Raw genomic sequence first — 115,343 nt, 5'->3', positions numbered from 1 at the left:
GCCGGCGACCGGATCATGTTCGAAGCGGCTCAGCAAGTCAATAGGAGCAACGGCTCCAACATCGTGCTGCACCGCAATAACGTGGACGGCAAAGGTGCCAGCTGGGGCACGCACGAAAACTATATGATGTTGCGAAAAGTTCCATTCGATCGCGTAGCTGCACTGATGACGTTGCATTTTGTTTCGCGCCAGATCTATACCGGCTCCGGCCGCGTCGGCATCGGTGAGAAAAGCGAGGAAGTCGGCTATCAGCTCAGCCAACGCGCCGATTATGTTCATTCCATCGTCGGCTTGCAGACCACCTTCGATCGTCCGATTGTCAACGCCCGTGATGAATCCCACGTCACCGGCGACTATCGCCGTCTGCATGTCATTGTTGGCGATGCCAATCGGATGGACGTGCCGCAGGTTCTGAAGTTAGGAACGACGAGCATGCTGTTATGGCTGCTTGAATACGCGGATACCGATGATTCGGCCTGTGACCTTGACGGTTTGCTTGCGGATTTGCAGTTGGTCGACCCCGTCGAGGCGATGCACATCGTTTCGCATGATTTGAATCTTGCCGCACAATTGCCGCTTGAACAGGGTGGTTTTACGACAGCCTGGCAGATTCAGGTGCGTCTGTTTTCGGCCGTATCCGCGCAGGGAGCAGCGACATACGGAAGCGACAGCAGGGGAGAACCGTTGTGGCCGGATGAGCCGACGAAACGCATCATGATGATGTGGCAGCAGATGTTGATGGATGTGGCAGCAGTGCGACATGCCACCGATGACAAGAGGCTCAAGATGGCCGACGAAGGTTCGCGCTTGGAATGGCTGCTCAAATGGCAACTGTTGGAGCGTCTGCGCCGCAAAACCGACGCAGCGTGGTCTACTCCAAGCCTTGCCGCCCTAGACCTGAGCTGGGCTGCCCTCGACGCGTCGCATTCAGTGTTCTCTCGTTTGCAGCCGCAGACCGAGCGTGTGCCTCTCTGCCAAGGCGAAAGCCAAGGCCAAGCCGACATCGAAATCCAGCGCGCCGCTTCAAATCCTCCAGAAGACACCCGAGCCTGGCTTCGTGCCGAAATCATTCGTCGTTTCCCGAACGATGTGGTAGCCGCTTCCTGGTCCCACATCACCGTCTCGCAAGGCGATGCAACCGATTCCGCTTCATCGCAAGCTGAATTCACTACCGACGCCGAAGGCGCCCGCATGGCCCATACGAACGCTCATCTTTTCTCGCTAGACATCTCCGACCCAACTCGCTGGACCAAGGCTCAATGCGAAGAGTCACTTGCCTATTCCGAATCTCACCACGAATCCGCTGCACAGACTCTCAAGCGACTCAGCCAAACGGTATCAGGGACAAAATAAAGTCAAAAGAGCAACATAACCAGATAATGCCAAAGTGAGTGAGAGGGCAGGATATGTGATGTTCGATCGTAGGCTTGGCCTATGCAAAATCTGAGATTTTGCCTTCGCACTCAATACATCGCGCTCACTTCGCCTACAGACCAGTTCACTGGACTGTAGGCTTAACGGCTCAGCCGGTAAGGGTGTCTCAGCCTGACTAATGCTGAAACTGGAACAAAAACGTAAGTTAATAATGCAAAGTGAGTGGAGGGGAGGGAGATGCGATGCTGAGACATAAAGCTTGGCCTACCGGCCTGGAGGGTGTCGAAGCATTGTCTCTCCCTCCCCTCCACGGTAACGCTGGAAAGTTAGATAACGATGTTAAATGACCAGCAAACTAGCTTTTTATAAACTCTGCATCAATTGTGTGTAATCCGAATCAGGGACAAACGCGAACGGATCGATGAGTCCGGCTTCGTGGCGTGTTGGGGCCGTCGTCTTGAGGTGTGTCCAATCGCAACTAAATGTGGCTCCTGAATTCAGTGCCTGATGAACGAATGCTCCGCGTAGTGCGGCGCGAGTGTCTTGAGGCGGGTTTTCAACGGCATGTTCGACTGCATCATCGGATACCAACGTTTCCACCAATCCGTGACCTACCAAGGATGGGTAAATACTTCCGTTGACGATGTCATGATAGTTCATATCGATTTGCCGAGCCTTCGTGGCCGTAAGCGAGGGATTACGTTCGTGCATTTTATTGAGCAGTTGGTATTTCGCCACCCAGTCAACGCGATTGGAAAGTGCTCCGAAATCGTTGACAGACAAGGCATCAAGCGCGGTTTTCCACTCGCGCAGAATATCGTTGCAGTTGCTTTCCGGTAAAGAATGTTCAACTTCAACACGATGATTTTCAACAAATCGTAAAACGACATTCCAGTAAAGATGCTGAATTTCCAAAGCGGTAACGGTTTGTGGATGAGCTTCATCGCTGGAAGCTGAGGGTTTCAGCCCAAGCTCCTGTTGCTTCGCCCGGAATGAGTCGATGTCTTCGACTTCCATCACCGGCTTGCTGCAGCTCAGATCGGCGCTCATCGCCTTGTTCGAGGCGCTTGGATCAGTGAGAGCACAACATTCGAATCCTGAGGCGGTGCCTTGTTTGGCAGCGTCTTCGATGGCGCAAAGCACCAGATGGGTGGTGGCGAGTTTCATTTTCGTCGCCCACTGCGAGCGGTTCGAATCGCCGATGATGACATGCAGCCTGCGGAATTCGTCAGGGTCGGCATGCGGCTCGTCGCGTGTGTTGACCATCGGCCGGAAGCGGGTGGTGGACGAGGAGACACCTTCGTCCAGGAAAGCGGCCCGTTGCGTGATTTCGAAGCCGTTTTTCGTTACTCGTCCGGCACCTGTGAAGAGCTGCCGGGTTACCAAAAACGGCAGCAGCTGCGCCTTGATGATGGGTAACGAGACATAGCGCCGTACCAGATAATTTTCATGGCAGCCGAATGCATGGCCCGCCGAGTCAACATTGTCTTTGAACAGATGGATGGTCGCGTGTTCGCCGTGTGTCTTGCGCAACCGTTCCTGTGCTCCAAAAGCCAGACGACGCATAATCTGCTCACCGGCCAGATCCTGCGTTAGCGCAGCCGACGGATCCCGTGCTTCGGCGGTGGCGTATTCGGGGTGGGAACCGACGTCGAGATACAGCCGCGAGCCGTTCTCCAAGTAGGTGTTGGTGGAACGTGAGCGTGAAAGTATGGGCGCGAACATCATCATCGCGACCTGCCCGGGGTCGCAAGGCTGGTTCGCTCCGGTCACGGAAACCCCGTATTCGGTTTCGATGCCGAAAATGCGATGGAACGAATCATATTCGGGGGAGCGCGACGTGCGATTGCCGGGTCCCTGATTGCTGCTGTTACGCAGCTGCGGCATCACTCGCCGCCTTTCTGCACGAAGCTCGAAACGTAGGTTTCCGCATCGGTTTCCAGCGTCGAGGAGATGTCGTCGAGCACGGCGTCGAGCGCGTCTTCCTGCTCCTGCGATTGATCGGCTTTCCGGCTTTTGACCTGATCCTGTGCCTGAGGCCCTTCGCTTCCATGCTGTTGTTGCGCGAACTGCTGTACCATGTCACTCCTTATGCCAGGCAACAAAAGCGAAAACTCGCTGAACGTTGCCATGAATATGCACGTTTTCTTTCTTCACTGTAGCGCAAGCGACATAGAGCGTTCCGCTCTGTTCGTTGATTGATATCCAGTCTGCGCCTTTCGATATCGAGGTACTGTGGTACTCGAATTTCACTCGTTTATTGGAACGGATAGGCCAGGTCGACGAGATAAGGCTTGAGCTCTTCGGTGATCACCCCGTTGGTGGCGACGATATCGTTTTCGCTGCGCCAGTGGATGGGATTGCCGTTCCAACGGCTCACCTTGCCCTGTGCCTGCCGTACCACGACGGTGCCGGCCGAGACCGCGGGGATATCCCAGCGGTGCAGATGCGGCTCGAAATAGGCGTCGTAGGTACCATCGGCCACTTTGCAAAGGTCAAGCGAGACAGGCCCGACGCGCTTGACGTCGGCGGGTTTGCCGGCGATCTCGCTCAAGACGTGAAACGCTCGTTCGGATTCCGCGGGCACATGCGACATGCCGAAGCTCACCACGGAGCCGGTCAACGAACCGATGGTGGAGGGAAGTACCTTCCCACGTTTCTCGCCGATTGGCGTGCGGCGGATGCGGATGGCGCCTTGCCCGGTGGCGGCCAGATAGGTAAGGCCAAGAGCAGGAGCGTGGACGACGCCCAAGATCGGCTGTGCGGAGTTCTCTTCGTTGAATTCGAACAACGAGACGGTGATGGTCCACTCGCTCATGTTGCGTCGAAAATTGATGGCCCCGTCAATCGGTCCCACGCACCAGAAACGGTCGCCGGGCTTTGCGTTTTCGGGCCTATCACGCCACATGCCATCGAATGGCTCGAGATAATTGAGACGGTTTTCGATGAAGGCGATGAGTTTCTTGTCGATGGCGCTTCCTACGCGCGTGGAGGTCGACGGGATTTCAAGTTCGGCGAAATCCTGCGGATTGATCTGGTCCTGAAGTGCATGCTTGCCGGCGTCCTGCGTCACCTGGGCCACTTTGAGCGCCAATGCCCTTGGATTTGTCGTCATATCTACCTGCCTGTTTACTTTTTTGCCGTCTATATACTATCCCGTAGGCTTTATAACCTTCAACACGCACGAAGCTGCATAATAAACGCGCCATAATCTTGTGAAAAACGCATGAAAAAACCTCCGGTCAAACAACAATCGGAGGTTTGGAAGATCAAATGATCCTATGATTGTCTCACTTGGAGGCAACGGCCTTCTTGAGGAGGCTGCCAGCGGAGATGCGGACACCGTAGGATGCCGGAATCTTGATCGTTTCGCCGGTGCGCGGGTTGCGGCCGGTGCGGGCGGCGCGACGAACGCGCTCGGCGGAGAAGAGACCGGTGAGCTTCAGGCCTTCGCCGGACTGCATTGCCTCGACGAACACATCCTGGAAGGCGTTGACGGCCGCTTCGGCCTGGGCCTTGGTCAGGTTGGACTTCTGTGCAATCTTCGAAACGAGATCAGACTTGTTGTATGCCATGAAGAATCCTTCTTGATTAGGGGCTTTCTGTTTGATGAAAGCCACGTTTCAGTAGTTCATTCTAGCCCAAAGTCTCGCCAAATACTGCGGATTAAGGCACTTTTTTCGCCGATTTGTAAAGATTTAGGTCTTACAAGGGTATTTTTCAGTGTATTTCGATAAAAAATCATTCTTGACGCGTCTGCGGCTCCGGTTTCCAGTGATATTGCGCGTATCTGCTTTCATTTCCAAAATGATAAAGAGGAATTATCCCGCAGGTCTCAGCGTAGAGCCGAAGCGGCCCTAGAGCAGATTGTGGTGGTCGAGCCGTTTCATTGCGAGGAAACCGATGGGGATACGCAACCAGTAGAAGCCGACGCGATACAGCAACGTGGCGCTCAATGCCACCGCTGGTGGCACGCCGATGGAGGTGAAAGCAAAGGTAAGCGCGGCCTCGACAGCACCCAAGCCGCCCGGGGTGGGTGCTGCGCTGCCCAAGGTATTGGCCAGAAGGAAGACGAAGATGGTCTCCAACGGATTCGAGGAAGTTCCGAAGGCCATCAACGCCGCCCAGAACCCGAGGCCGGTGGCGATATTCAGAATCAACGCCCCGAAAATGCCGCTGGCAAGTTTTTGCGGCTGGGCCAGGACTTCGACCAATTGATGGGCGTAGGAGCGAAGCATCGGCAGATATTTGTCGACGATCAGGCGCCGGATCGGGGTGATGGCCATGCACAGGCACAGCACAAGCACGATGGCGCCGATTACCACGACCAACGTGTTGGTCGGCACCATGCCGGAAAGCATGTTGCGCCCGGTGAACAGGCCCATGATCAGCAGCAGAACGATGGTCGTCAGGCCTTGCACCGCCCAGGTCACGGACATGATGGCGGTGGCCGCGGTGTTCTTATAGCCGCTTTTACGCAGATATTGGAGGTTGACGAATGCCGGTCCTACACCTGCCGGCATCGAAACTGCGGTGAAGCCGGAAGCGGCCTGGGAGCAGAAGAGGTCGAAGGGGTGACGCCTGTCGCTGTCCATGAACGAGCCGAGGGTGATGGACGAGCCGACCCAGGCGAGCATCGAAAGCAGCAGACAGACCAGCGCCCAGCCGAGATTGGCGTGACGCACGGCGGCGATGACCTCGTTGGGCCTCAGCTGTGTGAAGATGACGGCGACGGCGATGATGAGCAGGGTGATGGAGAGGAACGATTTGACGTTGAAACGGGCCAGCGTCACCGGTTCCGAGGCTTCGACCTCGTCGTGCGGGTCTAAGGCGTTGAGGCCGTCGCGCACTTCGCCGAGCAGTTGCTTGGTCCAGCCGGGAAGATTCCTTGTGGCCGAGGGGATGGCGACTTTCTGGATGAACGGCGCCAGGGAAATCAACGTCTGGCGGTCCCATACCTTGAGTGCCGATTCAATGGCCAGCTGCGGGTTGGTCAGCGTGGCAAGCAAAACCAGAAGCTGCACCTTGTCCATGGCGATATTGGTGCTGCCGCTGGCGTAGTCGCCGTTCTGCCATCCGACGATGACGTGTTCGCCGTGGATTTGGGCCAGCGTGTCTGGTGTAATACGCCTATGGGTGTAGCCTCGGCTGTTTGCACGGGCGAGATAGTCCATATAATCGACCATTTCGTCTTCGGTGAGCTTGCTGAGGTCGATGGGGCTTGGGTTGTCGGTGACGTCCAGCACGAGCAGCGAGGATTCCTCGCTGTCCATCACCCCATATGGAGTTGGTGTCGTCAGACCGCAGGATTTGAGCCCCAATAGCATCGAGAAATGATGATGGATGGCATCGCTTGCCGAACGGTCGCGACGGATGGCCACGCCAGTGAACCGCAGACCTTGCCATAGCTGGTTCAAGTAGCCGGCGGCATGAGGCAGGGAATCCAGCACGGAGATGATATAGCGTTTGCCTCGTTCGTCTTTGGCGTCGTAGATACGTGAGTTTTCGATGAGGTCGTCATCAAGTCTGGATTTGAGTGCCCCGGTTTCGTCGGCATCGTCGCGCCGATGCAGTTCGGTCAATTTGAGCCCGATGTTGCCCACCGCCTGGACCACTCCCGAGCCCCAGAGTCCCTGCGTTCTGGTTCCCATTGCAAAGCGCAAGGTCAGCCCGATGACCCGGCCCACAGCAAAGGAGACGATGGTGCCGGCCACCGAATGCCACGAGACGATGACGAACACTGCAGCCGCGATGAACAGCGTGTTCCAGCCCCATTTCACTGAGGAACGGGAACGTTTCGGCCCGGCTACGGTCAGGAACGCCCCGATGCCCGCGTAGAAGTCGGGGAGCATCGCCGGCCCTGCGCCTTCGCTGGATTGCAGGGCGTCCATCAGCGCGGGAACTCCTAGATGGGCCAGTACGAAGGAGAGGACCAGAATGACGGCATATCCGCAGAAGAGCGCCACCACCGAAACCGCGGATTGGAACCATTCTCTGTTGATGAGCAGGTGGATCAGCACGCTGATGATGATGGCGAAGCTCAGGAACTGCTGAAGGATGGAAACCGGCAGGTCCATCAGCCACGTGAAGGCTTGGCCGGCGGTTTTGGCGTCATGTTCGACACCGGTGGTGATGCCATGCAGATAGGTGGCGAAGACGATGACGACGACCGCCAATATCAAGGCACCTACGGCATGGAGCAGATCGTTGGCGTTGTGGGCGCGCTGGGGGGCGACGTCGTCGATATCGACCGCCGGACGCTGTTTTGGTGCCTCTGACGTAGCCTGATCGTCAGGCTTGAGTGAATCCGGCGTCAAATCAGGCATCAGGTCTGACGATTCCGGCGACAAATCCGAAGCTGAAGCTTGCGAAGAAGGTCCCTCTGAAAATGACGAAGAGGGCGTTTTGCTGCTCATTGCCCGTCAAAGCCTACCAGTTGTGCCGCCAGACCGATATAGGTCTGCGGTGTAAGCGACTTCAGCCGGGCTGCGGTCTTCTCGTCGAAGTCCAATGAATCGATGAACGTTTCAATATCGGCCTTGGAGATGCTCTTACCGCGCATGAGCTCCTTCACCTTTTCATACGGCCGTTCCATGCCTTCGCGTCCGGCGAATTCCTGGGCACGCATAGCCGTCTGGATGGGTTCGCCGAGCACTTCCCAATTTTCGTCGAGTTCGCGGGCGATGACATCGAAGTTCGGATGAATGGACTTGAGCCCTCCAAGCAGGTTGTCCAGTGCCAGCAGGGAATAGCCGAGCGCCGCGCCGACATTGCGTTGGGTGGTGGAATCGGTCAGATCGCGCTGCCAGCGGCTTTCGACCAGCGTATTGGAAAGCGTATCGAGGAACGAGCAGGAAAGCTCGAGGTTCGCCTCCGCGTTTTCGAAACGGATCGGGTTGACCTTGTGTGGCATGGTCGACGATCCGGTTGCGCCCTTCACAGGCACCTGGGCGAAGACGCCCCGGGAGATGTACATCCAGATGTCCACCGCTAGGTTGTGCAGGATACGGTTGGTGTGGCTGATGGTGCCGTAAAGTTCGGCCTGCCAGTCGTGGCTTTCGATTTGTGTGGTCAGGGGATTCCAAGTCAGGCCCATGCGATTGGTGACGAATTCACGCGAGATGGCAAGCCAGTCCGCGTCGGGGCAGGCGACGGTGTGCGCGCCGAACGTGCCGGTGGCACCGTTGATCTTGCCGAGGTATTCCTGTTCGTCGATATGTTTCAGTTGACGGCGAAGTCGATGGACGAATACCGCCAGTTCCTTGCCCAAGGTCGTGGGCGTGGCAGGCTGGCCGTGTGTCAGCGCGAGCATCGGCAGGTCCTTGAATTCCTCGGCCTTCGAGGCTAGGAAATCCGTCAGTTCCCGGGCTTTGGGAAGCCAGACCCGCGTGACGGCCTTTTTGATGCAACGGGCGTTGGCAAGGTTGTTGATGTCTTCGGAAGTGCAGGCGAAATGCACCAAGGTCTTGAGATTGGGCAGTTGTGTATCGGCCCCGAGCACGCTTGGCGAGCGATCAAGCTCGTCGTCGATGTAGTATTCGACCGCCTTGACGTCGTGATGGGTCTTGGCTTCATAGGCGGCATGGCGGGCGATTCCCTCGGCGCCGAAATCTTCGGGAATATCACGCAGATATTTGATTTCAGCGTCCGTAAGCGGCTTGACGCCCTCGAGCACCGGCTTGTTGCCGTTGCCATCGTAACCGTTGGCCAGAAGGATCATCCATTCGACTTCGACGGTGATGCGTTCGCGGTTCAGTGCCGGTTCGCTTAAATATTCGACGAGCGGGGCGGTCTGCTTGTGGTAGCGTCCATCCAGAGAGGTCAACGCGATTGCCGGTGAAATTTGGGTCAGCTGCATAAGCCTTTACCTTAGCGCAACCCGTTGTCTGACCGGCGCGTTTTCACCAAGGCTTGACGCTGGAACTGTCATCGCTTTTGGTCGGGGTTTTATTGTCGCCGTTGACCGGGCCATTCGGCTGATTGGCCTTGAGGGTTTCTTCGACCTGTTTGCGCTGCTCGTCCGTCAGCCCCTGGTTGCCGCTGTTGCCGGAATTCGAGGATTTCGAACCCTTGCCTTTGGCTCCTTTGCCGCTTGTCCCGTTCCCATTGCCGTTGGCCGCGGCTATCTTGTGGTCGGTCGAAGTGGTGAGTTTGCCGGAAATGTCGCTGTTAACGTTGATGAGTTTCTTCGTGCTGGGCGTAAGCAGCACACCCATGCGTCGGGCCTGGTCGAACTGGGTGTTGGCCTGGTCGAGCTGCGCCTTGACCCGTTGCGGGTCGGCATCGGGCTTCTTGGAGTATTCGATGCTGGCGTTGAGCGATGCCGTGGCTTGGTTATAAGTATCGATGGCTGTCATGTTAGCCAGCAGCGCCCCGGCGACGATGAGAAAAACGACTGCGATGATTCCCATGATGATTCGTACAGGCAGAGACACTCTGGCCTGGCGCTTCCCGCTATTGGTTCGTGAGCTTCTGGCAGTGCCCGTTCCGCTCCGCTTTTTGCTTTTTCGAGCGGCTTTTGGCGATTTGGCCGAAGCGGTTGGAGGTGCCGGTGCGGCCGGCGGCGAAGGGGCGGCATGGATTTCGTTCTTGTTCTTCTTCACAGCAGTCTCCTTGAATTTGCCAGCCAGCTGCCTATCTCCATCGTCAACAGTGCTGCCAGGGCTATGTAAAGGGGCCAGACCACGGGCATCACGCGTTCACGGCGTTTCGGCGTTTCCACGGTCCTGAAATGCTTGGAGAGCGTGGCCACGGAAGATTTGTCGAGCTTGTGCGTGGCATCGAGCAGGATGCATTTCCCGCTCATCTCGTCGGCGATTGCGATCAGGTTCTTCTTATCCATCCTTGAGATTCCGGGCTGACCGGTGGCAGGGTCCTTCACCCAGCCTTGGCTGCTCGTGCTCGGCTGGTCGCCATCAGAGTCGCTGGGGCCTGCCGTGACTTCAGGAATCTGGCCGCCTTTCTCGCTGCCGACGCCGATGGTGAAGGCGTCGTCGAGGTATTGGCGAAGTGAGGAGAAGGTACGTCGTGGTTTCGTCGAAGTCTGTTCTCCATCCGATATGTAGTACAGTACGATTTTATCCTGCGGATGTGCAGTGCGCATTTGCTTGAGCGTCACCAGCAGCGGGTCAATCGGGGCGTCAAGGTTCGAACCTGCGGAGACCGAAGTCGGTTCCGTGTTGAGCCCGGTGGCCCAGTTGCGGATGGCACCGACATCAGGGGTCAACGGCACGTCCAATGTCGCGCTCGCTCCGAAATGTACCGCAGCGAAGCTGGAATTGTCATAGATCGACGTGAGGTCGTTAATGGCTTTTTTGGCGGCATCCAGGCGCGTCATTGTCTTGCTTGTTCCGTATTGGGCGTCGTCAACGGCCATGGAACCGGTCACGTCGGTGGCGATGACCACATCGGTGGTGTTCACCGCGCGGCTTGTGGTGCTGGCGATGGTTGAGGGGGTCAGTGCCAAAAGCGCGATGATGACGCAAATGGCACAACGGCGCACGCATGCCCACACGGTTTCGTCGCTTTCGCCTTTCCTGCGGCGGTGAACCACGACCACGGCGAACGCGAAACCAAGCATGATAATCGCGATGGCGATGCCGGCGGGCCAACCGAGCGCGGGATTGAAACGCAATGTCTTAAGATTGTCGAGGTTCATCGTTTGAGTCTCCAAGCAAGGCCTATCCAAAGTGCCACCAAAAGCGCCAATGCCAAAGTCCACCAGCCGGGGGCATCCACCAAAGCCGCCTTGCGGACCTTCTCTTCGTCCCGGTTTTTCCGCTTTTCGATCGTTTGGACGAGGTTTTCTATCGGTTTGCCGGAATGGACGGAGAAATACGAGCCTCCGTGAGAGGTAATGTCACGCTGCATTTCGATGGTTGTATCGTCGTTCTCGCTGCTGGCCGGGCCGGCGTACAAACCGTCCACCACGATGCCTGCCTTGTGTGTCAGGTCCAGGGCCGACCCCAGCGTATAGGTCGATTTCCCGGAGAAGTTATCGGTCGCCAGCACGATCGAGGCTTTGTCGGACTCGTCTTGGGTTCGACCCGTCTTGCCGTAAGTGAAACCGGGGAGCATCGCCGCGCAGCTCACGAGGCCGTCGCCGATCAGGCTGGTCTTGTCCTTGCGGTTCTGGGTGCCTTCGATCAGATCGGAGAATTCCTGCAGGGTGCGGTCATTGGTTTTGTTGATCTTGTCCTGTGAGGAGATTTTTCCTAGGATATCGCTGGCGTATTTGAGCTGTCCCGAAGCCAACTGGTAATCGTCGGTCAGCGGGAAAAGCGTGCGGGAGGTCGAATTGAATAGGCTCAGGCCGATGCGTTCGCCCTTGAAATTGGAAATAAGCCGCTGATAGGAGGCAAGGACCTCATGGTCGTAGGAAAGCATCGAAGGGGAGACGTCCAAGCACAGGACGATATCGCGGTTCGCAGCCCTCTCGTCGGCTTCGTCAACCGTGGAAGGTCTTGAAACCGTCACCAGCGAAACCAAAAGCGAGATCGCCAGAACGATTACTGCCAGACGTCCCAGCACCCGCCATTGCCGAAAAAGCTCTTCTACATGTTCGGTATTGAGATCCTCGTCCAAATCGAACACGGGAATCTGCGGATACTTGTTCGGACGGCGCGCGCTGACCAGCTGCCAGGCGATGATACAGACGATTGCGGCGACGAGCGCTATTGCGGCGGCCCAGGGCCAATGCCACTCGAGGTTCATTTCCGCCACCTTTCAATCAGGTTCGAGACCCATTCGGCGGCTTGCTCCACGCTGGTGGACCGCGCCTGCTCATGACGTTCGGCGTCGGCAAATTCTGGGGGGTAGAGGGCGGTGATTGTTTGCCGCAGCAGTTTCATCCCGGGGTCGGCCGAAGCGGAGACGGGGAGGTGGTTGATATCGGCAAGGGTGTAGGAACTCATATCTTTATTGGTCTTTACCCCGGCAAAGTCACGTGCCACTTGTGCTAGGTCGCGCAGCGCCGCGTCTCGCGTCAACTCGCCATCTGCATGGCGTTCCACGATATCGTTGATGCGTCTGCGCCACGCCATTTTGTCGTTCTGCGCGCTGTGGGCGCCGTGGACTTTTGCACTGGCCTGCTTTTTGGGTCTTGAAAGCACGATTATCGCAATCACGAGAATGATTGCGACCGCAAGAAAGACGATGAAGGCGACGATAAGCACCGTGGGCACCGTAATCAGTCCTTCGGGCTTGTAATCGGCCATATCAAGCGTGTTCACTTGAAGATGTTGAAAGTCTAGGGAACGGGGCGTTCTTTGGCTGGTTGCCGCCGTTACATATTCATATAACGGTAATTGCCGCATCGCTGGAATCATGCCATTCCTCCCAACGATACGGAGGAGGCGTCAAAGCGGGCGAATGAGGTCTGCTTCAAGGTCACGCTTACCAGATGAATGAACTGGGAGAACATGTCCTCGCTCGATTTTGCGCGTATCAGCGTCGTGCCGTTGGCTTTGAGATGCTCCTGCAGCTGGGCGGTCAGATACTTGCGATGGGTGTCGACGGAACTTGCCGATTGTTCGCCGATCATGAAGGCGGGAATGCGGCGGCCGTCGAACCCGTCGGTGATCTGGCCGAACGGGATTTTCCTGAATGGGTTCAGCGTCGCCACGTCGATGAGCATCAGCGGGTGCATTGCGGCGATAAGCCGCAGCGAGTGCAGATGATCGCCGCTCAGGGCGTGTTCGTCAGTGGCGATGACCACCAGCGAGCCCCTGTCGTTCAAGGTTCGGGCATAGGCAAGCAAGGCCTCGAAATTGCGAGGATGGCGCTTTTCGCCGCCCATTCCGTTGTCGATGGCCTCTTCGAATTGGGCCAGCCCGCCTTTGAACGGTTTGCGGATGATATTCGCGCTGTCGGCGAACACCAGCGAAATCCTGTCGTGGCGGCGGGCGCTCAGGGCCGCGAACATGCACATGGCATTGCCGGCGACTTCCGTGGCTGTTTCTCCCGAAGTCGTTCGGCCTTCCATCTCCAACCCGTTGTCGAGCAGCAGATGGACGCGCGAAGTCACCAGACGCTCGCGGTCGATGACCATCGGGTGCCCTTGTTTGGCGCTGGCTTTCCAGTCGATAAGCCGTGCCTCGTCCTCGAAGGTGTAATCCCTGGTCGACATCGGGTCGTTGTTGCCGCCGAGCCGTGACGACGAGTGCTCTCCTTCGAGCACTCCTAAGGCGCGGCGTACCGTGGGCAGAGTCAGCGTCGAGGAAAGTGTTTCGATTTTCCTGCGCACTTCTCTCGCCTCAGGTGAGGCTTGACGTTGGGCGGAACTCATGGAACGGGCACCGTTTCGACGATGGAATCGATGATCTGGTCAGTGGTGGTGCCTTCGGCCTGGGCTTCGAAGGTCAGAAGGATTCGGTGACGCATGATTTCGTGAACGAACTTCTTGACATCCTCGGGAATCACATAGTCGCGTCCGTTCAAAAGGGCCTGGGCCTGACCGATGCGGACCAGCGAGATGGAGGCTCGCGGGCTTGCGCCCAGACGCACCTTGGCCGCAAGGTTCTTGATGGGATGGGTGCCTGCGCCTCGAGAGGTGGCCACCAGATCGACCGCATAATTCATGATGGCTTCAGAGACATGGACGCGTCGTGCGGCCGAGCGCAGGAAATCGACGTCGGCAATGCTCAGGGCGTTCTGCACCGGGGTGGAGGGATCCACCACGTCGGTGCCACGCAGCGTGAGCATCGAAAGCATGCGCGTTTCGTCGGCGGCGCTGGGGTAGGTCATGACCGCCTTCATCATGAAACGGTCCATCTGCGCCTCCGGGAGAGTGAAGGTGCCTTCCTCTTCGATCGGGTTTTCCGTGGCGATGACCATGAACGGCTTCGGCAGCGCTATACGTTTGCCGCCGATGGTCGTGGCGCCTTCGGCCATCGCTTCAAGCATGGCCGACTGGGTCTTCGCGTTGGAACGATTGATTTCGTCGAGCAGCACGAAATTGGCGTGAATCGGGCCGATTTGGGTGGAGAACTGCTGCTTGGAAAAGTCGAAGATCTGCGTGCCCACGAGGTCGGAAGGCATCAGGTCGGGAGTGCACTGCACACGGCGGAACGTGCCGGAAACCGAAGTCGCCAGCGTCTGGGCCGCGGTGGTCTTGGCAAGGCCCGGCACCGATTCGATCAGGATATGGCCGCCGGCGATCATCGTGGTGATCAACGCTTCGCGAAGGTTCTCCTGGCCGATGAGCGTTTGGGCGAAACGCATGCGAATACGGTCGGCGAGCTGCTTGGCACGGGCTCCTTCACCGGCGCCGGCGCTTGTGGCTGCGGGGCTTGGAATGGATGTGTTGGGCTGTTGCCCGGCAGGCTGCGACGAACGTGGATTTGGTGGGAAAATGGCCATAACGCTTCTATTCTAGATTGCTAAATGCGGATGTTTATTGCTCTGTCTGAGGCATTGTAGCCGAAGGTGGAGTCGAGCTTGACGTCAAATCCCAGTTGATCGGCGCGACTCCCATCTGTTGCAGTGCCGCATTGGCCCGGGAAAACGGGCGGGAACCGAAGAATCCTCTTGAAGCGGAAAGTGGGCTGGGGTGTGGGGATTTGATGATGAAGGCGTTGGTCAGCAGCGGCTCGAGGCTTTGCGCGTTGCGCCCCCAGAGGATGGCGACCAAAGGCTTCGGGTTACCTTGTGCGTCTTTGCGCGCGTTCAAGGCCGTGATCGCGGCATCGGTGACTTTCTCCCAACCTTTTCCCTGATGGCTGTTGGGCCGGCCAACGCCGACGGTGAGGCAGCGGTTCAGGAGCATGACCCCTTGGCTGCACCAAGGCGTGAGGTCGCCGTTCTGAGGAATCGGCAGGCCGAGGTCGTCGTGCATCTCCTTATAAATGTTCTGCAGGCTTTTGGGCACGGGGCGTACGTCGGGTGCCACGCAGAAACTCAATCCCACCGGGTGGCCGGGGGTGGGGTAAGGGTCCTGGCCGACGATCAATACCTTGATGGAATCGAAGGGGATGGTGAAGGCCCGCAGGATGTTATGACTTGCCGGCAGAGAAGGGCGCCCGGCCTTATGCTCGGCACGCAGGAAGTCTCCCATACGGTGGATGTCCGGTTCCACGTCGGCCAGGGCCTGCGCCCAACCGGCCTCGACGAGTTCGGAAAGTGGTTTGACATGGGTTTCGCTCATGTTACTTAACAATAGGATCGGGTGAGTATGTTTATTTTCCGAGAATTTTTAACGCATTCGAAGTTTTGACGGTGGAGGACGCTATAGTTAATAGCAATTGTTTGTAGTGGAACATACGGAGGAGAATTATGGCGCGCGACGACCGAGGTAACTATGAGTCTTATCAGAAAGACGCATTCGATAACCCCCCGAAGGGACCTATAGGCGTTCACCGTGGCAATACGTCATTGCTTTCCCGCTCGATTCCCTATGTCATTGTCATCATAGTTGCCATCATCGCTGGTCTTTTGGTTTGGGGCTTCTACTCGGGTGAGTTGCAAAAAACCTTTACCGGACACAGCCAGACTCAGTCCCAGACCACGACTGCTCCCAAGACCCTCAAGAAAAAAAAGGTCGTCAAGCAGGATACTGACACCAAGTCCGATACCAGCAATTCAACCAATCAGCAGCAGCAAGCGGCGCCTCAGCCGGCTCAGCAGGTCAACAAGCAGACTGCGGTCCAGGTCATCAACGCCACCCAGACGAGTGGTTATGCCGCCCAAAAGAAGGCCGTGCTCGATCAGGCCGGCTATACACAGGTGACCGCCGGCAATGCGTCAGGCACGCTTCCTTCCTCCACCGTTGTCTGGTATCAGAACGATGCCGACAAGGCCACGGCGCAGGATGTCGCGAACACCTTGGGCATTCAGGCCGTGCAGCAGCAGAACGGCATCCAGCAGGCGATTGTCGTGGTGCTGCTTAACTGATTCGATAATATCGATATTTGACGGGCCCCATTCAAGGACCGCATTCGACCGGTTAATTGACTTTTTATGTCTTAATTGTTCATTTTCTCGGCGTGTTGCGTGTTTTTGACTGGGGTTCTGTCTATAGTTGAAGCATGTTACGTGATGTGGTATTCGGAATCAGCCGAGTACCTCATATTGTTTTCGCGTGACACTCGGATGAGAGAATGGTTATTATGGCACAAGGTACCGTGAAGTTCTTCAATGCTGGCAAGGGTTACGGATTCATCAGCCCCGATGACGGGAGCGAAGATGTCTTCGTTCACTATTCCGCTATTCAAAGTGATGGCTTTAAGAAGCTTGACGACGGCGATAAGGTGGAATATGAGTTTGAGCAGGGCCCGAAGGGTCTGCAGGCGACAACCGTCACCAAGCTCTGAAAAGCTAGCTCAAAGCTATATTTAACGTCGGGTTCCGGTTCATATGAATCGGAACCCGACGTTTTTTCATGCCAACAGCGCAATTTCATCAATTTTGGCACTCGACGGGTGGGAGTGCTAATCTTGCAATTAGCACTCGAAGCCTGAGAGTGATAATCGGCAGCTGACGGTTGGTTATCGTGCTTCAAGGATTTCGGGTGAGTCAATATTAGCTGTGTAGCCAATTGTGGAGGAAACAATGGCAAAGATGATTGCATATGACGAGGAAGCTCGCCAAGGAATGCTTGCGGGCCTCGATGAGCTCGCCAACACCGTCAAGGTCACGCTGGGTCCCAAGGGCCGCAACGTCGTGCTTGACAAGAGCTACGGTGCCCCGACCATCACCAATGATGGCGTTTCGATCGCAAAGGAAATCGATCTCGAAGATCCTTACGCACGCATCGGTGCGGAACTGGTCAAGGAAGTCGCCAAGAAGACCGATGACGTCGCAGGCGACGGCACCACCACCGCTACCGTGCTCGCGCAGTCGCTCGTGCACGAAGGCCTGAAGAACGTGGTCGCCGGATCCAACCCGGTGGCTCTGCGCCGTGGCATCGAGAAGGCTTCGGACGCTGTGGTCAAGCAGCTTGTCTCTGTGGCCAAGGACGTGGAAACCAAGGATCAGATTGCTGCTACCGCCACGATTTCCGCCGGCGATCCTGAAATCGGCGAGAAGATCGCCGAAGCACTTGACAAGGTCGGCCAGGATGGTGTCGTGACCGTCGAGGACAACAGCCGTTTCGGTCTTGATCTCGACTTCACCGAGGGCATGCGTTTCGACAAGGGCTATATCTCCCCGTACTTCGTCACCAACAACGACGAGCAGACCGCAGTGCTCGACGAACCTTACATTCTGCTGACCAGTGGCAAGGTCTCCAGCCAGGAGGATATCGTTCACATCGCCGAACTCGTGATGAAGAGCGGCAAGCCGCTGCTTATCATTGCCGAAGATGTTGACGGCGAAGCGCTGCCGACACTGGTGGTCAACAAGGTTCGTGGCACTTTCAACTGCTGCGCCGTCAAGGCTCCTGGCTTCGGTGACCGTCGTAAGGCCATGCTGCAGGATATCGCCACTTTGACTGGTGCTCAGGTTGTTTCCGATGATTTGGGTCTGAAGCTCAACTCCATCGATCAGTCTGTGCTTGGTCGCGCCAAGAAGGTCATCGTCTCCAAGGATGAGACCACCATCGTTTCCGGTGCAGGCTCCAAGGAAGATGTCGAGGCTCGTGTCTCCCAGATTCGCGCCGAGATCGAGAACTCCGATTCCGACTATGACCGCGAGAAGCTGCAGGAGCGTCTTGCTAAGCTCGCCGGTGGCGTGGCCGTCATCAAGGTCGGCGCCGCTACCGAGGTCGAGGCCAAGGAACGCAAGCACCGCATCGAGGATGCCGTTCGTAACGCGAAGGCCGCCATCGAAGAGGGTCTGCTGCCCGGCGGTGGTGTCGCACTGGTCCAGGCTGCCAAGAAGGCCGAGGAGTCCGCTGATGTCAAGGCTCTGACCGACGAAGAGGCCACTGGTGCCGCCATCGTCTTCCGTGCCATCGAAGCCCCGATCAAGCAGATCGCCGAGAACTCCGGTGTCTCCGGTGACGTCGTGCTGAACAAGGTGCGCGAGTTGCCTGAAGGCCAAGGCTTCAACGCCGCGACCAACAAGTATGAGGACCTGCTCGAGGCCGGCGTGGCCGACCCGCTGAAGGTCACCCGTTCCGCTCTCCAGAATGCCGCTTCCATCGCCGGCCTGTTCCTGACCACCGAAGCTGTGGTGGCCAACAAGCCCGAGCCGAAGCCGGCTCCGGCTGCAGGTCAGGGCGCCGACATGGGCTACTGATCCAAAGCTGATTCCCCAAGCTGAAAAGCCGTAAGGAATCGTCAGGATTTGCAAAGCGCTGGTATCTGTTTGGGTACCGGCGCTTTCTTGTTGTTTGCGCAAATAGCTGGTGAGGGGCAATCGGTAATCTGCAGTCGCCGCAGCGCCTATCTTGTCGTATTTTCAAAGCCTCTCTAGTGGCATGCCTGTCGCTCGGACTTTTGTGTCCGTAGCGGACTTGAAGATTCATTGGTGAACCTGCCCGCTAGAGTGGTGGATATGTCAGCCAGTATTTTGCCTCTTACGGATACCGCCGAAAGCCTGAATTGTTCCTTGACCGAGAAAACCAATCCTGAGGGCCCGTCGCGACCTGGTTTCCAACGTGTCTTAACATTGCTCATTGTCGCCATGGTCTATATGCTCGCGGGCTCGCTTTTTCTCGGTTTCGCAAGCCCGGCCCAGGCGGCAAGCCAGTCAACGGGAGAACTTAGTGCCGATGTCACCGACCCGCAGAATCTCCTTGGCGGCAGCGTCTCAAAAGTCAACGATGAGATCGCTTCGACCAAGCAGGAGACCGGCGTGACAGTGCGACTTCTGTATCTGGCCAATTTCACCGGCACCAAGGATCCGGACAAATGGGCGGGGGAGAGCCTGCAATCGACCAAACCGCCGGCCAACACCGTTCTGCTCGCCGTCGCCTCGAATGACGGCAGGCTCGTGGTCGCAGTTTCGCACAATTCCGACAACTGGCTTAAAGACAACGACCATGTTTCCCAGCTTTCCCAAGCCGCGCTCGGGCCCATCCAAAAAGGCGACAATCCCGATTGGTCCGGTTCGGCGTGCGCGATGATGGATGAAATCAAGGTGCTGCACAAGCAGGAGGCTTCGAAAAAGCCGAAGATCATCATCGGCGTCTCAGTCGGGGTAGTAGTGGTACTCATCGCTGTTGGTGTGGTTGTCATGCTACGCAAACGGAAGGCTGCCGGTCACAAACATGCCAAATCCGCCAAGGGCAAGAGTGAGGGCGAGGAAAGAGGCGAAGACAAGCGCGAAGCAGCAGTCGAAAATTCCGTAACCGAGCAAACGGATGCTTCAAGTGCCGCGGAACATGCAAAACCCAAGACCAAAGGGCCTCGCCATCGCAAGAAAAAATAAAGCATCATAGTGTTGCGTAAGCTGTTGTCTTTTCGATTTCTATGAATTTATATGCCGATGCGTTTTCAGCTATTTAGCTGAGTGATGAATCGACCAATTTGTGCAGGAAGCATTCAGGAAACATACAGACAGACGAGTAATCCTTAGCGTTATGAGCAAACCAATAGAAGCATCAATCGTTGTAGTGGATGACGAACCGTCAATTCGGGACCTGCTGGTCGCATCCTTGCATTTTTCCGGCTTCGAGGTGGCTACGGCCGCTTCCGGAACAGAGGCCATCGAAGTCATCGAGAAGACCCAGCCCGACCTCATCGTCCTCGATGTGATGTTGCCTGATATCGACGGCTTTACCGTGACCCGTCGTATCCGTCAGGAAGGTATCGATGCACCGGTGCTGTTCCTCACCGCCCGCGACGACACCCAAGACAAGATCATGGGCCTGACCGTCGGTGGCGACGATTACGTCACCAAGCCATTCAGCCTCGAAGAGGTCGTCGCGCGTATACGCGCCATCCTGCGTCGCACGCATGAGCAGGTGGAGGACGACCCGGTCATCCGCGTGGGCGATCTCGAAATCAACGAGGATTCCCACGATGTAACCCGTGCCGGGCAGGCCATCGACCTGAGCCCCACGGAATACAAGCTGCTACGTTACCTGATGGACAACGAAGGCCGGGTACTTTCCAAGGCCCAGATTTTGGACCACGTCTGGCAATACGACTGGGGCGGGGACGCGGCCATCGTCGAATCCTATATTTCCTACCTGCGCAAGAAGGTCGACGGAGTCGTCGTCACTGATCCGGACGGCACCAAGCACAAGGTCTCCCCGCTGATCGAGACCAAGCGCGGCATCGGCTATATGATTCGCGAACCGAAGGATTAACAAGGCCGATGATGAACGTACAGACATCGGTAGGAGCGCAGGAGGGCGCAAACGTCGGGGCGGACGAGTCGGAGGAGCATACGCTTTTCATCGAGCCAGCCGACGCTAAGAGCGAACCCGGTCAGTCCGGCAACCCCGCAAAAGCCCACAAACCGCCGAAAGGCAGCAGGCCAAGCAAGTTTCCGGCGTTAGCCAGAATGCGTAAACGCTGGCTTGCGCGTCTCGACGGGGTGCCGCTTTCTACCAAGCTGGTCGCCTGCACGCTCGTCTTGCTGATGGTCGGTACATTCGGCATTTCGCTGACGATACGCCAGTTGGTCAGCAGCTACTTGGTGCAGAAAACCGATACCCAGCTGCGCGATCAGGCCCAGCTGGTGTATAGCAATGTCGATTTGCTGAGTCGAAAAGATGAAAACGAAAACGTCGGCCCAAACGAATACTTCATGCAATGGCGTGACAGCAAAAGCAACGTCATTATCAGAACGCCGCTAGTTCCTGTATTACGAAATAGTGTTGTTTCCGAACCGGTGCTGCCTGCAAACGGATCCATGGGCGATGTCAAATACGACAAGCCGTTTACCGCTTCGGCCAAAGTACGGGAGTTGAACCCGTCCGTGAAAGCCGACAAACGTACCATGCAGGTGGCCCAGGCCCCGTGGCGTGTGCTCGCTCTAGAGGGTCGGGAACGCGGGCCGGATGGCAGCAGCACGGTGAAGATGACGGTGTATATCGGCGTGTCGATGGCCGATCAGATCGACATCATCTCGACGCTGACGCAATACTCCATTTTCGTCAGTATCATCATCGTCCTGCTTGGTGCCGTGGTGGCCACGTTGATTATCCAACGCACCTTGCTGCCGTTGAAACGCATCGAAAAGACCGCTGCCAAGATTGCCGCCGGCGATCTGAGCCAGCGTGTTCCCACAGCTCCCGAAAACACTGAGGTCGGCTCGCTTGCGGCATCCCTGAATGCCATGCTGGCACGAATCGAATCAAGCTTCCGCGAGCAGCAGGAGACCACGGAGAAGATGAAGCAGTTCGTCTCCGACGCCAGCCATGAGCTGCGTACGCCGTTGGCCACGATTCATGGCTATTCCGAGCTTTACCATATGCAGCGCGATTTGCCGGGGGCGCTGGAACGTGCCGATGAATCCATCGACCATATTGAGGCTTCCAGCCAACGCATGACCGTGCTCGTCGAAGATCTGCTTTCTCTCGCGCGTCTTGACGAAGGCCGCGGCATCGACATGACCCAGCAGGTTAATCTTGCCCAACAGTTGAAGGACGCCGTCGATGACCTGCATGCGCTCGACAACAATCGTGTCATCAGACGCGGAAGACTCGAACTCAACGCCAAGGACGGCAACAAACCCGCTCATCTGGTGTTCAGGGAAGGCGAATTCCCGGACGTCACTTTGACCGGCGACGGCTCGAGGCTGCGTCAGGTCATCACCAATATCGTCGGCAACATCCACCGCTATACGCCTTCGGATTCACCGGTCGAGGTCGGACTGGCCATTCTTCCTGCTTCGATCAGCCCCGAATCGCTGCAACGTATGCCTTCAAACCCGCAATCGCTGCGTTACTTCCTTGAGGCCGTCGAGGTCGGTCAATCCATGCACATGGGCATGAACTACGCCGTGTTCAGCTTCATGGATCATGGTCCCGGCGTCCCCACGGACCGCCAATCCCAGATTTTCGAACGGTTCTATACCGCTGATCCTTCGCGCGCCCGTCAAAAGGGTGGTACCGGACTCGGCATGTCCATCGCGCAGTCTGTGGTGCGGGCCCACCATGGCTTCATCGATGCGACCACGACCACCAATGGGGGAGGCCTCACACTGACCGTTATTCTTCCTCTTGGACCGGTCGAGCCGCAGGCTCCTGCTGTTACCGGGGAAGCGCAAGGCCGGAAAAATGACAAATCGGGGAAGTCGGGTAAGTCTGGCAAATCCGGGAAATCTGGCAGAACCGGCAAGGCCGGGAAACCAACCAAACCAGCCAAACAGGCAAAGCAGGGCAGGCAGAGGAAACAGAACCGGCAATCCAATCATCAAGGCAGGTGGTCGCACCGCGACAAGGGCAAGACAAGCTGATCTTTCGCGCTTTGCGTAGCGGTTACGCTAGACTGGTTATAGACCAAGAAAAACAGAGCGGAAACGGTATTCCGTCAGAAGTTTTACGATGAACGAGGTGTGTCATGCCCAGCGGGAAAGTGCGTTGGTTCGATTCAAAGAGAGGTTACGGCTTTATCACCGACGGGGAGGGCAATGACGTGTTCTTACCTGCGGCGGCATTGCCGGCAGGTACGTCGACTTTACGTAAGGGTGCCAAAGTCGAATTTTCTCTGGTCGACGGCCGCAAAGGCCCGCAGGCCATGGATCTGCACGTTTTGGGACCGGCACCTTCCGTGGTGCGTGCCACCAGGCCCAAGCCTGACGATATGGCCGCCATCGTCGAGGATCTGATCAAATTGCTCGACCAGGCCGGCAATTCCTTGAGGCGTCATCGTTACCCGAATCCTGGGGAAAGCCGCAAGCTGGCTACGTTGTTGCGGGCTGTCGCCGATGATTTCGATGTCGAGGACTGAAAAGAAAACGGAAAGCGAAATGACGGAAGACAGCATGGTGGAAACGACGGCGGAAGTAGCGACTCAGACAGATGCGACGGCGGAAGTGGCAGCGGATGTAACTGTGGATACGACACCGGATGTAGCCGTAGACGCGGTGACAGACGCAACGGCGGAAACGGCCGAGGGTGCAGCCGAGCGTTCCGAGGAGGAAGCAAAGCTCGACCCGCGCGCTTTGGCGAAATCAGTGGTGCTCACTGTGGCCGATGAACCGGAAGAGGTGGGGGATTTCGCGCAGAGCATCGATTTGGGCGACAACGTCACCGATTTTCGTTTCGTATGTCTGAGAAAAGGCTATGAGGGCTGGCAATGGGCGGTGACGCTTTATCACGATGTAGAAATGAATTCGTGGAGCGTCAACGAATCCACGCTGGTTCCCACTGATGATTCGTTGCTGGCACCGGCCTGGATTCCTTGGAAGGACAGGCTTGAGGCTGCCGACCTTTCGGTGACGGATTCTCTGGGCACCGATCCGAACGACCCGCGGATGGAAGACGGGTTCCGCAAGACCGAGGTCGTTGAAAACGATTCGGTTGAGGTTTCGAATAAGAGCCAAACTGATTCCGCGATTTCCGGGCAGAAAGTCGTCGATACCAGAGTTGAACCGAATGGTTCCAAGGAATCGGATATTTCATCTGCCAGCGAGGAAAGTACCGCCGAGGCAACCGACAACGCCGAAACGGAAATATCAGCTGCAACCAGGATTGATACGGAAACGAATATTGACGGTGAAGCGGGTGACGACAGTGAAGTGAAGTCTGACGCTGATATCGATCCAGAGACAGGACTGAGCCGCGAACTTGAAGACACGGTCGAACAATTCGGCCTTTCGCGTCGACATGTGATGAGTGCACTTGGACGTTCGCAGACTGCAAAACGTTGGTATGACGGGCAGCACGGGCCGAAGTCACTTTCCACCAAGACGGCCGAGGGCAACCTCTGCTCGACCTGTGCCTTCTTCATCGGGCTCAAGGGCGATCTGGACACCATGTTCGGCGTGTGCGCGAACCGCTGGAGCCCGGACGATGGACGTGTCGTTTCGCTCGATCACGGTTGCGGCGAACATTCCGAAATCGAGCAGCCGGAGCCCTCGCATCTGTGGGTGCAGTCCAAGCCGGCGTTTGACGATTTGCATATCGACATCATCGCTCAGGCGCCGCGCGAGGAACGTGGACAGGTCGAACTCATCGAATCGATCGATGAGGAGGATGACGCTGACGGTACGGAATCGGACGAATCCGATGAAGTGGATGAGACGGATGAAGATACCGCGACTGAAAATGATATCGCCGAGCATGCCGTTCCCGGTTCGTTGGACGATGATGAAAGCGACGACGATGATGAAGACGAAACGGTTGGCAAGGGCACGGTAGGCAGTGCCGTCACCGCTGATGTGGCTGTCGAATCCACCATTGATTTGAGCGATGACGACGATGATTCTGAAGATGATTCAGATGATGATGAAGTCGGCGACGATTCAGATGATGATTCAGATGATGAAGTCAGTGACGATTTGGACGATGATGTTTCTGACGATTCCGATGATTCGGATGGCAAAGTGACAGACGATGACTCCGACGACTCGGAAGATTCTAACGATGCAGACGATTCTGATTCGAATAAAGAAACAGATGATTCGGCGGAAGATGAATCGGGAAATGACGATTCAAGCGATACGGATGATGTCAGTACCCAAGATTCTGACGAATCCGTAAGTAGTGAAACGGATGAATCTACTGACGTTACCGCCACTACAGCAACGGACCCAGAAGAAAACTCTGACGAGGAAAACGAAGCTGATAACGCTTGATTACGCAATTGTGGACGAAATCGCCGTCAACGAGCGGATTTTAGCCGTTTGTGTCACCTTTGTTGCGTTCTCAGCGCAATAGGCGCGCGACATGAAATAAACGTCACCATAAATCGGTAGAGTTAAATGGATTATCAAGAATGGAAGGACAAGTATGTTCGAACGGTTTACTGACCGTGCCAGGCGTGTGATCGTACTGGCGCAGGAAGAAGCCAAAGCCCTCCAGCACAACTATATCGGCACCGAACATCTGCTGCTCGGCCTGATTCGTGAAGGCGAAGGCATCGCGGCCAAGGCGCTGGCCGCCAAGGGCGTTACTTTGGAAGATACCCGCAAGCAGGTGGAGGAAATGATCGGCAAGGGCAACGCCGCGCCGAATGGTCATATTCCGTTCACCCCTCATGCCAAGCAGGTCTTGGAATTGAGCCTGCGTGAAGCGCTGCAATTGGGGCATAGCTATATCGGCACCGAGCACATCCTGCTCGGCCTCATCCGTGAGGGCGAAGGCGTGGGCACTCAGGTGCTCATCAAGATGGATGTCGATCTGGGTGAGCTTCGCAGCTCTACCATCGACCTCATCCGTGGCAACTCCGGTGGTGCTGATGGCGAAGGCAAGGGCGACCTGGCCAACGCGGGCGGCGTGGAGAACAAGGGTCGTCAGACCGGCTCTGCCATCCTCGACCAGTTCGGCCGCAACCTCACCGCGGAAGCCGCAGAAGGCAAGCTGGACCCGGTCATCGGTCGTGCCAAAGAGATCGAGCGCGTAATGGTCGTGCTCTCTCGCCGCACCAAGAACAACCCGGTGCTGATCGGCGAACCCGGCGTCGGCAAGACGGCTGTCGTCGAAGGCTTGGCTCAGAAGATTCATGCCGGCGACGTTCCTGAGACCTTGAAGGACAAGCAGGTCTATTCGCTTGATCTTGCCTCCATGGTGGCAGGTTCGCGTTACCGCGGCGATTTCGAGGAACGCTTGAAGAAGGTTCTGAAGGAGATCAAGACCCGCGGCGACATCGTGCTTTTCATCGACGAGATTCATACCATTGTCGGTGCAGGTTCGGCGGACGGCGCGTTGGGCGCTTCCGACATCCTGAAGCCGATGCTGGCTCGTGGCGAACTCCAGACCATCGGTGCCACCACCACCGACGAATACCGCAAGTATATCGAGAAGGACGCGGCGCTCGAACGTCGCTTCCAGCCTATTCAGGTTGACGAGCCGTCCATCGCGGATACCATCGAGATTCTGAAGGGTCTGCGCAGCAGGTATGAGAACCACCACAAGGTGACTATCACCGACGGCGCGCTCCAGGCTGCGGCTGAGCTTTCGTCCCGTTACATTCAGGACCGCAACCTGCCCGACAAGGCCATCGATCTTATCGACGAAGCGGGTGCACGTCTGCGCATCAAGCGTCTCACTGCGCCGCCGGAGCTCAAGGAGCTTGACGGCAAAATTTCCAAGGTCTCCGATGAGAAGGACAAAGCCATCAAGGACCAGGACTTCGAGAAGGCCGCCGAGCTGCGAGACAGCGAAGAGAAGCTGAAGACCGAGCGCAAGGAGAAGGAAAAGACCTGGCGCGAGGGCGGTAGCGACGTCAAGATGGTCGTGGACGAAGAAGTGATCGCCGAAGTCGTCTCCTCGACCACTGGCATCCCCGTCTTCAAGCTCACGCAGGCCGAATCCAAGAAGCTCTTGAATATGGAGTCCGAGCTGCACAAGCGCATCATCGGCCAGGACGAGGCGGTTTCCGCGCTTGCCCGCTCGATTCGCCGCACGCGTGTCGGTTTGAAGGATCCCAAGCGTCCTGCGGGTTCGTTCATCTTCGCCGGCCCCACAGGCGTCGGCAAGACCGAGCTGGCCAAGGCGTTGGCGCAGTTCCTCTTTGACGACGAGGACGCGCTGATTCGCGTCGACATGTCCGAGTTCTCCGAGAAGTATGCCGCGTCGCGCCTCTTTGGTGCGCCTCCGGGGTACGTCGGCTATGAAGAAGGCGGCGAGCTCACCGAAAAGGTGCGCCGCAAGCCGTTCTCCGTTGTGCTTTTCGACGAGATCGAGAAGGCCCATCCCGACATCTTCAACACGCTGTTGCAAGTGCTGGACGATGGCCACTTGACCGACGGCCAGGGCCGCAAGGTGGACTTCAAGAACACCATCATCATCCTCACGACCAACCTCGGCACCAAGGACATCGCCAAGGCCGCCAACACCGGCTTCAGCTCCGGCAACGACCAGGAGTCGAGCTACGAGCGGATGAAAAGCCAGGTGACCAGCGAGCTCAAGCAGCAGTTCCGTCCTGAGTTCCTCAACCGTCTCGACGACATCATCGTCTTCCGTCAGTTGACCGAGCCGCAGGTTCGTCAGATTGTCGATCTCGATCTGAACCAGCTCAACGATCGTCTCTTCGAGCGTCACATGACGATCGAGCTGACCGATGCCGCCAAGGATCTGCTCGCGCAGAAGGGCTTCGACCCGCTGCTCGGCGCCCGTCCGCTGCGTCGTGTCATCACGCGCGATATTGAGGATGCCGTCTCCGAGAAGATTCTGATGGGCGACCTGAAGAACGGCGAAAAGGTGGAGGTCGACGCCGAAGGCGAAGGCATCCTGGGCGAGTTCACCTTTAAAGGTGTGCCCTTCGAGGACCCGAATGCCAAGCCAGCCGACGAGGCCAACGCTGATGGCAAGCAGCCCGAGCTGGTAGGTGTGGGTGCGCCAGCTGATACAAGCGCTGCCGCTTCGTCTACCGACTCAGATGATTCTTCAGTTGCTGAGTCCTCGGCACCAGCATCAGCCCCATCCACGGATACGCCGTCAAGCGCTTCGAGTGATTTCTCGGCTGACTCTGGTTCGGATGCGCATGGTACGGGTACCCCATCGACTCCAAGTGAGTGATGTTGACCTAGATCAGCGCTGATATAACGCGCTCACTGTACAAAGGCCCGACTTCTCGTCCAAGAAGTCGGGCCTTCATGTATTCAGACGCCCAAAGGTGCTTTTCTCTTCAGTAAAACCGCTCATCAGTGAGAAAAGCACCATTTCGGCCCTATTTTGGTGCTTTTCTCACTGATTCGGTTCGTAACTGCGGCGAAAAGCACGAAATAAGGTTCGAAAACGTACTTTTTGGGTACAGTCTTGGAAAATGTGAGTAGGGGGACTGATAATCTTGTAACCAAGAGAAAACAACAACACGAAGTTGTGTGTCCAAAGAAGGGTACAGGTAATGGGAAAGAGCAATCGGGGAGTTATCGGTATAGTGGCGGCGTTGCTTTGCATCGGCAGTCTGGCAGGTTGTGGAGCCAAGAGTTCGGAACCGAGTGTGAGCGATGTGGCCGACAGGTTCTCTGCGATGGAAAAGTATGATGTCAAACCCAACGGAGACGTGACAACCGTTACTGCTTCCAAAAGCGGCACGCTTTATGTTTTGGCTTATCGTGATGATCTGAAAAAGATGAATGCCGAAAGCTGCACTGTCGATGGCAATCCCATGAAAGCCAGCACCGAAGACCTCAACTACCCGGATTCCAAAGGCAAGAACCTCTTCGCATTTGCACAATCGAAGGTCGGGCAAGCTGGTGACCACAAGCTCAGCTGCAACCAGTCCGGGACGGCCAATTTAAAAGCGCTGTTTGAAGCAACAAAATAGACGATTTTCGAATCTTCAATACAACTGAGGAGAAGAAAGATGAACGGTACGAAACGTATTTCCCGCTTACTGACATGCATAGTTGTTTGTCTTGCTTTGCCGTTATCTCTAGGAGCCTGTGGGGATGATGGCTCGCTGCCGCATGGTAACGAAAGCATTGCTTCCTCGGAATCAGCGAAGATCAAGGATACGGGCGAAAACTTTTTCAAAGAAATGTATGAAGGCGATTCAAAATCAATTATGAGTTATGCCAGTAAACGTTGCTCGGATGATACATCTTTAGCCAAGAAATACGATTTAATCGGCTCGTTGAGACTCGATAAAAATTGGCATAAGAATCTCTTACACATTACTCAAGGTATTGAGAAAGGCAAGGTGGTAAAGGGAGATTCCGATTCTTCGGCTATCCTCACAAGCGATGCAGTGGTCGATTTAGGTTTTGCCAAGGAAGATGGACAGTGGAAAATCGACTATCAGACTTGTAAATCGGTCGCACAAGGCGGATTCATCAAAGACGATTGACCTTGCTTTTCTTCCGCCGGAGTTGGTTATCGGACGCACTGAGATAAGTTCGTAAGTAACGCGAAAGCCGGCCCCTATGAGAGACACAGGCACTCCGGCTTTCACTTCCCTTCCCTCCTTGGAGGTGGGCTTGATTCAAGCGTAATATAAAAAGTCGCTTGCACCAAATCAATTGATGCAAGCGACTTTTGCTGGCTATGAAATTTAGCCCTTACTTCACGGCGTTGAGCCACTGTTCCTTGGTGGCTTTTTCGGCCTCGAGCTTGGACTTCTTGGCAGGGTCGGACTCGGCGGCGATCTGCTTGTCGAGCTCATCGAGCTGGGCCTTGAGCTGGGTCTCGAAGCTGGAGACGCGGGCGTCGGCCTCGGGGTCGCTCTTCTGCCAAGCGGCCTGTTCGACGGCCTTGATCTTGTTGTCGACGGCGTCGAGGCGGCTTTCGATGCGGTGCATGTCCTCGCGAGGCACGTAGCCGATCTGGTCCCACTCGTCCTGGATGTCGGCCAGAGCCTGACGCGCCTTCTTGGCGGCCTTCTCATCGGCGACCGGCACCAAGGCCTCGGCCTTCTTCAAGAGCTCTTCCTTCTTGGCGAGGTTGTCCTTCTCGTTGGAGCTCATCTGGTCGCGGTCGGCCTGACGCGCGTTGAAGAAGACGTCGCAAGCCTCGCGGAACTTGGCCCACAGCTCGTCGTCTTCCTTGCGTCCTGCGCGTCCTGCGGCCTTCCAACGGTCCATGAGTTCGTTGAACTGGTGCGAGGTGGCGCCCCAATCGGTGGAATCCTTGATTTCGTTGGCTTCCTTGATGATTTCTTCCTTGACGCGCTTGGTCTCCTCGCGGGAGGCGTCGCGAGCCTGAGCCCACTTGCGACGGTGCTGGTTGAAGGTGGTGCGGGCGGCGGAGAAACGCTTCCACAGCGCGTCGGCGGTCGGCTTGTCGATGCGGATGCTGGTGCGCTGATGCTCCTGCCACTGCTCGAAGAGCGAACGGAACTTGTCGGCGGTGGAACGCCAATTCGTGTTCTCTGAAAGCGAATTTGCCAGCGCTTCAGCCTTCTCGACGATGGCCGTGCGTTCCTTGATGGCTTTCTCGAGCGCGGCCTTGCGAGCCTCGGCGAGTTCGGCCTTCTTGGCTTCACCGGCCTTCTTCAGCTCCTCGTACTGCGTCTTGAGTGCGGCAATGTCGCCAACAATGGCGGGGCTGGCGGTTTCCTCGCCAAGCGTCTTGACGGATTCGTCAATCTCATGAGGCTTGATATTCGCGGCCTTGAGGCGCGTGGCGAACAGGTCGAGCTTGGCCTTGAGATCGAGGTAACGGCGTGCGTAAAGCGTCAGAGCTTCCTCGTTCGTGGCGCCAGGGAACTCGCCCACTTCGCGCTCGGTTTCGCCTTCACGCACATAGACGGTGCCTTTTTCGTCGACACGACCGAACGCTTCGGCGGCCTTCACATCGGCCTCGGAGTAAGTGTGAGCAGGTGCTGCGACCGGGTGTTTCGCCGGCTTCTTGGCAAAGGCCAAGGGGGAGGGGACGTGCGGTTTTGGTGCGGTCTTAGCTGGAGCGGCCGGGGCAGGCGTAGCTGCAGCAGGAGCAGAAGCGTCCGGCGTGTCGTCAGCCTTCGGTGCTTCTGGAGCAGCAGGTGCTTTTGGCGCTTCAGCTTCGGGCGCTTGCTGTTCGGACGGAGCCGAGGGGGCTGCCGGTTCTGTCGGTTTGGACGTGGCGCTGGCCTGTGCGTCCGCGGCAGGCTGCGCTGCCTGTGCGTTGGATTCATTGGTGTTTTCGGGTTCAGTGACTTGTTCGTCGGCCATGGCCAGCTCCTTGAGAGTCTTCGTGTAACAGGTGTTGCAAAAGCCGAGACGGATGCCTCATTTTTCCACAACACCACTTATTATAGGGAGTTATGGCAAAAGGCGCATCAATATCAGGATTTCCGGAATGGCTACCCGAAGAAAGGGTGGTCGAACAGCGTGTCATCGACACGGTCCGCAGGGTTTTCGAACTCAACGGATTCATCGGCATCGAGACAAGAGCAGTAGAGGAAGGTTCAAGCCTTCTCAAAAAAGGCGAGACCAGCAAAGAGATCTATCTTCTGTCCCGTCTGCAGGAAGTCGGCCACGAATCCGACACGCCCATCGAGCATCGTCTTGGCCTGCATTTCGATCTGACCGTTCCGCTGAGCCGTTACGTGGTCGAACATTCCGGCCAACTCGCCTTCCCGTTCAAGCGTTGGCAGATTCAGAAGGTCTGGCGCGGCGAGCGTCCGCAGGAAGGCCGCTTCCGCGAGTTCGTCCAGGCTGATATCGATGTGATCGGCAACGGTGAGCTTGAGGACCATTACGAGGTTGAGCTTCCGTTGGTCATGGTGCAGGCTCTTGAGGAACTGCGTCAGTTCGGTCTGCCCAAGGCAACTGTGCACGCCAACAACCGCAAGCTTTCCGAGGGCTTCTATCGTGGGCTTGGTTTGACAGACGTTGAAGGTGTATTGCGCGAGATCGACAAGCTCGACAAGATCGGTGCCGACGAAGTGGTCAAGCTTCTCGTAAGCGAATGTGGCGCGACCGTGGCACAGGCACGTGCCTGCCTCGAATTGGCGGAGCTCACGGCCGCCGACGGCAAGGAACTGTTGCAGAAGTTCGATGAGCTCTGTGCTAAGCATGATATCGCGTCGGACAGCGATGCCTACAAGCTCGCCCGTGAAGGTCTCGACACGTTGGCGATGATTGTCGACGAAGCGGCCATTACCCGTCCCGGTTCCGTCATCGCGGATCTCAAAATCGCACGTGGCCTTGATTACTACACCGGTTCCGTTTATGAGACGTTCTTGGATGGTGCGGATCAACTTGGTTCCATCTGCTCCGGCGGTCGTTACGACAACCTCGCTTCGCAAGGCAACAGGAAATATCCCGGCGTCGGCCTGTCCATCGGCCTTTCGCGTTTGGTCTCCTACATGCTGCACACCGCCGGTGCGCACGCCTCTCGCGTTTCGCCCGCAGCCGTCATGGTTGCGGTCTGGAATGAAGACGATCGTCTGGATTGCAATCACATCGCCGCTGCCCTGCGCAAGCGCGGCATCGCCGCCGACGTGGCCCCGAAGGCCGCGAAGCTTGGCAAGCAGATCAAATACGCCGACAAATTGGGTATCCCCTATGTCTGGTTCCCGGCTGACGCATCGGGCGACGGCGAGGGCAGCGACCATGACGAGGTGAAGAACATCATCACCGGTGAGCAGGTTCCCGCCGATGTCAAGTCATGGCAACCCGATACTGTGTATGCTCAGCAAACCGTCTCTTTGGACAAGTAAAAGAGCGCGGATTTTCGCGGTTTCCGAACGGTTAGTAGATAAGGAATAGAGGGAGCATGAGCCAGACGGCTTATAGAACACACCATGCCACTGAAGTGACCGAGGAATTGATCGGTCAGAAGGTAACCCTTGCGGGCTGGGTTGACCGCAGGCGCGACCACGGCGGCGTCGCTTTCATTGATTTGCGCGACAGCACCGGCCTGGTGCAGATCGTCATCTACGACGAGGAGATCGCCCGCCCGCTGCGCAGCGAGTTCGTGGTGCAGGTCGTCGGTGAAGTGCGTGAGCGTCCGGACGGCAACGAGAATGAACACCTTTCCACTGGCAAGGTGGAGGTCGTCGTCGAAACCCTCAAGGTGCTGGCCAAGTCCGACGCGCTGCCGTTCCAGGTTTCCACTGCCCTCGAGAACGAGGCCGAGAACAAGCTCCCGGGCGAGGATGTTCGCCTGAAGTATCGTTACCTCGATCTTCGTCGTCCTTCCATGCAGAAGAACCTGAAGCTTCGCAGCGACATGACCCGTGCGGCACGTCACGCGCTGGAAGATATGGACTTCACCGAGGTGGAGACCCCTACCTTCATTAAGTCCACGCCGGAAGGCGCACGCGACTTCGTGGTGCCGGCACGCTTGGTGCCCGGCTCCTGGTACGCGCTGCCGCAGTCCCCACAGCTTCTGAAGCAGCTGCTGATGGTGGGTGGTGTCGAGCGCTACTTCCAGCTTGCACGCTGCTACCGTGACGAGGATTTCCGTGCCGACCGTCAGCCGGAGTTCACCCAGCTCGATATGGAAATGAGCTACGTGGATCAGGAGGATGTGATGGCCATGGCCGAGAAGGTCATCGCCGCCATCTGGAAGACCCAAGGCTACGACGTCAAGCTGCCGATCGACCGTATCACCTGGCAGGACGCCATGGACAAATACGGTTCCGACAAGCCGGACCTGCGCTTCGGCAACCCGATCGTCGAGCTCACCGACTACTTCAAGAACACTCCGTTCCGCGTCTTCCAGGCGCCTTATGTCGGTGCCGTGGTCTTCGAAGGCGGAGCCGATACCCCGCGTCGTCAGTTCGACGCATGGCAGGAATGGGCGCGTCAGCGCGGGGCTAAGGGTCTCGCCTACGTCCAGTTCACCGGCGACGGAACGCTCAAGGGGCCTGTGGCCAAGAACCTTTCCGACGAAGAGCGCAACGGCCTCAAAGAAGCCGTGGGCGCCAAGGACGGGGACGCGGTGTTCTTCGCCGCCGGTACCCGCGAATCCTCGCAGCTGCTGCTCGGCGCCGCCCGCGTCGAGATCGCGCGTCGCGCGGGTCTGCTCGACCCGAAGAAGTTCGCCTTCACTTGGGTTGTCGATTTCCCGCTCTTCAAGCGCACCGATGACCCGGATGACGATGACGTGGCCGTGGGCCATTCCAAGTGGACTTCCATGCACCACCCGTTCACCATGCCTTCGGCCGACTGGATCGACAAGTTCGATAAGGATCCGGAACACGCCATGAGCGACTCCTACGACATCGTCTGCAACGGCGAGGAAATGGGCGGCGGCTCGGTGCGTATTCACCGCAACGACATCCAGGAGCGCGTGCTCGACGTGCTCGGCATCGGCGAAGAGGAAGCCCAGGAGAAGTTCGGCTTCCTGCTCGAAGCGTTCAAGTACGGCGCACCGCCTCACGCGGGCATCGCCCTTGGCTGGGACCGTACGGTTTCGCTGCTTGCCGGCGTCGACACCATCCGCGACGTTATCGCCTTCCCGAAGGCTGGCGGCGGCCGTGATCCGCTCACCGGCGCTCCGGCTCCGATTTCGGATGCCCAGCGCGCCGAGACCGGTGTCGATTACGACCCGGAAGAGGATAAAGACTGATTTGGTTGTATAGGTTTTCTTTACCACTTCAGTAGTTGTTTGAATGTGTCCAGTTCATTGTTGAGCTGGGCACATTTGTATACCGGATAACCAGTATCTTGCGACGGTTCAGAATATGACGGAATCGACGATGCCACTTTTGCAGGCATCGGAAAACTGGTACCGGAGCGTAATGCAATATGATAAGATACTTATGAAAAAAATAATCTGATATAACCGACGATTTCAAATAATTCGCGGTAACAAATTATTCCAAGTAATACGCATATAGCATTGATTGCTGATATTTCCCAATAATTTCGCTGGTAACTATGTGGTAACAGTGTGCAGTTATACTGCTTTTCATGTCTGAAACAAAAGAAACCACTATGAAAGCGCGCGAAAACGGCGCGTCTGGCCTCGCGGTGAACGAGAACCATCCGCTGGTCGAGCTCTCGCACGTCGAAAAGCATTTCGGCAAGCTCCATGTCTTGAAGGACATCAATCTCAAGGTCAACAAGGGCGAGGTGCTTGTCGTCGTTGGGCCTTCCGGTTCCGGAAAATCCACGATGTGCCGCACCATCAACAGGCTGGAAACCATCGATTCCGGCACCATCCGCATCGACGGACAGCCGCTGCCGCAGGAAGGCAAGGATCTGGCGAATCTGCGCGCCGAGGTCGGCATGGTCTTCCAGCAGTTCAATCTTTTCGCCAACAAGACGATTCTGCAGAACGTCACACTCGCGCCGGTCAAGGTGCGTCACATGGACAAGAAGGATGCCGATGACCTCGGCATGGACCTTCTGGCCCGCGTCGGCGTCGAGAACCAGGCCAACAAGATGCCCTCGCAGCTTTCCGGCGGCCAGCAGCAGCGCGTGGCCATCGCCCGCGCGCTGGCCATGCAGCCCAAGATCATGCTCTTCGACGAGCCCACCAGCGCCCTCGATCCGGAAATGGTCAACGAGGTGCTCGACGTGATGATCAAGCTTGCCTCGGAAGGCATGACGATGATCTGCGTGACCCACGAGATGGGCTTCGCGCGCAAGGCGGCCGACCACATCGTCTTCATGGCCGACGGCAAGATCCTTGAGAAGGGGACGCCTGACGAGTTCTTTGATCATCCGAAGACCGAACGCGCCAAGGACTTCCTTTCGAAGATCCTTACGCACTGACTTCCTGCAGGCGTGCGCAAAAAATATCGGAGATATCGGTATTTGATATAAAACGATATCTGGTAAACATTCGAACAATTGCGAGACACGTTTCAGCAGCAAAGAGAACATAATCGTTAATCCGCTAATCAGCGAATGGGGAAGTATCGGGAAAGCAAAAGCCTATGAAACCATCATTCAAACAACTTTCGCGCACCTGGCGCAGGGTCCTTGCGGCCTTCTGCGCACTGGCCTGCGTATTCACCGTGGCCGCCTGCGGCTCGAGCAACGAGGCGGGCAAAATCCGCATCGGCATCAAATTCGACCAGCCTGGCGTCGGCTTCAAGAAGTCCGGCACCTACGTCGGCTTCGACGTGGACGTGGCGCGATACATCGCCCGCAGGCTCGGCTATTCGGACGATGAGATCGTCTGGAAGGAAGCGCCGAGCAAACAGCGTGAGGCCATGTTGCAGAACGGCGACGTCGATATGATCGTCGCCAGCTATTCCATCACCGACGAACGTAAGAAAGCTGTCAGCTTCGCCGGGCCGTATTTCGTGGCCGGACAGGACCTGATGGTCCGTAAAGACGACCACGAGATCACCGGACCCGATAGTCTCAACGGCAAACGCCTCTGTTCGGTGACCGGCTCCACATCGGCCGAAGTGGTCAAACAGAAGTTCGCCTCCAAAGTCCAGCTGATGGAGCAGCCCGGCTACGCGGAATGCGCGACGGCGCTGTTCAGCGGCATCGTCGACGCGGTGACCACCGACGACATCATCCTCGCCGGTCTCGCCTCGAACGCCCGCGGCAGGCTGCGCCTGATCGGCAAGCCGTTCACGCAGGAATATTACGGTGTTGGTGTCAAGAAGAGCAATATCAAATTCGCCAAGAAGATCGACAAGGCCATCGCGCAGATGGAAAAGGACGGTTCCTGGCAGCGCTATATCAACGACAACACGCGTGGCGTGAAGTATAAACCGAATATGAAATACAATCCGCCCAAACCGGACCTCGGAGAGACGGGAGCCGCGAAATGAATGAACTTATGCAATTGTTCAGCCAGTACAACGTGCCGGGCGCGTTCCTCGTCAACATCGAGCTGACGCTCTGGTCCGCGCTGTTCTCGTTGATTCTTGGCGTCATCCTGCTGATGATGCGCATCTCGCCGATTTCCTCGCTGCGCACTGTGGCGAGTGCTTACGTCGAGTTCTTCAAGAACATGCCGTTGACCATCATCATGGTCTTCATGGTGCTCGGTGCCTTCGCCCAGTTGAAGCTCACGTTCTCGAACTCTTTCGCCACGAACTTCTTCTGGCTGGCGGTCACCGGCCTTTCGCTCTACACGGCGGCCTTCGTCTGCGAATCCCTGCGTTCCGGCATCAACACCGTTCCGCTCGGGCAGGCCGAGGCGGCTCGTGCGCTGGGACTTAATTTCATGCAGTCGGCCACGCAGATTATCCTGCCGCAGGCCTTCCGTGGTTCCGTCGCGCCGCTGGGCAACACGCTGATCGCGTTGCTCAAGAACTCGACGGTCGCCGCAGCCGCATCGGTAGCCACCGAAACGTCCAGCCTGATGAGCGAGATGATCGAGTTCCATGCGAACTCCATCGTCGCCATCTTCCTGATCTTCGCGTTCGGCTACGTGATTCTGATCATTCCCATCGGGGCGCTGACCACAATCCTTTCCAACAAGCTTGCGGTACGGAGGTGAACGCATGAATAAGAACAACAACGAATCGGCCGTGCTCTTCGATGAGCCGGGGCCGAAAGGCAAACGCAACATCCGCATCGCCAACTGGATCGGTGGCATTATCGTCGCCATCCTCGTGGTGCTTATCCTCATGCGCCTGCACAACCCGCCGGACGGCGAGAACCAGCTGGACTGGGCGTTATGGAAGCCGGCGCTTGACGGCGAAGCTTGGACGGACTTCTACCTGCCTGGCCTGTGGATGACCATTAAGGCGGCGGTTCTGGCCGTTATCGGGTCTGTGGTATTCGGCTTGATCTTCGGTATCGGCAGGCTTCTGCCGAGCAGGATCGTACGCGCGGTTTCCGGCGTCATCGTCGAATTCTGCCGCGCGGTGCCCGTGCTGATGTTCATGATTTTCTTCTGGAGACTCTTCTCCTTCATGGGCATTCAAAGCGCCTCCTACTGGGCCGTCGTGCTCGGTCTTATCCTTTATAACGGTTCCGTGGTCGCGGAACTCGTGCGAAGTGGCGTCGGCAATCTGCCCGGCGGCCAGCGAGAGGCCTCGTTGGCCTTGGGCCTGACCACCACGCAGTCGCTGATGCAGATCGAAGTGCCGCAGGCCGTCTACGCCATGCTGCCGGCTGCGGTCACCCAACTGGTCGTCGTATTGAAGGACACGGCGCTCGGCTCGATCATCATGTATACGGATTTGTTGCAGGAATCCCGCCGCCTCGGCTCGATGTACTTCAACATCCTGCAGACGCTGGTTGTTGCCGGCGTGGTCTACTTCATCGTCTGCGCCCTGCTTTCCAAGCTCGCGGAATGGCTGCCGAGCCGTATGCAGGCCCGTACCGCCGCTCCGGCCGAGCCTGAGCCAGTTGCCCCGATCGCCATCATGGACGCTTCGAACGTCAACCAGATCGCGGTCGCCAAGGAAGTGGACGAGGACCACTACGGTGGCGTGCCGCGTCAGTACCACGTGCATCATCGCGGCACCAACGCTTCGGTCCACGAATGGCGTAAGACCCGCTATATGCAGGGTTATGACGCCACGCATCCCGAAAGCGAAAAGGAACCCGACCGCGTCGAGCTTCCAGACATTCCTCTGCCGGGCAAGAAGTCTCGTCCGCATGGGGACAAGCCTCAAACGCACAAGGATAAGTAGTTTGTTGATATAAGCTATACGGAATGATGGCCGCCAGTTTTGGGCGGTCATCATTTATATGGTGAGTGGGTAATAAAGAAAATTTAGAGTTTGTTCTTGTACATTGCTATTGTGTTAGTCCAATCTTTTCAGTTGCAATCGCAAACTTATTGATATTGATGAAAGCTGAATGGTACTGACTTAAGATTGTGATAGCCTATATACGTAAAGAATTGTGTATGTAGTCTTATGAAACCGAGGTGCTGAAATGACAAATTATTCAAATATGCTAAGTCGTGCCACAGCTCCTACCGGACGCGATTTGAAACAGAATGAGTATTGGCAGTCTTTGGAACGTTCGTTTAATAGTGACTTTGTGGATAAGGCCATAGAGGAATATGACAGACGCAAGCGACTGCCGATGGACTGAAGTTGCGCCCGATTATTGGGGCAGACTTCAGGATTTTTCCTGTGCTACCGAAATCGATGCCTTTTCTTCGTTTGATACGGTGAAAAGGCACGGTCATTACTATCCAGTTTTTGAATGGGAAGTCCAATCAACAATCCGTAATTTTCGTGCGTGTGACGCAGCAAAGCAGTGGGCTGAGATTTGTGTGTCCAAAGACAAACAAGAACGAATCTGGTCGTTTGTATGGTTTGGTGTCGTCGGTGGAAAGAAACGTGACGCCAACGGTTCATACATGATAGGTTACATTGCCCGATCTCTTGAAACGCAGGGATGCCATTTCGGAGATGCGACGTTGCATCATGCCTTAGCCGTTTTGAAGAAAAATCAGAAAGAGACTGGACGCCGTCCCGTTATTGGTGCTCGAATCGATCCAATGAATCTCGGCAGCATAAATCTTTTTAAGCGTAATGGTTTTATAGATATGGGTGTTGATCCGGAAGCAACGGAATATCATCGCTGGGTTCGTATTGGTTTTGATGACATTTAATTGCACTGGTTACAATAAACCAGTAACTGAAAGTTATTAATTTTATAATTCAAATCAACTAAAAATAATTCTCAATCGTGTAGACTTATTTTTCTCCAAAGCGATAATTGAAACAGGAGCTAATTATTTCGATACTCCGTTCAGCCCTTTTAGACATTTATTAAGTTCTTGTAAATCCTGATGGATTAGCTCTAATGGCTCAGGATGTGTTGACAGATAAGACATGTAATTAAAATCAAGACGATACTCATCTTTTAATGTGCGATTAAAATTATCTGAATATATTAGTTCAAATGTGACTTCAGGCAAGGTGAGTAAAACATCAGAATTTTCTAGTGGTTTTATTGAAAGAAGGGAATAAAATAAACTTGATTGAGGAGATAATGAAGTAATTGAATGACCGCTAAAATCTCTATCCAACCTATGAATCATTCTTGTAATCTCAAGATTTTCTTGTAATGAGTCAATATTATCGATAGACGGATAAACTTTTATATCTTTGGCCTGTGTTTTGCCGCTATTAGTTATTTTTAATATGACAACCGTTCTTGTGAATTCGTATGAGACTTCCACAAAAGGTCTAAGCTCATTCCATAAATCTTCTTTACGGTTTTCTTCTTCTTCTTGATGATGTGTTTTGTTCACTCTGTATTCTGCCCACGCCACTGATAATGCAATAGTGGCTACGAGGAATGTGCCTAAAGACCACCACTGAGTCCAACCTTCCCAGCCCATACTTTGATTGGACGCCCATTCCCAAATAAAAGGTAAAATAACAAACAAAGTTAATATAGCTAAGCCAGTTAAAGATATTGTAAGTACTTGTTTGTGCATGTTATAAAAGTTTTTCATATTGATAGTTTAAACAATGGTATAAAACGACCTACTTTCCCTTAATTATAAGATGAAGGATGCTGTACCGTCAAAAACAGAACTCATAATGAGGTGGCATATTCATCGTGATGCGAAGAGTAGCGAGCGGACGATAGAGTTGGGGTTATGACACAGAGTTTAGGGGAATTGGCGCCTAGTTGGGGCGGCAGCGGGGACGAGCGGCGAAATATCGATGCCGATGAGATTTATGACAGGTTCTTTGAGTGGGTGAAGGGCGTCAAGGGCATCGATCCGTGGCCGCACCAAGAAGAAGCCGTCATGGACTTGTTGGCCGGAGACCACGTCATCCTGAGCACGCCGACCGGGTCCGGCAAATCGCTGGTGGCATTGGGCATGCATTTCGCGGCGTTGTGCACTGGACGGCGTTCGTATTATACGGCGCCTATCAAGGCGTTGGTTTCTGAAAAGTTCTTTGATCTGGTCGAGGCGTTCGGGCGCGACAATGTTGGCATGATTACGGGGGATACCAGCATCAATTCTGATGCGCCGATTATCTGCTGCACCGCCGAAATCCTCGCTAATCAGGCCTTGCGCGAGGGTATCAACGCCGACATCGGCTGCGTGGCGATGGATGAATTCCATTACTATGGCGATGCCGACCGTGGATGGGCCTGGCAGGTGCCGCTGTTGACGTTGCCCAAGACGCAGTTCCTGCTGATGAGCGCGACACTCGGCAATGTCAACGCCATCGCCGACAAGCTCGAGGACATGACCCGGCGCGATGTGGACGTGATCGATGACGCGCCGAGGCCGGTCCCGCTGAGCTACGAATACACCGACAAACAGCTTGCCGGAACGGTTGAGCTGCTCTTCAATCGCGGCGATACCCCTATTTACGTTGTCCATTTCTCCCAGGACGCGGCGCTCGAAACTGCACAGGCCCTAGCCAGTACGGGCGTTTCCAGCAAGGAACAGCGCAAGGCCATCACCGAAGCCATTAAGGGAACCCGCTTCACCACGGCGTTCGGCAAGATTCTGCAACGACTGTTGCGCACTGGCGTCGGCATTCACCACGCGGGCATGCTGCCGCGTTACCGCCGTTTGGTTGAGCAACTGGCTCAGCAAGGCTTATTACCGGTGATTTGTGGCACTGACACGCTCGGCGTCGGCATCAACGTGCCGATTCATTCGGTCGTCTTGACTCAGCTCACCAAATTTGACGGGTTCAAGATGCGCAGGCTGCGCGCCCGCGAATTCCATCAGATTGCCGGACGCGCCGGACGCATGGGCTTCGACACCGAAGGATTGGTGGTGGCCGAGGCCCCCGAATTCGAGATCGAGAACGCACGGGCCATCGCCAAAGCCAACGGAGACCCGAAGAAGCTCAAGAAGATCAAGCGCAAAAAGCCTCAGGAAGGTTTCGTCACCTGGAACGAAGGCACGTTCGACAAGCTCATCGAAGCTGCGCCCGAAACGTTAGTTCCACATATGAAAATCAGCCATTCCATGGTCCTGAACGAGGTGGCGCAAGGCGGCGACGCCCGGGCCCGCATCGACAGGCTCATCGACGATTCCTCTCAGACGCCAGAGCAGAAGGAACATCTGCACGAGCGCGCCGACGAGATTTTCCAGACCATGTTCGACTCGTCGTTCATCGAAGCGGAAGACAACGGCCGCGGTGGCAAAGATTACTTCCTGGCTGTCGATGTGCCGGACAATTTCGCGCTCGACCAGCCGCTTTCACCGTTCCTGTTGGCGGCGCTGGAACTGCTCGACCCCGAATCCGACACCTACGCGCTCGACGTCATCTCGATGGTCGAGGCGACGCTTGAAGACCCCAAGCAGGTGCTCAAAGCCCAACAGCGGCAGGCACGCGACAAGGCGATGGCCGAGATGAAGGCCGATGGCCTCGATTATGACGAGCGCATCGACAAGCTGCAGGAAGTGACTTGGCCCAAGCCGCTCGAGGAAATGCTCGATGCCGCCTTCGACGAATACCGCCACGACGTGCCATGGGCCAATGACTACGAGCTGAGTCCGAAATCGGTGGTGCGCGACATGGTGGAGACGGCCAGCGATTTCACCGGCTACATCGCCCGCTACAACATCGCGCGAAGCGAAGGTACGCTGTTGCGTTACCTTTCCGACGCCTACCGGTCATTGGCCCGTACGGTTCCCGTCGAGAAACGCGACGACGAGCTCGAAGACATCATCTCATGGCTGCGCGTGGTCGTGCGTTCTGTCGATTCCAGTCTGGTCGACGAATGGGAGAACGCAGGAAGCGAGTCGGCAGCCGATGCCGAAAACGCCGGGCTTAATGCCGCCGCGCCCGGTGGCAAAGCCGCCGTGGTGGAGGACCGGCGAGGGCTTATCGTGCTCATCCGCAACGCCATGTTCCGCCGCATCCAGCTCATGGATCAGGACAAACCTGAGGCGCTTGGCGCGCTCGACAAGGACTGGGGCTATGGCGTGCACGAGTGGGAAGACACGTTGGACGACTACTACGACGAGCATGAATACGTCGGCATCGACCAGAAGGCCCGCAGTGGTGATCTTTTCATTTTGGATGACCGCAACGAGGCCAAGGAACACACTTGGAAGGTGCGACAGATCATCGACGATTCCGACGGCGACCATGACTGGGCCATCACCGGAACCGTTGACCTCGACGCCACACAGGAAAACGGCGAAGTGATTTTCGTGGATTACCGCGTCAGCGACGACGGGCTTGACTGAGCAGGAACGGGGCGTCGTTCAATTCCCGTTGCTCATCGTTCTTTGCCTTCTGCTAAAGTTGATTACGCAACAGATGCCTTCATGTCCGGATTGTGGACATATGGATTGAAGTAACGGTTGCCTGAGTATGGTGAAATTAGTGGTTTCTTTTCGGCATAAAGGGAATTTGATTTCCGGTCGACAAAGAAAGACAAAAGACAGTCAGGGTGGTTGAAGATGAAGCGGATGAGCGTGAGCAGGATGCGTCCTGTTACGGCGTTTGCCCTTCAGCGCGCCTTCGCAGTGGTTGTGGCAAACTCTGATTGCAACAATACCAATAACGACAACTGGCAGTGGTGGCACAGATAAACAATCTGCCCCGCTTGTCGGTCACAGGTTGTGTTCAAAAACCTGTGGTTCCGGTCGATCAATGGGATGAATCACAGATTGTGGTTCATCCCTTTTTTGTGGTCTTGACGGTCGGTTTGGCCAGGGTGGTGCGGTATGAAAATGGAAAGGAGGTGCATGTTGGTCGATATATGAAGGCGTTGGTGTTCCGAGGCATTGCCGACGATTTACAGCCGTGATGCTAGGAATGAAAGTCAATTCAGAGAAAAGCAAGAAAAAGCAACAAGAATGGGTATGACGATGAATTTACGAAATGGCAAGATGAAGCCGTCGTTGGTGCTTGCGGGCAAGCGTGGTGGCAAGGCTATGGCGGCGGGCTTGGCTTTGGCGCTCTGCGCGAGTCTGCTTTCGGCATGCGGCAGCGGAAGCGATGATTCCAAAAAGAACGAGAGCGCGAAGGGTACGGCTACCATCACCGCCTACGACACAGAGCCGCAGAGCCCGCTGGTGCCAGGGGATACCAACGAAACCGGTGGCGGCAAGCCGATTGGCCTGCTCTTCTCCCAACTGGTTCGCTTTGAACCCAACGGCAAGGCCGTCAACGAGGTGGCGGAATCGATCAAGCCCGACGCAACGCTCCAGAAATACACCATCAAGCTCAAAGACGGATGGAAATTCAGCGACGGCACGCCGGTGACCGCGAAATCGTTCACGCGCGCCTGGAGCTATACCGCCAACGCGAAGGATGCGCAGAAGGGAACCTCGTATCTGACGACCATCAAAGGCTACAAGGACCTGCAGGACCCCACGAAGCTCAAAGGCGACGAACAGCTTTCCGGGCTTTCCGTTCTTGACGACAAGACCTTCACCGTCGATCTGGAGCATCCCGACGCCACATTCCCGATCAAGATCGGCTGCTCGGCATTTTCGCCGCTTCCCGATGCGTTCTTCAAGGACCCGAAGGGATTCGGCCAGCATCCCGTCGGCAACGGCCCCTACAAGTTTGCCAGCTGGGATCATGATGCGTCCATCAAACTGGTGAAGAACCCCTACTATCATGGCGGGCGCACGGTCAAGAACGCCGGCGTCACCTTCAAGGTCTATACCTCCGACCAAGCCGCATACTCCGACGTGCAGGGCGGACAGCTCGACGTGATGGAGATCGTGCCTGCAGCGGATTCCAAGTCCTTCAAAACCGATCCGCAAGTCACCGCTTACAACAAGCCTGGTTCACGTCTTTCCATGCTTGGGCTGACCTCGCGCCTGCCGCATTTCGTGGCCAGGACCGAAGAGGGTACGTTGCGCCGTCAAGCGGTTTCCATGGCGATCGACCGCAAGAACATCATCAACAAGATCCTTTACGGCACGGCCACCCCGGCCCGCGAGTTCACCTCGCCGCTGGTTCCTGGATACTCGCCTGATCTTCCCGGCAACGACGTGCTCAACTACAACCCGAAGAAGGCCAAGGAACTTTGGGCGAAAGCCGAAGCCATTTCCAAGGACACCGATCCGTTGGTCATCACCTACAACTCCGACAGCGGACTCAAGCCCGTCTACGACGCGATCGCCAATTCGATCAAGAACACGATAGGCCTCGAGGTCAAAACCAACCCGATGCCGACCTTCAAGGAATACCGCAGCGCGGTGGAGGCCAGAAAAGTCGTGGGCGCGACCCGATACGATTGGACGCCGGAATATCCTTCGCCCGAGGCCTATCTGTTCCAGCATTTCGACACGCGCACAGCCCACGGCGCCGGTGCCAATGATACGGACTACATCAACCCCGATTTCGATGTCTACATGGACAAGGCCTATGCGGCCAAGTCGACCGCCGAGGCCAACAAGATCTATCAGGAATCCCAAGCCATCATCCTGAAGGATCTACCGGTGGTCCCACTGTATTACAACAATGCGCATGGTGTCGCCGACAAGGCCATCAAGGGCTTTGGCATGGATTGGAGCAACAACATCATCTATGAGAACCTGACGAAGTGATGTTCTTCTAGCAGGTCAAACGTAAATGCGGGGCAGACGGAAATGTCGTCTGCCCCGCATTTTGTTGTGTTATTTCGGGTTATAACGTTTGGGCGTTTATAACGTTACGAACGTCATAGCCTTACGGCGTTATAACGTTTATAGCGGTTTGGAATAGATCATGTCGAGCGTCGACTCGATTTCCGGGTAACGTTTCACCGACGGCTTGAAGATCGGGTGGCCCGCGGCTACGACCATCAGCGGATGTTCCAGCGTGCGCAGGTTGTCGACCGGGTTTTCTGCCAATACCAGCAGATCGGCGGATTTGCCGACCTCGAGCGAACCGGTGATATCGCTGACCCCGATGATCTCGGCGGTGACCTGCGTGCCGGCGTGGAAAGCCTCTGCGGTGCTGAAGCCGCTATAGCGGTGGAGGAGATCCATCTCGCGCCAGGTGCCATATGCCATCGAATACGGAACACCGGTGTCGGTGCCTACGCCGACCTTGATGCCGGCCTCATGGGCGTCGCGCGCGCCTACGACCACGCCTTTGGCGATAGGAATCGAGTTGTCCAGCTGTATCTCGGTCATGTGCAGGGTCTCTTTGGTAAGGAACGCGGTGGGGAGGCCTGCAGAAAGCGTCGGCTCAAGGGCGCTGTAGCCGCGAAGCGTGAGCGGGTTGTTCAGGAACATCCCGATCAGCTCGTCGTCCAACGGGCAACCATGCTCGATGGTGTCCACGCCGGCCTTGAGGGCGTTGTAGACACCTTGGCGGCTCTGCGCGTGCGCGGCGACGATGATGCCGACCTCATGGGCGGTCTCGCAGATGGCGCGCATCTGCTCGATCGACATCTGCGGCGTTCCCGCCTCGCCTGGAACCTGCGAGTCCGTCACGCCTCCGGTGGCGGCGATTTTGATGGCCCTGACCCCGTGGGCGATGTTGACCGCCGTGGTGTGCCGGGATTCTTCCGGTGTGGCGCTTTCCAGCGCGGAAAGCGGGGCGCCGTGCCCGTCGGGGATGGACATCATCGGGCCTGCCGGGATGATGCGTGGGCCGACGACGATGCCGTCCCTGATTTCGTCGCGCAGCCAGGTGAGCTCGTAGCCGATGTCGCCCACCGAACGCACCGTGGTGACTCCGGAGTTGAGCATCGTCTCGATATTGGACTTGCTGTTGAAATACATGAAGACCTGGCCGGGCAGCGAGCGCAGGAGACGGACCAGACGGCGCTGGCCGGTCGGGGTCTGGTTCTTCGGGTTGCCGGGCAACCCTTTGGAATTGGTGTGGATATGGCCGTTGATCATGCCCGGCGAAACGACCTTGCCGGTGGCCTCGAGCCGGTGATACCCGTTGGGCACGGTGACCGACGCACTCGGCCCGATGGCTTCGATCCTGCCCACCTCATCGACCACGACGGTGGAATCGGGTATGGAACGCCCGTCCTCGTCGCCAGTGGCAAGCGTGGCGTGCTCGATGGCGAACGGTTCAATCGTCGGATGATGTGGCAGACTCATGATTTCTCCTCTGATGATTCACAAATAAGCGTATCGTTCAAGCTTAGCAGTTTAAGAAAGCGTACTGGTGGCCCAGGTTCGTTTGACGGACATCCTGCCGCGGGTTTGCGCCATTTATCCATTATCTATCTGTAGTTTGGAAACATCTATGGTTTCACGGCACTGAGGTGCGGAAACGAGCACTGTCAAATTGGGGCTCGGCTGTGGTTTGACTCTGGCCTGATACGTCCTTGGCCTGCGCGCGGGTTTGATGGGTTGCGGAACATTATGATGGAAAGGTACTTCTTTGCGAAGTACAGTTTACGAACAAATGTTCGAATGATGAGGTAAGGTAACAGCATGACCGAAGACTTGTTCAGCGCCGCCGATGCGCCTGAAGACGTGACCCGTCCGCTTGCCGTGCGGATGCGGCCGACGACGCTTGACGACGTGGTGGGCCAGCAGCAGGTTCTCGGCGAGGGCTCGCCTTTACGCCGGCTTGCAAGCCCTGCTTCCAAAGGTTCGCTGACCGCTCCGAGTTCGATTATCCTCTTCGGCCCTCCGGGAGTCGGCAAGACCACGCTGGCTTATATCGTCGCGCAGCAATCAGGTCGTGATTTCGAGGAACTTTCCGCCGTCACCTCCGGGGTCAAGGATGTGCGTGCGGTATTGGAACGCGCCCACGAACGTTTGGTGACGCAGGGGCGCGAGACGGTGCTGTTCATCGACGAGGTGCACCGCTTCTCCAAATCCCAGCAGGACGCGCTGCTCCCGAGCGTCGAAAACCGCGATGTCACCTTCATCGGGGCGACCACGGAAAATCCGAGTTTTTCCATCAACAAGCCGTTGCTGAGCCGGTCGGTGGTCGTCAAGCTGGAATCGCTCGAACCTGATGATCTGAAAACCCTGATTACCCGTGCGCTGGAAAGCGAGCATGGGCTCAAAGGCGAGGTCAAAGCCAGCGATGAGGCGATCAACGAGATCATCCGCATGGCCGGGGGAGACGGACGCAAGACGCTCACGATACTCGAAGCAGCTGCAGGCGCGGTCATGGGGGACAGGGAACGCAAGAAGGGCGCTCGCAAGCCGGTTATCACTCCCGACATTGTTTCCAAGGTGATGGATTCGGCCACCGTGCGCTACGACAAGGATGGCGACGACCATTACGACGTCGCCTCCGCGTTCATCAAATCGATGCGGGGGTCGGACCCGGATGCCGCGCTGCATTATCTGGCTCGGATGCTGCGCGCGGGGGAGGACCCGCGCTTTATCGCCCGGCGCATCATGATTGCCTCGGCCGAAGAAGTCGGCATGGCCGCCCCGCAGATTCTTGAACTTACTGTCGCCGCGGCACAAGCTGTCGCGATGGTCGGCATGCCCGAAGCGCGGATCATTCTTTCGGAAGCGGTGATAGCCGTGGCCACCGCGCCCAAGTCCAACGCCAGCTACAACGCCATCAACCAGGCGCTCGCCGACGTCGATGCGGGCATGATCGGCCAGGTTCCGCTGTGGCTACGAAATGCTCCGACCAAGCTCATGAAGGATTGGGGCAACAAGGATGGCTATATCTATGCTCACGATGTTCCTGGGGCCGTTGCGACTCAGCAGTACATGCCCGACGAGCTGGTGGGCCACGAATACTATCACCCCAACAATCGCGGTTACGAGCGCGAGGTCGGACCTAGACTGGAAAAAATCCGTCAGATTTTGCATGGGGATGCTGGCAAAAACCGTGACGGCCAAAATGACGGTTCCGACGGCGGAAAAGACAAATAATAAAAAGCGATTAATATTGTTAAAGAATAAATTATATTGCTGTCGACAAAGGAGAGCCTATGGCAGAAACCAACAAGGGCGAAAAGCTCATCGTCAACTGTATACCTGTGGATGAAAAGGACAGGCAACGGTTTATCGAGGCAGCGGGCGACGTGCCTATCGAATTCTGCGGAGACCCCAAAAACTACGGTGACATGAAAGTCAAGGCGCAAATTCCAGAAGAGCTGCGCGCAAAGGCAACGGCTGTGCTGGGTAACTTCAACCCGGCGATTGCCGACCAATTCACCAGCCTCGAATGGCTGCAAACCTGGAGTGCCGGTGTCGACGCCTATATCAAGCCAGGCGTGCTGCCCGAAGGCGTCACTGTGACCAGCGCAACCGGCGCGTATGGCCAGTCGGTCTCCGAACACATGATTGCGATGATGTGGGCGCTGATGAAGAACTTCACGCTTTATATCCGCGACCAGGAAGCCCATGAATGGAAGGACGAAGGTACCGTGCTTACGCCTAACGGCGCGACCGCACTGGTTATCGGCACCGGTGATATCGGCTCGCATTTCGCCCGTCTTGCCAAGGGTGCGGGAATGCACACCGTCGGCGTGCGCCGCAGTGCCGACAAGCCCGTTGACGGCATCGACGAGATGCATGGTTTCGATGAACTGGACACGCTGTTGCCGCAGGCCGATGTGGTCGCCTTGTCGTTGCCGAGGGCTGCCGACACCCATCATCTGATCGACGCACGCAGGCTTGCGATGCTCAAGAAAGATGCCATCGTCATCAACGGTGGCCGTGGGGATGCGGTCGACGACGACGCTTTGGCCGAGGCCTTGAACCGCAAGGCGATTCGCGGCGCCGGTGTCGATGTATTCGAGACCGAGCCGTTGCCGGCCTCCCATCCGCTTTGGGATGCCCCGCGTTGTATCATGACCCCGCACGTCGCCGGTGGCAGCCATCTGGCCAGCAACGACGCCCATATCGTCGACATCGCCGTGGCCAATGTGCGCCGCTACGCCCATGGCGAGCCCTTGCAGGACAACGCGCATCGCTGATTTTGTGTTTTAGGTTTTGCGAGTCGGACTTGTGCCTTGAAGCAGGTTTCCGGTATTGTCACGATATGACCATGACGATATTGAAAGATCAGACATCGTAACCCGAATAAGCCACTCGAAAACCTGACTACAAGAAATCCGCCACTGATCTCATTCAATGGCGGATTTCTTATACCTGATTCTTAACGAATCGAGTTTCGTTCAGGCTTTACTTGTAAGCTTCGTCGAGCTGAGCCTCCATGTCGTCGAAGCGATCGACCTCAGGGTGGAAGATCGGGTGGCCGGCGGCGACCACGAGCAGCGGCTTCTCCAGCGTGCGCAGGTTGTCGACCGGGTTCTCGTTCAACACCAGCAGATCGGCGGACTTGCCGACCTCCAACGAACCGGTGACATCGCCCAAACCGAGAATTTCGGCGGTGACCTGCGTGCCGGCGTGGAAGGCTTCGGCTGGCGTGAAGCCGGCGAAGCGGACGAGCAACGCCATCTCGCGCCACGTGCCATACTGTGGCACGAACGGCATCGCGGTATCGGTGCCGACGCCGACCTTGATACCGGCCTCGTGAGCCTGTTGAGCTCCCTTGACCATGCCTTCGACCACCGGTACGGAATTCTCCATCTGGATGTCGGTCATGTTGAGGGTTTCCTGCGACAGATACTTCATCGGCAAACCTGCGGAAAGCGTGGGTTCAAGCGCGCTCCATCCGCGCAGCGTGTTCGGATTGTTCAGGAAGAGTTCGGTCAGCTCGTCGTCGAGCGCACAGCCGTGTTCGATGGTGTCGACGCCGGCTTTCAGAGCGCGGCGGACGCCCTCCTCACTCTGCGCGTGGGCGGCGACGATGATGTCGTTGGCATGTGCGGCCTCGCAGATTGCGCGCATCTGCTCTTCGGTCATCTGCGGCGCGCCGGCCTCGCCGAGCACCTGTGAATCGGTGACACCACCGGTGGCTGCGATCTTCAAGGCGTTGACACCGTGGTCGATACTGTATTCGGCCTCGCTGCGAGCCTCTTCAGGAGTATCGCTTTCCATCGCGACCAACGGTGCGCCGTGGCCGTCGGGGATCGCGAGCATCGGGCCGGAAGCCATGATGCGTGGGCCGACCATCTTGCCGGAGTTGATGCGATCACGGATGGCGACGACTTCGTAGCCGACGTCGCCCACGGTGCGGATGGTGGTTACGCCCGAGTTCAGGAGCGTCATGATATTGGACTTGCTGGTTTCGTACATGAAGAGCTTGCCAGGCGCCGAATGCATGATTTTCGCGGTCTTGCGCTGACCTTCGGGCGTGCTGCCCTTCGGGTCGAGCGGTTTGCCTTGCGAGAAGGTGTGGGTGTGGCCGTTGATCATGCCGGGGGAGACGAACTTGCCGGTGCCGTCCAGCTTGTGGTAGCCCGGAGGCACCACGACCTCGCTGGAAGGCCCGATTTCCCGGATCTTGCCCAGCCCGTCGACCACGATGGTGGTGTCGGTGAGGGTGCGGCCGTCCTCATCGCCGGTGGCTACGCTGGCATGTTCGATGGCGAATGGTTCTATCGCGGTATTACGTGGTGCGTGCATATCGTCTCCTTGATAAGCGAAAAGTGTAAAACGGCTCAATTCCACTCTATCAGGATTTGGCAAATAACGTCGTGATAGAGCTAAATTTGCCTTTCATTTCTATTGTATTACAAAAGGATTTTATAAATACCGTTTAGAGCCGCACTACGGAAAGAATCCCGGTCTTGAGACTGAGCAAAACGGCAAGATACAGTGCGCACAGGATGATGAAGACGATATCCTTGCCTGTTATACGCAGGGCGTGCAAATGTGTCCGGTGGATGCCTTCCTCGTAGCTACGTGCGTCGAGCGCGAGCGAAAGATTGTCCGAATGGCGCAAGGCACCCGCGAAAATCGGGACGATGATGGCCACGATCGCCTTGATTCGTTTGGCGGGTGAGCCGGTTTCGATGCTGCCGCCGCGAGCCGCCTGCGCGTCCATGATGTTACGTGCCTCCTCGGCCAGTGTCGGCAGGAAACGCAATGCCAGGCTCATCACCAACGCCAGTTCCTGCGTGTGGAATCCGAAACGGCGCAGCGGGGAAAGCAGGGAGCCGAAGCCGTCGGTCAGCGCCGTGGGCGTCGTGGTCTGCAGCAGAATGATGCCAAGCAAAATCACCAGTCCGAAACGGCAGGTATACAGTATCGCCGCCATCACACCTTCATCGGTGATCGGGAAATTCCAAAAGCTCGCCAGCGGCTTGCCGGTGCGGACGAAGAGCATGTTGATGACGCCCATCACCAGCAGCAGTACCAGGAATCCGCGCATCGAGCGGAACAGGCGTTTCGGGCCGAGTTTTGCGGCAGCCGCGAGAACGATGACCATAAGTGCGGTCAGGCCAAGCTGCGGCAGGGAACTGACCATGAACGAGGTGAACATCAGCACGAGGAACACGACCAGTTTCACGCGTGGGTCAAGACGTTCGATGATGCTCGGTTGTCGGGTGGCTTTGGAGTTCTTACCGCTATCTACTGATTGGCCGTTATCGGTGGTTTGTTTGTTTTTGGCGGGAGCGGTTGTGTTCTTGGGCGTTTTGGAATGTACAGTAAATTCTTCGCGGTCGTCTTTGTTCGGTTCTGACGTTTGCAGTGAAGCTAGGCTTTGATAGGAATCGCCGTTTGTATCGTCCTTGCCGTTATCGCCTTCAAGCGGCTTGCCAAGAGTAATGACGCGGTCGGCGAGTTGGCGCGCCTGACGTGGGGAGTGAGTAATCATCACTATCGTGACTCCGTGCGCGTTGAGCGTGCGTACCAGGGCGTAGATGCGCTCGCTGGCCGTGGCGTCGAGCCCGGCGGTCGGTTCGTCCAAAATGAGAATGCGCGGGTCGCAGGCGATGATACCGGCGATGGCTGCAAGCCGTTGCTGTCCGCCGGAAAGCGAGAAGGGGGAGCGATCAGCGAGTTCGCTGATACCCAGCAGCGACAACGCCCGGTCCACACGCTGGTCGACCACCTGCTGTGGCAGGCCTTGATTGCTTGGTCCGTAGGCTACATCCTGCCGCACGGTTTCGGCGAAGAGCTGGTGTTCGGGTTGCTGCATCACTAGGCCGACGTTGGAACGCAGCGCCTTTTTGTCGCGTCGCGTCATCGAGCCCAGATCGATGCCGGCCACCTTGATGGTACCGCTATCGGGTTTTGACAATGCGGTCATCAGCCTGGTCAACGTCGATTTGCCGGTGCCGTTGCGTCCCATGATGGCGACGATTTCGCCCTGTTCGATATGCATCGAGAAATCGTGGAGTGTATCGTCGTCTGCCTTGGGGTAGCGGAAGGAAACGTGCTCGAAGCTGATGGCCGGTTCGTCCGTAGGAAGTTCGGAATTGGAAAGTTCTCTGTTGCTGCTTGCTTTATTTCGGTCAGTTTTTTTGTCGAATTGGGAATTATCCGATTCGGCTGATTGATTTACCGGAATTTCTGAAGAATCATCATCCTCGTTCGCCGGTTCCATCTTGGTATCGACGTTTGTTGGTTTCGTCTTTGTGATGGTATTCGGGACTGACGAATCGGCATCGATGATAACGCCGTCGGGTTTCAATATCCCTGTGTCATCGGCATTCGTCACCGAAAGTTTGAGTGCAGCCTGCGTTTGCGAAAGCTCAACGAGCTTGCCGTTTTCGAGGCTCAGGATACGGTCGGCAGCCTTCAGTTCTTCTGGCCGATGCGTGACGTGGACAATGGTGGTTCCGGCGCGCTGAAGGTTGTCGAGCACATGCAATACGTCGTGCTGCGCTTCAAGGTCGAGCATTGCTGTCGGCTCGTCGAGCACGATCATCTTGGGGTGCATGGCTAATATTCCGGCGATGGCGATGCGCTGCTGCTGCCCCCCGCTCATCCGTGAAGGATCGTCTAGCAGAAAATCCCTCATATCCACGGCATCGAGCGACTCGTCTACTCTCGTCGAGATTTCATCGGGGGCAATCGCAAGATTTTCGGGCCCGAACGCCACGTCGTCGCCCACGACGGTAGTGATGATCTGGTCGGTCGGATTCTGAAAGACCGCGCCGATGTCACGGCGTGCCTTCCGATAGAGGTTGCTATGTGGAGCCCCGGAAGAAAAAACGTCGTAGCCGAGCAGTGTCACCGAACCATCGTCAGGTGCGGCAAGACCAGCGATAAGCCGTGCGAGCGTGGATTTTCCGGAACCGTTCGGACCGACCAGGCAGATGCGTTCGCCAAAGCGGATATCGAGGTCGATGCCGTTCAATGCCCACGATTTGCCGCCGTCATAGCTGAAACGGACATCATTCAGTTGTGCGGCGAAACCGTTGAAACCGTTGACGTTGTTCGTTCCGGCAGTGTTCGATTCACCGGTATCCTTAGTGGAATTCGCATCCTGCGAATAGTTGCGAGATTGCCGGGAACTTTGGCCGGAAAGGTAACCCGAAGCCGAGCCTTCGCTGCGATTGGGCGCGGAAGACTCGGCCTCGGTGAATTTACGGTCAGTCATTGTCTGGCTGGTTCCTATCGGTTAAGAAGGTTGGAAATCGGCTTATAGATGACGAAGGTGACCACGCCGTGAATCGCGAACTTGATGAGGTTGAACGGCAGAAGAACCGGAATCACCATCTTCAAGACCTGGGCGGTGGTCATGTGCGCGTAAATCGGAGTAATCAAAAGGTTGCCGCCGATGGCCGCGATGAGGCCGAAGACCACGCCGACCAGGATGCCGACCAACGCGCCGACGCGCGTGCGCATGCGCTTGTAGACCATGGCCGCGGGAACGCTCAGGAACACGGAGACTGCGATGGACATGATGGCGCCCCACGGGTTCATGAACAGGTGGGGGATCCAGCTCAGGACGCTGACGATGAACGCCGCCATCGGGCCGAAGGCGAAGCCCGCGACCAGGCAGATGATGCCGGAAAGGTCGTACTTGAGCCACGGAACTCCCGGCATAATCGGGAATTCGATGAACGATGCGGCCATTGCCAACGCCACAAAGAGTGCGTAGATGGCGATGCGTTGCGTCGACCAATTGCCCTTGTCGGCCACGCCCGTGGAGTGCGACGATTGTGTTTTGTCGTGTGCGCTGCTGGCGGCTAATTCTTGGTCTTTGGGGTCGCTCGATTCCATGACTTTTGTGGAATTCGTGGTGTCTTCGTTGCCGTTTGTTGACGACTGATTTTGGGTATCAGAAATATCGCTCATGATGAGCCTCGTTTCTTTCATCCGGACTATAACCGTTGGCCTCGGATTTTCACCGGATCGACCGCTTTCGCGGCTCGCGGGCTTCGGCAATGCTGTCGTTTTGAGACCGACAGTGCTGTTACCGCCAATAAGGAATTTCACCTTCCCTGAAACTTACGTCCCTATCTATACCCGTATGCCTAGCCAAAAGTCAAACGATTTTGCACAATTCGATAAATATGGCTATACGGTGCACGAATAAAGGTAGGTCCGAATGGTGATTAGTGGCTTTCCTGTCGCAATCGTGTGGGGGTGCAAGAATAGGGAATATGAGCGAAAACGAGAAAACTATGGAAACTGCCGGTGGCTTGGACTTGGATGTTACATCGTCGGTGGCGCCGCCGATCGAGAAACTGGCCATCGTCGTGGTGACGTATAAGAGGCAAAAGCTCCTGGCCCGTCTGTTCGATTCCATCAAAGCACTGAACGACGCTCCCTGGCGCGTGGTCGTGGTCGACAACGAGCATAGCGACGAAACCGCAGCGATGGTGCGGGAATTTGCCGACGCGGTCAACGCCCAGTGGGGTAGAACCGAGCCCGACGAAAGCGGCAATACCGATCGCGTGGTCTACGAGCCGCAAGCCGGCAATATCGGTGGTTCCGGCGGTTTCTCCAATGGGGTCAAGAAAGCTTACGAACTCGGTGCCGAATGGTTCTGGGTGATGGACGACGACGTGGCCGTGCTCCCGAACGCCATCGGGCAGCTCGCCAAGTGGACGCCGCGTCACGACGTGATTCAGGGTTCGCGCCTCGATTATGATGGCGGTGATTTTTATTGGCAATATGATTTCATCGTGCCGCTCGGCATCCCCAACCCCATCGCACCAGCTGCGTTCGGGCCTTCCGGCTACCGTACGATGGACACGATGTGCTTCGAAGGTGGACTCTTCCGCCGCAATATCGTCGAGCAGATCGGCCTGCCGGATCCGCGTTTCTTTATTTATTGGGACGACACGATCTACGGCTATCTCGCCAGCAAAGTGACCGACCCGATTGTGGTCAACGACAAGATCATTCAGCGCACGCGTGATATCGACAACTGGGACATCGCCGGTCTTCGCCAGCTCAACTCGACCTCCGACATGAACCGTTATCACATCATGCGCAACCGTGGCTACATGGCCCGCTACTTCATGGCTCACGGCGACTACCGTCCGGCATTGTTCGGGTTGGGCACGTTGCTGACGGCCGTCAAGGAAGTCATCCGGCTTTTCGCCGTCGACCGAGAGCATGTCAAGACCGGGCTCAAGGCCATTGCCAAAGGCTGGGTCGACTCGCGCAAGCTCCTGCACGACCCGAATTGGCAGCCGATGCCACCGCTGAAATAGCGCTCGAAAAAAAGATTATGCGCTTGCAGGCTCAATTTAGCCGTTGATGCAGGCGCGTTGACTATCGAGCGCGGTACAATGTCAACGATTATTTTTTGTTCCGTTACCAAGAGGGGTTAGCGATGATTGAGACAGCACAGGCCTTTGGCGTTGATATCGGCGGTTCGGGTATCAAGGCGGCCCCCGTGGATCTGGAGAAGGGCGAGTTCGCCCTGCCTCGCCTGAAGATCCTCACCCCCGAAGTTTCTACGCCGGACGCCGTTGCGGCAGTCGTGCGTCAGGAACTCGAACATTTTGAAGTTCCGGCAGGTGCTCCGGTGGGTATCGCCTTCCCGGCACCTATCAAGCCCGGCAAGCCGCTTGACTTCATGGCGAACCTCGACAAATCGTGGATCGGTCTTGACGTCACCGAGGTCTTCTCCAAGGCTTGCGGTCGTCCGGTCACGGTCGTCAACGACGCTGACGCCGCGGGCCTTGCCGAGCAGCAGTATGGTGCGGCCAAAGGCGAGGACGGACTGGTCATCGCCACCACGCTTGGCACCGGCATCGGCACCGCGCTGATTTATCACGGTGTGCTGCTGCCGAACACCGAGCTCGGCCATATTCAGCTTGAAAAGGGCAAGGGCGACGCCGAAAAGTACGCGGCCTCCTCGGTGCGCGACAAGAAGAGCCTCGGCTACAAGAAGTGGGCCAAGCGCCTGACCAAGTATTATGGTCTGCTCGAGAAATACTTCAGCCCCGACCTCTTCGTGGTCGGCGGCGGCGTGAGCCGTATGGCTGACAAGTTCCTTCCGTATATCGATATCAAGACCCCGATTGTGCAGGCCAAGCTGCGCAATGAGGCGGGCATTGTGGGTGCTGCGTATTACGCGACCACCAAGCTCGTCTGAGCTCTGACGTTTTACAGGTTCCGTTCGGCTGCAAAGCCGGGCGGAACTTTTGTATTGTTTGGCTGTTATTGGAGTAAAATCGGTTTTAGTGTCGCATATATATCGACGTCGCTAATCGATAGTGAGTGAATTCGGTTGGTGTCGATTCGTGCGTCATGCTGTCTGAAACTTTGAAATCACTGTCTGGGAATGGGAGATTATGCGTTTTTCGTCAAGAGTCGGCTCGACCAAGCTCAACCCCATTGCTGAAGCCGAAGCGGCAGTCAGAAGCCAAGGGATTGCGCTGAATACCGTCAACGATTCCAATCCGACGAAGCATGGTCTTGCCCCCAAGGAAGTGCCAGGCGTCTACACCGCCGAGCTGCGCGGGCCGTTGGTGGCGCGAAAGCAGCTTGCTGAATTTTTGACCAATCGTAATGTCGAGGAAATGGCAACGGCAGGGCAGGATTCCTCTGCACCGGTTGATCCGGACCGGCTTTATCTTTTGAGCTCTACTTCCGAGGCCTATACGTGGCTTTTTAAGTTGATGTGTGATGCGGGCGATATCGTGCTCGGGCCGAAGCCGGGTTATCCGCTCATCGAGTCCATCGGTGGGCTGGAGAACGTGGACACGCTGGAATACCAGCTGCAATTCGATGGGTCATGGTTCATCGACGTGGCTTGGCTGCACGAGCTTCTGGAAAGTACGAAAGGCGAAAAAGTACAGGCCATCGTCTTGATTAACCCGAACAATCCGACAGGTTCTTACATCAAACCGGATGAACGCGAGGAGTTGGTGGCGTTGTGCCGCCAGCACGATGTCGCCATCATCGCCGACGAAGTGTTCTTCGACTATTCCTTGGAACCGTTTGCCGGCAATCGTCGGCTGGCGGGGGAGCAAGGCGCGTTGACGTTCGCTCTCGACGGTTTCTCAAAACTCCTTGCCGCTCCTCACGCCAAGGTCGGCTGGATTCAGGTCAGCGGGCCAAAGAACCTGGTGGCCGAAGCGCAGCGCAGGCTTGATATTATTGCCGACGACTATCTGCCATTCAGCGACATCATCGCCACGCGAATGCCGGAATTGCTTGCTGCGGTTCCCGGCCAGCTTAAGCGTGTGCAAAAGCGTACTCGAGCCAATCTCAAACGTTTGCATACCATGCTGGACGAGGATGAATCTGGCTTGGTCTCCGTCCTGCGTGCGGAAGGCGGCTGGAACGTGCTTCTGCGATTCCCCTCGGTCATCGATGAAAACTCGTTGGTCCTGCGCCTGATTCATGATTTTAACCTGACCGGTCAGCCCGGCTATTACTTCGATATGACCGAAAATGGTTATCTTGCGGTCTCCCTCCTGCCTGAACCGGACATTTTCGAGCGCAACATCAAAGCCGTACTGGCAGCGGTTTCACGCGAACTCAACCTGTTGGGAGCCTGATGATGGCATTTGGCAATCAAAACGGTGAATTCAACGGAATCCCGGAGCAAATACCTTACGTCGCCACGGTGGAAAATGTCGACAACGGCGCGTCCGTTGATATGGCACAAACCAATTCGGAAGACGCATCGAATGCGGCCACGCCTCCGAACAAAAGCGATAAGAACAAAAATGAAAACAAACGAGTGTTTGGGATTTTTAAGCGCCGCACGCCGGAAGAGATAGCAAAGGGTGAATCCCTAGTAAGCATTGGCTATCTGATATTCTGTATGTTTTTTGAATTGGTTATAGCCGGTGTTTTCCTGTTTGCCTTCTGTCTTTTCATTCGACATGATTTGGAACATGCGTCAGTCTTATGGTGGCAGGTTTGCATGATAGTTCTGGAATTAGCGGCTATTGCACAATACGTGGGCTCTGTGATAGGTTTGTTTATATTTCTGCTGGTCAGAACGAAGCGCTGCAAGCGGCTGTTGAAAAGAGTGATATGGCTCTGGACGTTGGTATTGGTGCTTTTGGGCATAGCCGGACTATTTATTTCACCCTATATCGGCAAAGAACGGGATCCTACATGCCTTTTTATCGCCTTGTTCAGCCTATTGGTTCCGTTGGTTGATTTTGGCGGCCGATATGGTTTTGTTCCGATTAACCACATCATACTTAAAGACTGAGTTGATTTCGCAGGCTTTTATTACTTGGTAAGTTTTATAATTAGATCAAAAACCACGAGGCGACCGCTTGGAACATCGCCGGATTCGTTCGCGTCAGGGCATCCTCGCGGCCCGGGACGAAAATAACCAGGAACGCCACGGTGATGCTCAACAACAGAAGCAGCAGCATCGCAAGCCGTAAGGCGACGCATCCCCAATCAATACTCGGCCGCGGGGTTGCGGATGCGGTTTGATGATGGAGCCTCAGTCTTCCCAACTGATTACGTAGGTTCGGTTGCGATAGTGATGTTTGCTGACCTTCTGTATCTGCATCCGAATGCGGATTCAGTGATGTTTTCCTCATCTTCCGGCAAGGCCGAGCATCGCCGAGAATCGCTCCGAACACCACGATGGCCGCAATGGCGACCAGCCAGCCGAAGTCGACCATATAGCGCCAGCCGATGCCGCCTTTGACGATGTCGACCAGTAAAAGCAGCAAAGCCAATGGCAACGTGGTCAACACGAGTCGAAGCAAATCGGACCGACGAATACGCTTTCTCACGCTAGGAATCAGCAACAGCAAGACAAGCAAAAGAGCCGGGCAAAGTACGAAAAGCCCGCCCGCCAATGGTTCCGCATAGCTCCAGGAAGCAACCGGTGTGGGGTTGATGGCAAGGAATGGGAAGTCTCGCGTAAAGCGCAGCGGCAGGAACAGGTAATAGCCGAGCGTCGGCAGCAAATTGGCGGGGGAGTTGTGGTAATGGGTCATGTCGGCGACGGTGATTTGGTAGCGTTCGCCGAAATCGATGGGGAAGCCGAACCGAACGGCGTTATAGACGCACAACGGAAGTATTACAATCGGTGCTGGCAGCAAAACCGCAGTCAGCACGCGGATCACAGCTTTCCGTTTACTTGGTTTTCGTGACTTTTGCGATTTGGCGAATATCGCGCGAATCTGGGGCCAGAATATCGGAAACGCCAGTAATGTGACCAAAATGAATGTCGGTCGGCATCCGAAATTAGCTGCCAAGCAAAGCGAGCCAACGGCCAGATGAGGCCATGAAAGCGGAGAGGTATCGCCGATGGTGATGAGATGACGGCGCGCCAGCCTGTCTTTCTGATATCCAATCGCGCCCAACCAGAACCACAAACCCATCGCACTCAAAGCGAGGGAGGCGGCAAACGGAACCGAATAGAAATTCATACGGAAAGCGAGATAGCCGACCTGCGAGCCCAGCAGAAAAAGCGTGATGGCCATGGAAACCGTGGCCAGCGAAGTCTTCGGATTCAGCAATTTCAGCATGCGGATGACCAAGAGCGAGCCGAACAGGACGAAGATGAAGAGCAGGAACGCCACTGCAGCGCCTGCCGGGAGCATCAACCCGCCCGAGACGAACAGCGAAGTTAGCAGACGGTATGGGGCGAAAATCAGCAGTGCCGGCAGCACGCCGAAATACGAATACCAATGGCCGTGGAAGAAGGAATAATCCCAATAAATCGGCGTGACGCCATGGCCAAGCAATGTTTCGCGAGTTTGCGGATCATAAGGGTTTGCAGCTGTTTCGAGCCCCTTCGGCACAGGTAAATCCATTGATGCGCGGCCGTGAAGCAGGGAATCTGCCATATGGCCATACTGGTTGAAATCGTAAGTGTAGTTGCCCGGCTCGTGGAATGCGGAGGTGTTGGCCGTCCAAATCGATTGCACCATCGAGAGCGCGGCCAACGCTGCGACCACAAGCATGAATCCCGTGAAAACAAGCCTTTGCCGGATGCTGGCCGTGTCCAAGCGCATCCTCCACAGCTTCGAAGATGGCATCCACAGCGCGAGCAGCGCAATGATGACCGCCATGGCCACCACGCGCCCCCAACTGGCGTGGAACGGCACACGCACGTTCGCGTGGATGGCGGCGATGTCGACATGGGTCCCGGCGGGCTCATCAACCCAGACCTTGATATCGGTGGGCTGCGGTGCCGTATTGGAACCGGGAATGCGCAGGTAACGGGAATTGGAAATGGCCGTTGAAACCGAACGAACAGGCGAGGCGTGCCCGGCGGCATCCACCCGGATATGGAAAGCCGTCGACGGGGATTTCTGTCTGGCCTTTGTCGTGTTTTCAATGGTTTCGCTGGTATCAGAGAATCCCAAAACCTGCGACGGCGAAGTGAAACGGAACGTCGATTCCGTCGGATCGATACGTATATACGGCGAACTTCCATCACTTTGTGTGGTGAGATACGCCGAGGTCGGGTCGGTGACCACCAGTGTGCCGTCTTTCTGGCGCGAAAGGCCCGGGCCGAGCGTGTTGAGCGCGGAAACCGAATCGCGGCTGGCTCCTAAGGTGCTCCAGAACTGCGCGTTGAATACGAAGCACTCGAGCAGGAGTATGATCGCCGCCGCCAGAAGCGCGAATATGGCGGTCTTGTGGCGGGTCCAGGAGCTAGCAGGAGAAGTGTTCACATGTTTATTCTATAAGCTTTATGTCTGGCTGAATTGAAAGAATTATCCATATGTCCAATTTCACACAGCATTTGCATGATTTCGCCTCTTCTTCGCGGTTTGGCAGGTTTGTCGAGTCGGCCAGAGGCATCGCGCATCGTGTGAATACGATGGTGGGCAGCGGCGTTTCGCGCAACGATATCGATGAGGAAGCTCCTGCTTCATTGCCTTCATCTCCTTCGTCTTCTTCGCCGCAAACACAGGGCAAAGCCGGAACCAGCGCCATGATGCAGGAGTTTTTCGAACGTTCCGTTCAGGTGGGGCCGATGGTCAAACGGCATATTTTCGAAGATTTTCCGGACGTGCCCGATGGGCTTTCGCTCGGGTGGGCGCAGTTGCCGCAGCTCGACGGGCGTTTTTTCGCTCTCGGAGTGTTTCTGGCGCCCAATGAATTCTGCCAGGTCGCTTTGGTTGACGGCAAAGGTCGGGTTTTCCTTGGCGGCGACCCGCAGATGGACACCCACGACGTGGATCCGGCGCTCGTTTTTGGCAAGGAGGGCGATTTTTCGCTTTCTGACGACAGCAGGATGCGTGGAGACAGAGCCGGCAAATCCGGTTCGGCGCCACGAACCGTTCAAAACATTGGCTTTGACACGAAATCCGCGTATGAAACCGATCCGGCTGGCGAGGGCGAAGGCCGTGGCATTGACGTGGTGCAAGGCGGCATCGTCGGTCGTGACATGTTTGGTCAGATGACCTGGCTGGCTTCCTGGCTCAAGCGCGGCAACCGTTATACGTTGGAACAGATGCGCTACCGTTTGCCCGAGAACCTGCGTCTCAACTTGGAATACCGCGATGCGATGGCCATCGCTTTCTTTGCCACCTACATGCTTCCGCAGATGGGTGGGCAGCTCATCGGTTTCGGTGCTGGCAACATTTTCCGTAGACTCAACCGGGAAGCGCCGCTTGGTGCGATTCGCCGCAGTGTGCGCGACAGCCTGGAGGCGCGGGCTCACGGTTTGCGCGTCTCCGGTCTTGAGGATTATTTCGCCGATCTGATGCGCGAATCGGGGGCGTTGAAACCGTCGGCCGGACTTGAGGCCGTTCACGGCGCCGAGCCGTTGCATCTATATACTTCCAGCTATTCCGGAGCCTATTTCTTCACTTGGGATGATTCCCTGAACCTGGCCCCGGCCCTTGAAGCTCTGAATATCGAGGGCAATCTCAACCGTTTCGCATCGGTCAGCGTTTGGCTCGAGCACAACGCACATACTGGCGCGCTGCCCATCGAAGACACCGTCACGCGTGCGCAGGCCGCTCAGATCGATCACGCGTTGCTGGACAATCCTGCGTTGATGGCGTTGAAGCCGCTGCCGAAACAAGGTGCGGATTTGCGTGAACCGAGTTCTGTGTCGCTGTCTCGGATGATCGGGATAGCCGGGCAGACCGCAGATCGTATTGCCGCCGATGCAGCCGGTAATGATGATGTCTCTCCGACTCAAACCGCTGCTTCCACCTCGGCCGGTCGTGGCGAATGGGTCTATCGTCAAGTTTTGTCTACTTTGCTGCGGCAGATAAGGGTGCCGTATCGTTTCGACACCGAATTCCGATCCAATCTGGAGCTTGGCAATGTCGCCGTCGCCTTCACCACCGCAGGGCGTACCATGATGCCGACCAGCCGATACGATTCGCAACGTCACACGTGGGTGACTTTGAGCGAGAACGAGCGTACCGCGATGAGCGAACGCTACAATCTGCGTGTCGGCCTGATGATCGCCGCGCTTTGCTTCGGCGCCGACGACAGCATTCAAAACGTCTCTATCCGCATCGACTCGATGGGGTTGGAAGAGGCCGTAGAACAGCAGGATTCCGCCATTTCCAAACTCATGGCTCAGGCGTTGGGTGCGTTCGAGCGCATGCCGAGCGGCGATATGCGAAGGGGCGGGTCGAAAGCCGACCCCAAGGACGGTGATATCCACGGTGACCCCTCACAGGCAGGTCCCGTGGCAGCCGCTCACGATTCCATGCCGTTTGCCTCTCCTGCAATGCAAACTCCCAAAGATGTCGAAGGCAATGATTCCGCCGAATCCCAAAACGATAACGGCGGGCAAGAGCATGCAGGCTCGAATGCCGATGCTGACAAAACGAATGCGACCAGTGCGGCGCAGGCTTCGGCGCCAACAGAGGCGCAAAACAATCCGGTAGACGGCGTATCGGATGGTAAAGGCGATAACAGCACAAACAATAGCAACCAGCAAGGTGGTTCCGCTCCCGAAAACTTAGGTTCCGCGAATAGTCGAGATTTCAACGGTAACGAGACCAACGACGATTCCCACGGTGATTCCCAAGAAGATTCTCGCAGTGATGAAGAACAAATCGACGCGCAATTCGCCGACTTGATGAAGGGTGTCGACCTCGACAGCATCGCCATGTCGGTGCCGCAAGGCGACCAGGAGACCGACATCGACGACGATCAAGGCGAGGACGACAGAGACGGCAATGATCCGCTTGCGGTGTTGCGCAGCGGTCCTACCGCGCACAATATGGCGACCGTGACCTTCACGCGCGAGGAATTCATGCGCCGCATCGCCTCGGACGGACTGAAACACCCGATTGAGACCTATCGCAAGTTCGGCGCGTCGCTCAATATCGAAGCCGCGATGCCTCGCAACGCTAATCCGCAGTTCACCTTGCGTGACAAGCGGTTCTCGCCTTTGGGAAGCCAGGAGGAGCCGGAACTCGCCGAGGTGACGATCGACGGTGATGCCAAGCGTGTGCTCGGAACGGACAACATCACCGGGCTTTCCATCCAACGTGCCGACCTGTTGCAGCGTGCAGTGAGTGATTTCCATCGGATTGCCGAAGACGATACGTTGCCCAGCGTCGCCAAGGCCCAACAAGCCATGGCCATTGTCGAAGCCAACGGCGATCCGGAATTGAAGAAACTCGCGCCGAGCGTAAGTAGCGCATTGATCGACGGGGTCGACACCCCGGATCTCGATTTCACACTTGCCAAAAATCTGGACGCCGAGCGAGTGAAGGCACGCGATCTGCTGTTTTCCGGGCAGGTCGATCAGGCCATCGCAAGTCTTGAAGAGGCCGTCGAGAAGGTTGACGCGCTCTATGCCCCGACCGGCGCGCCGCGATATTTCAACTCATACGCCGAGCGCGTGGTCTATAACCGTCTTTTCGCCACCAGCGACGAGCAGACCGTGCTCATTCCCGACAATCTTTTCTATGCCCATATGGAACTGGCCGACGTGCTGGCTCAGTTGCAGGGCGCGAAAGCCGCGTTACCGCACCTGAACCAGATGGTCTCCTACGCTCCGGCCTACCCGCTTTCGCATATGCGACTTGCCGTGCAACTGGCCCGCGAAGAGGATTGGAACTCCGCCCGTGCCGCTTGCTTGAACGCTTTGCGTGTCTCGCTGGATCGGGACGATGCGGCCTACGCCTACTACCGCTTGGCCTACGCCGAGTGGATGCTTGGCGATTTCGACGTGGCGGCCGCAAGTTACATCATGAGCGAGCATATTTCCCCGGGCAAGATTGCCTCGCTTGACGGCGAACTTCAGGAATTGCTGGCACGCGCGCAATCCCAGTGCATCCTGGTGCCGGTCTCCTTCGAATCGGCCCAGCAAGTGCTGGCTTCCCATGACCTTCCGGTGTGGCCGCATACCGAAGTCGGCGACATCGTTCGCGATGCGGCGCGTGTGTGCGTAGACAAAGCACTCTTTGTGCCGGCCCGAACACTTTCGGTGGCGGCCGCGAGGATGGATGATAGCGCTGACGACGGGATGGACATGGCGCAAGCGCAGTTCTTGCGTTCCCTTAACGCCTGAATTATGCCTTGAGCTTGGTTGGTTGCTGGCCTCTGGGTATGTTATCAAGTGCGATCTTCGTTGGTGGGGTTTGAGCGATTCCCGCCTTGTCTGCTTTCTTGACATGACCGTACAATCAGAGGGAATGGTGCGAGGCTGATATTGTAATACTGATTGGTCCCGTGTATGGATTGGATGGATGACATGGTCAAATCGACGAAACCGAAAAACGGGCAAGACAATACTCAAGCTTCGTCTCAAGGCGACCAGCTGGCCTGGGATTTCGAAGGCGACAAACCCGAAGTCGGCGACAACGTCGGTGCCGCGCAATATGCACCCGGTTCTCTGGAATGGATTGCCGCATTGCAGCATACCGACGCCGATGCCACAAGGCTTGAAAAGCTCGATGTTTCAAAGCTGACCAGCGAAGCCGCGGCACGGCTCTGGGCCCGTGTGGCCGCATGGGTCGAAAGCGATCAGATAGCCTATTACATCGATTCCGATCCGGTTTCCTCCGATGCCGCCTACGATATCTTCATGCGTTGCCTGCAGGCGCTTGAAGCCGATTTCCCGGCTTTGGACAACCCGCAATCGCCGACCCACCGTGTCGGCGGCACGTTCTCCAACGAATTCCCCGATGTCACGCTGCCATCGAGGATGCTGAGCCTGGACGATGTGTTTTCCATAGCCGAGCTCAAGGATTGGTACGAGGGTGTGCTGAAAGCCTTGGAATGGCCTGAAGGAAAGCCGCTGCCGATGACCTGCGAGGTCAAAATCGATGGGCTGGCGCTCGATCTGCTTTACCGTGACGGCGTTCTGGAACAGGGATTGACGCGCGGTGACGGCACAACCGGCGAGGACATCACCACCAACGTACGCACCATCGCCTCGATTCCGCAGAACCTTCAGGGGGCGAGTGAAGATATCCCGCGATTCGTCGAGATCCGCGGCGAAGTGTTCATGCGCTGGGACGATTTCCATGAGCTCAACAAGGTCAACGAAGACGAGGGCAAGGCACCGTTCGCGAACCCGCGCAACGCTGCCGCAGGTTCGTTGCGTCAGAAAGACCCTCGGATTGCCGCATCCCGACATCTAAGTTTCTACGCGCACGGTCTGGGACTGTTGCAATGGGCGCCTGGCAGTGTCAACGAAGGCCATGATGCCGTCAACGACCAGTCGGAAGCCTACGATCTTTACAAAAAGTGGGGGATTCCGGTCTCTCCGCACAACCGTGAAATCACCAGTTTCGACCAGATTCTTGACATGATCGACTACTACGGCGAGCATCGCGGCGACATCGAACACGCGCTCGACGGCATCGTGGTGAAAGTCGACGACCTGGCATTGCAGCGCAGGCTCGGCGCCACCTCGCGTGCCCCGCGTTGGGCCATCGCCTACAAGTATCCGCCCGAGGAAGTCAACACCAAGCTCCTTAATATCGTCGTGCAGGTTGGGCGCACCGGCCGTGTCACGCCGGTTGCCGTGCTCCAGCCGGTTTATGTCGCCGGTTCGACCGTCGCCGCCGCGACGTTGCATAATCCTTCCGAGGTCAAGCACAAGAATGTGATGATCGGTGACACCGTTGTCGTCCGCAAGGCCGGCGACGTCATCCCCGAGATCGTCGGGCCGGTATTGGAACGGCGCAAAGGTCACGAGAACGAGCTGCGTAAATTCGTCATGCCCGAATATTGCCCGTCCTGCGGCGCCAAACTGGCCCCGGCCAAGGAAGGCGACAAGGACATCCGCTGCCCGAACGTCGAAAGTTGCCCTGCACAGTTCACCCAGCGGGTTATGAACCTCGCCAGCCGCAAGGCGCTGGATATCGAGCATCTGGGGGAGCAGAGCGCCATCGCCCTGACCAACCCGGAGGAGAACCGGCCGGATACTGTTGCGACTTACGCACCTGACTTGCGCGATATCGAAGTCGGTCCGGGAGAGGAGCCTGAGCCTTACGAACCGCCGGCCGGGCTTCAACTACCCAAAAAGCAGAAGCCGGTGCTCACCAGCGAAGCCGGAGTGTTCAGTCTCAATGCCGATGATCTCAAGGATGTCGAAGTCTGGCGCGAATCCGACATCATCGAGGTCAGCGAGCATGTCAACGAAAAGGGACGCAAACAGAAGCGTCGCAAGAACCGTGGAGGTTCGGGCCTGTGGCACCGTGTACCCGCGTTTTGGACGGTTCCGCTTGAGGCGAAGAAAAAGAAAGCCTCGAAGAAGCGGGCCGATGTCGTAAGCCAGTCGCCTGTTGATCGCAGTGAAGATGTTCCTGCTCAGTTTGAAGCCCAAGAACGTGTCAATGGCGGTGAAGATGTTTCCGAACAAGGCGAAGGCCGGATATCGACACCAACAGGGCTGCAATCGTCATCAAGCGATTATCCCGAATATGATGTTCCTTCCGATGCCGTGGTCGTCTCTACAAAACGCCGCAAGACGCGCGATGGTATGAATGTCGTGCCCGTTTACGTTCGTCCGGGTGAGAACACCAAGAAGATGCTGGAGGAAATCGACAAGGCCAAGCAGGCCGACCTTTGGCGGGTGTTGGTGGCGCTTTCGATTCGTCGCCTCGGGCCGCCGACCGCTCGTCTGATTGCCAACCGCTTTGGTTCTCTGGACGCTATCGCCAATGCGAGCGTGGATGATTTGGTAGCCATCGACGGCATCGGTCAGGAAATCGCTGAATCCGTGGTTTCGTGGTTCGCGGACGCCCGTAAGCCGGGGGACTGGCGCGGCAAGATTCTCGAGGCTTGGGAAGCCGCCGGTGTCGGTCAAAGCGTGGAGGAAAATACCTTGCCGCAAACACTTGCCGGCAAGACGGTTGTTGTTACAGGGTCGCTGGAAGGTTACAGCCGTGAATCCGCCAAGGAAGCCATCGTCGAACGCGGCGGCAAGGCTGCCGGTTCGGTGAGCAAGAAAACCGATTACGTGGTCGTTGGCGCGAACGCCGGCTCTAAGGAAGCCAAGGCTGAGGAACTCGGTGTGCCGATGCTTGACGAAGCCCAGTTCAAGACCCTGCTCGAAACGGGCGAGCCGGGAGACAAGAGCTGAACGTCACGGGATATTGAACACTACGAGTCATTAAACGTTACGGAACATTGAAAATCACGTAATGTTGATTATGGCGAAATGTCGGACGTGACGAAACGTTCAACATGACGAAATACCGAATCGGTAATTGTGTTGTTGATGTCAACGGTGAAGTGCGTGGAGCAATGTCTTAGCAGGGCATTGATTCGTGTGCGCTCATCGGCAAGTCAAAGCGTGGATTGGGTGTTCAAAAGTGTTGTCAGTGATTGAGGTTTGACCTCTATCATGGTTCAGTTTGGCCAGCAATTTCAATATTATGCAATACATGTAAGTACTGGCGAGCCGTCGGTGGAAACGATACAGTGGAAGGCGAGTGAAAAGGAAGGTACGATGACGCAGAACGACACGATGGAACGGCAGATCGAACGGCAGATCTACGAGCGTTTGAGCCATGTCATCGATCCCGAATTGGGTCGTTCCGTCACCGATTTGGGCATGATTCCCGCCGTTAAGGCCGTCAAATCTAATACGGGCGATAATACTTATGACGTCACTGTCCACGTCGAGCTCACCGTACCCGGCTGCCCGCTTTCCAAAACCATCAGCGAACGTATCAAACAAGCCGTACTCACCTACCCTGACGCCAAGCTGACGCCGAAGATCGAAATCGGTGCGATGAGCCGCGAAAAGCTCGAGAAGCTGGTAGGCGAGCTCAAGGCGGAACGCCGCCAGAACCCTTTCAACAAGCCCGGCACGAAAACGCGCATCTTTGCCATTGCTTCCGGCAAAGGCGGTGTGGGCAAATCGTCGGTCACCGCCAATCTTGCAGCTACGTTTTCGGCGCTCGGTTATGATACAGCCGCCATCGACGCGGATATCTACGGCTTTTCCCTGCCGTCCTTGTTCGGTGTTCATTCCCGGCCAACCGATCTGAACGGCATGCTCATGCCGGTGGTTGCCTGGGGTGTCAAGATGATTTCCATCGGCATGTTCGCCGGGGCCGACCGCGCAATCCTCTGGCGCGGCCCGCGCTTGCAACGCTCTCTCGAGCAGTTCCTCGCCGATGTATGGTGGGGCAGTCCCGATGTGTTGCTGCTCGATTTGGCTCCTGGAACCGGCGACATGGCCATTTCCGTGGCCCAGGCATTGCCCAACGCCGAGCTAGTGGTGGTCACCACTCCACAGCCCAGCGCCTCCGATGTTGCTGTGAGATCCGGTCTCGTCGCGTTGCAGGTGCCGATGAAGGTGCGTGGCGTGGTTGAGAACATGAGCTATTTCGACCACAAAGGCGAACGACTGCACATCTTCGGCGAAGGCGGGGGCCATCGTGTTTCCGATCAATTGACCGAAGCCCTAGGCTACGATGTCCCGCTGTTGACCCAGCTTCCCCTTCAGCCCGAAATCCGAGAAATCGGCGAATCCGGTCGTCCTGCCGTTCTCAATCCTGACGGTTCCCTCGCCTCAACCCCGGTTGCCGATGCATTTAAGGATTTGGCAACACGATTAATGAGGTAGAGACTCACATTTTTTTCGAGGATTTAAAAAATGGGAGCCAAATGAACATTGCAAAAAATAAGTAGTGGCTCAAATCGTTGCAATTCCAACAATTTGATAAATATGCTCAGAGTGAATGTTCATTTGTGACTTTCATTTTTTCTTAGGCTTCAAAAAATGGGAGTCACGAATTCTGTATCAACTTTTTCAGGGCGGTCTGTCGAGTAATAGCACGTTGTATTTTCGCGAGTAATTGGTTCCGACTTTCGGTTGTGCGCATGTCGGAAGATGTAACCTGAATGATTACCCATCCCATATCGATGAGCTGGTTCATACGGTTCGCGTCCTTCCTCATTTGTAAAGCGTCACTATGATAGGCACCTTGATATTCGAGTCCCAATTTGAGGTTTGGCACTGCTAAATCAATGTAACGGCGGGCGCCGTTGCGCAGAGATACTTCGAAATTGGGCGTAATGTTTTGAATGCCATTAACGCTCAAGAATGCTAGAAGATTGGCCTCAGTCGGCGAGTCGGTTCCTGCGGTGAGATACGGCAACGTCTTATAGCACTGTGCTCGTCCCTTGAATTTTTGATTTGTGGCAAGATACTCTTCGAAGTCGTTTAATTTGGCGGTTCGACGATATCTGTCCTTACTCATCATCATGCAGCCCATGGCTATGTGATCCTGAAGGGAACAATATGGGGCGACTTGAGCCCAAGCAACCGGTGGTGCGACCAATTGGAAGTTTCCCATATCGCAGGTGCGAGTCTCCGCTTGCCAAGTATGAACTCGAACACCGTTGATTTTCGGCCGTTTTTCTGTGAGAGCCACGCAAACGTGTACTTCATCGGCCGACAATGAGCAATTCTTCGGAGTTGGTATGCCGTAAAGCCTTAACGCGTCGGTGTATCCGATAGTCAGCGTTTTGCTAGTTCGGGAGACGGTCTGCTGGCAAAGTTGGAATTCCTGTTCTCGCAATTCCTGCAAGTCGTCGTTGAGAAATGAAGCATCCATGATTCGACTGTACCGGATTGCGCTCTTTTACAGCCGTGAATTCGGCAGGCGTGACCGGATGCTTGACTATGAATATCTGCTAGGCCTTGTCCTGATTGAGGACACGCCGTATAAAATTGCAAAAAAGTTATCCACATTTTAGGAAATCTTATTGAGAAGACAAGTCGTTTAACGATGTTTATTATGATGAAGCTTAGTGAATTGATGCGGTTACAAGAGAACAGACAGATTATGAGAGATACAAGAGGCAATAAAGTTGGTGACGATAGAAGTGAACAATTAAGTTCAGCAACATTCCGAAAGGCAATTGTAACTTTTGACGATACGCCTGCACCGCGGGACGAATCGCCCTTTGTAAGTGGGGTAGAGCCACGACGAGACATCGCTGTCGTTCCTTATGATTCGTCATGGACGACGCTTTTCGAAAAGTTACGTATGACTATCGTTAACACACTCGGTTTCCGTGCATTGGCCATCGAACATATCGGTTCCACTTCGGTGCCGGGACTTGCCGCGAAGCCGGTGATTGACATTGATCTTACCGTTGCCGATTCGGATGAGGAAAGTTCGTACGTGCCTGCACTTGAGAAAGCCGGATTCCACTTGGTTATCCGTGAGACTTGGTGGTATGGGCATCGTATGTTTCGCGGTGACAATCCGGCCTGCAATTTGCATGTCTGGTCAGTTGGTTCCCCTGAAGCCATTCGCCATCTCATATTCCGCAACTGGCTGCGGCAGAATGCTGAGGACCGAGACCTTTATATTTCGGTAAAACGTGAAGCTGCAAATCATACTTATACCAACATGATGTCAGAATATAACCAGCGCAAGCAAGATACCATTCGCTCGATTTACCATCGGGCTTTCATCGAAGCAGGACTTGTCAGCTCTGAATCATAGTGGTTTTGTGATAGACAAGCGTGTTCTGACCTCGCAAGTTGTCAGAACACGCTTGTTGTCTATCAGTCGAATTTTCATCGGTCGGACGGGATTGTGAACTCCAGTTGGATTTTGTCTGAGTCGTTGGCATTGTCTTCACTGCCAAGAAGGCCTCCCATTAATTTCGATCCATTTTCGACCACATAGGTGTCGGTGGCGCTGCTGGAATCTGTCTTTTCCCAAGTGGCATCGATATAATTACGGTCTTCCGGGGTGTCCCAATTGAATGTGATGTCGTGGTTGCTGCTCACATTTATACCGAATTTCCCGCTCTCATCCTTATCATTCATATCCACAATCCACTTGCCTACTACCCCTGTGCGCGGCATAGTAATACGCTTGAAGTCGAAATCTTTATAGTCGTCGTCATTGACCAGAACTTTCATGTTCTTCACGTCGTAAGTGACGCTTTCCTTGTCGTAATCGGCGAGAGTGAGATCTCCTCGCAAGTACTTCTTGTCTAGCGAAGAGAGCGTTGCCACACCGTCTTTGTCCACATCGATGCTGATGAGTTTGATTTTCAATCCTGATGAACTGATGCTGAACGACCACGTTCCTTCAGGAACTCCGGGCTTGCCGATACCGGAATGGCCGGAGGATGAGGCGGGTCGGGTAAGTACCACAGCACCTATCACCAGGAGGACGGCCAGGACGGATGCGAGAACGGCGATAATGATGTTGCGGTTCTTGGTGGCTTGCGCGGCAACCGGCTGGGGCATCGGGTTGCCGTATTGAGCGGCAGGCATGGGAGGCAGGCCGGGAGCCTGATTGAATTGCGACGCTCCGGCGGCGGGTAGAACGCCGGGATTGGGGAATTGTTGCGGTTGGGGCGTAGGTTGACCCTGCGGTCGGAACTGCTGCGGCTGCACCTGCGGTTGAGGTTGCACTTGCGGTTGGAATTGTCGCGGTTGTGTCTGGAATTGTTGCGGCTGGGGTTGCTGTTGGAATGGCGCTTGCGGTTGACCATGTGCTTGCTGAGGTGGAATGATTGGGGTGCCGCAATTAGGGCAGAACTGAACGTCGTCGGGTAATGTTGCTCCGCAGTGATTACAGAATCTCAATGTTTCCTTCTTCTCTTGCGCCAATGCACTGAACGATTCAAGACTATCGGAACGTGTGGAATTCGACGAAATCGTGATAAGTGTATGACGGTGATATTGGCCGTTATAAATTTATAAATTTTACGCATCGGGGAGTTTGCGTATATGTTTCACCTAGATACGTTTATGCAGATACATTGTGTCTAGATATGTGTCACCTAAATAAACATTGCGGAAAATAGCATAAAAAATTGCCACACCAACATCAGTCAGTATGGCAATTTCTATCAATCGTTCAAAACAGATTGAGCGATGACGCTTTCAAGCTCAGCAGTTGAAGTAGAGCTCGTATTCGAGCGGGGTCGGGGCCAGACGCTGCTGGTCGATCTCGTCGCGCTTGAGCGAAACCCAGGTATCGATGAGGTCGGTGGTGAAGACATCGCCGGCGGTCAGGAAGTCGTTGTCTTCCTCGAGGGCGTCCATCGCCTCGCCGAGGGAGGCGGGGACATGCTTCATGTTGTCCAGCTCCTCTGGCGGCAGCTCGTAAACGTCCTTGTCGACAGGAGCCGGAGGCTCGATGTGGTTCAGGACGCCGTCCATGCCGGCCATCAATTGGGCCGAGAAGGCGAGGAACGGGTTGCAGGAGGGATCGGGAACGCGGAACTCGATGCGCTTGGCCGCAGGAGCGGTGCCGGCGAACGGAATGCGGATGGCGGCCGAACGGTTGCGGGCAGAATAAACCAGGTTCGTCGGGGCTTCGTAGCCGGGCACCAGGCGCTTGTAGGAGTTGAGCGACGGATTGGTGAAGGCGAGCACCGAGGAGGCGTGCTTGATGAGGCCGCCGATGTACCAGCGGGCGATGTCAGAAAGGCCGCCGTAGCCGTTCTCATCGTAGAAGAGCGGCTTGCCGTCCTTCCACAGCGACTGATGGCAGTGCATGCCGGTGCCGTTGTCGCCTGCGATGGGCTTGGGCATGAAGGTCACGGCCTTGCCAGCCTCGAAAGCGGTCTCGTGCACGACATACTTGTACTTCTGCAGGTCATCACCGGCGTGCTGCAGGGTGTTGAAGCGATAGTTGATTTCCTGCTGGCCGGCGCCGCCGACCTCGTGATGGCTGCGCTCGAGGATGAGGCCGACCTTCTGCAGGTTGGCGACCATGTCGTCACGCAGGTCCTGGTTGTGGTCCTGCGGGGCAGGCGGGAAGTAGCCGCCCTTGACGCGGTTCTTGAAACCGATGTTGGCGGAACCGTCGGCTTCGACCTCAGCACCCGTGTTCCACGGCGCTTCAACGGAATCGACCTCATAGAAGGAACGCTGCATCGTGTTCTCGTAACGAACGGAATCGAAGAGGAAGAATTCGGCCTCGGGGGCGAAGCAGGCGGTGTCGGCCACGCCGGTCGACTTGATGTAGGCTTCGGCCTTGGCTGCGACCTGACGAGGATCGCGCGAATAGGGCTCCATGGTGATCGGATCGACCACGGAATGCGAGACGACGAGCGTCTTGTGCTTACGGAACGGGTCCACGAAAGCGGTGGAGACATCCGGCACGAGCTTCATATCGGAATTCTCAATGGCCTGGAAGCCGCGAATCGAGGATCCATCGAACGGCTCGCCGTCAGTGAACGCGTCTTTGAGGAATTCGCTGGCAGGTACCGTGAAATGCTGCTGGCCGCCCAACAGGTCGGTGAAGCGTACGGAGATGTATTCCACACCTTCCGTGTTGATGAGGGCTTCGAGGTCTTCCTTCGTTTCGAGTGCAGTCAATGGACCGCTCCTTTCGTTGTGCTAACAATGTTCAAGTGTAAGGTACCGAGTTTCCATAGGTCGCGTATTGAGTTACGAATATGTTTCGGACGGCGATTTTTCATTGGAATTTGTTGAGTTATAAGGGAAAAGGAAATAAAAAATCCTCTCGCGATTTGGTCACGAGAGGATGGAATCACCGGCCGCGCATGGCTCGGCGGCTGATATGCTGCGGGCGCGTGGGGTCCATGCCCTTGGGAATGCCGAGACCACGCTTCTCCTGCAACGTACGCAAGCGGCCGTTCAACGTATCGAGCTCTTCTTTGGTGAGCACGAAACGGCGATGTGGATGAATCTTGTTCATGAAGGCGAACTTGTGCTCGATCGGCTCGTAGCTCTTGCACTTGAGCACGGTCTTGCGCAAATCCTTGAGTCTGGTCTGTCCTTCGTCTGTACCGACTGAAATGCAGAAAACGGGAATATCGCTTCCGGCGGTCACGCCTTTGATGGCCTGCTTCTGACGTTCCAGCGGCCGTTTGGTTCGGCTTGTGCTGCCTTCGGCCAGCAAATAGATGCCGTTGTATCCGGTTCCGCGCCAAATCGCCTCTTTGGTCTTCGGGTCGATCCAGACCGGGGTCTGGGGGAAGGAATATCCGGCCTTGTTGATATTGCCGAGCACGCTGATGGCGGCACCTGGCTGGCCTTCCAGCTTCTCGTAGCCTACCTTGTCTGCGCGATTGGTCAAGGTCATCGTGAAGAGCAGCACGCCAAGCATCACCAGGAGGATGATCATGAAAATCCAGGTCAGCCAGCTCCAGTGCAGCAGCAGGCCAGCGACGACGCCGACCACGACCGGCAGCAGGAAAGCACCTGCCAAAAGCCACGGCAGTGACTTGTCTTCTGCATAGGTGTACTTATAGATCTGGCGAATCTGATTGATGACTTTCGGGCCCTTTTTCTTGTCTTTCTTCGCCTTTTTCTCTTTGGTCATCGACTTCCTCACTTGTGTTTTCTGGCACGAACAAACTAAATCACGATTTTAGGGAGTGGTTGCGACGCAAAACATGCGCTTGCGCCATTTACTCGGGAAACCGTCGCGGATTCGACGGCTTCATCTGGTGTGCAACGGCCGGCCGTCGGCCTTGAGCAGCGCCTCGCCGAACGCCTCGCTGAAAGTTGGATGCGGGTGGATGAGACGTGCGGCATCAGTGAGCGGCACGCGGTTACCCACGAGCTCCTCGGCTTCGGCGATCAGGTCACCGGCGTCGGGGGCGAGCATATGAACGCCCAAGATTACCGGCGTATCGGGTTTGTCCATATAACTTCCGGTGACCACCGACATGGACCCGGCTTCGCCGCTCATGAGGATGCGAGCATTGCCCATCATGGGGTAGACGGTTTCTTTGGGTTCGATGATGTCGGGGTTCGTTTTGGCTTCTTCGAGGGTGAGCCCTACGCTGGCGAATTCCGGAGTGGAGAAGACGACCTCGGGAACCGTGTTGTTGTCGACCGGTTCGGGGTTACGCCCGGCGATGGATTCGGCGATGACGACGCCTTGTTCGAAGGCGCGGTAAGCCAGTGCCGGACCTTGCGTGATGTCGCCCAATGCCCAGATTTCGGGTTGGCTGGTTCGTCCAAAAGAATCGGTTTTCACGAGTTTGTGTTCATCGAGTTCGATGCCGGTGTTGCGCAACCAGTCGAAATCGGTATTTGGGTCGCGCCCGATGGCCGCCAACACGACATCGGCTTGGACATCACGTATGGTTTCATCCTTATCGGTGGCATAGCTGACGGTTGGTTGAATTGCGCCTGTTGATTTCGTTGTGTCTTTAATATCGGAGACATGGCTATGAGCGAGGATATGGACTCCGTCTTTGGCCAGCGCTCGGGTCAGTGCCATCGAAGTGCGACGATGCGCGTGTGAAAGCACACGTTCACGACGAATCAGCATGGTCACGTCGACGCCTGCCGCGTTCCACATCGAAGCGAATTCCACCGCCACGGCTCCGGCTCCGATGATGACCGCGGATTTGGGGAATCTTGGCAGGCTGAGGGCCTGCGTCGAGTCGATTACGTCGCCTTCGAAAGGATGACCCGGCAGGGGACGAGGACGCGAACCTGTAGCTATCACGATGTTGTCTGCGTTGATTTCGACGGAAGCATCGTCTCCGTTTGCTTCGTCAACCACTGCTTTTACGCGATGGTCCGCGATAATCGAAGCCTCACCCTTGATTACCGTCACCTTTCTTGCTGCCAACAGTGAAGCCAAGCCGTCGGTCATGGCGTTGACGGCATTGTTCTTGAATTCGGCCAGTTTGCCGAAGTCGATATTTTCGATAGTCGCGTTGATGCCCATGCGTTGTGCGTCGTGAACGTTGTGAATAGCACGTGTCGCGGTGATCAGGGCTTTGGACGGGATACATCCGCGGTTGAGACAAGTGCCGCCGAGTTTCTCTTCGCGATTGAATAGAACGACCGAAAGCCCCAGTTCGCTGGCACGCAACGCGGTGGCATATCCGCCGGGTCCGCCGCCGATGATGGCGATATCAACATGTGAGGTCTGCATGGCTGCTCCAAGGTTTGAATAATCCAATAATAACGGTAAAAGAAGGAATATCGAGCGCGGCAATAATGTCGTTGGCAAACAAAAATGCCTTCGTGCGCATCACTAAGAATGCGGCAAAGGCATTGGAAAGAATCGACGCTTCCGGCTTTATTTCGGCCAGTTTCCGCGTTTCTTCGACGTCGGCTTCGGCACGCGCCAACGACGCAACTGCAAAGCGCGGCCCCAAGCGTAGGAACCCATACGCGAACCCTTGCCCACGGATTTCTCGCCGAACTTCTCGATGAGCTTCTTTTTGAGCTTGAACCACATCACGGCGATATCGATGATCGCGGCGATCATATAAACGTATGACAACATAAGAATGGGGGTATAAAGCGCCGGCCACTTGAGCGCAATGATGATGCCGAAAATCATCACGCCGAAAATCACCGGAATAAAGTATTCGGCGAGATTGAAGCGGGCGTCAACGTAATCGCGGGCGTAAATGTGTGCCGGGTCGCGTTCGACACGCGGCATATGGGCCACGTCGCCGGTACGCATCGCTTCGTACTGCTCGTCCTCTTTCTTCCTGATACGGTCTTTGGCGGCCTTGCGGTCTGCCTTGCGATTCTTGGGAACGATCGGATGCAGGTTACGCTCCTCGGCGACCTTGCGCTTGGGTGTGGGGCGCCCCTTGCCTTCCTGCTCCTCGGGTTCATTCAGTTCGGAATCGACGGATTTCTGCGCCGCTTCCTTGTCTTTGTCCTTGCTGAAGGGATTCCATGTCATTCTTTTGAGATTACGGGCAAGCCTCGACGCGCAAACCGACGGAAATATAGGGGATTGAAGCGTTTTCCGGCGATTTCCTCGCGTTTTTCTCGGGGCTGTGTGATTATCGAGGTGAATGAACACGTTGATAAGGAGCATGACATGGCTGCATTGAGCAAGGAAGAACTGCGTTCGCGGGTCGACGCCGATTTTGATCGCGTTGTCGATTTGTTGAGCAGGAAGGTCGCGCTAAAATCCGTTTCGGCCGAAGGCATCACCGGCGAGCATATGCGTCGCTCGGCGCAATTCGTGGCCGATGAGTTGAAGAAGCGCGGTGTGGACGCAACGGTGGTGCAGTCCAAAAACCCGGACGGCACTCCGGGGGCATTCGAAGTGGTGGGTTCCAAGATCGTGAATCCCGACGCGCCTACCGTGCTACTTTACGCGCATCACGACGTCCAGCCCGTTCCTGACGCCTCCGCTTGGGACACTGATCCGTTTGTGGCCACCGAAATTGACGGCCGGCTTTACGGTCGCGGCGCAACCGACGACGGCGGTGGCATAGCCATCCATTCCGGCGCGCTGCACGCGTTGGGCGATGATTTGAAGGTCAATATCAAGGTTTTCATCGAAGGCGAGGAAGAGATGGGCTCGCCGAGCTTCATTCCTTTCATCGAGGCGCATCAGGATGAATTCGATTCCGACGTCATCATCGTGGCTGACTCCGGCAACTGGAGCGCCGAAATTCCCAGCCTTACGACAAGCCTGCGCGGCAACACCGATCTGGACGTGACGGTGAAGGCGTTGGAACATCCGGTGCATTCCGGCCAGTTCGGCGGCCCGATTCTCGACACGAATACTTTGTCAAGCATGTTGATTGCCTCGATGTACACCGAGGACGGATCGCTCAATATTCCCGGTCTGGAAGGTGGCGACCCTGTCGGCGGTCTTCAGCGTGATTTGGACGAAGCCAGCGTGCGTGCTGATTCTTCCGTCGTGGACTCCTACCGTTTCGCTGGTACCGGTTCTCTCGCCTCGCGTCTGTGGACGAAACCCAGCATTTCCGTCATCGGTTTCGATGCGCATCCGGTCGAAGGTTCGTTCAACGTCATCGCCAACGAGACCCGCTTCCGCATCTCCATCCGTACCGCGCCGAACCAGCGTCCCGAAGCCGCTGCCAAGGCCGTTAGCGACTTCCTGACCTCCCACGCGCCGTTTGGCGCCGAGGTTTCCGCTTCCATGGTCGACGCCGGCATGGGCTGGAGCATGGACCCCAACGCGGAAGCCACTCAGGATGCTCTGGAATCGATGCGCGAGGCCTTCGGCGTCGACCCGATCAACAAGGGCGAAGGCGGTTCGATTCCGTTCATTCCCGAACTGCAGCGCATCTTCCCGGACGCTCAGGTCCTGGTCACCGGCCCCGAAGACCCGAAGGGCAACGCTCACAGCCCCAACGAGTCCGTCGACCTGACGAGCCTCAAAAACAACGTCCTCACCGAGGCCCTGATCCTAACCAAGCTCGCGAAGTAACTGGTAACCTGCTTGCCTGAACGGGTAGTCGTGGTGGAGCGGGATATACAATGTTCGGGACGCTCCTTGGCCGCTCGGCCGTGTCTTACGCCCGACCATCGCATATCCCGCTCCACCACTAATCATTGAGGCATCTTACTGTCTGTATTCTCAAAATGAAAGAATCAGGGCCGGTGGTACTCCAAGCGAATAGCTGCCGCTTCCGCAAGGTTTCTGGATGTACACGGGCCAATTGAAAGGACGCCGTTCATCGGCTATCTAAATCATGCAGTAATTATTCGTTTGTCAGTCTCCTTTGTAATCAAAGTCTTGTCCGATTCAGCTTAAGACTATTCATCGCAATTGCACAACTGTTGTCATAAGGCCCCTGACTCATGCGGTAGTTATTCGCTTGTGAGCCCCTCCCGCAACCACCTGTCAGTCAGATTCCTCTGTGCACAAGTGCGGGGGCGGGATATGTGATGCTGAGGCGTAAAGCTTGGCCTACCGGCCTGGAGGGTGCCGAAGCATTACATATCCCGCCCCCGCACGACTACCCGTTGGTTGATTGACAGGGGATTGCTCTAGGATGGCGAACTGACACGGGGGCTGTTCGCCGGCGCAAGCTGGCGGATGGCTGAGATGAGGAATATCCTCGACCGAATGAACGTGAGTCCGGACAATGCCGGCGCACGGACGTCTCTCTTTTCCCGTGCCTTATATGCGCGCCGATAGTCGGTGTGCACAGCGGAAAGACACAAATCATGTCATCATCAAATCAAACAACAGTCGTCTCCAAACCGAACCTTCGCTGGCGTGTCGTCGACATCGCCGTCGCCTCGGTCATAGGAGTGGTTAGCACATTCGTCTACTGGGCCGCGGCACTGCTATACGGTCCTATCGGCTCTCCGTTGGATGCCCTCATTCCGGGTCTTGGTGGTCTGATGAACGGCCTTTGGCTTTTCGCCGGACCTCTTGCCGCGGTTATCGTGCGCAAGCCCGGTGCGGCCACCTACGCCGAAGTCGTTGCCGGCGTGCTCGAATCGTTGCTGGGCAATTCCTGGGGCGGCATGGAGACGTTCCTAATTGCGCTGGTTCAAGGGCTTTGCGCCGAAGTCGTGTTCCTGTGCGTGGCCTACAAGGTCTGGAACATCGTCACGGTCACGCTTTCCGGCGTGGTTTCGGCCGTCGGCTGCTGGGCCTACACCTTCTTCACCCATCTGCAGGGCTTCAACATCACCGGTGCGTACGGCATCTGGTATCTGGTTGCCACGGTGATTTCCGGGGCATTGGTCGCAGGCGTATTGATGTGGTACCTCTATATCGCCATCGCGAAAACCGGTGCCATCGACAAGTTCGCCTCCGGCCGCCAGGTTCGCGCCGCTGCCAAGTGAGCGGTATCAGGTAGAATTTCAGGCATCGATGGGGGAACGCATGCAAGCCAAGCAATCAAAGGTGGCCGGGAGCCGAAAAGGTGACGGTTCACCGCAGCGTGCTTCGAATGTCTCTGCCGCCAAAACAGGAGCGGTTCTGCAAGATGCGAACTCGTCTGATGGCAGCACTTCCCCCAAAGTTGAGCCCGCTTCAATCAGTTTCAATAATTGGGGCTATCGTCATGCCTCTCGCCGGCATTTCGCGGTACGTGGGCTGAACCTTGATATCCACGCCGGCGAGCATGTGCTGCTGCTTGGTGCTTCCGGCATTGGAAAGTCGACGATTTTGGAAGGTGCCTCGGGGCTGCTTGGCGGGGACGCGGTGGAAAGCGCGAACGCAGACGGACAGGAGGCGACGGAACAAGACACCGATGGTCAAATCGTCGCTGTCGAAGATTCTGAAGGCGGAGTTACCGAGGGCGGGGTCTTCATTGATGGCATCCCGGCTGCCGCTGCGCACGGACGCGTCGGGCTCGTGCTGCAGGACCCTGACGCGCAGACGATTTTTGAACGTTTGGGTGACAATGTCGCGTTCGGGCCGGAAAACATGGGTGTTCCGCGACCTGAGATTTGGAAGCGGGTGAGGCAGAGCCTTGCTGCTGTCGGCCTCGAAGGGTTGCAATTGCACCGTTCCACCATGCATCTGAGCGGCGGGCAGATGCAGCGGCTTGCGTTGGCCGGGGCGTTGGCCATGCAGCCTGGTGCGTTGCTTCTGGACGAGCCGACGGCGAACCTCGATCCGGAAGGCGTTGAGCAAGTTATTGGCGCCGTTTCGCATGTATTGTGTGATACCAAAGCGACCATGCTTTTGGTCGAGCATCGGGCTGGACCGTGGATAGAGCTTATCGACCGGGTTATCGTTCTCGGCCTTGAGTCCGACGATCAGGTTAAGGCGCGGGTCACGCAGGTTGGTGACGATGCCGAAATCGACCACAGTGGGTTCCGGCGCACGATTGTGGTCGCCGACGGCACGCCCGATGAGGTGTTCGAAAATCGTAATCTTGATTTTGCCGCGCTTGGTATCTGGATGCCGGACAAATACCGACGGCCTGAAGATGAAATCCATCGTATTTATACTGATGACGAACCTGCCAGTGACCCCGCGATAGGTGACGGCAAAACGCTGCTTTCCACCAACGACCTTGCTATCGGACGTAACGGCAAGGCCATAGCCGAGCATATCAACGTATCATTCGCTGCTGAGCAGATTACGGCTTTGGTCGGTCGTAACGGTGTCGGTAAGTCGACGCTTTCGTTGACTTTGGCCGGTCTTTTGCAACCCGTTGCAGGCAGTGCCGAAGCGTCGCCTGAGCTGGCGAAAGGAACAAGCGGCAATTCGCCTATGGAATGGAAATCGACCGAACTGGCGGCGAGGATTTCCTATGTGTTCCAGAATCCCGAGCATCAGTTCGCGCGCGGCAGTGTGCTTGAAGAGGTCATGCTTGGTCCCTTGCGTACGGGTATACCCGAGGACGAAGCCAAAGAAAAGGCCATGGCGTTGCTGCACCGGTTCAGGCTTTCGCAATATGCCTCGGTCAATCCATACACGCTCTCTGGTGGGGAAAAGCGGCGGTTGACTGTAGCCGCTTCCCTCGCTGCGGCCCCTCGCGTCATCATTCTCGACGAACCCACGTTCGGTCAGGACCGTCGCACATGGATGCAGATCGTCTCGCTAATCCATTCCCTGCGTGGTGATGGCGTAAGCGTTATCGTCGTCACTCACGACCGCGATCTGGTTACGGCTTTGGGTGCTCGTGTCATCGAGTTGCAGGCGCGGGGTGACGACACAGGTGTCCGTTCGATGCACGTGTCTAAGAAAACGCAGATTATCGAAAAAGCCAGCGAAGACGATACCGTGTCATCTAACGATGCCAATCTCAAGGACATTGATGCCGCCATTACTGTCAGCCCGGTCAACGAACGTGACGAGAAGGAACGTCAGTCAAGCCGTTCGCCCTTCCTCGCTTCGCTCAATCCCACGTTCAGAATGCTGGGCGGTTTCATCGCCGCGCTGCCGTTGATTTTCAGTCTTGACTGGGTTTCTGCAAGCGTCGCGCTGTTGCTCGAGTTCATTATGCTCGCCTGCATCGGCCTCAAGCCGTGGCGCGTGGTCAAATCGACATGGCCGGTGTTCATCGGGGCTCCCGGTTCGGCACTCGCCGTGCTGCTATACGGCAAGGAGGGCGGCCGGGTTTGGTGGCATTGGGCGATGATTACTGTCACCGACCGGTCGGCGGTGCTGGCGCTCGCCACTGGTATCCGCATTTTGGCTGTGGGTGTTCCGGCTATTATCGCGGTTCTTGGCGTCGAGACCACAGACCTGGCCGATTCTTTCAGTCAGATTCTCCACCTGCCCGACCGTTTCGTCTACGGCGGTCTCGCAGGCATGCGCCTTTTCTCGGTGATTCGCGACGATTGGGCCGCGCTTACAGCCTCCCGTCGTTCACGTGGTTTGGGTGATGAAAACAAGGTCAAGGCGTTCTTCCCGCAGACCTTTGCCCTGTTGGTCCTTTCCATCCGACGTTCCACGACGCTTGCCACTGCCATGGAAGCGCGCGGCTTTGGCGGTGATATTCCACGCACTCACGCAAGAGTCAGTCACGTCAATCCCCGCGATTGGGCCTTCGTCATCGTCTGTGCCATAGTCCCGACAGTCTCTCTCATTGCCGCTGCATTCGCCGGCACATTCACCTTCTTCGGCGGGTGAAAGCAGCAAGTTGATTTGTAATGAGGCGATCTCAGATTGTCGATAGTTGATTGATGCCTGATTTCGTCTATATTTGCAGTGATTTGCAGGCCAAATACGTGTGAAACTACTCTGCTTGCATCGATGGCAATGACTTCGCGTAAAGTAGGGCTATGCCTTTTAATCAGCACATTATTGACAACCCCAAGTCCGAACGCGTGAAACGTGTCGCCGAGCTTGAAAAGACCAAGGGCCGTAAGAAGGCCGGGAAATTTCTTATCGAAGGGCCGCAATCGGTGCGGGAAGTCGTGCGGTGGATGCCTGAGGTGGTCGAGGATTGCTATGTGCAGATGGATGAACGGCAGTCCGGGTTGCTTTCGCCGGTAGTCGAGGACATCGCGCGTGAGGCAGACGAGCGGGGACTATATATTCATCAGGTCACTGTCGACGTGATGCATCGTATGAGTACGGACGCGCAGGGAATTGTTGCGGTCGGTAATCTCGAAACTGTGCAGAATCGCATGGTTAAGGACTTTGAACATGGCCAGTCCAGTGATGAGAGGGATACGAAAGTAATCCATAATGTCGCCACTCGCGGAACCGTTGTAAGAAGCAACGCCGAGGGAGCCGACGATAGTTCCGTGGCTTATCAATCGTCTGAAAGCAAGCCGGTTTCTGTTTCGCCCAACGATACCGTGGCTGCGTTCTGGCAGATCCGCGATCCTGGCAATGCGGGGACAGTGATTCGTTCGGCCGATGCCGCTGGGTGCCGCGCGGTGATTTTCGTGGACGATTGCGTCGACCGTTTCAATCCCAAGGTCATCCGTTCCACCGCCGGTTCCTTGTTCCATTTGCCTGTAGTCAGGATGAACACCGACGAATTCTTTGCGTGGGCAAGAGAACAGAACCATGAGGTAATGGCCGCCGATGTCTATGGTACCGAAAAAATCAAGCCGGAATCCTTAATTGATGTCGTGAAAAAATATCAGAATTCCGAAGCATACGGGAAAAACAAGGATTATTCTCAGACGATTTTGTTTGGCAATGAAGCTCGCGGATTGCCGAACGATGTGCTGGAACGTGTGCAGCGTATTGTGTCCATTCCGCTATACGGCAAGGCCGAATCACTGAATCTCGCCACCAGCACCGCAGTGATGCTCTTTACGCTGGCAATGAATGGGCATTACTCTCGTTAATCCCTTGGTGCGGCAGCAAGCAAAGTTTGTGGGTGGGAATAGCACTGAATAATTTTTCGAGTGGATTGAAGCTTCAGTGCTACGAACGAAAGAGTGGAATCTGTTTAGCGTGAATGAAAACCTTGCAATTCAGCCATTTTTTATCTCATCTATTGGATGACATGTAGCACGGAATGCGAAACTCATACGATTTAGCTTTCGCTGCTACGCATTTGCAGTACCTATACATGTATTCATTCGTTTCTGGATTGCGTGCTGCAACGCAATGGTCGCGAAGTTGTTTCTTCACGAGTCAATTGCTGTCGGAATTTGCGCGGGGAGTCCTATTTTTGAATGCAATCGAAGACATAGCGCTATGTCGAGTCATATTGAAACAATGAAAAGGCTGTAAACGCTTGTGATTCATGACTTTTGCGCATGTAATCGCGGACGTTTCAAGGTTTGAAAAAACTTAAAGGAAAGGGTACTCGTGGCACAGAGTGCGTCATTCGATGCCGAAGCAGTGACCGATGCGGTCGCCGAGGGCATCTCGAAAATCAAGAGTGCCTCCACCATGGAGGAGCTCAAAGCCATCAAGACGGAGTACGCCGGGGCTGAGTCAGCGATGACCCAGGCCAGCCGTGCCATCGGAGGATTGCCGAAGGACGAGAAGAAGGGTGCCGGCCAGCTGATGGGCAAGTTGCGCGCCGATTTCGGGCGTGCTTTTGGCATGAAGGAAGCGCAGGTCAAGGCCGAAGAAGAGACTCGTCAACTCGCCTCCGAAACGGTCGATATGACCCTTCCCGTCAACCGCAAGCCGCTCGGTGCCCGTCACCCGCTGCCCAAACTGATGGAGGACGTCGAAGACCTCTTCATCTCCATGGGCTGGCAGATTTCCGCAGGCCCCGAAGTGGAAACCGAATGGTACGACTTCGACGCGCTGAACTTCGGCCCGGACCATCCTGCCCGCCAGATGCAGGACACGTTCTACGTCAAGGGCAATCAGGCCAAGGACGCCGCAGGTTTCGTGGGGTCCAACATGGTCCTGCGCACACAGACCTCCTCCGATCAGGTGCGCGCACTGCTGACCCGTGGCGTGCCGCTGTATATCGCGTCCCCGGGCCGCGTGTTCCGTACCGATGAACTCGACGCGACGCATACGCCGGTCTTCCACCAGTGCGAGGCGCTGGCCGTCGACAAGGGCCTGACCATGGGCGATCTCAAGGGTGTGCTCGACAAGCTTGCCGTCTCGATGTTCGGCCCGGAGGCCAAGAGCCGCCTGCGCCCGAGCTACTTCCCGTTCACCGAGCCCAGCGCCGAGCTGGACCTCTGGTTCCCTGACAAGAAGGGCGGCCCCGGCTGGATCGAATGGGGCGGCTGCGGCATGGTCAACCCGAACGTGCTGCGTTCGGCCGGTCTTGACCCGGACGTCTACACCGGCTTCGCGTTCGGCGTGGGCATGGAGCGCACGCTTCTGCTGCGCCACGATATCAACGACATGCACGACCTCGTCGAAGGCGACGTGCGTTTCAGCAAACAGTTTGTGATGGGGGAGTGAACCAACAATGCCAATGGTAGATATTGACTGGCTCAAGGAACACGTCGAGGTTCCGGCCGGTCTTACGTATGAACAGCTTGCCAAGGATCTGGTTCACGTCGGCCTTGAAGAAGAGGAGATTCACGCCTCGCAGGTCACCGGTCCGATTGTGGTCGGCTACGTGGTCGATTGCACGCCGGAACCGCAGAAGAACGGCAAGGTCATCAACTGGTGCCACGTCGACGTCGGCGAAAAATACAACGACACCGACGAGAATGGTAACAAGGTGCCGCGCGGCATCATCTGCGGTGCGCCCAACATGGCGGCCGGTGAGAAAGTTGTCGTCACTCTTCCGGGCGCGGTGTTGCCAGGTGATTTCAAGATTGAGCCGCGCAAGACCTACGGCCACATCTCCAATGGCATGTGTGCCTCGGAGCGTGAGCTGGGGCTCGGCAGCGACCACAGCGGCATCATCCTGCTGAACCATTACGGATTCAGCAAGGAAGAGGCCGACGCGCTGAAGCCCGGCGACGATGCGATGCATCTGCTGCATCTCGATCAGCCTGTGCTGGAGATCAACATCACCCCTGACCGCGGCTATACGCTTTCCTATCGTGGTGTGGCGCGTGAATACCACCATTCCACTGGTGCTGCCTACACCGATCCGGTCGATGCGCTGAACGCCGAGACCCCAAAGGTCGCCGAAAACGGTAAAGGTGATATCGAAGTCGAAATCGAGGACAACAATCCGATTCACGGTGTGCCTGGCTGCGACCGCTACTATGCCCGCATCGTACGCAACTTCGACCCGTCGGCCGAGACGCCGAGCTGGATGCGTCGACGTCTGATTCGTGCCGGCATGCGTTCGATCTCGCTGGCCGTGGACGTCACCAACTATGTGATGATGGACCTGGGCCAGCCGATGCACGCCTACGATCTCGACAAGATCTGCGGGCCGATTGTCGTCCGTCGCGCCAACAAGGGCGAGACCCTGACGACGCTCGACGGCAAGAAGCATGACCTGAGCGTTGAAGATTTGCTTATCACTGATTCGCCCGATGGCAAGCGCAGCTCGCGCATTCTCGGTCTGGCCGGCGTGATGGGTGGTCTGTATGGTGAAGTTACCGCCGAGACCAAGAACATCCTTCTGGAATCCGCGCACTTCGACCAGGTGACCATCGCCCGTTCCGCACGCCGTCACAAGACCCCTTCCGAGGCATCCAAGCGCTACGAGCGCGGCGTGGACTACGCGCTGCAGCCTGCAGCCGCCCAGATGGCCGCCGATCTGATGGCCAAGTACGGCCACGGCGAGCCTTCCGACACCCCCATCGATGTCAACAACACTCAGCCTCGCGAGGCCATCGATTTCAAGTTTACTGAGACGAAGCGTCTCACTGGACTTGACACGACCGACAAGCGTATCCGCGAGATTCTCGAAGACATCGGCTGCAAGGTCAGCGATGGTAAGGAAGAAGGTCATATTTCCGTGGTGCCGCCTACCTGGCGCCCTGACCTCACCATGCCTTGCGATTTGGTCGAGGAGATTGCACGTCTCGTTGGTTACGACGAGATCCCGGTCACTATGCCTCCGGCACCTGTCGAGGGCGAAGTCGGGCTGACCCCCGACCAGCAGCGTCAGCGCGACGTGGCCAACGAGCTTGCGGAATACGGCTTGGTGGAGACGCTGAGCTATCCGTTCGTCGGCGATGCCGACTTCAAGGCTTTCGGCTACGACCCCGATGAAATCAAGCCGGTGAGCGTCGAAGTCGCCAATCCGCTGGCGGGCGACCGTCCGTATCTTCGTCGTACCGTTCTGCCGACGCTCGCACAGACCGTGCAGCGTAACCTGCGTCGCGGTCTCGAGAACATCTCGCTTTACGAGATCGGCCATGTCTATCTTTGGGATCCGAACGCTCCTGCCATTCCGGCACTGCCCGGCGGCCAGCGTCCGACCGAGGAACAACTGAAGGCGCTCGATGCCGGTCTGCCTGAGCAGCCGTTGCATGTCGCCGCGATTCTGACCGGCAAGGCCGTCGAAACCGGCTGGCTCGGAGAAAGCCGCGAGGTCGATTACAGCGATGCCGTTGAAGCGATGAACCGCGTGGCTGACCGTCTCGGTGCCAAGGTTGAAATTGTGCAACCCGAACCGCAGGACGTCCCGATGCAATGGCATCCGGGCCGCGCCGCAAAGGTCATGGTCGGCGATACGTTCGTCGGCATGGTGGGCGAGCTGCATCCGCACGTCAACGCCGCGCTCGGCTTCCCTGAGCATTCCGCCGCTTTCGAACTGAACCTGACCGCCCTCTTCGCCACGTTGAGTGGCAAGCCGGTGCAGGCCAAGCCGATTTCGACCTTCCCGCCCGTCAAGCAGGATCTCGCCTTCACGGTTCCCGATACGCTCACCGCCGCGCAATTGCAGCAGGTCATCGAGGATGCCGCAGGTGACAATCTAGAGTCCATCGAGCTCTTCGACGTGTTCTCCGGCGACCAGCTGGGCGAGCATCAGAAGTCCCTTGCCTACTCGGTTACTTTCCGCTCTCCGGATAAGACGCTTACCAGCGACGACACGGAGGCTATTCGCAAGGCTATTGTCGATAAGACGGAAGCGATTGGTGCGCAGCTGCGTGCCTAACGGTCGGTCCTAAGAAAACCGATACAAATTGGACAATGCGGAGTCTGTGTGCCGAAGAGGTTCGCAGACTCCGCAAATTATCTACTTGATTTTGGAGTGGCAAGATGAACGAATCTGAAAACCCTTTCGATCAGAATGGCACGGATCACGAAAATTCGTCGTCCAATGCCACTCCTTCCACGGGCCAGGTTTCGCAGGGAACGCATCGTACGGACGTTCCGAATTTGGCAGCAGAATCCAATAATCGTGCTGCCAAACCAGCTCAGCCGGAATACGGCCAAATGAAGGTTCCGGAATATGGGGCGATGGCCAGCCAATTCCCTCCGCAATACAATCCGTACGTTTACGGCAAGCCTGAAGAGAAGTCGAAAAACCAGAACCAGCAGAATCCTCAAATGAATCCGCAGGGTGGTCAACCCAACCAGCAAATGGGTGGCGGATATGGCAATGGCGTGGGCACCTACCAAGGTAATCAAGATTTTCGCAGTAATACACCCTACGGCGGCCCGAACCGCTCGTCCAACAATTACGGTAACAATCCGAATAATGCCAACAATCCGTTTGGACAGCCGTACAACAATGGTCCGGCCATGCCTGGCGCGCCCGGCACTCCTGACTATCAGCCGGATATTCACAACGGCATCGATATGAACGACCCGAACCAGAACCCACTGAAAGGCCACTGGGACCCATGGGCAATCATCTCGATCGTGTTGCTGTTTTTGCCGATCATGCCGTTCCTGCCTGCCATCACCGGCGCGGTTTCGATGTGGCGCACCAAGAGATATCACATGAAAGGCTTTTGGGCGGCCACCGTGTGCATGGTGCTCGGCGTCCTTACGACGATTTTTTCGTTCTGGCTGTTTTCCAAGGGCATCAACGTCAACGATTTTTCGCAGCAGTTGATGAATCAATATGGTTCGGGTTCCGGTGGTTCCAGCGGTGTCGGCAGCGACGGCTCGGTGCATGCGTAGGCTTTTGGGCCTTGGCGTTTGACATTGCGGCTTGAGAATATTGGTTCTACCAGAACGTTCCTCTTCACGTGAGTGGTCAGGGACGTTCTGGTTTGTTTTTTTCATTACGTCCGTTTCGGTTCAGGCTTTACAAGCTTTAAGAACTCAACGGGCATTGTTTTATTTCTGATTTGTCAAAAACGATAATTCTCTTTCAAAAGTGTCCACTATTCGGATGTATAACTATTCATACTACTGAATATATGTAATCTAGCATCATCTTCAAGAAAGGTGATGCCCATGAGCAAATACACGGTGGCGGTGGCAGGTGCCAGCGGTTATGCCGGGGGAGAGATGCTGCGGATACTCGCCGCACATCCTGCATTCGAAGTTACGACGGTGACCGGGGATTCATCGGCCGGCGACAAACTCGGCCGTCGTATGCCGCATATTCCGCAGCTGAAGAACATGGTTATCGAACCCACGACGCCGGACGTGTTGAATGGTCACGACATCATTGTTTTGGCTTTGCCACATGGCGTTTCGGGAGCATTGGCCGAGAAGCTTCATCCCGATTGCGTGATGGTCGATTTGGGAGCCGATCACAGGCTTGAATCCGAAGATGCTTGGGCGCAGTACTATGGTGGCGACTTCCACAAGCCTTGGGTTTATGGCATGCCGGAACTGATCGTGGGCAAAGATGCCGAGGGTGGATACCGGCGTCAGCGTGAACAATTGCCAGGCGCCTCATTGATTGCGGGGCCGGGATGCAACGTCACTGCGGTTACTTTGGCTTTTCAACCTGCTGTGGCACAAGGGCTTGTGCAAACCGATGACATTGTCGCCGACCTTGCTGTTGGATATTCGGGAGCCGGCAAAAACCTGAGACGTCCTAATCTGTTAGCGGCGGAAGCGTTTGGTTCCGCGACGCCGTATTCGGTCGGCGGTGTTCATCGTCACATCCCCGAAATCGTGCAGAATCTTGCGCATGCCGCTTGTGCTGATGCGGATAGTGAGGGGCATCTCAACTCATCAGCTATTTGGCAATATCCGAGCGAAGCAGTTGAAACGGCTGAAACCGCTGCAGAAAATGGTACCGAGATTGTGGCCGGTCAAGAGGAGAGTGTTTTCTCATCCATTGCCTCAACCAAGCCTATCAACGTCGGTTTCACGCCGATACTGGTGCCGATGGCGCGTGGCATTCTCGCGGTGGTTTCGGCCAAGCTCAGCGACAAGGGCGAGGCGATGAGCGATGAGAGCATCCGTGAGGTTTTCGCCGAAGCCTATCAAGGCCAGCAATTCATCGAGCTTCTGGATGCCGGCGACATGCCGGCCACGGCGAACGTGTTGGGTTCCAATGCGGCGCAGGTTCAGGTCGCAGTCGATAGGAACGCCAAACGGCTGTATGGTTTTGCGGCTATCGACAACCTCAACCGTGGCACGGCAGGGCAGGCGGTGCAATCCCTCAACATTGCGCTCGGACTTCCGGAAGATCAGGGACTGACAACGATTGGAGTGGCGCCATGAGCGTGACATTTGCAAAGGGCTTTATGGCCGCCGGCGTCAACGCCGGAATTTCATCCAACAAAGCGAAAAGCGACTTGGCGCTGGTCGTCAACAACGGACCGCTTGATGCTGCCGCCGGCGTATTCACCGCCAATCGTTTCTGTGCGGCGCCGGTGCAATGGTCGCGTAAGGCCGTCGCTGACGGGCATATCAAGGCGGTCGTGCTCAACTCCGGTGGCGCCAACGCCTGCACCGGTGCCGAAGGACTGAAGCAAAGCGAGGCCACGGCGGTGAAAGTCGCGCAGGTATTGAGCGATATCGTAGAGGATTCCGACAATACTGGTGCCGATTCCTTTGGAATAGACGGTTTTGGTGGCAGTCTCTCAACCGGCTATTCATTCGGAGCGGCCTTGGCAAATGAAAAGCCCTGTTTCTCAGCCAATGACATTGCCGTGTGTTCGACCGGTCTGATTGGCGAATTATTACCTTTGGATAATGTGCTGGGTGGTGTGGAAAAGGCGGCTGCGGCATTAAACGACGTCGAACAAGCAGGTATCGATGCGGCAACGGCCATCATGACCACCGACACCAAGCCGAAAATGGTGAAATTGGAAGGTTCCGGTTACCGTGTTGGCGGCATGGTCAAGGGCTCGGGGATGATTGCCCCGCAGTTGGCCACGATGCTCTGCGTCATCACTACCGATGCCGAGGTCGATTCCGCGCAGTTGCAGGATGCTCTGGCCAACGCCGCCGACAAATCGTTCAACCGCATCGACGTGGACGGCTGTATGTCGACCAACGACACGGTGCTGCTGCTTGCTTCCGGTGCCTCTGGCGTGACTCCTGATGACGATGAGTTCGCCGGGTTGGTTCACGATGCCTGCGCCAGTCTTGCCCGCCAGATTGTAGGCGACGGCGAAGGCTCCAGCCACGATATCAAAGTGACAGTAAGCGGGGCGGAAACCGAAGATGCGGCACTGGCCTGTGCCCGCGCGGTCGCTGGCTCAAATCTACTCAAATGCGCCATCTATGGCAATGATCCGAATTGGGGACGTATCGTCAGCTCACTTGGCACGGTCCCTGTGGGCGTGGCGGCTTACGACCCGGAGTCCGTCACGGTGGATATCAACGGTGTTCGCGTCTGCGAGCACGGTGGTGCCGGAGTTGACCGCTCGGAAGTGAAGATGGATAAACGCCAAGTCGACATCGACATCGATCTCAACAACGGAGCGGAAAGCGCGACCGTGTGGACCGACGACCTCACCCATGAGTACGTGCACATCAACGCCGACTACGAATCCTGATCGCGGACCTGTGCACTTTTTCAGGGCCAAACAAAAAGTGCATGGATTTTTGTGAAGTTCATACGAATTTTTGATGGTAATCCGTGCACTTTATTTTCGTCCGAGAAAAGTGCGCGACCAGTACTTGATATAAAAGATTGGGGAAAAATGAGCACTGTGAAAAGGGGAACGGATGCCATTGGTGCGGATATTGATGTGCACCATGACTTGAAGGACGAGCAGAAAGCCGAGGTGCTGATTGAAGCACTGCCGTGGCTCGAGGAATTCGCCGGCCAGCGCATCGTCGTGAAATACGGCGGCAACGCGATGGTCGACGAACATCTTAAGCGTTGCTTCGCCGAGGATATGGTCTTTCTGCGGCAGGTCGGCATGCACCCGATTGTCGTTCACGGGGGAGGGCCGCAGATTTCCGGCATGCTCAAAGACCTCGGTATTCATTCGGAATTCAAAGCTGGACTGCGCGTCACGACACCGGAAATCATGAAGGTGGTGCGGATGATTCTTACCGGCTCGGTTTCACGCGAACTCATCGGGCTCATCAACGCGCACGGCCCACATGCCGTCGGGCTTTCCGGCGAGGACGGGTCGTTGTTCGGGGCGAAGCGGTACCGCCCGGTCATCGATGGGAAGGAAACCGACATCGGATTGGTGGGCGAAGTTACGGAAGTCAACCCTTCGGCGGTGGAGAGCCTGATCGAACAGAACCGGATTCCCGTGGTCTCTTCGATTGCGCCGAACGCCGATGACCCTACCCAGGTTTTCAACGTGAACGCCGATTCCGCGGCGGCCGCGCTTGCGGTGGCTCTGCATGCCCGAAAACTCGTCATTCTAACGGACGTCGATGGGCTCTATGCCGATTGGCCCGATAAGAATTCGCTGATCAGTTCCATCGGCGTCGACCGCCTGAGCGAGGTATTACCAAAGCTGCAAAGCGGGATGGTGCCGAAAATGCGTGCCTGCGTGCGCGCCTTGGACGGCGGGGTGCCGCGTGCGCATATCATCGATGGCCGTCAGCCCCACTCGATCCTCAACGAGGTGTTTACCGGCGCCGGCATCGGAACGATGGTCGTGCCCGGCAATGGGATGAAACTACGGCGAAAATAAAAGCACGTCGTGAAATCGCAACGTAATTATGACGTTTATTGACAGTTATGAAAAAGATAACATCACTGCATTAATGTAATGCAAAAATAAACTTGGAAAGTACGGCAACATGAACAACGATAATCAAAACAAGGCAGATGTTGAAGCTGCGAACAAAAACACCGATTCCGCAACGACGGCAATCGGTCCCGAAAGTGAACAATGGATCGATACCTATGAACAGGTGCATACGCACGCTTTCGGCACTCCGTTGCGAGTGATGGACCACGGCAAAGGCATGCATGTCTGGGACATCGATGGCAACGAATACCTCGATTTTCTCGCCGGCATCGCCGTCAATTCGCTGGGTTACGCTCATCCCAAATGGGTGAAGGCGGTAAGCGAACAGGCCGGGGAAGTCGCGCATATCAGCAATTATTTCGCTTCCGTTCCGCAGATCAAGTTGGCGGAAAAGTTTTTACAGATTTCTGGCGCACCTGAAGGCTCGCGCGTTTATTTCGGCAATTCAGGGGCCGAAGGTAACGAGGCCGCGATGAAAATGGCCAAGCTTTACGGCAAGACGCTGCCGGGCGGCGACCCCGAACATGGCGGTGCCCCGGCTCGAATCCTTGCCCTGACCAAAGGATTCCACGGGCGGACGATGGGTGCCTTGAGTGCTACGTGGAAGCTTTCGATCCGCGAACCTTACAATCCGCTGCTTCCGGCGGTTCAATTCGTCGAAGCCGGCGACCTTGACGCCATGCAGGCCGCCTTCGACCAGACCGGCAAAGACGGCGTCGGCCCGGTGGCCGGAGTGATGCTCGAACTCATCCAGGGCGAGGCCGGCGTGCGCCCGCTTGACCCGGAGTATGTCAAAGGCGTCCGCAAACTGTGCGATCAACATCACGCTCTGATGATCATCGACGAAGTGCAAACCGGCATCGGGCGCACCGGCAAATGGTTCGCCTTCCAGCGCGACGACCTTTCCGGCGGCATCACACCCGACATCATCACCTTCGCCAAAGGCGTGGCCGGCGGCTTCCCAATGGGTGGCATGATCGCGTTCGGCAAGCCGCTCGCATCCCTCTTTTCGCCAGGACTCCACGGCTCGACTTTCGCTGGCGGCCCGCTGGCGACCACAGCCGGATTGACCACGTTGCAGGTCATCGACGAAGAAAATCTGGTGACCAACGCCGAAGCCCGTGGCAACCAACTTCGTGAAGCCGTGATGGCTTGTGGCAACCCGCTGTTCGTCTCGGTTCGTGGCCGTGGCCTGCTCAACGCCATCCAGCTGGCGCATCCGTGCTCACACGCCGCCATGAACTGGGCCCTGGACCATGGCCTTATCGTCAACGCGGTCGCTCCCGATGCCCTGCGCCTTGCCCCGCCGCTCATCGTCAGCAGCGCCGACGTTGACGAGGCCGTATCGATTCTCGCTCAAATCCCAGCAGACCTTCCAGATGACTGATTTGGACATTCGTGTGTGCCGGCATTTATTCAGTGCCGGTTTCATTCCAGGTAGCGTGTCAGGCGAGTGAAATCGTACATTGACAATCAAGATATTCCAGATTTTAGTCGATTTCGATAGTTTAAAATAATATTTTTCTAGCATATATACCAATATGTGGATAGAAAATGTAATATTTCAGTTTTATGCGGTATATTTTAATGGTCAAATCAGTAAAAAGGAGATGGTTATGGCAGGTCAACTTCGGCATATGCTCCGTGATGATGATGTGAACCACGACGAGCAGAAGGAAATTCTGGAACTGGGTATGAAGTTCTGGAAAGATCGCTATTATCGCCGTCCCTTTGAGGGGCCGCAGGGTGTCGCGGTGATTTTCGACAAGCCCAGCACGCGCACACGTTCCAGTTTTTCTGTGGGTGTCGCCGAGCTTGGCGGTTATCCGTTGGTCATCGACAAGTCCGGTTCCCAGCTCGGTCGTGGCGAGCCGGTGGCCGATACGGCACGCGTGCTCACCCGCATGACCAGCGCCATCGTCTGGCGTACCTTCGGCCAGGACCGCGTGGAAACGATGGCGAAATATGCCACCGTCCCCGTCGTCAACGCTTTGACCGACCAGTTCCATCCCTGCCAGATTCTTGCCGATTTCCTCACCATCGCGCAGCATCGCGGGGGAGTCGACGCGCTTGCCGGCCAGACCATCGCCTACTTGGGCGACGCGGCCAACAACATGTCGAACTCCTATCTGCTCGGAGGCGCGACCGCAGGCATGAACGTGCGCGTGGCGGGCCCGCAAGGCTTCCTTCCCGATCCGCAGATTGTCGCGGATGCCAAGCGAATAGCGGCGCAGACAGGCGGTTCGATTCTGGTAACCACCGACGCGCGCGAGGCTGTGGCCGATGCCGACTGCATCTTCACCGATACGTGGGTGTCGATGGGCGAGGAAAGCGAGTACGCCGTGCGCTCCAAGCCGTTCTGGGATTATCAGGTCAACGACGAGTTGATGAAACTCGCCAAGCCTGATGCGCTTTTCCAGCATTGCCTGCCGGCCTACCGTGGCAAGGAAGTCACGGCAAGCGTTATCGACGGCCCGCAATCGGTGGTCTGGGAAGAGGCCGAAAACCGACTTCACGCGCAGAAGGCTTTGCTGACTTGGCTGATTGGAACATTGCGAGACGACAAGGAAATGCTCAAATGAACGATACTGAAGGTAGTCATATTACGGCCGATACCAAGCGTGATTCGGCCGCTTCCGCAGTCAATTTGCAAGGTAAGGAACAAGTCGGGGAAACCAAGCTCCAGCATCCGACCAACCGAACGGCCAGGCTCAGCGTCATCCAGGAGATTCTTTCCAACGCCGTGGTCTCCTCGCAGGGTCAGCTCCTTGGTTTGCTTGCCGAACGTGGCATCGAGGTAACCCAGGCCACGCTCAGCCGTGATTTGGACGAGATGAAAGCGGTCAAAACGCGGCTGAAAACCGGAGAAATGGCTTATACGCTGGGTGTCGAGCCCGAATTCGACGACGTTACGGCCGAGAAAATCGACCAGCAGCTTTCCCGCGGTCTTTCGGGATTGATTACTTCCGCAGCGGCTGCACGCAATCTGGTCATCGTCCACACGCCTTCCGGCGCGGCTCAATACATGGCCAGCGTCATCGACAAGCAGCCGATTGACGGGATTTTGGGAACGGTCGCCGGCGACGATACGGTGCTTCTGGTCTGCAACGACGACGAGGCCGCCGCCGGACGCGTGCAATGGCTGCTTGACATTGTTTCGCGGGGCCAAGGTACCGCAAGAAATTAGAAAATAACGATTCGATAGAAAAAGTATTGATATTCTCTCGAGTGCTGTCTCAAAGTTTGGACACAGTAGCATTCTGATTGAATATTTATACGAAATCGTGTATATATAATTGTATAAAGCTTTGAAGAAAGGGCTGTCATGAGCGATAAGAACCGCATCGTACTCGCATATTCCGGAGGTCTCGATACTTCCGTTGCCATTCCATACCTGAAGGAGCGCACCGGCAAGGATGTCGTCGCTGTTTCATTGGATGTCGGCCAGGGCGGCGAAAGCCTTGAAACCATCCGTCAGCGTGCATTGGCCTGCGGTGCCGTCGAGGCGTACGTGGTTGATGCCCGTGAGGAATTCGCCAAGGAATACTGCATGCTCGCGCTGAAAGCCAATGCCAAGTACGAAGGCGTCTATCCACTGGTTTCCGCCATTTCTCGTCCGTTGATTTCCAAGCATCTCGTGCGTGCCGCCCACCAGTTCGGCGCGGACACCATTTCGCACGGCTGCACCGGCAAGGGCAACGATCAGGTACGTTTCGAGGTCTCCATCGCCTCAATCGACCCGAACCTGAAGGCCATCAGCCCGATTCGTGACCTTTCGCTCACTCGCGACGTCGAAATCCAATTCGCCAAGGACCACAAGCTGCCGATCACCCAGACCGAAAAGAGCCCGTATTCCATCGATCAGAACGTCTGGGGCCGCGCCATCGAAACCGGCTTCCTCGAGGATCCGTGGAACGGACCGACCAAGGACTGCTATACCTACACCGACGATCCGGCGTTCCCGCCGGTCGAAGATGAGGTCGTCATCGAATTCAAGCAGGGCGTGCCGGTGAAGATTGACGGCAAGGACGTCACCCCGCTGCAGGCCATCGAAGAGATGAACCGCCGCGCCGGAGCCCAAGGCATCGGCCGCATCGACATTATTGAAGACCGCCTGGTCGGCATCAAGTCCCGTGAGCTCTACGAAGCTCCCGGTGCCGTGGCGCTTATCGCCGCGCACGTAGAACTTGAGAACTGCTGCCTCGAACGCGAACAGCACCGCATCAAGCGTGACATCGACAAGCGCTGGGCCGAGCTGGTTTACGACGCACAATGGTTCTCGCCCGCGGTTCGTTCGTTGAACGCCTTCATTGAAGACACGCAGCGCTACGTTTCAGGCGAAATCCGCATGGTCATGCACGGGGGGCGCGCGGTGGTCACCGGCCGTCGCAGCGATTCCTCGCTCTACGACTACAAGCTCGCCACCTACGATTCCGGCGACACCTACGACCAGAACGCCTCCAACGGATTCATCTCGATCTACGGCCTGCCCGACAAGGTCGCCGCCGCCCGCGATGTGAAATTCGGTAACGGCATCGAAGTGCCGGACAACTCCGTCGAGTGATTCCAACGAATAATCCTGTCGACTAAAAAACAAAGTCTCGTTATGAGGAGCTATTGCTTTTCATAACGAGACTTTGTTTATGAATCACACAAAGTGATCAACCACAAAGTGATCAACCACAAAGTGATCAACCACAAAGTGATCAACCACAAAGTGATCAACCACAAAGTGATCAACCGCAAAGTATGTGGGTGCCAGCGCGTGGGTTTGTTGTTGGTTGTGTTGGTTGCGCGCTGACACCCGGTTGGGGTTCCCGTCCTGACCCAGCTAATGAATATCCGAGTCAGAACGGGAAGTATTGTTTAGTGGCGCCGTCAGCGTCGGCTGCTTATGGCAGCCCGCTGCTTTTGGCCGTGGAGCCACTTGGTCACGATGAGCATGACGCCAATGGCGAGCAAGAGCAGGAACATTCGCCGTCCCGGCTCGCCGGTGAAGGGGAGCGCATGCGCATACAGGCCTTGGATAAGAACGTTCGTCTCGGTGGTTGCGCTGGTGACGACGCTACCCGCCGTCCGCCACGGGTCGCTGGTGGTCAGCGTGGCGCTGAGATCGTAGCGTCCTTTCCGCGGTATATCGGCTTGCTGGATGATGTGAGTGGACTCGTGAGTGGTGTTCCCATCCCAGGTGCCTGCACCTACGGTGTCGTCCCAGCAGCTCTGCGTGCCTCCGGCCGTGGGTTGGATGCAATAGTGGATTTTGTCGCCCATCGCCATTGGCTTGCTTGTGGCTGTAAGCGAGACAGTGTTGTCTCCATTTCTGGTGGCGGTGATGGACGGCGCCGCGACCGTGTGCCATACGGCATAGAGGGTGGTGGATTTTCCGCCGGTGGTGGTGCCGGCCAGCGTTTTGCCTGGGTTATACGTCGCGTCGGGATTGGAGGCGCTGGCACTTTCCGCCCATCCGGTGAACACGTCGTGTGGCCCCTTGGTGGGGATGGAGCTGGTGGAGATGGCCGTCACCGTGTGACCGCTGGTGCTGTCGGCGAACGCGGTGAAGCCTGCAGGAGCGCCGGTGCCGCCGTTCGCATCGAACTCCACTTTGGCGTATGACAGATAGCCTGTTTGCGTTACACTGCCGCCGGAAACAGTGTTGTGAGTGTTTGGATCAGACACGTTCGTTGAAGAGGCCGTCAACGAGTATTGTGCTCCTGGATTCGGCTGCAAACCAACAACTGATTCCCCGGTCACTGTGCAGGTGCCGTTGCTGCATTCCCATTCGTGGTTGAGGCCGCTGGTGAGCTTGGACGCGTCAGTGGCTGTCACATCGAAGGTGGTGTCGCCATTGGAAGCCACATGAGTCTTGGGCGTGCTAATGCGGGGGGTGATGGCCCGCCACTGGGCGTGCAAGACCAGGACGCGCCGGGGCGAATACTCGCCCTGCCTCAGGGAGATGGTCTGCCCCTGCTCGACGGTGTCGCCATGGTCGTCCGTCCACTTGTCAAACAGGCTATGGGGCTTGTTGGTGCGCAGCACGTCGGCCTGGGGCACCGTGAGCGTCTTCGGTCCGGTGCTTGTGTCGACGATGATGGGCATGGCCTCGGTGGTGCCCCCGTTCGGGCCTACCTCGAGGATGAGGCCGGGTAGGGTCCTGTCGACATAAATACCCTCCGGATTCGAGGAGGAGACGCGTGCGGCCAGGGCCGCGGTGCCGGGGAACTCCTCGGCCACCGTCGCATCGGTGCCCGTTCCGCTGAGCCTGTCCCATGTGATTGACGGCGAGACCAGGGCGAACGCGTCCGTTGTCAGCTTGGTTTTCTTGCCGAGTTCGAGCATCCGCAACCCATTTGGCAGCATTTGGCTCATGTTAGTGCCGACTTTGCTGGTGTCCCAGCCGGAGAGGTTCAGGGTGGTCAGGCCGGTGTCGCCCTGGAACATGCTGGCCATGTTGGTGACCCGGCTGGTGTCCCAGCCGGAGAGGTCGAGGGTGGTCAGGGCGGCGTCGCTGGCGAACATGCTGGCCATGCTGGTGGCGTGGCTGGTGTCGAAGCCGGTGAGGTTGATGTTGGCGAGTTTCGGGTTGTCGTAGAACACGGCGTTCATGTTGACGCCGGTGTCGGGCCCGTTGTGGGTCCAGGTGTTCAGCCCGGTGATGGTGGTGAGCTCCGGGTTGTTGTAGAACAGGAAGGTCATGTTGGTGGTTTTGCCGGTGTCCCACCCGGTCACGTCCACGCTCTGCAGGTTCGGGAAGCCGGAGATCCATTGGTTCATGCTGGTCACGGTGCCGGTGTTCCAGGTGGACAGGTCCAGGCTCTTCAGGTTCGCGATCGTCCTGAGGATGCTCAGGCCGGTGAAGAACCCGCCGGTCCACCCCGCCGTCCTCACCGTCGTCAGGGCGGGCGTGTTGGAGAACATCTGGCCGTAGCCGTTGCTGTCGATGATGGCCTGGAAGCCCCAGCCGGACAGGTCGAGGGTGGTCAGCGCCGAGTCGTTCTGGAACATGTTGGTCATGTTCGCGACTTTGCTGGTGTCCCAGCCGGAGAGGTTCAGGGTGGTCAGGCCGGTGTCGCCCTGGAACATGCTGGCCATGTTGGTGACCCGGCTGGTGTCCCAGCCGGAGAGGTCGAGGGTGGTCAGGGCGGCGTCGCTGGCGAACATGCTGGCCATGCTGGTGGCGTGGCTGGTGTCGAAGCCGGTGAGGTTGATGTTGGCGAGTTTCGGGTTGTCGTAGAACACGGCGTTCATGTTGACGCCGGTGTCGGGCCCGTTGTGGGTCCAGGTGTTCAGCCCGGTGATGGTGGTGAGCTCCGGGTTGTTGTAGAACAGGAAGGTCATGTTGGTGGTTTTGCCGGTGTCCCACCCGGTCACGTCCACGCTCTGCAGGTTCGGGAAGCCGGAGATCCATTGGTTCATGCTGGTCACGGTGCCGGTGTTCCAGGTGGACAGGTCCAGGCTCTTCAGGTTCGCGATCGTCCTGAGGATGCTCAGGCCGGTGAAGAACCCGCCGGTCCACCCCGCCGTCCTCACCGTCGTCAGGGCGGGCGTGTTGGAGAACATCTGGCCGTAGCCGTTGCTGTCGATGATGGCCTGGAAGCCCCAGCCGGACAGGTCGAGGGTGGTCAGCGCCGAGTCGTTCTGGAACATGTTGGTCATGTTCGCGACTTTGCTGGTGTCCCAGCCGGAGAGGTTCAGGGTGGTCAGGCCGGTGTCGCCCTGGAACATGCTGGCCATGTTGGTGACCCGGCTGGTGTCCCAGCCGGAGAGGTCGAGGGTGGTCAGGGCGGCGTCGCTGGCGAACATGCTGGCCATGCTGGTGGCGTGGCTGGTGTCGAAGCCGGTGAGGTTGATGTTGGCGAGTTTCGGGTTGTCGTAGAACACGGCGTTCATGTTGACGCCGGTGTCGGGCCCGTTGTGGGTCCAGGTGTTCAGCCCGGTGATGGTGGTGAGCTCCGGGTTGTTGTAGAACAGGAAGGTCATGTTGGTGGTTTTGCCGGTGTCCCACCCGGTCACGTCCACGCTCTGCAGGTTCGGGAAGCCGGAGATCCATTGGTTCATGCTGGTCACGGTGCCGGTGTTCCAGGTGGACAGGTCCAGGCTCTTCAGGTTCGCGATCGTCCTGAGGATGCTCAGGCCGGTGAAGAACCCGCCGGTCCACCCCGCCGTCCTCACCGTCGTCAGGGCGGGCGTGTTGGAGAACATCTGGCCGTAGCCGTTGCTGTCGATGATGGCCTGGAAGCCCCAGCCGGACAGGTCGAGGGTGGTCAGCGCCGAGTCGTTCTGGAACATGTTGGTCATGTTCGCGACTTTGCTGGTGTCCCAGCCGGAGAGGTTCAGGGTGGTCAGGCCGGTGTCGCCCTGGAACATGCTGGCCATGTTGGTGACCCGGCTGGTGTCCCAGCCGGAGAGGTCGAGGGTGGTCAGGGCGGCGTCGCTGGCGAACATGCTGGCCATGCTGGTGGCGTGGCTGGTGTCGAAGCCGGTGAGGTTGATGTTGGCGAGTTTCGGGTTGTCGTAGAACACGGCGTTCATGTTGACGCCGGTGTCGGGCCCGTTGTGGGTCCAGGTGTTCAGCCCGGTGATGGTGGTGAGCTCCGGGTTGTTGTAGAACAGGAAGGTCATGTTGGTGGTTTTGCCGGTGTCCCACCCGGTCACGTCCACGCTCTGCAGGTTCGGGAAGCCGGAGATCCATTGGTTCATGCTGGTCACGGTGCCGGTGTTCCAGGTGGACAGGTCCAGGCTCTTCAGGTTCGCGATCGTCCTGAGGATGCTCAGGCCGGTGAAGAACCCGCCGGTCCACCCCGCCGTCCTCACCGTCGTCAGGGCGGGCGTGTTGGAGAACATCTGGCCGTAGCCGTTGCTGTCGATGATGGCCTGGAAGCCCCAGCCGGACAGGTCGAGGGTGGTCAGCGCCGAGTCGTTCTGGAACATGTTGGTCATGTTCGCGACTTTGCTGGTGTCCCAGCCGGAGAGGTTCAGGGTGGTCAGGCCGGTGTCGCCCTGGAACATGCTGGCCATGTTGGTGACCCGGCTGGTGTCCCAGCCGGAGAGGTCGAGGGTGGTCAGGGCGGCGTCGCTGGCGAACATGCTGGCCATGCTGGTGGCGTGGCTGGTGTCGAAGCCGGTGAGGTTGATGTTGGCGAGTTTCGGGTTGTCGTAGAACACGGCGTTCATGTTGACGCCGGTGTCGGGCCCGTTGTGGGTCCAGGTGTTCAGCCCGGTGATGGTGGTGAGCTCCGGGTTGTTGTAGAACAGGAAGGTCATGTTGGTGGTTTTGCCGGTGTCCCACCCGGTCACGTCCACGCTGGTCAGCAGGGGGTTGCCAGCGAACATGTTGGTCATGGTGCCGACGAGGATCGCCTTGCCGCTCGATGCTGTGGTGAGGTTGGTGAGGTTGGGCCAGGATTGGAATGCGCCGGATGTCCTGATGGTGATGGTGCCGTTGATGACGACTGTGGTGGTGCTGTTGATGACGCTGCTGCCAAAAGCGTTCTGGCTGGTGGTCGAGTTGGTGTCGCCAGCTCCTATGGTTAGCTTGCAGTCGCCGTCTAGCGTCCAAGGGGCAGCGCCCCATGTGCCGTTGTTTGGCGTACATGAAGACTGTGGGCCTACTACAGGTTGTTCTCGGGTGAGTCGGGAAGATGTCTGGTTGTTCTGACGGTTGCTTGCTGCTTGAGGGGTTGGTACTGCGTTTGATTGATCGGCTGAATTGATGTAACGACTGATGTCCGGTTTGCCAGTACCTAAGGTTTGCTTGACCGGATGTATGGATTGCGTTCGAGGGGTGTTGCTCACGTGGTGATGGTCACGAAGCGAATGATTATGATTGGAAGCGACTGTGCTGGAAGTGTTTTGTTGATTAGATACTAACGAATGGATAAGTCTCGCGGGGGGGGGGTAGAAGTTATGGTCATTGCAATACATATCATATATGTTGCAATACTTTCGAAAACACCCATAACCAAATCCTCTCCTTCGAATGCGGCAATACAAATTACTTGCGATATGTCGCAATGCATGACTCTTGTTGTCCGTAACTTTAGTCATACACGTTGGACAAAGAGTTATACAGAACATTGATACGATGTATATGAAATGAGGTAAATCCTTATTTTAAACCTAATTTGAAACTAGCTAACACTGCAGAATCAGCAGAAATATCGTATTTAACAGAGCTTCTTGTAGCAGCCTTTGTTTATGCCCTTTTGATTGAGTGATTTGCTCAGGGAACGGGCAGGCTACAATCTAAAGCGGGAATGTGCAGCGTGTCCTGGGCGTGTCTCACAGGAAAACGGATTGACAGATTGAAGGGAAACAAATCATGTCGCAACAAGGCAAAAATGACGAGCATCTGGCGCTGTGGGGCGGACGGTTTAAGTCCGGGCCTTCGCCGGAGTTGGCACGGCTTTCGAAGTCGACGCAGTTTGATTGGCGGCTGGCCGATGACGATATCGCCGGGTCGCGGGCGCATGCTCGAGCGCTCGGCAAGGCTGGGTTGTTGAGCGATGACGAGCTGAAGCGGATGGAAGATGCACTCAACAAGCTGCAGAAGCTCGTGGATTCCGGGGAGTTTGCTCCTGTTGAAGACGATGAGGACGAAGCTACGGCGTTGGAGCGTGGGCTGCTTGAGATCGCGGGGGACGAGCTCGGCGGCAAACTGCGTGCCGGACGTTCCCGCAACGACCAGATTGCTTGCCTTATCCGCATGTGGCTGCGTCGTCATGCCCGCACGGTCGCCGGTTTGGTGCTTGGTGTGGTTGACGCGCTGATTGGTCAGGCCGAGAAGGCCGGGGAAGCGGTGATGCCCGGGCGCACGCATATGCAGCACGCTCAGCCTGTCCTGCTCGCTCACCAGCTGATGGCACACGTTTGGCCGTTGCTACGCGACGTTGATCGGCTTGCCGATTGGGACAAGCGCATGGACGAAAGCCCCTACGGTTCAGGGGCATTAGCAGGCAACACGCTGGGACTTGACCCTGAAGCCGTGGCTCACGAGCTCGGTTTCTCACGCGTTACTGCCAATTCGATCGACGGCACTGCAAGCCGCGATTTGGTAGCCGAATTCTCGTTTATCGCCGCGATGATCGGCGTTGACCTGAGCCGCCTGAGCGAGGAAATCATTATCTGGAACACGCAGGAATTCGCTTTCGTCCGTCTCGATGACGCCTATTCCACCGGCTCTTCGATCATGCCGCAGAAGAAGAACCCGGATATCGCCGAACTCACACGAGGCAAGTCCGGCCGTCTTATCGGCGACTTGACCGGTTTGATGGCCACGCTCAAAGGCTTGCCGACGGCCTACGCCCGCGATCTTCAGGAAGACAAGGAGGCCGTGTTCGACCAGGTCGACACACTCGAAACCCTGTTGCCCGCGTTCGCCGGCATGGTGCACACAATGGTTTTCGACCTCGACCGGCTCAAAGCCCAAGCGCCTACCGGTTTCGCCCTGGCCACCGACATCGCCGAATGGCTCGTCAAGCAGGGTGTCCCGTTCCGCCACGCCCATGAGCTTTCCGGTGCCTGCGTCCAGCTGGCCGAGGGCCGTGGAGTTGAGCTCTGGGATCTGACCGATGACGATTTCGTGACTGTGTTCAAAGACTTCCTGCCCGCCGACAAGGCTCCGCAAGTGCGTAAGGTCCTTTCGGTGGAGGGATCCGTCGATCAGCGCGACGGCAAGGGCGGTACCGCTCCGGTACGTGTTCGTGAGCAGATTGCCGAAGCCAAGCGGTTCGCTGCAAAGGCCAAAGCATTTGCCGATTCGGTCAGCGATGGCCCGGCCTACGTGAAACCAGACACATTGCGGTGAATGCTATTGCTTTGTTTTGGCCGTTCCGTATCGGTTGATTGTTGGAACATGGTCATATGCAATCGCGTTCTTCGACAGGCTTAACCTAGGTTTACAAAATTTGTGTTATTTACTAAAACGTGACATACTGGATGTATGATGCTTGAAAATAAAGTAATAGATTGCGCAAATAATAATAACGGAATCGTGACAGTAATGGATATGAAGCGATTTGGTTTCAATGAATCGTCGCTCCGTCAGTACGTTCGCCGTCACCCCGACATGTTCAACAAACGCGGTTCGGGCGTATACGAAGTCATCGATGATCGCGTATCTGTTGATCCACGAGATGCCGCTTATGCTTCGGCTTTGGCGCTGGCGGGTGAAGGTGCCTATCTTACAGGCTCTTCGGTGTTGGATTTTTATAACCTCGCCAACGCCAATCCTGTGCAAACGACAGTGAAGACGCCTCATCATATTTCAAAACGTTTACCTTCTTGGCTCCATGTGGTCACTGTAAGGGAGAAGCATCCTGTGGACATCGTGCGTGGCATACGTCTGCAAAATCTGTTTGACGCGTTTCGTGAAGCCAAGGACACAAGGTTGGACTATCGCTTTGACGCTATTTCCGACGCGGAGCAGCGCAATCTTTTGCCTGCTTATTTGGCTGACCGATTGCGTGATGATTTCACTGGAATGATGACGACAAGGGCGTGATGGTGCGAAAAAGTAATGTTGCAGTGCAAGGCGACTACCCTACCGAGGCCAAGGCATTCGCCGATTCCATCAGCGACGGCCCGGCCTACGTGAAACCAGACACATTGCGGTGATTTTCGGCATCTCCTTGAGTACGATGGCATGTTGAAAGCACGACAATACGAAAGGCGTGAGTAGGCATGACGTTGGGTATCGGGACTCCATTGGCGGCAATCGAGGCGATTCGGGCGAAGCATACGATTCATCTCGCCGAGGCGCCTGGTGGAGAGCCGTTCGGTGTCCGGAAATTCGATGGGTCAACGTCTGATGATGTCAAACCTCTGAGCGTGTGCGCAATAGGTGATTCCATGGTGGCTGCTTGCGGTACACAAGACCAACAGGAAGGTCTCATACCTGACTTGGCGCAAGGATTTGCGCAAGCTTTCAAGCGTGACGTTCGATGGGAAGCGCACGGCAAACTTGGTGCCACGATGCGGCGCGTCCGCTACCGTCTGCTTCCCGAAGTGTTGAAAAGCGGCAAGAAGTTCGATATCTTGGTGATTTGCGCCGGGTCCAACGACATCATGGCCAATCGTACGTTGGACGAATGGCGTGCCGACCTTTCCGCTGTCCTTGATGAAGCCAAGCCGTTAAGCGATCATATTGTTGTCCTGAGCCCCGGCCAGATGCAGCACGAGCCGTCGCTTGGCAAGGCATTGCGTTGTGCGCTCGAACACGAGATGGACGAGCAGGCTGCGGTCAGCAAGGAAGTCTGCGCAGAACACAACGCCAGGTATGTCGATATGATCCATGAAAACGTGCACGCCGACGCGCCCGATTTCTTCTCGCCCGACCATTTCCATCCCAGTGCAAAAGGTTACAGCTATATGGTTGCAGGCGTAATCGCAAAGCTCGGAACCACGTTCGTGCAGGAACTTGCCGCCGCATAACGTTCGGCTCGTCTTTCATGTATTTAATGCCGACATAAGTTATCGTAAAATGTTATTGATTTTGTGATAACAAATACAATAACGATACAAGCCCAAATCCCGTATCGACTTTGTTATTGCTGTGTCGCCGTCATCTGCGAAAATGGATTGGTTCAGGAGTCGTTCGGCTCCGGTTGTTTTGATACAAAAGAATAGGGGAATACGGTTATGGCTCACGTCACCAATTTCAAGGAAGCGGGATTCGACTCCGTCTTCGATGAATTGAACTGGCGCGGGTTGATTTCCCAGTCCACGGACCGGGATCAGCTCGCCAAAGCGTTGAACGGCGGGCCGATTACCTATTATTGCGGTTTCGACCCCACCGCGGCATCGCTGCATATCGGCAATCTCGTACAGCTGATCAACATGCGTCATCTGCAGGAGGCGGGCCATCATCCGATTGCGGTGGTCGGCGGCGCCACCGGTCTGATCGGCGACCCGCGCCAAAGCGGCGAACGTACGCTCAATCCGAAGGACGTCGTCGAAGGCTGGGCCCGCAGGTTGAAGAAGCAGATCGGCACGATTCTCGTGACCGATGGCGACAACCCGGTGCGCTTCGTTTCCAATTATGACTGGACCGCGAATATGTCGGTCATCGATTTCCTGCGCGACGTCGGCAAGAACTTCCGCATGGGCACGATGCTGGCCAAAGATACGGTGTCCAGAAGGCTTAAGAGCGAGGAAGGTATCTCCTTCACCGAATTCAGCTATCAGGTCCTGCAGGGCAACGATTTCCTGCATCTTTACGACACATATAACTGCACCCTGCAGCTCGGCGGCTCCGACCAGTGGGGCAACCTCACCAGCGGCCTCGACCTTATTCGCAAGGTGCGCGGCGAGAGCGTCAACGTGTTCACCAGCCCCATCATCACCGACAGCCAAGGCAAGAAATTCGGCAAGTCCGAAGGCAACGCCATGTGGCTCGACCCGACGATGCTCAGCCCGTACAAGTTCTATCAGTTCTGGTACAACCAGCCCGACGGCGAGATGCTGAAGCTGCTGAAGGCGTTCACTTTCCTGCCCAAGGACGAAATCGAGCGGCTCGCGCACGAGGCTGAGGTCAACCCTGGTGCGCGTGAAGCGCAGAAGGCGTTGGCTTGGGAAGTCACCAGCTTCGTGCACGGCGAGAAGACCACGCAGGAAGCGATTGACGCGGCTTCGGCACTTTTCGGACGCGGGGGCGATTTGAAATCGATTTCCTCCGACATGCTGGAATCTTCCATCGATGGCCTCAAGATCGAAAATGAGGAAGGCGAGAAGGTCTTCGCCAAGGCCGTTGTCGGCGAACGTGTGGCTCAGGCCGCCGTTTCCGCGGGACTGTTCAAGTCGATTTCCGAGGCCCGTAAGACCATCAAGTCCGGCGGTGTCTACGTCAACAACGTACGCGTAGAGGACCAGGATCAGGAGCTGGCCGGCGACGACTTCCTTGCCGATCACTTTGCGTTGATCCGTCGCGGCAAGAAGGCGGTCGGAGCCGTCGAACTTGGCTGACAGCAAGCTTCAACCAAGCCTTCATCAAGTCGATTAGAATTTATTACAAGAAAATATTTAGGATCATTCCGTTCTATCAAATATCGGGATGACCAAAACCAAGCAAAAGGTATAAGCATATGGCAGAAGAACAGCGCGGCAACCGCGACGGCAACTCATACGGTCACGGTTCGTCCCGTTCAGGCGGCGGCTATCGCGGCCACGGCGGATTCCGTGGCAATAACCATGGCGGCGGCTTCCACAAGGGTGGTCACGGCGGTTACCGCGGACATGATGACGATCGACGCGGTGGCGGCTATCGTGGCAACGGCGGACACCGTGACTTCCATCGTGACGACCGTCGTGACGGAGAACGCAGCGGTGGCTATCGCGGACACGGCGACGGAGATCGTCGTGACTTCCACCGTGACGGCGAGCGTGGCGGTTACCGCGGTGATGGAGACCGCAGGGACTTCCATCGCAACGACGACCGTCGTGGAGGCTACCGTTCCGGCGGTTATCGCGGACACGATGATGACAGGCGCGGTGGTGGCTATCGCAGCAATGGTGGCGGGCACCGTGACTTCCATCGTGACGGTGAACGCGGGGGTTATCGCGGCGGCAGCGACCGTAGGGATAACTATCGTGATGGTGATCGCAGGGACTTCCGTCGTGATGACAGGCGCGATTTCCATAAAGATGGTGACCGTAGGGACTTCCACAAGGGCGGTTACCGTCACGACGATGACAGGCGTGGCGGATATCGCGGTGGAGACGACCGTAGGGACTTCCATCGTAATGATGACCGTCGTGGAGGCTATCGTTCCGGCGGTTATCGCGGGCATGATGACGATAGGCGCGGAGGCTACCGTGGCAATGATCGTCGTGATGGCGACCGTCGTGACTTCCGTCGCAACGATGACCGCAGGGGCGGCTACAACTCCCGTGGCAACGATCGTCGTGACTTCCACCGCGACGACAGGCGTGACGGCGACCGCGGCGGATACAAGAGCTACAACAACCATCGCGACGACCGTCGTGACGACAGCCGTGGAGGATTCCACAATGACGGCCGCGACGAATACATGCACAACGGCCCACGCCGCAATTCCGACGGCACTGTCTCGTTCCCCTCGCAGAACCCGTATACCGACCGCCGTCCTGGCGAACCGCGCATGCCCAAGGGCATGGAATGGTCGATGCTTTCCAAGGACGAAAAGGAACGTCTGAGGGGACTTTCCAAGGAGCACGCCGAGAACATCGGTTTGCATATCCTCGCCGCATATTCGCTTGAGGAAAGCGATCCGAAGGCCGCACGAGACCACGCAGAATGGGTGGCCCATCAGGCTTCCCGCATCGATTTCTCCCGCGAGACGCTGGCGTTCATCGCCTACCGTCAGGGCGACTACAAGACCGCGCTGAAGGAATTCCGCACCGCGCACCGCATGAACGGCTACAACGATTATCTGCCGTTCATCGCCGACTGCGAACGAGGGCTGGGCAACCCGAAGCGCGCCATCGAAATGGCGATGTCCGACGATGCCAAGGCACTGAACGGCGAATCAAAGGCCGAAATGTTCCTGGTCTACGCCGGAGCGCTTGGCGATTTAGGGCTTTGGGACAAGGCCGTGGACGTGGTCAGCAAGCTGGCCGGCACCAAGGGGCTTCCCGGTGCCTACCGCATGCGTGCGCTGCAGGCCGAACAGTACTTCCTTGAGGAAGGCGGACGCGGGGACGAAGCCGCCGACCTCGACACCACCATCGAGCAGCTTGAAAACAAGTACGCCGACGAGGACGAGGATGATGAAGACGCCGAAGAAGTGGTCATTGACTACGATCTTGAGCGTCTGCCAGACGACATGATGGAAGAGCTCGGCATCACCGAAGACGACGCGCAGTATGCACCCGATCCGTATGAGGATGATGACGATTACGACGAGCGTGATTCAGATTCCGACGATTCCGATGATGCTCAGTCCGATGCATCTGATGACGACGATTCTGACGATTCCGAGTTTGATACGACTGATGAAGACGATTCCGATGAGGATGAATCTGATGAGGATGCTGACGATGAGGAAAGCGAAACCGATGAAGAGGTAGGAGAGGAACTGGATACGGACGCGGATACCGACGACCAGTCCCAGTCCGCTCTCGACCCGCAGACCCCAGAAGCTGAGGAAAGCGCTGAGGCCACCGCCAAGGAGAACGCCGACAGCATGGAAATCGTTGATGAATCCGGCGAACCGGACGAGTCGGCAGACTCGGTTGCCGACGAAGAAGCCCAAGGCGAAGCCGGTGAGGACGACGAGGCGGAAACCGAAGGCGATGCGGACGATGACGAGAATGAGTTGCCCGCCGAGGAAACCACCGAAGGCGCCGAAGATTCCGCCGATCCAGCCCAAGAGCAGGAAGTCGCCGACGAAAAAGACGAATCCGGCGAAGAGGAGTAATACCAACAGTGCTCAAAGCAACCGAACAGCCCATCGAACAGGCCTATAAGCTGGCATTGCTCGACCTCGACGGCGTGGTCTACCGCGGCAAAAACCCGGTGGATTACGCCAGCGAGTCGATCACGAAGGCCCAGCAGGCCGGCATGACGGTGGAATACACCACCAACAATTCCTCGCGCTATCAGGAAACCGTGGCCGAGCAGCTCCGTGGCTTCGGCCTCGAAGTCGAAGCCTGGCAGATCATCACCTCGTCGGTGGTCGCTGCTCGGATGGTGGCGCGCGCCGTGCCGAAAGGCGCCAAGGTGTTCATGGTCGGTGCCGGGCACCTGCGTGAGGAACTGGAAAAGCAGGGCCTTACGGTTGTCGATCGCGTTGAGGATAATCCGGTTGCCGTGGTGCAGGGCTGGTATCCCGAGGTTGTCTGGACCGAACTCGCCAATGCCGCTTACGCCGTGGAGCGTGGAGCCAAGTATTTCGTCACGAATCGCGACCTGACGATTCCGCGCGAATTGGGCATCGCTCCCGGCTCCGGTTCGATGGTTCAGGCCGTCATCACCGCCACCGGCGTTGAACCCGTCGCTTCAGCTGGTAAGCCTGAAGCAGCAATGTATGACGAAGCGCGTCTTCTGGCTTCGCACGACGGTGCAACGTTGGTGCCCAAAGACCAATGCCTCGCCATCGGCGACAGGCTCGACACCGATATCGAAGCCGGTAATCGTGGTGGTTATGACTCTCTGGTCGTGCTTACCGGTGTCGCCGACCCCAAGCAGTTGATGTTGGCCCAACCGCACCTGCGCCCGACCTATATTTCCCGTGACCTGCGCGAATTGCACGAGGCCATGCCCGGTCCGGTTCAGGTTTCGAAATCCGAGTGGAAGTGCGGAGCCGCGTCGGCGCAACTGGTCGGTGACGAAGTCAAAGTCAGCGACTCCAGTGATATCAACGCCTTGCGTGCCGCCTGCAGCCTTCTGTGGAACTTGGCCGACAACGAGAGTGTCAATGCTGCAACATTGCAGCTTCCTGACTTCAGTCTCTAGGAGATAACAATGGCTCCTCAATACGTGAACAATGCGCAGACTGGCAATACCAATGATGCCGAACGTCAAAGCGAAACATCATTTGAGGACCTTTGTGAGCATTACCCCGAGCTTGAGGATCTCACTGACATGGATGACGAACAGAAAATCGAGGTGTTCCGGGATGTTTGGGGAACGCTGAACGAGGATTTGAATAGTCAGCAGCGAGCATGATTATCGAGAGAAGTCAAAACATGCGTTTGGACGCGTATATGGCCTCGGCAGGTTTGGTTCACAGCCGAACGCGGGCGCAGCGTCTTATTCGTTCCGGCAAGGTGACGGTCGACGGCCAACTTGCGGGTAAATCTTCGATGCCTGTTGATAGCACGATGAAGATTTCGGTTGATACCGGCGATGATTACGTTTCAAGGGGAGCGTACAAGCTGCTCGGCGCGTTCGAGCGTTTCGGCAATGTGGGCCTGCCGTCACCAAAAGGGCGTCGTTGCTTGGATATCGGCGCTTCCACAGGCGGATTCTGCGACGTGCTGCTTCGCCATGGAGCGGCACAAATTATCGCCCTTGACGTGGGCCATGGCCAGCTTGACCCGCGGATTGCCGCCGACCCGCGCATCATCGAGATGAGCGGCGTCAACATCCGCGATGTCGAATCGGGCGACTTGCCGTACCGTCCGTCGTTCATCGTCTCAGATGTCTCGTTTATTTCTCTGAACTATGTGATTCCGGTTATCGCCAAAGTGGCCACAACCCCTGCCGATATCGTGCTTTTGGTCAAGCCACAGTTTGAAGTGGGCAAAGGCCATCTGGGCAAAAACGGTGTGGTCGACGACCCGAAGCTACGTGAAGCGGCGTTGAAAACAGTTTGCGAATGCGCCGAAGCCAATGGCCTCAAGGTTGTTGCCACGTGCCCGTCGCCAATCGAGGGGACACACGGCAATGAAGAATACCTGCTTTACGCCACCTTGCGCTGAAGCTCATCATCCTCGTCGTCTTCCATATCCCAGCGATGCTCGATAAGCCTTACGCTGGAAGTTTTGTCGAGTCTCAGATCGCCTTCATAGATTACTCGTTCCACATGCGTGTGGCCGGACAATGCCACGTAGCCTGCGTCGATTTTCTGGCAGTTGGTATTGCACAGCACAACATTGGTGGCGTTGATGCGCTGGATGTTGCTGGGCTCCAGATACTCGTTCATCCCGAATCGTTCGAACATCGCCGTGTGTATTGGCTTGATTTCAAGTTTTCCGGTTTCGGCGCATTCTGCAATCCTGGTATGGCCGGTTATCTTGGCTCGCGGTGTCACCAGCGACTTGGCATTGATCGAACCGTTTACACGGATACCCTGTTCGACGGTGAGCCGGGAATTGGTTTCCATATCACCGATGAACGCGATTTTCTGCGTCGAAATGTGTTGTTGGGCGCAGATACGGCCGTGACCGGAGAGGGAATCGGAGACGATTTCGCGCGACGAGTTCAGTATGCCTCCGTCCATGACGATCCGGCGCCCTCGGCAAACCGTTGTCTGCAAAATACCTTTGACCACGAGCGTATCGAACGTCACGTCTTCGCGCATCATGGCATTGCCATGGGTGATGAGGACGTCGTAATCGCCGCCTTTGATGTATCCGCCGAATGTATTGAGGTTCATTTCTCGCCTTCTTTCCCCCAACCTGAAGGGTTTCTCTTCGTACCACTCTCTTTCCGTATTACCGGAAGGGAAAGCTAAAATGAAATTGAATGACAAAAATCCCGATAAATTCAAGATTTCTTGATATTACAAAATGCTGGATATCGTTGCCGTCTGCCAGTCGTTTGTTTGAAAGCCCATCGCAAGATCGGCCGTTTCAAAGCTTTGATGATATTGCGGCCATGCCGTCGGTTTGGCTCGGAGTAAGCTCGTTTGTAGACACTGTCCGGTTAGGATATGGGCAGGAACGGATTTTGTTTTCGTGCGGTTGTCGCGGGAAAAGAGGCAAGACAATGCTCGGTAAGCGCCATGCGGTTGTAGTCACACATGCCAGGCTTCGCGAGACCAGTCTTGTCGTGCGTGAGGCGGTCGAGCAGCTGGAGCACGCCGGATTCTCCGTACGTGTCGTCGACAGCCTTGATCCGCCGAAATTCGGCGAGCCTTCATCCATCGTCAGCAATGACACCGAAATCGTCGTGGTGCTCGGCGGCGACGGCACGATTCTGGGCGCGGCCGAGTTGGTTCACAATACCGATGTTCCTATCCTCGGCGTCAATCTAGGGCACGTCGGTTTCCTTGCGGAATTCGAAAGTTTCCAGTTGAGCGAGGCCATCGCGCGCGTGGCCGACCGTGACTATTCGATTGACGAACGCAATCTGGCCAGTGTTTCCGTGACTTCCCGCGACGGCAAAAAGACGGTCAGCGATTGGGCTCTGAACGATATCACCGTCCAACAGGCCGACCGGGACCATATGATCGAGCTTTCCATAGGCGTTGACGGCGTCGAGGCCAGCTCGTTCAGCTGTGATGGCGTGATTATTTCAACACCAACCGGTTCCACCGCCTATGCTTTTTCGGCCGGAGGACCGATTATCTGGCCTGATGTCAAAGCATTGCAGTTGATACCGCTTGCCGCCCATGCCCTTTTTACGCGCCCTATGGTGATTGGGGAACATTCGCGGTTTACCGTCGATGTGATTGACGATTCGCTGACCGAAGGCTGGATCTGTTGCGACGGCAGAAGAAAGATGAAACTCGAATACGGGACGCGTACCACAGTCCATCTTTCCCCGCTCACCGTGCGTCTTGCAAGTCTTTCCGGCGTGCCGTTCACCAACCGCCTGGTCACCAAATTCAACCTTCCGAGCGTAAGCCTTCGCCAACGTTCGCGGCTGGAGGAGCGCAGACGCGAGAAAATCATCGCCAATGAAAACAAAGACCAGGCTTCCCGCTCTGAAACCGGTGACGATATGGACGAGGGCAATCGAGACAATACGGGTACGGACTTCAATGGACGAGGTTCGGCCGCCGAGCAAGGTTCGTCTGAAAGGTGAAATCCGATGCTTGAAGAACTGGAAGTGCGCAATCTCGGGCCCATTCGTTCTGCGGTGTTGACGCCTGGCAGGGGAATGACGGCGATTACCGGCGAAACCGGTGCAGGCAAGTCCATGTTATTGAGCGCCATTCGGCTTATTTCCGGGGCTACGGCAAGTGTCGGGCGAGTCTCTGCCGGCGCGGATTCGGCTTGGGCACAGGGAATTTTCGACGTTGACGAGAACGGCAAGGCGGCAGGTCTCGCGCAGGA

General features: G+C 56.5%; 82 protein-coding genes, 2 pseudogenes and 2 riboswitches (2 of these 86 running past the window's edge). Of the genes and pseudogenes, 56 read left to right on the top strand and 28 right to left on the bottom strand.

The features are described 5' to 3' along the window. A protein-coding gene (dop, locus tag OZX62_RS06050; protein ID WP_277175341.1) for a depupylase/deamidase Dop crosses the window boundary here: on the top strand, positions 1–1,353 show its 3' portion. Its footprint begins 348 nt before the window's first position; the window shows 1,353 of its 1,701 coding nt (coding positions 349–1,701); its start codon lies off the left edge, out of view; the stop codon is at positions 1,351–1,353. A gap of 384 nt (positions 1,354–1,737) precedes the next feature. Here dop and OZX62_RS06045 read toward each other — a convergent pair whose 3' ends face one another. The 13 genes from OZX62_RS06045 to OZX62_RS05985 form a co-directional block, all read right to left on the bottom strand. Next, the gene (locus tag OZX62_RS06045; protein WP_277175340.1) at positions 1,738–3,261 is read right to left on the bottom strand and encodes a proteasome accessory factor PafA2 family protein; all 1,524 of its coding nucleotides are present in this window, start codon (positions 3,259–3,261) and stop codon (positions 1,738–1,740) included. Beyond that, on the bottom strand, positions 3,261–3,455 hold the full coding sequence (locus OZX62_RS06040) for a ubiquitin-like protein Pup (RefSeq protein WP_277175339.1): 195 nt from the start codon (positions 3,453–3,455) through the stop codon (positions 3,261–3,263). The genes OZX62_RS06045 and OZX62_RS06040 overlap by 1 nt, the downstream gene beginning before the upstream one ends. Positions 3,456–3,631: 176 nt before the next feature. After that, positions 3,632–4,489, bottom strand: coding sequence for an inositol monophosphatase family protein (locus tag OZX62_RS06035; RefSeq protein WP_277175338.1), 858 nt, complete (start codon positions 4,487–4,489; stop codon positions 3,632–3,634). 175 nt (positions 4,490–4,664) lie between these two features. Further along, the gene (locus OZX62_RS06030) at positions 4,665–4,949 is read right to left on the bottom strand and encodes an HU family DNA-binding protein (RefSeq protein ID WP_033521170.1); all 285 of its coding nucleotides are present in this window, start codon (positions 4,947–4,949) and stop codon (positions 4,665–4,667) included. Between the two features lie 282 nt (positions 4,950–5,231). Beyond that, on the bottom strand, positions 5,232–7,790 hold the full coding sequence (locus tag OZX62_RS06025; RefSeq protein WP_277175337.1) for a lysylphosphatidylglycerol synthase transmembrane domain-containing protein: 2,559 nt from the start codon (positions 7,788–7,790) through the stop codon (positions 5,232–5,234). Further along, the gene (purB, locus tag OZX62_RS06020) at positions 7,787–9,232 is read right to left on the bottom strand and encodes an adenylosuccinate lyase (RefSeq protein ID WP_277175336.1); all 1,446 of its coding nucleotides are present in this window, start codon (positions 9,230–9,232) and stop codon (positions 7,787–7,789) included. The genes OZX62_RS06025 and purB overlap by 4 nt, the downstream gene beginning before the upstream one ends. A gap of 43 nt (positions 9,233–9,275) precedes the next feature. Next, positions 9,276–9,977 carry a DUF6466 family protein gene (locus tag OZX62_RS06015; RefSeq protein WP_277175335.1) on the bottom strand — a complete coding sequence of 234 codons (702 nt, stop codon included), beginning with the start codon at positions 9,975–9,977 and terminating at the stop codon, positions 9,276–9,278. Beyond that, the gene (locus OZX62_RS06010; RefSeq protein ID WP_277175334.1) at positions 9,974–11,032 is read right to left on the bottom strand and encodes a vWA domain-containing protein; all 1,059 of its coding nucleotides are present in this window, start codon (positions 11,030–11,032) and stop codon (positions 9,974–9,976) included. The genes OZX62_RS06015 and OZX62_RS06010 overlap by 4 nt, the downstream gene beginning before the upstream one ends. After that, the gene (locus tag OZX62_RS06005) at positions 11,029–12,087 is read right to left on the bottom strand and encodes a VWA domain-containing protein (RefSeq protein WP_277175333.1); all 1,059 of its coding nucleotides are present in this window, start codon (positions 12,085–12,087) and stop codon (positions 11,029–11,031) included. The genes OZX62_RS06010 and OZX62_RS06005 overlap by 4 nt, the downstream gene beginning before the upstream one ends. Next, the gene (locus tag OZX62_RS06000) at positions 12,084–12,701 is read right to left on the bottom strand and encodes a hypothetical protein (protein ID WP_277175332.1); all 618 of its coding nucleotides are present in this window, start codon (positions 12,699–12,701) and stop codon (positions 12,084–12,086) included. Before OZX62_RS06000 ends, OZX62_RS06005 begins: the two co-directional genes overlap by 4 nt. Continuing rightward, a complete protein-coding gene (locus tag OZX62_RS05995) occupies positions 12,698–13,660 on the bottom strand; it encodes a DUF58 domain-containing protein (protein WP_277175331.1) in 963 nt (320 codons plus the stop codon). Before OZX62_RS05995 ends, OZX62_RS06000 begins: the two co-directional genes overlap by 4 nt. Further along, the gene (locus tag OZX62_RS05990) at positions 13,657–14,733 is read right to left on the bottom strand and encodes a MoxR family ATPase (protein WP_277175330.1); all 1,077 of its coding nucleotides are present in this window, start codon (positions 14,731–14,733) and stop codon (positions 13,657–13,659) included. Before OZX62_RS05990 ends, OZX62_RS05995 begins: the two co-directional genes overlap by 4 nt. A 34-nt stretch (positions 14,734–14,767) precedes the next feature. Next, the gene (locus OZX62_RS05985; RefSeq protein ID WP_277175329.1) at positions 14,768–15,517 is read right to left on the bottom strand and encodes a uracil-DNA glycosylase; all 750 of its coding nucleotides are present in this window, start codon (positions 15,515–15,517) and stop codon (positions 14,768–14,770) included. A 128-nt stretch (positions 15,518–15,645) separates the two neighbouring features. Here OZX62_RS05985 and OZX62_RS05980 point away from each other — a divergent pair, with 128 nt between their 5' ends. The 11 genes from OZX62_RS05980 to OZX62_RS05930 all read left to right on the top strand — a co-directional run bounded on the left by OZX62_RS05980 (position 15,646) and on the right by OZX62_RS05930 (position 29,162). Next, the gene (locus OZX62_RS05980) at positions 15,646–16,263 is read left to right on the top strand and encodes a LytR C-terminal domain-containing protein (RefSeq protein ID WP_277175328.1); all 618 of its coding nucleotides are present in this window, start codon (positions 15,646–15,648) and stop codon (positions 16,261–16,263) included. A 215-nt stretch (positions 16,264–16,478) separates the two neighbouring features. Continuing rightward, a complete protein-coding gene (locus OZX62_RS05975; protein WP_277157704.1) occupies positions 16,479–16,682 on the top strand; it encodes a cold-shock protein in 204 nt (67 codons plus the stop codon). 238 nt (positions 16,683–16,920) lie between these two features. After that, positions 16,921–18,549, top strand: coding sequence for a chaperonin GroEL (gene groL / locus OZX62_RS05970; protein ID WP_277175327.1), 1,629 nt, complete (start codon positions 16,921–16,923; stop codon positions 18,547–18,549). Between the two features lie 258 nt (positions 18,550–18,807). Further along, positions 18,808–19,683, top strand: a complete 876-nt coding sequence (locus OZX62_RS05965) for a TPM domain-containing protein (protein WP_277175326.1) — start codon at positions 18,808–18,810, stop codon at positions 19,681–19,683. Positions 19,684–19,834: 151 nt separating this feature from the next. After that, positions 19,835–20,566, top strand: a complete 732-nt coding sequence (locus OZX62_RS05960) for a response regulator transcription factor (RefSeq protein WP_277175325.1) — start codon at positions 19,835–19,837, stop codon at positions 20,564–20,566. 197 nt (positions 20,567–20,763) lie between these two features. Next, the gene (locus OZX62_RS05955; RefSeq protein WP_277177049.1) at positions 20,764–22,662 is read left to right on the top strand and encodes a HAMP domain-containing sensor histidine kinase; all 1,899 of its coding nucleotides are present in this window, start codon (positions 20,764–20,766) and stop codon (positions 22,660–22,662) included. Positions 22,663–22,766: 104 nt separating this feature from the next. Beyond that, on the top strand, positions 22,767–23,156 hold the full coding sequence (locus tag OZX62_RS05950; protein WP_277175324.1) for a cold-shock protein: 390 nt from the start codon (positions 22,767–22,769) through the stop codon (positions 23,154–23,156). 214 nt (positions 23,157–23,370) lie between these two features. Continuing rightward, complete coding sequence (locus tag OZX62_RS05945; protein WP_277177048.1) at positions 23,371–25,005, top strand: DUF3027 domain-containing protein; 1,635 nt, start codon at positions 23,371–23,373, stop codon at positions 25,003–25,005. A gap of 154 nt (positions 25,006–25,159) precedes the next feature. Further along, positions 25,160–27,889 (top strand): ATP-dependent Clp protease ATP-binding subunit, encoded by a 2,730-nt coding sequence (locus OZX62_RS05940; RefSeq protein WP_277175323.1) that lies wholly within the window; start codon positions 25,160–25,162, stop codon positions 27,887–27,889. Positions 27,890–28,217: 328 nt separating this feature from the next. After that, a complete protein-coding gene (locus tag OZX62_RS05935; protein ID WP_277175322.1) occupies positions 28,218–28,640 on the top strand; it encodes a hypothetical protein in 423 nt (140 codons plus the stop codon). 39 nt (positions 28,641–28,679) lie between these two features. Continuing rightward, positions 28,680–29,162, top strand: coding sequence for a hypothetical protein (locus OZX62_RS05930; RefSeq protein ID WP_277175321.1), 483 nt, complete (start codon positions 28,680–28,682; stop codon positions 29,160–29,162). A gap of 211 nt (positions 29,163–29,373) precedes the next feature. Here the strand turns inward: OZX62_RS05930 and OZX62_RS05925 are convergent, their stop codons facing one another. Then, positions 29,374–30,963 carry a DUF349 domain-containing protein gene (locus OZX62_RS05925; RefSeq protein ID WP_277175320.1) on the bottom strand — a complete coding sequence of 530 codons (1,590 nt, stop codon included), beginning with the start codon at positions 30,961–30,963 and terminating at the stop codon, positions 29,374–29,376. Between the two features lie 92 nt (positions 30,964–31,055). On the opposite strand from OZX62_RS05925, the gene hisS reads away from it, so the two are divergent. From hisS to OZX62_RS05890, 7 genes are all read left to right on the top strand, one after another. Beyond that, positions 31,056–32,456 carry a histidine--tRNA ligase gene (hisS, locus tag OZX62_RS05920; RefSeq protein WP_277175319.1) on the top strand — a complete coding sequence of 467 codons (1,401 nt, stop codon included), beginning with the start codon at positions 31,056–31,058 and terminating at the stop codon, positions 32,454–32,456. A gap of 56 nt (positions 32,457–32,512) precedes the next feature. Then, entirely contained in the window at positions 32,513–34,312 is a 1,800-nt protein-coding gene (gene aspS, locus OZX62_RS05915; protein ID WP_277175318.1) for an aspartate--tRNA ligase, read from the top strand. A gap of 368 nt (positions 34,313–34,680) precedes the next feature. Beyond that, on the top strand, positions 34,681–35,463 hold the full coding sequence (locus OZX62_RS05910; protein ID WP_277175317.1) for an amino acid ABC transporter ATP-binding protein: 783 nt from the start codon (positions 34,681–34,683) through the stop codon (positions 35,461–35,463). 164 nt (positions 35,464–35,627) lie between these two features. After that, the gene (locus tag OZX62_RS05905) at positions 35,628–36,482 is read left to right on the top strand and encodes a glutamate ABC transporter substrate-binding protein (RefSeq protein WP_277175316.1); all 855 of its coding nucleotides are present in this window, start codon (positions 35,628–35,630) and stop codon (positions 36,480–36,482) included. Beyond that, positions 36,479–37,156 (top strand): ABC transporter permease subunit, encoded by a 678-nt coding sequence (locus OZX62_RS05900; protein WP_277175315.1) that lies wholly within the window; start codon positions 36,479–36,481, stop codon positions 37,154–37,156. The genes OZX62_RS05905 and OZX62_RS05900 overlap by 4 nt, the downstream gene beginning before the upstream one ends. A 4-nt stretch (positions 37,157–37,160) precedes the next feature. Then, on the top strand, positions 37,161–38,300 hold the full coding sequence (locus OZX62_RS05895) for an amino acid ABC transporter permease (protein ID WP_277175314.1): 1,140 nt from the start codon (positions 37,161–37,163) through the stop codon (positions 38,298–38,300). 377 nt (positions 38,301–38,677) lie between these two features. After that, positions 38,678–39,235 carry a hypothetical protein gene (locus OZX62_RS05890; protein WP_277175313.1) on the top strand — a complete coding sequence of 186 codons (558 nt, stop codon included), beginning with the start codon at positions 38,678–38,680 and terminating at the stop codon, positions 39,233–39,235. Between the two features lie 123 nt (positions 39,236–39,358). Here OZX62_RS05890 and OZX62_RS05885 read toward each other — a convergent pair whose 3' ends face one another. Next, entirely contained in the window at positions 39,359–40,069 is a 711-nt protein-coding gene (locus OZX62_RS05885; protein WP_277175312.1) for a hypothetical protein, read from the bottom strand. A gap of 165 nt (positions 40,070–40,234) precedes the next feature. Between OZX62_RS05885 and OZX62_RS05880 the strand changes: the two genes are divergently transcribed. The 3 genes from OZX62_RS05880 (at position 40,235) to OZX62_RS05870 (ending at position 45,127) form a co-directional block, all read left to right on the top strand. Continuing rightward, complete coding sequence (locus OZX62_RS05880) at positions 40,235–42,805, top strand: DEAD/DEAH box helicase (RefSeq protein WP_277175311.1); 2,571 nt, start codon at positions 40,235–40,237, stop codon at positions 42,803–42,805. Positions 42,806–43,140: 335 nt separating this feature from the next. Then, positions 43,141–43,371 carry a hypothetical protein gene (locus tag OZX62_RS05875; protein WP_277175310.1) on the top strand — a complete coding sequence of 77 codons (231 nt, stop codon included), beginning with the start codon at positions 43,141–43,143 and terminating at the stop codon, positions 43,369–43,371. Between the two features lie 127 nt (positions 43,372–43,498). Continuing rightward, complete coding sequence (locus OZX62_RS05870; RefSeq protein WP_348519306.1) at positions 43,499–45,127, top strand: ABC transporter substrate-binding protein; 1,629 nt, start codon at positions 43,499–43,501, stop codon at positions 45,125–45,127. Positions 45,128–45,265: 138 nt separating this feature from the next. Here OZX62_RS05870 and OZX62_RS05865 read toward each other — a convergent pair whose 3' ends face one another. Then, complete coding sequence (locus OZX62_RS05865) at positions 45,266–46,621, bottom strand: amidohydrolase family protein (RefSeq protein ID WP_277175308.1); 1,356 nt, start codon at positions 46,619–46,621, stop codon at positions 45,266–45,268. Positions 46,622–46,960: 339 nt separating this feature from the next. Between OZX62_RS05865 and OZX62_RS05860 the strand changes: the two genes are divergently transcribed. Then, a complete protein-coding gene (locus OZX62_RS05860) occupies positions 46,961–48,376 on the top strand; it encodes a replication-associated recombination protein A (protein WP_277175307.1) in 1,416 nt (471 codons plus the stop codon). Positions 48,377–48,435: 59 nt separating this feature from the next. Beyond that, the gene (locus OZX62_RS05855) at positions 48,436–49,425 is read left to right on the top strand and encodes a D-2-hydroxyacid dehydrogenase (RefSeq protein WP_277175306.1); all 990 of its coding nucleotides are present in this window, start codon (positions 48,436–48,438) and stop codon (positions 49,423–49,425) included. A gap of 208 nt (positions 49,426–49,633) precedes the next feature. Here the strand turns inward: OZX62_RS05855 and OZX62_RS05850 are convergent, their stop codons facing one another. From OZX62_RS05850 to OZX62_RS05840, 3 genes are all read right to left on the bottom strand, one after another. Continuing rightward, complete coding sequence (locus OZX62_RS05850) at positions 49,634–50,980, bottom strand: amidohydrolase family protein (protein ID WP_277175305.1); 1,347 nt, start codon at positions 50,978–50,980, stop codon at positions 49,634–49,636. Between the two features lie 133 nt (positions 50,981–51,113). Beyond that, positions 51,114–53,906, bottom strand: coding sequence for an energy-coupling factor transporter ATPase (locus OZX62_RS05845; RefSeq protein ID WP_277175304.1), 2,793 nt, complete (start codon positions 53,904–53,906; stop codon positions 51,114–51,116). Between the two features lie 14 nt (positions 53,907–53,920). Then, positions 53,921–54,607: an ECF transporter S component gene (locus OZX62_RS05840; protein ID WP_277175303.1), complete on the bottom strand. Its 687-nt coding sequence runs from the start codon at positions 54,605–54,607 to the stop codon at positions 53,921–53,923. Positions 54,608–54,612: 5 nt separating this feature from the next. Beyond that, positions 54,613–54,765, bottom strand: a riboswitch (FMN riboswitch). Positions 54,766–54,936: 171 nt separating this feature from the next. Here OZX62_RS05840 and OZX62_RS05835 point away from each other — a divergent pair. The 4 genes from OZX62_RS05835 (at position 54,937) to OZX62_RS05820 (ending at position 58,943) form a co-directional block, all read left to right on the top strand. Beyond that, positions 54,937–55,974, top strand: coding sequence for a glycosyltransferase family 2 protein (locus tag OZX62_RS05835; protein ID WP_277177047.1), 1,038 nt, complete (start codon positions 54,937–54,939; stop codon positions 55,972–55,974). 122 nt (positions 55,975–56,096) lie between these two features. Further along, entirely contained in the window at positions 56,097–56,864 is a 768-nt protein-coding gene (gene ppgK / locus OZX62_RS05830; RefSeq protein WP_277175302.1) for a polyphosphate--glucose phosphotransferase, read from the top strand. 199 nt (positions 56,865–57,063) lie between these two features. Then, positions 57,064–58,275 carry a pyridoxal phosphate-dependent aminotransferase gene (locus tag OZX62_RS05825; RefSeq protein ID WP_277175301.1) on the top strand — a complete coding sequence of 404 codons (1,212 nt, stop codon included), beginning with the start codon at positions 57,064–57,066 and terminating at the stop codon, positions 58,273–58,275. Further along, positions 58,275–58,943, top strand: coding sequence for a hypothetical protein (locus OZX62_RS05820; protein ID WP_277175300.1), 669 nt, complete (start codon positions 58,275–58,277; stop codon positions 58,941–58,943). The genes OZX62_RS05825 and OZX62_RS05820 overlap by 1 nt, the downstream gene beginning before the upstream one ends. Positions 58,944–58,983: 40 nt before the next feature. Here the strand turns inward: OZX62_RS05820 and OZX62_RS05815 are convergent, their stop codons facing one another. After that, on the bottom strand, positions 58,984–61,380 hold the full coding sequence (locus OZX62_RS05815) for a glycosyltransferase (protein ID WP_277175299.1): 2,397 nt from the start codon (positions 61,378–61,380) through the stop codon (positions 58,984–58,986). Between the two features lie 50 nt (positions 61,381–61,430). Between OZX62_RS05815 and OZX62_RS05810 the strand changes: the two genes are divergently transcribed. The 3 genes from OZX62_RS05810 to OZX62_RS05800 all read left to right on the top strand — a co-directional run bounded on the left by OZX62_RS05810 (position 61,431) and on the right by OZX62_RS05800 (position 69,719). Next, positions 61,431–65,201, top strand: coding sequence for a tetratricopeptide repeat protein (locus tag OZX62_RS05810; protein ID WP_277175298.1), 3,771 nt, complete (start codon positions 61,431–61,433; stop codon positions 65,199–65,201). A 183-nt stretch (positions 65,202–65,384) separates the two neighbouring features. Further along, positions 65,385–68,225 (top strand): NAD-dependent DNA ligase LigA, encoded by a 2,841-nt coding sequence (gene ligA / locus OZX62_RS05805; protein ID WP_277177046.1) that lies wholly within the window; start codon positions 65,385–65,387, stop codon positions 68,223–68,225. A gap of 369 nt (positions 68,226–68,594) precedes the next feature. Continuing rightward, positions 68,595–69,719 carry an Mrp/NBP35 family ATP-binding protein gene (locus tag OZX62_RS05800; RefSeq protein ID WP_277175297.1) on the top strand — a complete coding sequence of 375 codons (1,125 nt, stop codon included), beginning with the start codon at positions 68,595–68,597 and terminating at the stop codon, positions 69,717–69,719. A gap of 163 nt (positions 69,720–69,882) precedes the next feature. Here OZX62_RS05800 and OZX62_RS05795 read toward each other — a convergent pair whose 3' ends face one another. Beyond that, complete coding sequence (locus OZX62_RS05795; RefSeq protein WP_277175296.1) at positions 69,883–70,713, bottom strand: hypothetical protein; 831 nt, start codon at positions 70,711–70,713, stop codon at positions 69,883–69,885. A gap of 183 nt (positions 70,714–70,896) precedes the next feature. Here OZX62_RS05795 and OZX62_RS05790 point away from each other — a divergent pair, with 183 nt between their 5' ends. Continuing rightward, entirely contained in the window at positions 70,897–71,613 is a 717-nt protein-coding gene (locus OZX62_RS05790; RefSeq protein ID WP_277175295.1) for a GrpB family protein, read from the top strand. A 74-nt stretch (positions 71,614–71,687) separates the two neighbouring features. On the opposite strand, the gene OZX62_RS05785 is transcribed toward OZX62_RS05790, so the two are convergent. The 5 genes from OZX62_RS05785 to OZX62_RS05765 form a co-directional block, all read right to left on the bottom strand. Then, entirely contained in the window at positions 71,688–72,521 is an 834-nt protein-coding gene (locus tag OZX62_RS05785) for a hypothetical protein (RefSeq protein WP_277175294.1), read from the bottom strand. Between the two features lie 498 nt (positions 72,522–73,019). After that, complete coding sequence (gene glnA, locus OZX62_RS05780; RefSeq protein WP_277175293.1) at positions 73,020–74,456, bottom strand: type I glutamate--ammonia ligase; 1,437 nt, start codon at positions 74,454–74,456, stop codon at positions 73,020–73,022. 175 nt (positions 74,457–74,631) lie between these two features. Continuing rightward, positions 74,632–75,426 (bottom strand): DUF4191 family protein, encoded by a 795-nt coding sequence (locus OZX62_RS05775; protein ID WP_277175292.1) that lies wholly within the window; start codon positions 75,424–75,426, stop codon positions 74,632–74,634. A gap of 120 nt (positions 75,427–75,546) precedes the next feature. Further along, complete coding sequence (gene lpdA, locus OZX62_RS05770) at positions 75,547–77,001, bottom strand: dihydrolipoyl dehydrogenase (RefSeq protein WP_277175291.1); 1,455 nt, start codon at positions 76,999–77,001, stop codon at positions 75,547–75,549. Positions 77,002–77,148: 147 nt separating this feature from the next. Then, a complete protein-coding gene (locus tag OZX62_RS05765; protein WP_277175290.1) occupies positions 77,149–77,769 on the bottom strand; it encodes a DUF3043 domain-containing protein in 621 nt (206 codons plus the stop codon). 141 nt (positions 77,770–77,910) lie between these two features. Between OZX62_RS05765 and OZX62_RS05760 the strand changes: the two genes are divergently transcribed. From OZX62_RS05760 to OZX62_RS05695, 14 genes and pseudogenes are all read left to right on the top strand, one after another. After that, entirely contained in the window at positions 77,911–79,278 is a 1,368-nt protein-coding gene (locus OZX62_RS05760; protein ID WP_277175289.1) for a dipeptidase, read from the top strand. Positions 79,279–79,849: 571 nt separating this feature from the next. Further along, positions 79,850–79,972: riboswitch (TPP riboswitch) on the top strand. Between the two features lie 49 nt (positions 79,973–80,021). Further along, positions 80,022–80,651, top strand: a complete 630-nt coding sequence (locus tag OZX62_RS05755) for an ECF transporter S component (protein WP_277175288.1) — start codon at positions 80,022–80,024, stop codon at positions 80,649–80,651. Between the two features lie 40 nt (positions 80,652–80,691). Further along, entirely contained in the window at positions 80,692–83,397 is a 2,706-nt protein-coding gene (locus OZX62_RS05750) for an ATP-binding cassette domain-containing protein (RefSeq protein WP_277175287.1), read from the top strand. A 152-nt stretch (positions 83,398–83,549) separates the two neighbouring features. Then, a complete protein-coding gene (locus OZX62_RS05745) occupies positions 83,550–84,572 on the top strand; it encodes an RNA methyltransferase (RefSeq protein ID WP_277175286.1) in 1,023 nt (340 codons plus the stop codon). Positions 84,573–85,041: 469 nt separating this feature from the next. Beyond that, positions 85,042–86,109 carry a phenylalanine--tRNA ligase subunit alpha gene (gene pheS, locus OZX62_RS05740; protein WP_277175285.1) on the top strand — a complete coding sequence of 356 codons (1,068 nt, stop codon included), beginning with the start codon at positions 85,042–85,044 and terminating at the stop codon, positions 86,107–86,109. 7 nt (positions 86,110–86,116) lie between these two features. Beyond that, positions 86,117–88,720 (top strand): phenylalanine--tRNA ligase subunit beta, encoded by a 2,604-nt coding sequence (gene pheT, locus OZX62_RS05735; protein WP_277175284.1) that lies wholly within the window; start codon positions 86,117–86,119, stop codon positions 88,718–88,720. Between the two features lie 104 nt (positions 88,721–88,824). After that, positions 88,825–89,694: a hypothetical protein gene (locus OZX62_RS05730; protein WP_277175283.1), complete on the top strand. Its 870-nt coding sequence runs from the start codon at positions 88,825–88,827 to the stop codon at positions 89,692–89,694. Positions 89,695–89,973: 279 nt separating this feature from the next. After that, a pseudogene (locus OZX62_RS05725) lies at positions 89,974–91,200 on the top strand (Asd/ArgC dimerization domain-containing protein); the annotation flags it as partial. Next, positions 91,197–92,483: a bifunctional ornithine acetyltransferase/N-acetylglutamate synthase gene (locus OZX62_RS05720; RefSeq protein ID WP_277175281.1), complete on the top strand. Its 1,287-nt coding sequence runs from the start codon at positions 91,197–91,199 to the stop codon at positions 92,481–92,483. The pseudogene OZX62_RS05725 and the gene OZX62_RS05720, both read left to right, overlap by 4 nt. 147 nt (positions 92,484–92,630) lie before the next feature. Further along, positions 92,631–93,587 carry an acetylglutamate kinase gene (argB, locus tag OZX62_RS05715; protein ID WP_277175280.1) on the top strand — a complete coding sequence of 319 codons (957 nt, stop codon included), beginning with the start codon at positions 92,631–92,633 and terminating at the stop codon, positions 93,585–93,587. A gap of 109 nt (positions 93,588–93,696) precedes the next feature. Beyond that, positions 93,697–95,034: an acetylornithine transaminase gene (locus OZX62_RS05710; protein WP_277175279.1), complete on the top strand. Its 1,338-nt coding sequence runs from the start codon at positions 93,697–93,699 to the stop codon at positions 95,032–95,034. A 229-nt stretch (positions 95,035–95,263) separates the two neighbouring features. Then, entirely contained in the window at positions 95,264–96,229 is a 966-nt protein-coding gene (gene argF / locus OZX62_RS05705; protein ID WP_277175278.1) for an ornithine carbamoyltransferase, read from the top strand. Then, positions 96,226–96,834, top strand: a complete 609-nt coding sequence (gene argR / locus OZX62_RS05700) for an arginine repressor (RefSeq protein WP_277175277.1) — start codon at positions 96,226–96,228, stop codon at positions 96,832–96,834. Before argF ends, argR begins: the two co-directional genes overlap by 4 nt. Positions 96,835–96,972: 138 nt before the next feature. Next, the gene (locus OZX62_RS05695) at positions 96,973–98,211 is read left to right on the top strand and encodes an argininosuccinate synthase (RefSeq protein WP_277175276.1); all 1,239 of its coding nucleotides are present in this window, start codon (positions 96,973–96,975) and stop codon (positions 98,209–98,211) included. Positions 98,212–98,525: 314 nt separating this feature from the next. Here OZX62_RS05695 and OZX62_RS05690 read toward each other — a convergent pair whose 3' ends face one another. Next, positions 98,526–103,439, bottom strand: coding sequence for a BspA family leucine-rich repeat surface protein (locus OZX62_RS05690; RefSeq protein ID WP_277175275.1), 4,914 nt, complete (start codon positions 103,437–103,439; stop codon positions 98,526–98,528). A gap of 526 nt (positions 103,440–103,965) precedes the next feature. Here OZX62_RS05690 and argH point away from each other — a divergent pair. From argH to OZX62_RS05650, 8 genes and pseudogenes are all read left to right on the top strand, one after another. Next, entirely contained in the window at positions 103,966–105,450 is a 1,485-nt protein-coding gene (argH, locus tag OZX62_RS05685) for an argininosuccinate lyase (protein ID WP_277175274.1), read from the top strand. Between the two features lie 135 nt (positions 105,451–105,585). Then, positions 105,586–106,146, top strand: a complete 561-nt coding sequence (locus OZX62_RS05680) for a hypothetical protein (RefSeq protein ID WP_277175273.1) — start codon at positions 105,586–105,588, stop codon at positions 106,144–106,146. A 179-nt stretch (positions 106,147–106,325) separates the two neighbouring features. Next, the gene (locus OZX62_RS05675) at positions 106,326–107,075 is read left to right on the top strand and encodes a GDSL-type esterase/lipase family protein (RefSeq protein ID WP_277175272.1); all 750 of its coding nucleotides are present in this window, start codon (positions 106,326–106,328) and stop codon (positions 107,073–107,075) included. A gap of 207 nt (positions 107,076–107,282) precedes the next feature. After that, on the top strand, positions 107,283–108,605 hold the full coding sequence (gene tyrS / locus OZX62_RS05670; RefSeq protein WP_277175271.1) for a tyrosine--tRNA ligase: 1,323 nt from the start codon (positions 107,283–107,285) through the stop codon (positions 108,603–108,605). Positions 108,606–108,724: 119 nt separating this feature from the next. Continuing rightward, positions 108,725–110,680: pseudogene (locus OZX62_RS05665) on the top strand (hypothetical protein); the annotation flags it as partial. Between the two features lie 356 nt (positions 110,681–111,036). Continuing rightward, positions 111,037–112,074 carry an HAD-IIA family hydrolase gene (locus OZX62_RS05660; protein WP_277177045.1) on the top strand — a complete coding sequence of 346 codons (1,038 nt, stop codon included), beginning with the start codon at positions 111,037–111,039 and terminating at the stop codon, positions 112,072–112,074. A gap of 9 nt (positions 112,075–112,083) precedes the next feature. Beyond that, entirely contained in the window at positions 112,084–112,287 is a 204-nt protein-coding gene (locus tag OZX62_RS05655) for a hypothetical protein (RefSeq protein ID WP_277175270.1), read from the top strand. 20 nt (positions 112,288–112,307) lie between these two features. After that, positions 112,308–113,042, top strand: a complete 735-nt coding sequence (locus OZX62_RS05650) for a TlyA family RNA methyltransferase (RefSeq protein ID WP_277175269.1) — start codon at positions 112,308–112,310, stop codon at positions 113,040–113,042. Here the strand turns inward: OZX62_RS05650 and OZX62_RS05645 are convergent. Next, the gene (locus tag OZX62_RS05645) at positions 113,024–113,719 is read right to left on the bottom strand and encodes a hypothetical protein (RefSeq protein ID WP_277175268.1); all 696 of its coding nucleotides are present in this window, start codon (positions 113,717–113,719) and stop codon (positions 113,024–113,026) included. The two genes, OZX62_RS05650 and OZX62_RS05645, sit on opposite strands and share 19 nt — an antisense overlap. 332 nt (positions 113,720–114,051) lie before the next feature. On the opposite strand from OZX62_RS05645, the gene OZX62_RS05640 reads away from it, so the two are divergent. Both OZX62_RS05640 and recN read left to right on the top strand, forming a co-directional pair. After that, on the top strand, positions 114,052–115,092 hold the full coding sequence (locus tag OZX62_RS05640) for an NAD kinase (RefSeq protein ID WP_277175267.1): 1,041 nt from the start codon (positions 114,052–114,054) through the stop codon (positions 115,090–115,092). 6 nt (positions 115,093–115,098) lie between these two features. After that, positions 115,099–115,343, top strand: partial view of a DNA repair protein RecN gene (recN, locus tag OZX62_RS05635; RefSeq protein ID WP_277175266.1) — the 5' portion only. 1,570 nt of this gene lie beyond the right edge of the window; 245 of the gene's 1,815 nt are visible here — the first part of the coding sequence; its start codon is at positions 115,099–115,101; its stop codon lies off the right edge, out of view.

The organism is Bifidobacterium sp. ESL0690 (genome assembly GCF_029392315.1).
GTDB lineage: Bacteria > Actinomycetota > Actinomycetes > Actinomycetales > Bifidobacteriaceae > Bifidobacterium.
Note: the sequence above shows the minus strand (reverse complement) of the source record. Positions and strands in the feature narration are given on the sequence as shown.

Bases quoted from the DNA above. Each gene is read 5' to 3' on its own strand.
- OZX62_RS05965 (WP_277175326.1), top strand. From the start codon at position 18,808: ATGTCAGCCAGTATTTTGCCTCTTACGGATACCGCCGAAAGCCTGAAT.
- OZX62_RS05765 (WP_277175290.1), bottom strand. From the start codon at position 77,769: ATGACATGGAATCCCTTCAGCAAGGACAAAGACAAGGAAGCGGCGCAG.
- OZX62_RS06045 (WP_277175340.1), bottom strand. From the start codon at position 3,261: ATGCCGCAGCTGCGTAACAGCAGCAATCAGGGACCCGGCAATCGCACG.
- OZX62_RS05975 (WP_277157704.1), top strand. From the start codon at position 16,479: ATGGCACAAGGTACCGTGAAGTTCTTCAATGCTGGCAAGGGTTACGGA.
- OZX62_RS05990 (WP_277175330.1), bottom strand. From the start codon at position 14,733: ATGGCCATTTTCCCACCAAATCCACGTTCGTCGCAGCCTGCCGGGCAA.
- OZX62_RS05745 (WP_277175286.1), top strand. From the start codon at position 83,550: ATGCCTTTTAATCAGCACATTATTGACAACCCCAAGTCCGAACGCGTG.
- OZX62_RS05675 (WP_277175272.1), top strand. From the start codon at position 106,326: ATGACGTTGGGTATCGGGACTCCATTGGCGGCAATCGAGGCGATTCGG.
- OZX62_RS05855 (WP_277175306.1), top strand. From the start codon at position 48,436: ATGGCAGAAACCAACAAGGGCGAAAAGCTCATCGTCAACTGTATACCT.
- OZX62_RS05995 (WP_277175331.1), bottom strand. From the start codon at position 13,660: ATGAGTTCCGCCCAACGTCAAGCCTCACCTGAGGCGAGAGAAGTGCGC.
- argF (WP_277175278.1), top strand. From the start codon at position 95,264: ATGGCAGGTCAACTTCGGCATATGCTCCGTGATGATGATGTGAACCAC.
- OZX62_RS06005 (WP_277175333.1), bottom strand. From the start codon at position 12,087: ATGAACCTCGAGTGGCATTGGCCCTGGGCCGCCGCAATAGCGCTCGTC.
- OZX62_RS06010 (WP_277175334.1), bottom strand. From the start codon at position 11,032: ATGAACCTCGACAATCTTAAGACATTGCGTTTCAATCCCGCGCTCGGT.
- OZX62_RS06000 (WP_277175332.1), bottom strand. From the start codon at position 12,701: ATGATTCCAGCGATGCGGCAATTACCGTTATATGAATATGTAACGGCG.
- OZX62_RS05650 (WP_277175269.1), top strand. From the start codon at position 112,308: ATGCGTTTGGACGCGTATATGGCCTCGGCAGGTTTGGTTCACAGCCGA.
- OZX62_RS05850 (WP_277175305.1), bottom strand. From the start codon at position 50,980: ATGCACGCACCACGTAATACCGCGATAGAACCATTCGCCATCGAACAT.
- OZX62_RS05795 (WP_277175296.1), bottom strand. From the start codon at position 70,713: ATGGATGCTTCATTTCTCAACGACGACTTGCAGGAATTGCGAGAACAG.
- OZX62_RS05960 (WP_277175325.1), top strand. From the start codon at position 19,835: ATGAGCAAACCAATAGAAGCATCAATCGTTGTAGTGGATGACGAACCG.
- OZX62_RS05940 (WP_277175323.1), top strand. From the start codon at position 25,160: ATGTTCGAACGGTTTACTGACCGTGCCAGGCGTGTGATCGTACTGGCG.
- OZX62_RS05895 (WP_277175314.1), top strand. From the start codon at position 37,161: ATGAATAAGAACAACAACGAATCGGCCGTGCTCTTCGATGAGCCGGGG.
- OZX62_RS05640 (WP_277175267.1), top strand. From the start codon at position 114,052: ATGCTCGGTAAGCGCCATGCGGTTGTAGTCACACATGCCAGGCTTCGC.
- OZX62_RS05790 (WP_277175295.1), top strand. From the start codon at position 70,897: ATGATGAAGCTTAGTGAATTGATGCGGTTACAAGAGAACAGACAGATT.
- OZX62_RS05775 (WP_277175292.1), bottom strand. From the start codon at position 75,426: ATGACCAAAGAGAAAAAGGCGAAGAAAGACAAGAAAAAGGGCCCGAAA.
- OZX62_RS05905 (WP_277175316.1), top strand. From the start codon at position 35,628: ATGAAACCATCATTCAAACAACTTTCGCGCACCTGGCGCAGGGTCCTT.
- OZX62_RS05720 (WP_277175281.1), top strand. From the start codon at position 91,197: ATGAGCGTGACATTTGCAAAGGGCTTTATGGCCGCCGGCGTCAACGCC.
- hisS (WP_277175319.1), top strand. From the start codon at position 31,056: ATGGCAAAAGGCGCATCAATATCAGGATTTCCGGAATGGCTACCCGAA.
- OZX62_RS05840 (WP_277175303.1), bottom strand. From the start codon at position 54,607: ATGAGCGATATTTCTGATACCCAAAATCAGTCGTCAACAAACGGCAAC.
- OZX62_RS05930 (WP_277175321.1), top strand. From the start codon at position 28,680: ATGAACGGTACGAAACGTATTTCCCGCTTACTGACATGCATAGTTGTT.
- OZX62_RS05865 (WP_277175308.1), bottom strand. From the start codon at position 46,621: ATGAGTCTGCCACATCATCCGACGATTGAACCGTTCGCCATCGAGCAC.
- OZX62_RS05890 (WP_277175313.1), top strand. From the start codon at position 38,678: ATGACAGACGCAAGCGACTGCCGATGGACTGAAGTTGCGCCCGATTAT.
- OZX62_RS05845 (WP_277175304.1), bottom strand. From the start codon at position 53,906: ATGACTGACCGTAAATTCACCGAGGCCGAGTCTTCCGCGCCCAATCGC.
- OZX62_RS05645 (WP_277175268.1), bottom strand. From the start codon at position 113,719: ATGAACCTCAATACATTCGGCGGATACATCAAAGGCGGCGATTACGAC.
- OZX62_RS05950 (WP_277175324.1), top strand. From the start codon at position 22,767: ATGCCCAGCGGGAAAGTGCGTTGGTTCGATTCAAAGAGAGGTTACGGC.
- lpdA (WP_277175291.1), bottom strand. From the start codon at position 77,001: ATGCAGACCTCACATGTTGATATCGCCATCATCGGCGGCGGACCCGGC.
- OZX62_RS06035 (WP_277175338.1), bottom strand. From the start codon at position 4,489: ATGACGACAAATCCAAGGGCATTGGCGCTCAAAGTGGCCCAGGTGACG.
- tyrS (WP_277175271.1), top strand. From the start codon at position 107,283: ATGGCTCACGTCACCAATTTCAAGGAAGCGGGATTCGACTCCGTCTTC.
- OZX62_RS05885 (WP_277175312.1), bottom strand. From the start codon at position 40,069: ATGCACAAACAAGTACTTACAATATCTTTAACTGGCTTAGCTATATTA.
- OZX62_RS05695 (WP_277175276.1), top strand. From the start codon at position 96,973: ATGAGCGATAAGAACCGCATCGTACTCGCATATTCCGGAGGTCTCGAT.
- argH (WP_277175274.1), top strand. From the start codon at position 103,966: ATGTCGCAACAAGGCAAAAATGACGAGCATCTGGCGCTGTGGGGCGGA.
- OZX62_RS05820 (WP_277175300.1), top strand. From the start codon at position 58,275: ATGATGGCATTTGGCAATCAAAACGGTGAATTCAACGGAATCCCGGAG.
- groL (WP_277175327.1), top strand. From the start codon at position 16,921: ATGGCAAAGATGATTGCATATGACGAGGAAGCTCGCCAAGGAATGCTT.
- argR (WP_277175277.1), top strand. From the start codon at position 96,226: ATGAACGATACTGAAGGTAGTCATATTACGGCCGATACCAAGCGTGAT.
- OZX62_RS05760 (WP_277175289.1), top strand. From the start codon at position 77,911: ATGGCTGCATTGAGCAAGGAAGAACTGCGTTCGCGGGTCGACGCCGAT.
- OZX62_RS05730 (WP_277175283.1), top strand. From the start codon at position 88,825: ATGAACGAATCTGAAAACCCTTTCGATCAGAATGGCACGGATCACGAA.
- OZX62_RS05835 (WP_277177047.1), top strand. From the start codon at position 54,937: ATGGAAACTGCCGGTGGCTTGGACTTGGATGTTACATCGTCGGTGGCG.
- OZX62_RS05710 (WP_277175279.1), top strand. From the start codon at position 93,697: ATGAACAACGATAATCAAAACAAGGCAGATGTTGAAGCTGCGAACAAA.
- OZX62_RS05925 (WP_277175320.1), bottom strand. From the start codon at position 30,963: ATGGCCGACGAACAAGTCACTGAACCCGAAAACACCAATGAATCCAAC.
- OZX62_RS05655 (WP_277175270.1), top strand. From the start codon at position 112,084: ATGGCTCCTCAATACGTGAACAATGCGCAGACTGGCAATACCAATGAT.
- OZX62_RS05810 (WP_277175298.1), top strand. From the start codon at position 61,431: ATGTCCAATTTCACACAGCATTTGCATGATTTCGCCTCTTCTTCGCGG.
- OZX62_RS05825 (WP_277175301.1), top strand. From the start codon at position 57,064: ATGCGTTTTTCGTCAAGAGTCGGCTCGACCAAGCTCAACCCCATTGCT.
- OZX62_RS05800 (WP_277175297.1), top strand. From the start codon at position 68,595: ATGACGCAGAACGACACGATGGAACGGCAGATCGAACGGCAGATCTAC.
- aspS (WP_277175318.1), top strand. From the start codon at position 32,513: ATGAGCCAGACGGCTTATAGAACACACCATGCCACTGAAGTGACCGAG.
- OZX62_RS05750 (WP_277175287.1), top strand. From the start codon at position 80,692: ATGCAAGCCAAGCAATCAAAGGTGGCCGGGAGCCGAAAAGGTGACGGT.
- OZX62_RS05880 (WP_277175311.1), top strand. From the start codon at position 40,235: ATGACACAGAGTTTAGGGGAATTGGCGCCTAGTTGGGGCGGCAGCGGG.
- pheT (WP_277175284.1), top strand. From the start codon at position 86,117: ATGCCAATGGTAGATATTGACTGGCTCAAGGAACACGTCGAGGTTCCG.
- ligA (WP_277177046.1), top strand. From the start codon at position 65,385: ATGGTCAAATCGACGAAACCGAAAAACGGGCAAGACAATACTCAAGCT.
- OZX62_RS05860 (WP_277175307.1), top strand. From the start codon at position 46,961: ATGACCGAAGACTTGTTCAGCGCCGCCGATGCGCCTGAAGACGTGACC.
- OZX62_RS05955 (WP_277177049.1), top strand. From the start codon at position 20,764: ATGCGTAAACGCTGGCTTGCGCGTCTCGACGGGGTGCCGCTTTCTACC.
- OZX62_RS05900 (WP_277175315.1), top strand. From the start codon at position 36,479: ATGAATGAACTTATGCAATTGTTCAGCCAGTACAACGTGCCGGGCGCG.
- OZX62_RS06040 (WP_277175339.1), bottom strand. From the start codon at position 3,455: ATGGTACAGCAGTTCGCGCAACAACAGCATGGAAGCGAAGGGCCTCAG.
- OZX62_RS05680 (WP_277175273.1), top strand. From the start codon at position 105,586: ATGATGCTTGAAAATAAAGTAATAGATTGCGCAAATAATAATAACGGA.
- argB (WP_277175280.1), top strand. From the start codon at position 92,631: ATGAGCACTGTGAAAAGGGGAACGGATGCCATTGGTGCGGATATTGAT.
- OZX62_RS06030 (WP_033521170.1), bottom strand. From the start codon at position 4,949: ATGGCATACAACAAGTCTGATCTCGTTTCGAAGATTGCACAGAAGTCC.
- OZX62_RS05980 (WP_277175328.1), top strand. From the start codon at position 15,646: ATGGCGCGCGACGACCGAGGTAACTATGAGTCTTATCAGAAAGACGCA.
- OZX62_RS05935 (WP_277175322.1), top strand. From the start codon at position 28,218: ATGGGAAAGAGCAATCGGGGAGTTATCGGTATAGTGGCGGCGTTGCTT.
- OZX62_RS05755 (WP_277175288.1), top strand. From the start codon at position 80,022: ATGTCATCATCAAATCAAACAACAGTCGTCTCCAAACCGAACCTTCGC.
- OZX62_RS06025 (WP_277175337.1), bottom strand. From the start codon at position 7,790: ATGAGCAGCAAAACGCCCTCTTCGTCATTTTCAGAGGGACCTTCTTCG.
- OZX62_RS05870 (WP_348519306.1), top strand. From the start codon at position 43,499: ATGGCGGCGGGCTTGGCTTTGGCGCTCTGCGCGAGTCTGCTTTCGGCA.
- ppgK (WP_277175302.1), top strand. From the start codon at position 56,097: ATGATTGAGACAGCACAGGCCTTTGGCGTTGATATCGGCGGTTCGGGT.
- purB (WP_277175336.1), bottom strand. From the start codon at position 9,232: ATGCAGCTGACCCAAATTTCACCGGCAATCGCGTTGACCTCTCTGGAT.
- OZX62_RS05985 (WP_277175329.1), bottom strand. From the start codon at position 15,517: ATGAGCGAAACCCATGTCAAACCACTTTCCGAACTCGTCGAGGCCGGT.
- OZX62_RS05910 (WP_277175317.1), top strand. From the start codon at position 34,681: ATGAAAGCGCGCGAAAACGGCGCGTCTGGCCTCGCGGTGAACGAGAAC.